The organism is Shewanella sp. N2AIL (genome assembly GCF_022690845.1).
GTDB classification, from domain to species: domain Bacteria; phylum Pseudomonadota; class Gammaproteobacteria; order Enterobacterales; family Shewanellaceae; genus Shewanella; species Shewanella baltica.
Genome location: NZ_JALBYT010000010.1, coordinates 1 through 115,343 on the forward strand (window position 1 = coordinate 1; position 115,343 = coordinate 115,343).

The 115,343-nt window shown below is 45.7% G+C and carries 91 protein-coding genes and 1 tRNA gene (1 of these 92 running past the window's edge); 48 read left to right on the forward strand and 44 right to left on the reverse strand.

Annotated features, from left to right (window positions below; all coding sequences use genetic code 11):
* Positions 1-195: 195 nt before the first annotated feature.
* Together MO387_RS07870 and MO387_RS07875 are read right to left on the reverse strand one after the other, a co-directional pair.
* Complete coding sequence (locus MO387_RS07870) at positions 196-948, reverse strand: Nif3-like dinuclear metal center hexameric protein (protein WP_107947849.1); 753 nt, start codon at positions 946-948, stop codon at positions 196-198.
* A gap of 70 nt (positions 949-1,018) precedes the next feature.
* Positions 1,019-1,489, reverse strand: a complete 471-nt coding sequence (locus MO387_RS07875) for a glycine zipper 2TM domain-containing protein (RefSeq protein WP_006081931.1) — start codon at positions 1,487-1,489, stop codon at positions 1,019-1,021.
* A 54-nt stretch (positions 1,490-1,543) separates the two neighbouring features.
* Between MO387_RS07875 and aat the strand changes: the two genes are divergently transcribed.
* The 3 genes from aat (at position 1,544) to infA (ending at position 3,255) form a co-directional block, all read left to right on the forward strand.
* On the forward strand, positions 1,544-2,257 hold the full coding sequence (gene aat, locus MO387_RS07880) for a leucyl/phenylalanyl-tRNA--protein transferase (RefSeq protein WP_107947851.1): 714 nt from the start codon (positions 1,544-1,546) through the stop codon (positions 2,255-2,257).
* A complete protein-coding gene (locus tag MO387_RS07885) occupies positions 2,244-2,954 on the forward strand; it encodes an arginyltransferase (RefSeq protein WP_006081933.1) in 711 nt (236 codons plus the stop codon). Before aat ends, MO387_RS07885 begins: the two co-directional genes overlap by 14 nt.
* 82 nt (positions 2,955-3,036) lie before the next feature.
* Entirely contained in the window at positions 3,037-3,255 is a 219-nt protein-coding gene (infA, locus tag MO387_RS07890; RefSeq protein ID WP_006081934.1) for a translation initiation factor IF-1, read from the forward strand.
* Between the two features lie 116 nt (positions 3,256-3,371).
* Here the strand turns inward: infA and clpA are convergent, their stop codons facing one another.
* On the reverse strand, positions 3,372-5,639 hold the full coding sequence (clpA, locus tag MO387_RS07895) for an ATP-dependent Clp protease ATP-binding subunit ClpA (protein ID WP_006081935.1): 2,268 nt from the start codon (positions 5,637-5,639) through the stop codon (positions 3,372-3,374).
* 43 nt (positions 5,640-5,682) lie between these two features.
* On the reverse strand, positions 5,683-5,991 hold the full coding sequence (gene clpS, locus MO387_RS07900; protein WP_006081936.1) for an ATP-dependent Clp protease adapter ClpS: 309 nt from the start codon (positions 5,989-5,991) through the stop codon (positions 5,683-5,685).
* A 194-nt stretch (positions 5,992-6,185) separates the two neighbouring features.
* On the opposite strand from clpS, the gene cspD reads away from it, so the two are divergent.
* Positions 6,186-6,392, forward strand: a complete 207-nt coding sequence (gene cspD, locus MO387_RS07905) for a cold shock domain-containing protein CspD (RefSeq protein WP_006081937.1) — start codon at positions 6,186-6,188, stop codon at positions 6,390-6,392.
* A 322-nt stretch (positions 6,393-6,714) separates the two neighbouring features.
* On the opposite strand, the gene MO387_RS07910 is transcribed toward cspD, so the two are convergent.
* Positions 6,715-8,940 (reverse strand): NADP-dependent isocitrate dehydrogenase, encoded by a 2,226-nt coding sequence (locus MO387_RS07910; RefSeq protein ID WP_107947853.1) that lies wholly within the window; start codon positions 8,938-8,940, stop codon positions 6,715-6,717.
* A 343-nt stretch (positions 8,941-9,283) separates the two neighbouring features.
* Here MO387_RS07910 and rluE point away from each other — a divergent pair, with 343 nt between their 5' ends.
* The 6 genes from rluE (at position 9,284) to MO387_RS07940 (ending at position 15,327) form a co-directional block, all read left to right on the forward strand.
* Positions 9,284-10,069 (forward strand): 23S rRNA pseudouridine(2457) synthase RluE, encoded by a 786-nt coding sequence (gene rluE, locus MO387_RS07915; RefSeq protein WP_234420947.1) that lies wholly within the window; start codon positions 9,284-9,286, stop codon positions 10,067-10,069.
* A gap of 67 nt (positions 10,070-10,136) precedes the next feature.
* Positions 10,137-10,631: an NUDIX hydrolase gene (locus tag MO387_RS07920; RefSeq protein ID WP_107947855.1), complete on the forward strand. Its 495-nt coding sequence runs from the start codon at positions 10,137-10,139 to the stop codon at positions 10,629-10,631.
* A 282-nt stretch (positions 10,632-10,913) separates the two neighbouring features.
* The gene (gene mnmA / locus MO387_RS07925) at positions 10,914-12,032 is read left to right on the forward strand and encodes a tRNA 2-thiouridine(34) synthase MnmA (protein WP_083548599.1); all 1,119 of its coding nucleotides are present in this window, start codon (positions 10,914-10,916) and stop codon (positions 12,030-12,032) included.
* 3 nt (positions 12,033-12,035) lie between these two features.
* Positions 12,036-12,653 carry a high frequency lysogenization protein HflD gene (gene hflD, locus MO387_RS07930; RefSeq protein WP_107947858.1) on the forward strand — a complete coding sequence of 206 codons (618 nt, stop codon included), beginning with the start codon at positions 12,036-12,038 and terminating at the stop codon, positions 12,651-12,653.
* A 29-nt stretch (positions 12,654-12,682) separates the two neighbouring features.
* Positions 12,683-14,053, forward strand: coding sequence for an adenylosuccinate lyase (gene purB / locus MO387_RS07935; RefSeq protein ID WP_012089398.1), 1,371 nt, complete (start codon positions 12,683-12,685; stop codon positions 14,051-14,053).
* Between the two features lie 134 nt (positions 14,054-14,187).
* Positions 14,188-15,327 carry a cupin domain-containing protein gene (locus MO387_RS07940; RefSeq protein WP_107950231.1) on the forward strand — a complete coding sequence of 380 codons (1,140 nt, stop codon included), beginning with the start codon at positions 14,188-14,190 and terminating at the stop codon, positions 15,325-15,327.
* A gap of 151 nt (positions 15,328-15,478) precedes the next feature.
* Here the strand turns inward: MO387_RS07940 and MO387_RS07945 are convergent, their stop codons facing one another.
* Positions 15,479-15,928: a DUF4826 family protein gene (locus tag MO387_RS07945; protein ID WP_106650731.1), complete on the reverse strand. Its 450-nt coding sequence runs from the start codon at positions 15,926-15,928 to the stop codon at positions 15,479-15,481.
* Between the two features lie 280 nt (positions 15,929-16,208).
* Between MO387_RS07945 and MO387_RS07950 the strand changes: the two genes are divergently transcribed.
* The gene (locus MO387_RS07950; protein ID WP_107950233.1) at positions 16,209-17,243 is read left to right on the forward strand and encodes a Glu/Leu/Phe/Val dehydrogenase dimerization domain-containing protein; all 1,035 of its coding nucleotides are present in this window, start codon (positions 16,209-16,211) and stop codon (positions 17,241-17,243) included.
* Positions 17,244-17,435: 192 nt separating this feature from the next.
* Positions 17,436-17,780, forward strand: coding sequence for a hypothetical protein (locus MO387_RS07955; protein WP_006081947.1), 345 nt, complete (start codon positions 17,436-17,438; stop codon positions 17,778-17,780).
* Between the two features lie 138 nt (positions 17,781-17,918).
* Here MO387_RS07955 and MO387_RS07960 read toward each other — a convergent pair whose 3' ends face one another.
* The 4 genes from MO387_RS07960 to ppsA all read right to left on the reverse strand — a co-directional run bounded on the left by MO387_RS07960 (position 17,919) and on the right by ppsA (position 24,586).
* On the reverse strand, positions 17,919-18,335 hold the full coding sequence (locus MO387_RS07960; protein WP_006081948.1) for a MarR family transcriptional regulator: 417 nt from the start codon (positions 18,333-18,335) through the stop codon (positions 17,919-17,921).
* 145 nt (positions 18,336-18,480) lie between these two features.
* Positions 18,481-18,954 (reverse strand): DUF1285 domain-containing protein, encoded by a 474-nt coding sequence (locus tag MO387_RS07965; protein ID WP_107947860.1) that lies wholly within the window; start codon positions 18,952-18,954, stop codon positions 18,481-18,483.
* Positions 18,955-19,076: 122 nt separating this feature from the next.
* A complete protein-coding gene (locus MO387_RS07970; protein ID WP_107947862.1) occupies positions 19,077-22,118 on the reverse strand; it encodes an FAD-binding and (Fe-S)-binding domain-containing protein in 3,042 nt (1,013 codons plus the stop codon).
* 98 nt (positions 22,119-22,216) lie between these two features.
* On the reverse strand, positions 22,217-24,586 hold the full coding sequence (gene ppsA, locus MO387_RS07975; RefSeq protein WP_006081951.1) for a phosphoenolpyruvate synthase: 2,370 nt from the start codon (positions 24,584-24,586) through the stop codon (positions 22,217-22,219).
* Positions 24,587-24,710: 124 nt separating this feature from the next.
* Here ppsA and MO387_RS07980 point away from each other — a divergent pair, with 124 nt between their 5' ends.
* Together MO387_RS07980 and MO387_RS07985 are read left to right on the forward strand one after the other, a co-directional pair.
* The gene (locus MO387_RS07980; protein WP_006081952.1) at positions 24,711-25,523 is read left to right on the forward strand and encodes a pyruvate, water dikinase regulatory protein; all 813 of its coding nucleotides are present in this window, start codon (positions 24,711-24,713) and stop codon (positions 25,521-25,523) included.
* Positions 25,524-25,705: 182 nt separating this feature from the next.
* Positions 25,706-26,770 carry a 3-deoxy-7-phosphoheptulonate synthase gene (locus MO387_RS07985; RefSeq protein ID WP_107947864.1) on the forward strand — a complete coding sequence of 355 codons (1,065 nt, stop codon included), beginning with the start codon at positions 25,706-25,708 and terminating at the stop codon, positions 26,768-26,770.
* Between the two features lie 167 nt (positions 26,771-26,937).
* Here MO387_RS07985 and MO387_RS07990 read toward each other — a convergent pair whose 3' ends face one another.
* Entirely contained in the window at positions 26,938-30,321 is a 3,384-nt protein-coding gene (locus MO387_RS07990) for a glycosyl hydrolase family 18 protein (RefSeq protein WP_107947866.1), read from the reverse strand.
* Positions 30,322-30,689: 368 nt separating this feature from the next.
* Here MO387_RS07990 and MO387_RS07995 point away from each other — a divergent pair, with 368 nt between their 5' ends.
* Together MO387_RS07995 and MO387_RS08000 are read left to right on the forward strand one after the other, a co-directional pair.
* Entirely contained in the window at positions 30,690-31,154 is a 465-nt protein-coding gene (locus tag MO387_RS07995) for an acyl-CoA thioesterase (protein WP_006081955.1), read from the forward strand.
* 219 nt (positions 31,155-31,373) lie between these two features.
* A complete protein-coding gene (locus MO387_RS08000) occupies positions 31,374-32,036 on the forward strand; it encodes a response regulator transcription factor (protein WP_107947867.1) in 663 nt (220 codons plus the stop codon).
* 226 nt (positions 32,037-32,262) lie between these two features.
* On the opposite strand, the gene cysB is transcribed toward MO387_RS08000, so the two are convergent.
* Positions 32,263-33,246, reverse strand: a complete 984-nt coding sequence (gene cysB / locus MO387_RS08005) for an HTH-type transcriptional regulator CysB (RefSeq protein ID WP_006081957.1) — start codon at positions 33,244-33,246, stop codon at positions 32,263-32,265.
* 228 nt (positions 33,247-33,474) lie between these two features.
* Between cysB and zomB the strand changes: the two genes are divergently transcribed.
* Entirely contained in the window at positions 33,475-34,254 is a 780-nt protein-coding gene (gene zomB, locus MO387_RS08010; protein WP_006086247.1) for a flagellar motor control protein ZomB, read from the forward strand.
* 226 nt (positions 34,255-34,480) lie between these two features.
* Here the strand turns inward: zomB and topA are convergent, their stop codons facing one another.
* Positions 34,481-37,123: a type I DNA topoisomerase gene (topA, locus tag MO387_RS08015; RefSeq protein ID WP_006086246.1), complete on the reverse strand. Its 2,643-nt coding sequence runs from the start codon at positions 37,121-37,123 to the stop codon at positions 34,481-34,483.
* A gap of 330 nt (positions 37,124-37,453) precedes the next feature.
* Here topA and astB point away from each other — a divergent pair, with 330 nt between their 5' ends.
* On the forward strand, positions 37,454-38,788 hold the full coding sequence (gene astB / locus MO387_RS08020; protein ID WP_107947869.1) for an N-succinylarginine dihydrolase: 1,335 nt from the start codon (positions 37,454-37,456) through the stop codon (positions 38,786-38,788).
* A gap of 76 nt (positions 38,789-38,864) precedes the next feature.
* On the opposite strand, the gene MO387_RS08025 is transcribed toward astB, so the two are convergent.
* On the reverse strand, positions 38,865-43,331 hold the full coding sequence (locus MO387_RS08025; RefSeq protein WP_107947871.1) for an Ig-like domain-containing protein: 4,467 nt from the start codon (positions 43,329-43,331) through the stop codon (positions 38,865-38,867).
* A 222-nt stretch (positions 43,332-43,553) separates the two neighbouring features.
* Between MO387_RS08025 and MO387_RS08030 the strand changes: the two genes are divergently transcribed.
* From MO387_RS08030 to MO387_RS08045, 4 genes are all read left to right on the forward strand, one after another.
* A complete protein-coding gene (locus MO387_RS08030; RefSeq protein WP_107947873.1) occupies positions 43,554-44,876 on the forward strand; it encodes a dicarboxylate/amino acid:cation symporter in 1,323 nt (440 codons plus the stop codon).
* A 194-nt stretch (positions 44,877-45,070) separates the two neighbouring features.
* A complete protein-coding gene (locus tag MO387_RS08035) occupies positions 45,071-45,430 on the forward strand; it encodes a hypothetical protein (RefSeq protein WP_107947875.1) in 360 nt (119 codons plus the stop codon).
* A 183-nt stretch (positions 45,431-45,613) separates the two neighbouring features.
* Positions 45,614-46,288 carry a response regulator gene (locus MO387_RS08040; protein ID WP_006081964.1) on the forward strand — a complete coding sequence of 225 codons (675 nt, stop codon included), beginning with the start codon at positions 45,614-45,616 and terminating at the stop codon, positions 46,286-46,288.
* Positions 46,279-47,628 (forward strand): sensor histidine kinase, encoded by a 1,350-nt coding sequence (locus MO387_RS08045; RefSeq protein WP_107947877.1) that lies wholly within the window; start codon positions 46,279-46,281, stop codon positions 47,626-47,628. Before MO387_RS08040 ends, MO387_RS08045 begins: the two co-directional genes overlap by 10 nt.
* Positions 47,629-47,722: 94 nt before the next feature.
* On the opposite strand, the gene MO387_RS08050 is transcribed toward MO387_RS08045, so the two are convergent.
* Positions 47,723-48,418: a 2OG-Fe(II) oxygenase gene (locus MO387_RS08050; RefSeq protein ID WP_242326185.1), complete on the reverse strand. Its 696-nt coding sequence runs from the start codon at positions 48,416-48,418 to the stop codon at positions 47,723-47,725.
* A 118-nt stretch (positions 48,419-48,536) separates the two neighbouring features.
* Here MO387_RS08050 and MO387_RS08055 point away from each other — a divergent pair, with 118 nt between their 5' ends.
* Complete coding sequence (locus tag MO387_RS08055) at positions 48,537-49,802, forward strand: HD-GYP domain-containing protein (protein WP_242326186.1); 1,266 nt, start codon at positions 48,537-48,539, stop codon at positions 49,800-49,802.
* 187 nt (positions 49,803-49,989) lie between these two features.
* On the opposite strand, the gene corA is transcribed toward MO387_RS08055, so the two are convergent.
* The 4 genes from corA to cobB form a co-directional block, all read right to left on the reverse strand.
* The gene (gene corA, locus MO387_RS08060; protein WP_006081968.1) at positions 49,990-50,937 is read right to left on the reverse strand and encodes a magnesium/cobalt transporter CorA; all 948 of its coding nucleotides are present in this window, start codon (positions 50,935-50,937) and stop codon (positions 49,990-49,992) included.
* Positions 50,938-51,063: 126 nt separating this feature from the next.
* Positions 51,064-51,435, reverse strand: a complete 372-nt coding sequence (locus MO387_RS08065; protein ID WP_107947883.1) for a hypothetical protein — start codon at positions 51,433-51,435, stop codon at positions 51,064-51,066.
* A 356-nt stretch (positions 51,436-51,791) separates the two neighbouring features.
* Positions 51,792-52,241, reverse strand: coding sequence for an ATP-binding protein (locus MO387_RS08070; RefSeq protein ID WP_242326187.1), 450 nt, complete (start codon positions 52,239-52,241; stop codon positions 51,792-51,794).
* Positions 52,238-52,969, reverse strand: a complete 732-nt coding sequence (gene cobB, locus MO387_RS08075; protein WP_107947888.1) for a Sir2 family NAD+-dependent deacetylase — start codon at positions 52,967-52,969, stop codon at positions 52,238-52,240. The genes MO387_RS08070 and cobB overlap by 4 nt, the downstream gene beginning before the upstream one ends.
* A 257-nt stretch (positions 52,970-53,226) precedes the next feature.
* Between cobB and fur the strand changes: the two genes are divergently transcribed.
* Positions 53,227-53,658, forward strand: coding sequence for a ferric iron uptake transcriptional regulator (gene fur, locus MO387_RS08080; protein ID WP_006081972.1), 432 nt, complete (start codon positions 53,227-53,229; stop codon positions 53,656-53,658).
* 81 nt (positions 53,659-53,739) lie between these two features.
* Here the strand turns inward: fur and MO387_RS08085 are convergent, their stop codons facing one another.
* The 10 genes from MO387_RS08085 to sdhC form a co-directional block, all read right to left on the reverse strand.
* Positions 53,740-54,237 (reverse strand): GNAT family N-acetyltransferase, encoded by a 498-nt coding sequence (locus tag MO387_RS08085; RefSeq protein ID WP_242326188.1) that lies wholly within the window; start codon positions 54,235-54,237, stop codon positions 53,740-53,742.
* Positions 54,238-54,346: 109 nt separating this feature from the next.
* Positions 54,347-54,754 carry a nucleoside diphosphate kinase regulator gene (gene rnk, locus MO387_RS08090; RefSeq protein ID WP_242326189.1) on the reverse strand — a complete coding sequence of 136 codons (408 nt, stop codon included), beginning with the start codon at positions 54,752-54,754 and terminating at the stop codon, positions 54,347-54,349.
* Between the two features lie 424 nt (positions 54,755-55,178).
* Entirely contained in the window at positions 55,179-56,051 is an 873-nt protein-coding gene (gene sucD, locus MO387_RS08095) for a succinate--CoA ligase subunit alpha (protein WP_006081975.1), read from the reverse strand.
* Positions 56,051-57,217 carry an ADP-forming succinate--CoA ligase subunit beta gene (gene sucC / locus MO387_RS08100; RefSeq protein WP_006081976.1) on the reverse strand — a complete coding sequence of 389 codons (1,167 nt, stop codon included), beginning with the start codon at positions 57,215-57,217 and terminating at the stop codon, positions 56,051-56,053. The genes sucD and sucC overlap by 1 nt, the downstream gene beginning before the upstream one ends.
* 105 nt (positions 57,218-57,322) lie before the next feature.
* Complete coding sequence (gene odhB, locus MO387_RS08105; RefSeq protein WP_012587457.1) at positions 57,323-58,510, reverse strand: 2-oxoglutarate dehydrogenase complex dihydrolipoyllysine-residue succinyltransferase; 1,188 nt, start codon at positions 58,508-58,510, stop codon at positions 57,323-57,325.
* Between the two features lie 31 nt (positions 58,511-58,541).
* Positions 58,542-61,373, reverse strand: coding sequence for a 2-oxoglutarate dehydrogenase E1 component (gene sucA, locus MO387_RS08110; protein WP_242326190.1), 2,832 nt, complete (start codon positions 61,371-61,373; stop codon positions 58,542-58,544).
* Between the two features lie 214 nt (positions 61,374-61,587).
* Positions 61,588-62,295 carry a succinate dehydrogenase iron-sulfur subunit gene (locus tag MO387_RS08115; RefSeq protein WP_028759701.1) on the reverse strand — a complete coding sequence of 236 codons (708 nt, stop codon included), beginning with the start codon at positions 62,293-62,295 and terminating at the stop codon, positions 61,588-61,590.
* An 11-nt stretch (positions 62,296-62,306) separates the two neighbouring features.
* Positions 62,307-64,073 (reverse strand): succinate dehydrogenase flavoprotein subunit, encoded by a 1,767-nt coding sequence (sdhA, locus tag MO387_RS08120; protein ID WP_063884037.1) that lies wholly within the window; start codon positions 64,071-64,073, stop codon positions 62,307-62,309.
* Positions 64,074-64,421: a succinate dehydrogenase, hydrophobic membrane anchor protein gene (gene sdhD, locus MO387_RS08125; protein WP_006081981.1), complete on the reverse strand. Its 348-nt coding sequence runs from the start codon at positions 64,419-64,421 to the stop codon at positions 64,074-64,076.
* Entirely contained in the window at positions 64,415-64,810 is a 396-nt protein-coding gene (gene sdhC / locus MO387_RS08130) for a succinate dehydrogenase cytochrome b556 subunit (protein ID WP_006081982.1), read from the reverse strand. Before sdhC ends, sdhD begins: the two co-directional genes overlap by 7 nt.
* A gap of 415 nt (positions 64,811-65,225) precedes the next feature.
* On the opposite strand from sdhC, the gene MO387_RS08135 reads away from it, so the two are divergent.
* A complete protein-coding gene (locus tag MO387_RS08135; RefSeq protein WP_006081983.1) occupies positions 65,226-66,512 on the forward strand; it encodes a citrate synthase in 1,287 nt (428 codons plus the stop codon).
* Positions 66,513-66,560: 48 nt separating this feature from the next.
* On the opposite strand, the gene MO387_RS08140 is transcribed toward MO387_RS08135, so the two are convergent.
* Positions 66,561-67,777, reverse strand: a protein-coding gene (locus MO387_RS08140) for an IS3 family transposase (protein WP_107947898.1) whose coding sequence is annotated in 2 segments (ribosomal slippage) — positions 66,561-67,429 and positions 67,429-67,777 — 1,218 coding nt in all. Because the reading frame shifts where the segments join, the coding sequence is not laid out codon by codon here.
* 341 nt (positions 67,778-68,118) lie between these two features.
* Between MO387_RS08140 and MO387_RS08145 the strand changes: the two genes are divergently transcribed.
* The 3 genes from MO387_RS08145 to MO387_RS08155 are packed head-to-tail and all read left to right on the forward strand — an operon-like array spanning position 68,119 to position 75,497.
* The gene (locus tag MO387_RS08145; RefSeq protein ID WP_107947900.1) at positions 68,119-69,183 is read left to right on the forward strand and encodes an efflux RND transporter periplasmic adaptor subunit; all 1,065 of its coding nucleotides are present in this window, start codon (positions 68,119-68,121) and stop codon (positions 69,181-69,183) included.
* A 12-nt stretch (positions 69,184-69,195) separates the two neighbouring features.
* The gene (locus MO387_RS08150; protein WP_107947903.1) at positions 69,196-72,453 is read left to right on the forward strand and encodes an efflux RND transporter permease subunit; all 3,258 of its coding nucleotides are present in this window, start codon (positions 69,196-69,198) and stop codon (positions 72,451-72,453) included.
* Entirely contained in the window at positions 72,450-75,497 is a 3,048-nt protein-coding gene (locus MO387_RS08155; protein ID WP_107947905.1) for an efflux RND transporter permease subunit, read from the forward strand. Before MO387_RS08150 ends, MO387_RS08155 begins: the two co-directional genes overlap by 4 nt.
* A 142-nt stretch (positions 75,498-75,639) precedes the next feature.
* Here the strand turns inward: MO387_RS08155 and yqfB are convergent, their stop codons facing one another.
* Positions 75,640-75,957 carry a N(4)-acetylcytidine aminohydrolase gene (yqfB, locus tag MO387_RS08160; RefSeq protein WP_107947907.1) on the reverse strand — a complete coding sequence of 106 codons (318 nt, stop codon included), beginning with the start codon at positions 75,955-75,957 and terminating at the stop codon, positions 75,640-75,642.
* 351 nt (positions 75,958-76,308) lie between these two features.
* Between yqfB and MO387_RS08165 the strand changes: the two genes are divergently transcribed.
* Complete coding sequence (locus MO387_RS08165; RefSeq protein ID WP_107947909.1) at positions 76,309-76,506, forward strand: DUF2986 domain-containing protein; 198 nt, start codon at positions 76,309-76,311, stop codon at positions 76,504-76,506.
* 212 nt (positions 76,507-76,718) lie between these two features.
* On the opposite strand, the gene MO387_RS08170 is transcribed toward MO387_RS08165, so the two are convergent.
* Positions 76,719-78,266 carry an MATE family efflux transporter gene (locus MO387_RS08170; protein WP_107947911.1) on the reverse strand — a complete coding sequence of 516 codons (1,548 nt, stop codon included), beginning with the start codon at positions 78,264-78,266 and terminating at the stop codon, positions 76,719-76,721.
* 48 nt (positions 78,267-78,314) lie between these two features.
* Positions 78,315-79,169, reverse strand: coding sequence for an ion transporter (locus tag MO387_RS08175; RefSeq protein WP_107947913.1), 855 nt, complete (start codon positions 79,167-79,169; stop codon positions 78,315-78,317).
* A 172-nt stretch (positions 79,170-79,341) separates the two neighbouring features.
* On the opposite strand from MO387_RS08175, the gene MO387_RS08180 reads away from it, so the two are divergent.
* From MO387_RS08180 to MO387_RS08190, 3 genes are all read left to right on the forward strand, one after another.
* The gene (locus tag MO387_RS08180; protein ID WP_106651838.1) at positions 79,342-79,854 is read left to right on the forward strand and encodes a L,D-transpeptidase family protein; all 513 of its coding nucleotides are present in this window, start codon (positions 79,342-79,344) and stop codon (positions 79,852-79,854) included.
* Positions 79,855-80,028: 174 nt separating this feature from the next.
* On the forward strand, positions 80,029-80,694 hold the full coding sequence (locus MO387_RS08185) for a VOC family protein (protein ID WP_107947915.1): 666 nt from the start codon (positions 80,029-80,031) through the stop codon (positions 80,692-80,694).
* A 389-nt stretch (positions 80,695-81,083) separates the two neighbouring features.
* The gene (locus MO387_RS08190; RefSeq protein ID WP_006081993.1) at positions 81,084-81,344 is read left to right on the forward strand and encodes a DUF5062 family protein; all 261 of its coding nucleotides are present in this window, start codon (positions 81,084-81,086) and stop codon (positions 81,342-81,344) included.
* Positions 81,345-81,496: 152 nt separating this feature from the next.
* Here MO387_RS08190 and MO387_RS08195 read toward each other — a convergent pair whose 3' ends face one another.
* Complete coding sequence (locus MO387_RS08195; protein ID WP_107950235.1) at positions 81,497-82,360, reverse strand: M23 family metallopeptidase; 864 nt, start codon at positions 82,358-82,360, stop codon at positions 81,497-81,499.
* A 431-nt stretch (positions 82,361-82,791) separates the two neighbouring features.
* Positions 82,792-83,664 (reverse strand): 6-carboxytetrahydropterin synthase, encoded by an 873-nt coding sequence (locus tag MO387_RS08200; RefSeq protein WP_006081995.1) that lies wholly within the window; start codon positions 83,662-83,664, stop codon positions 82,792-82,794.
* A gap of 627 nt (positions 83,665-84,291) precedes the next feature.
* Between MO387_RS08200 and MO387_RS08205 the strand changes: the two genes are divergently transcribed.
* Positions 84,292-85,290, forward strand: coding sequence for a cytochrome-c peroxidase (locus tag MO387_RS08205; RefSeq protein WP_107947917.1), 999 nt, complete (start codon positions 84,292-84,294; stop codon positions 85,288-85,290).
* A 155-nt stretch (positions 85,291-85,445) separates the two neighbouring features.
* Here MO387_RS08205 and yejK read toward each other — a convergent pair whose 3' ends face one another.
* On the reverse strand, positions 85,446-86,474 hold the full coding sequence (yejK, locus tag MO387_RS08210) for a nucleoid-associated protein YejK (protein WP_107947919.1): 1,029 nt from the start codon (positions 86,472-86,474) through the stop codon (positions 85,446-85,448).
* A gap of 77 nt (positions 86,475-86,551) precedes the next feature.
* On the opposite strand from yejK, the gene MO387_RS08215 reads away from it, so the two are divergent.
* Positions 86,552-86,770 carry a YejL family protein gene (locus MO387_RS08215; protein WP_011847036.1) on the forward strand — a complete coding sequence of 73 codons (219 nt, stop codon included), beginning with the start codon at positions 86,552-86,554 and terminating at the stop codon, positions 86,768-86,770.
* A gap of 66 nt (positions 86,771-86,836) precedes the next feature.
* Positions 86,837-88,624, forward strand: coding sequence for a DUF3413 domain-containing protein (locus tag MO387_RS08220; protein ID WP_107947921.1), 1,788 nt, complete (start codon positions 86,837-86,839; stop codon positions 88,622-88,624).
* Between the two features lie 422 nt (positions 88,625-89,046).
* On the opposite strand, the gene MO387_RS08225 is transcribed toward MO387_RS08220, so the two are convergent.
* Positions 89,047-90,153 (reverse strand): NADH:flavin oxidoreductase/NADH oxidase, encoded by a 1,107-nt coding sequence (locus tag MO387_RS08225; protein WP_107947924.1) that lies wholly within the window; start codon positions 90,151-90,153, stop codon positions 89,047-89,049.
* A gap of 118 nt (positions 90,154-90,271) precedes the next feature.
* Between MO387_RS08225 and MO387_RS08230 the strand changes: the two genes are divergently transcribed.
* On the forward strand, positions 90,272-91,138 hold the full coding sequence (locus MO387_RS08230; RefSeq protein ID WP_107947925.1) for a LysR family transcriptional regulator: 867 nt from the start codon (positions 90,272-90,274) through the stop codon (positions 91,136-91,138).
* A 21-nt stretch (positions 91,139-91,159) separates the two neighbouring features.
* Here the strand turns inward: MO387_RS08230 and trmY are convergent, their stop codons facing one another.
* From trmY to MO387_RS08245, 3 genes are all read right to left on the reverse strand, one after another.
* Entirely contained in the window at positions 91,160-91,756 is a 597-nt protein-coding gene (gene trmY, locus MO387_RS08235; protein ID WP_006086220.1) for a tRNA (pseudouridine(54)-N(1))-methyltransferase TrmY, read from the reverse strand.
* A 410-nt stretch (positions 91,757-92,166) separates the two neighbouring features.
* Positions 92,167-93,249, reverse strand: coding sequence for an ATP-binding protein (locus MO387_RS08240; RefSeq protein ID WP_107947927.1), 1,083 nt, complete (start codon positions 93,247-93,249; stop codon positions 92,167-92,169).
* Positions 93,246-93,974, reverse strand: a complete 729-nt coding sequence (locus MO387_RS08245; protein ID WP_107947929.1) for a response regulator — start codon at positions 93,972-93,974, stop codon at positions 93,246-93,248. Before MO387_RS08245 ends, MO387_RS08240 begins: the two co-directional genes overlap by 4 nt.
* Positions 93,975-94,139: 165 nt before the next feature.
* Here MO387_RS08245 and MO387_RS08250 point away from each other — a divergent pair, with 165 nt between their 5' ends.
* On the forward strand, positions 94,140-95,297 hold the full coding sequence (locus tag MO387_RS08250; protein WP_107947931.1) for an efflux RND transporter periplasmic adaptor subunit: 1,158 nt from the start codon (positions 94,140-94,142) through the stop codon (positions 95,295-95,297).
* A 16-nt stretch (positions 95,298-95,313) separates the two neighbouring features.
* Positions 95,314-98,433, forward strand: coding sequence for a multidrug efflux RND transporter permease subunit (locus tag MO387_RS08255; RefSeq protein WP_107947934.1), 3,120 nt, complete (start codon positions 95,314-95,316; stop codon positions 98,431-98,433).
* Between the two features lie 466 nt (positions 98,434-98,899).
* Here the strand turns inward: MO387_RS08255 and MO387_RS08260 are convergent, their stop codons facing one another.
* Positions 98,900-100,669, reverse strand: a complete 1,770-nt coding sequence (locus tag MO387_RS08260; RefSeq protein ID WP_107947936.1) for a flavocytochrome c — start codon at positions 100,667-100,669, stop codon at positions 98,900-98,902.
* A 226-nt stretch (positions 100,670-100,895) separates the two neighbouring features.
* Here MO387_RS08260 and MO387_RS08265 point away from each other — a divergent pair, with 226 nt between their 5' ends.
* From MO387_RS08265 to MO387_RS08300, 8 genes are all read left to right on the forward strand, one after another.
* A complete protein-coding gene (locus MO387_RS08265; protein WP_107947939.1) occupies positions 100,896-101,924 on the forward strand; it encodes a porin in 1,029 nt (342 codons plus the stop codon).
* A gap of 147 nt (positions 101,925-102,071) precedes the next feature.
* Positions 102,072-102,929 (forward strand): LysR family transcriptional regulator, encoded by an 858-nt coding sequence (locus MO387_RS08270; RefSeq protein ID WP_234420949.1) that lies wholly within the window; start codon positions 102,072-102,074, stop codon positions 102,927-102,929.
* A 38-nt stretch (positions 102,930-102,967) separates the two neighbouring features.
* On the forward strand, positions 102,968-104,194 hold the full coding sequence (locus MO387_RS08275; protein ID WP_107947944.1) for a DUF819 family protein: 1,227 nt from the start codon (positions 102,968-102,970) through the stop codon (positions 104,192-104,194).
* A 480-nt stretch (positions 104,195-104,674) separates the two neighbouring features.
* Complete coding sequence (locus MO387_RS08280; protein ID WP_076499596.1) at positions 104,675-105,592, forward strand: site-specific integrase; 918 nt, start codon at positions 104,675-104,677, stop codon at positions 105,590-105,592.
* A gap of 324 nt (positions 105,593-105,916) precedes the next feature.
* Complete coding sequence (locus MO387_RS08285) at positions 105,917-106,582, forward strand: recombinase family protein (RefSeq protein ID WP_199908728.1); 666 nt, start codon at positions 105,917-105,919, stop codon at positions 106,580-106,582.
* An 896-nt stretch (positions 106,583-107,478) separates the two neighbouring features.
* Positions 107,479-107,742: a hypothetical protein gene (locus MO387_RS08290; RefSeq protein ID WP_107947946.1), complete on the forward strand. Its 264-nt coding sequence runs from the start codon at positions 107,479-107,481 to the stop codon at positions 107,740-107,742.
* A 76-nt stretch (positions 107,743-107,818) separates the two neighbouring features.
* Positions 107,819-108,610 (forward strand): hypothetical protein, encoded by a 792-nt coding sequence (locus MO387_RS08295; RefSeq protein WP_107947948.1) that lies wholly within the window; start codon positions 107,819-107,821, stop codon positions 108,608-108,610.
* A 232-nt stretch (positions 108,611-108,842) separates the two neighbouring features.
* Positions 108,843-109,457 carry a hypothetical protein gene (locus MO387_RS08300; RefSeq protein ID WP_076499589.1) on the forward strand — a complete coding sequence of 205 codons (615 nt, stop codon included), beginning with the start codon at positions 108,843-108,845 and terminating at the stop codon, positions 109,455-109,457.
* Positions 109,458-109,651: 194 nt separating this feature from the next.
* On the opposite strand, the gene MO387_RS08305 is transcribed toward MO387_RS08300, so the two are convergent.
* Positions 109,652-109,728, reverse strand: a tRNA-Pro gene (locus tag MO387_RS08305).
* Positions 109,729-110,239: 511 nt separating this feature from the next.
* On the opposite strand from MO387_RS08305, the gene MO387_RS08310 reads away from it, so the two are divergent.
* Positions 110,240-112,420: a diguanylate cyclase gene (locus MO387_RS08310; protein ID WP_107947950.1), complete on the forward strand. Its 2,181-nt coding sequence runs from the start codon at positions 110,240-110,242 to the stop codon at positions 112,418-112,420.
* A gap of 234 nt (positions 112,421-112,654) precedes the next feature.
* Here MO387_RS08310 and MO387_RS08315 read toward each other — a convergent pair whose 3' ends face one another.
* A complete protein-coding gene (locus tag MO387_RS08315; protein ID WP_107947952.1) occupies positions 112,655-114,133 on the reverse strand; it encodes an alpha/beta fold hydrolase in 1,479 nt (492 codons plus the stop codon).
* Between the two features lie 185 nt (positions 114,134-114,318).
* On the opposite strand from MO387_RS08315, the gene MO387_RS08320 reads away from it, so the two are divergent.
* Positions 114,319-114,801 (forward strand): hypothetical protein, encoded by a 483-nt coding sequence (locus tag MO387_RS08320; RefSeq protein WP_107947954.1) that lies wholly within the window; start codon positions 114,319-114,321, stop codon positions 114,799-114,801.
* A gap of 261 nt (positions 114,802-115,062) precedes the next feature.
* On the opposite strand, the gene nadE is transcribed toward MO387_RS08320, so the two are convergent.
* Positions 115,063-115,343, reverse strand: partial view of an ammonia-dependent NAD(+) synthetase gene (gene nadE / locus MO387_RS08325; protein WP_006086216.1) — the 3' portion only. The gene runs 550 nt beyond the window's last position; only the last 281 of its 831 coding nucleotides appear in the window; its start codon lies beyond the right edge, outside the window; the stop codon is at positions 115,063-115,065.

Below are 115,343 nucleotides of genomic sequence, written 5' to 3' on the forward strand. Positions count from 1 at the left end.
GGCGGGTAATATGAGTGCGGGCGAGTGCTTCTGAGAGTTGCATAAAAAAATCCGATGACATGAGGTCATCGGATTTTGATCTTTTCAGCGAGATCGTCAAGCGATCTGTCTTAACTGATCGGCATTAAGCCATGCTCGCCTTTCGATTAGGGATAAAACGGTTAGATAGTCACCATAAGCCGCTTTATGAATGGATTAGACCGGATTGGTGATATCCACAAAATGGTGCACGAGATCAAACTCGCGGGCGAGGTGACGGCCTAAGGCTTGAATGCCAAAACGTTCGGTCGCATGGTGCCCCGCCGCAAAATAATGTATGCCCTGCTCCACCGCACTGTGGAACGTGCGTTCAGATACTTCACCACTGATAAACGCATCCACACCTAAACTCGCCGCAACATCGATATAGTCCTGCGCGCCGCCAGTACACCAAGCTAAATGTTGGATCTTGGCATCGCCATCACCAATGTGCAGCGGGGCTCTGCCTAACGCATCCTCAAGGGTGTGAGAAAATTCGCTAGCACTAACCGCAAGATCAAGTTTTCCACGCCACAGCAGCCCCTGAGCCACCTCTTCGATGGCTTCTGCGTCGACTATCCCAAGTTGCCTGCCTAAGGTCGCGTTATTACCCAGCATTGGGTGGGCATCTAAGGGCAAATGATAGCCAAACAAGCTAATATCATGCTTGAGTAGCGCCTTAATCCGGCGTTGTTTCATGCCAGTGATCACTTCAGGCTCATTCTTCCAAAAAAAGCCGTGATGGACCAAAATCGCATCGGCGTTTAATCGAATCGCTTCATCGATCAAAGCCTGACACGCAGTCACGCCCGTCACTATGGTGCGGATCTCATCCTTGCCTTCTATTTGCAGCCCATTGGGCGCGTAATCTTTAAACGCCGATACATGTAAAAAATCGGCTAAATATTGGGTTAATTCTGTCCGTGTCATTGCTTTACCGTCCTTTACTCGAGATGACCATTTACTGAAGATGACGACTTAATCAAGATAAGACAGTCGCTTACATCGCGACATCAACACGCACACCGCCTTGCAGGTAGACCACTCGCACTCTGTCACCCGCATTGAATACCATGCCAGCATCATAGTCTTGGATCACCATAACTTGGGTGCCATCTTCTTGATTGATCATCAATTCCACCAGCTTCAATGACTGCACACTCGTGCCACTGCCATAACGATTGCCGATACCGCCACCAATCAAGGCACCTAAAATGGTCGCCACATCACGGCCAGAACCGCCACCAAACTGATTGCCAATCACCCCACCCGCTAAGGCGCCACCAAAGGTTTTCCAACCTCGATTACGGTCTTCAATCAGCTGGGTTTCAGTGATATTACGTACCGAAGTGATATCGCCATAGAGCACTTTCTCGACAGGCACGGCTTGATTACGGTCATAACCCGCACTCGCGGGGCTGAGGATAAACGCAAAAATAAACATAAAGCTTGCTAGAGTAGGTTTCCACATATCTGAATTTCCGCTAACTTAATAATAAGGTCTATAACTAAATCATACTCAATTGTGAAGTCACTGTCTTTTCTGAATCACGAATTTGAAGCTTTTCCTTCACCCGAATTCGCCTTAACCGATCCTAATGGGTTATTGGCTATCGGCGGCGACTTACGTCCTGAACGCTTACTCTCGGCTTACTACAACGGTATTTTTCCTTGGTTTAACTCAGATGATCCTATTTTATGGTGGTCGCCCGATCCCCGCGCCGTGTTTATTCCCGGTGAAATACACATCAGCACAAGTTTGCGGAAATACTTAAAAAAACAACCTTGGCGGATCACAATCAATCACGCTTTCACCGATGTAATGGCGGGATGCGCGCAGCCAAGAGAAAAACAGAGCGGCACTTGGATCACCCAAGAAATTCAAATGGCCTATCGCGAACTGCATCACACTGGTCACGCCCATTCCATTGAAGTCTGGGAAGGCGAACGTTTAATTGGTGGGCTTTACGGCTTAGCAATCGGCCAAGTGTTTTGCGGCGAATCCATGTTTCACCGTAAAACCAATGCCTCCAAGGCCGCCGTTGCAGCGCTGCAACAGCATTTACTCAAAATGGGATTCAAACTCATCGATGCACAAGTGATGAATCCTCACCTAGAAAGTTTGGGAGCCAAAGCCATTAAACGCATTGATTTTATAACGTTACTGAGCGAACTGAGAAACAATCCCGTGGACCCAGCGACTTGGACCACTAAAGAGGTCATCCTTGAACTCGAGTAAAGCATCGATCGCTATCGGTATCAGTCAAATATTTCCCTGCAGCTACCTCGATGGCCAACAGGAGCAGCTACTTGTCATCCAAGAAGATACCCTTGATCCCATTTTATTTGAGCGTTTACTCGCGGTGGGTTTTCGCCGCAGTGGCGGCTCCATCTATAAACCCCGTTGCCCAAGGTGCAGCGCGTGCCAGCCTATTCGTGTGCCAGCGCATGAATTTGTGCCATCGAAACGTCAAAAACGGACTTTAGCAAAAAACCAAGATCTGACCTGGCGAATTACATCGGAACAAACCGCCGAACAATATGCCCTGTATGAGCATTACATTCGTGAGCGGCATTTTGACGGCCCTATGTTCCCCCCGAGTGAAGATCAATATAATCACTTTCTTTTTTGCCATTGGTTGCCGCCGACGTTTATCGAGGTCTATAACGGCGATAAATTATTAGCCGTCGCGGTCACAGATACCTTACCCAATAGTCTGTCGGCGATTTACAGCTATTTTGACCCCGACGAAGAACAGCGTTCCCTCGGCGCCCTGTTAATTTTAATTCAGTGCCGATTGGCAAAACTGATGGACAAAGAATTTGTTTATCTCGGATATCAAATAGATGAAAACCGTAAGATGTCCTACAAGCGTTTATATCGCCCATATCAAATTCTCACACCGACGGGCTGGGAGTATTCCCAAGTTTGCTAAGTACTTCCCCTTTACAGCAGGGTGAATTTGGGGCATGATACGCCCGTTTTTTATATTCGAAGGCTAATGGGATAATTAATTAATGGCGAAAGAAGACAACATTGAAATGCAAGGCACTATCCTTGAAACCTTGCCAAACACAATGTTTCGTGTAGAGCTTGAAAATGGTCATGTGGTGATAGCCCACATTTCAGGCAAAATGCGCAAAAACTACATCCGGATCCTTACTGGCGATAAAGTTACCGTCCAGCTGACTCCTTATGATCTGACCAAAGGTCGCATTGTCTTCCGCGCACGCTGATATAGCCTCTTAGATTTAAAAACCCGGCAAGGCCGGGTTTTTTTGTTTGCGAAAGATGAAAAAAATGGCTGCAATTGCAGCCATTTTTATGTCTAAAACTAATGGATAATCAAGCGTTAAGCTTTTGTTGTCGCTTTTTCGTGACGTTCGGTACGAATGACAAGCTCGCCCTCCTTCACATCCACATGCGCCACACCGCCTGACTCTAAGACACCAAATAAGATCTCGTCTGCCAATGGACGTTTGATCAATTCGGTCACCACCCGAGCCATTGGACGCGCGCCCATGTTCTTGTCGTAGCCTTTCTCGGCCAATAAGGTTCTGGCTTCGTCGCTGACTTCCAAAGTAACGTGTTTTGCATCCAATTGAGCCTGCAATTCCACCAAGAATTTATCGACCACTTTGGCGATAATCGTCATATCCAAATGGTTGAACCAAATGATGGAATCGAGACGATTTCGAAATTCTGGCGAAAATACCCGATTAATTTCAGATAACGCATCTTGAGTGTGATCTTGTTGGGTAAAGCCAATCGACTTACGAATAGTCTCCTGAACACCCGCGTTCGTTGTCATCACCAAAGTCACGTGTCTAAAGTCAGCCTTACGACCATTATTGTCGGTCAAAGTACCGTGATCCATCACCTGCAACAGCAAGTTATAGACATCGCGGTGGGCCTTCTCGATTTCATCCAATAGCACCACACAGTGCGGATTTTTAATCACAGCATCGGTGAGCAAGCCACCTTGGTCATAACCCACATATCCAGGAGGCGCACCAATCAAGCGTGACACTGTGTGGCTTTCCATGTACTCAGACATGTCAAAGCGCACCAGTTTCATCCCCAAACAGTTGGCCAGTTGGTTAGTGACTTCGGTTTTACCCACACCGGTGGGACCCGCGAATAAGAAGCTACCCACAGGTTTCCTGTCTGTGCCTAAGCCACTGCGCGATAAGCGAATGGCCGAACTCAGACTCTCAATGGCCTTGTCTTGGCCAAAGACCACCATCTTAAGGTTACGCTCAAGATTACGCAGTAAGTCCTTATCAGTGGCGGATACCGACTTCTCAGGGATACGCGCCATTTTCGCCACTATCGACTCAATCTCGGCTTGGCCTATAGTCTTTTTACGTTTGCTCATAGGCAACATCACCATACGTGCACCCGCTTCATCGATAACATCGATGGCTTTATCGGGTAAATGTCTGTCGTTGATGTGCTTGGCCGATAATACTGCAGCGCTGCTGATCGCAGCCTGTGTATAACGAACCCCATGATATTCTTCGTATTTAGACTTAAGCCCCATCAAAATTTTAGTGGTTTCTTCCACTGAAGGTTCATTGATATCCACCTTTTGGAAACGACGTGCAAGTGCGCGGTCTTTCTCAAAAATACTTTGATATTCTTGGAAAGTTGTCGACCCCATGCAGCGTAAGTTGCCGCTAGATAGTAAAGGTTTCAGCAGATTAGAGGCATCCATTACGCCGCCAGAGGCCGCGCCCGCACCGATAATGGTGTGGATCTCATCGATGAATAGGATGGCATGCTTATCAGCCGCCAGTTCTTTTAACAGGTTCTTAAAGCGCTTTTCAAAGTCGCCGCGATACTTAGTTCCCGCCAGCAGTGAACCTAAATCCAAAGAATACACTGTGGCTTCAAGCATCACATCGGGCACTTGTTTATTGACGATGCGATACGCCAGCCCTTCGGCAATCGCCGTTTTACCTACGCCCGCCTCACCCACTAACAGCGGATTATTTTTACGGCGACGGCATAGGGTTTGAATCGCGCGCTCAATTTCTTGATCACGACCAATCAGTGGGTCGATGATCCCTTGCTTAGCAAGTTGATTTAAGTTGGACGCAAATTGCGACAACATGCTGCGCTCTTCGCTGCTTTCGCCCTGATCTTCAACCCGTTCTTGATCTTGATGTGACTCAGCATCATCATTTTTGGCGAAACCATGGGAAATAAAATTCACAACGTCTAGGCGACTAATATCGCAGCGGCGCAGTAAATACACGGCTTGGGATTCTTGCTCACTGAAAATGGCGACTAACACGTTAGCGCCGTTTACTTCATTGCGACCCGATGACTGCACATGGAATACTGCACGTTGCAGCACTCGTTGGAACCCCAGCGTTGGCTGAGTTTCTTTGTCATCATCAATATCGGCAATGATTGGGGTTGTTTGTTGGATAAAGCTTGCCACTTCATCTCTGAGTTTATCTAGATTCGCTCCACAGGCGATTAACGCTTCTTGAGCCGCAGGATTGTCGATCAGAGCTAATAACAGATGTTCCACTGTCATATACTCGTGACGCGCGTCTCTGGCTTGCTGAAACGCCAGATTTAAGGTGACTTCCAGGTCTTTGTTCAGCATAAGCACCCCCAAAATTAACAACAGACTACAGAGTAAAGCGGTTTTATGCTTTCTCTAACGAACACAGTAACGGATGTTGGTTTTGTCTTGCAAATTGATTTACTTGTATCACCTTAGTTTCTGCAATCCCAAACGGGAAAATACCGCAAATACCTTTTCCTTGGTGATGGATCGTCAACATGATATCGGTCGCTTCCTGCTCGTTCTTGCGAAAGAAAACCTGCAAAACTTCAATCACAAAATCCATTGGGGTGTAATCATCATTATTGAGTACCACCTTATACATCGAAGGCGGCATTAACTCTGATTCGACACGTTCTTCAACGTGTTCAATATTTCCTATCTTTGCCATTTTTTAATACTAGCCTCTCGTGTTGGCCTCTTCCAATTGATCCGTTCAAATTAATCAGTTGTTACCCCTTTGTTAATTTTAGCTTGACTTCCGCTTTTACTCCTTACATTCTGTTGTGCAGACGGTGAAAGAATACCCGTCTATACAGGTTTTACTATCTTACTGGTAAGTAGACAACAGAAGGAAGTGGAAGTATGGCAAGCGGAACTGTTAAATGGTTCAACAACGCCAAAGGATTCGGGTTTATTTGCCCTGATCAAGGTGGTGAGGACGTTTTTGCACACTATTCTACCATTGAAATGGAAGGCTATCGAACTCTAAAAGCAGGCCAACCCGTTCAATTTGAAGTAGAAGCCGGTCCAAAAGGAATGCACGCTTCAGCCATTTCACCAACAAAATAACGTTTGGTGAGGCCAATGATCTAAAAGGCAGGGACTTGTCCCTGCCTTTTTATTGCTGCGTGTTTTATCAATCCCCACCACTTAATGCTCCATCACTTGTCAGCATTACGCATGAATTTAATTCAAGATCCATCGCCGCAGCTCACCCATTGCATCCCCACAAAAAGATTTTATCACCAGTCTCGACAGTAAATTTAGGGCATAAAAAAGGGATCTGCCATGCAGATCCCTTTCTAAAATCAGTCTAATGACTTACAACTTTACATCAACTTTGATGGCCCACACTGACGCACGCGCCATCCAAAAGCTAAAACTCACGAGATTAAGCAATCAACAACTTGTTTAACGTCTCGCTTGGGCGCATGGCTTTTTCAGCCTTAGCCGCATCTAAACGGTAGTAACCGCCTAAATCAACTGGTGCACCTTGTGCCGTCGCTAATTCAGCCACAATCACTTGCTCATTTGCGGCCAACGCATGCGCTAACGGAATGAAGTGAGCTTGTAACTGCTCATCGCCCGTTTGCGCGGCTAAGGCTTGTGCCCAGTACATGGCTAAGTAGAAATGGCTGCCACGGTTATCTAACTCACCGACTCTTCTTGATGGCGATTTGTTGCTATCTAAGAATTGGCCAATGGCTTGATCTAAGGTATCAGCTAACACTTGGGCTTTTGGATTACCGACAGTTTGGCTTAAATGCTCAAGAGACGCCGCCAGAGCCAAGAATTCACCGAGTGAATCCCAACGTAAGTGACCTTCTTTCTCAACCTGTTGCACGTGCTTAGGTGCACTACCGCCCGCACCTGTTTCAAATAGACCGCCGCCGTTCATTAACGGCACGATTGACAGCATTTTGGCACTGGTGCCTAGCTCAAGGATTGGGAACAAGTCAGTCAGGTAGTCACGTAGAACGTTGCCCGTAACTGAAATGGTATCTTTGCCTTCTTTGATGCGAGCCAAAGACAAACGCGTCGCGTCTTCTGGAGACATGATGCTGATCTCTAAGCCATCAGTATCATGCTCTGGCAGATATTGCTGCACTTTTGCAATGATTTGCGCATCGTGGGCACGTTTGCTGTCTAACCAGAATACCGCAGGAGTATTGCTTAAACGGGCACGGCGCACGGCCAGTTTGACCCAATCACGGATAGGTGCGTCTTTAACTTGGCACATTCTCCAGATATCGCCCGCTTCCACGTTATGGCTCATCAATACCTTACCACTTGCATCGACAACGTTGACCACACCGTCAGCAGGTATTTCAAAGGTCTTATCGTGGCTGCCGTACTCTTCGGCTTTTTGCGCCATCAAGCCCACGTTTGGCACGCTGCCCATGGTTTTAGGATCAAAAGCGCCGTGCTCTTTACAGAAGGCAATCGTTTCTTGGTAGATACCGGCATAGCAACGATCTGGGATCATAGCTTTCGTGTCATGCAGTTGACCATCTGGTCCCCACATTTGGCCAGATGAACGAATCGCAGCAGGCATAGACGCATCGATAATGATGTCGCTTGGCACGTGTAAGTTGGTGATACCTTTGTCAGAATCAACCATAGCCAATGCGGGACGTGCAGCGTAAACGGCGGCGATATCGGCTTCGACTTCGGCGCGGCTATCGGCAGGTAATGTCGCTATTTTGGCATAAACATCACCAAAACCGTTGTTAACATCTACGCCTAATTCAGCAAAAAGCGCCGCATGTTTGTCAAATACTGGCTTGAAGAATACCTTCACAGCGTGACCAAACATAATAGGATCAGACACTTTCATCATAGTGGCTTTCAGATGCAGCGATAACAGCACATCTTCTGCTTTGGCGTTTTCGATTTCACGCTCATAGAAGCTCACTAAGGCTTTTTTACTCAATACCGCAGCATCGATAATTTCGCCAGCCAGCAGCTTAAGACCGGACTTGAGCACTACTTCTTGGCCATCTTTTTGCGTCAGTACGATATTCACGCTGCCCGCATCAGATAAAGTCACTGACTGCTCGCTGCCGTAAAAATCGCCGTCAGTCATGTGAGCAACGTGTGACTTAGAATCTGTAGCCCATTTACCCATTGAATGCGGATTTTTCTTGGCGAAGTTTTTCACCGATAATGGGGCACGGCGATCTGAGTTACCTTCACGTAGTACTGGGTTTACCGCACTGCCTTTAATCTTGTCGTAACGTGTTTTAATTGACTTTTCAGCGTCGGTTTTTGGCTCATCCGGATAGTGAGGGATGTCGTAACCTTTTTGCTGCAGTTCAAGGATACAGGCTTTTAATTGTGGAATCGAAGCACTGATATTCGGTAACTTGATGATGTTCGCTTCTGGCTGATTCGCTAACTCGCCAAGCTCAGTCAGATGATCGCCAATCTTTTGTGCTTCGGTCAGTTGCTCAGGGAAACTGGCAATAATACGGCCCGATAACGAGATATCACGGGTTTCAACCGCAACGCCCGCGGCGTCGGTAAACGTTCTGATAATAGGTAAGAGTGAGAGGGTGGCCAGTGCTGGCGCTTCGTCTGTTTCAGTGTAAATAATTGTTGATGAGTTATCTTTCATGTTACATCCTACATTATTGTAAAATTTAATATTTTTTATAATAATTTTATAGCATGGCGAACAAATCTGAGCACAGTGAAAATATCAATCAAGGCAATCGAATCCGCCTTAACCTTTCACATTCTCAATGCCCTTCTGCCTTTGCACGCAAGCTAAAATTTGTTACAACGACTCATTAAAACCTAATAAACATTTAGGCACAGATCACATTTTCTGGCCGACATCATAGAGCATTCGCAATAATATTCAAATTCCACTAACGGCGAATGCCAAGTACACTATGACCACATTAACGACTCAATCAAGTCAGGTAAGCGTGTCTCAACCTCCTGTTAGCAAAAGTATGAACAAAAACAAGTTTCCACCTAAACGTGCCAATTCCAGTACCAGTTCCCCAGCCAAGAGCACGATTAAACCCGCTAAGCCCGCGAGCAGAGGCCCTGCCAACCGCGCTACCGCCGTAGATAGCAAAGTGGCGCCAGCACGTAATGCCAATGGCAGTTTAAAGAAAGAACCCTTTAAAAATCCTAATCGACGCGCAATTGCAGCGGCAAAACCGGTGCAGAGCCAAACGCTCGCACCGATTATCGTGCTGTTTAATAAGCCTTTTGATGTACTTTGCCAGTTTACCGATGAACAAGGTCGCAAAACCCTAAAAGACTATATCCCCATTGCTGACGTGTATGCCGCAGGCCGCTTAGACAGAGACAGTGAGGGCTTGTTACTGCTGACTAATGACGGTCAATTACAGGCAAGACTGACAGAACCGAAAAAGAAAACCTTTAAAACCTATTGGGTGCAAGTAGAAGGCGTGCCGACGGAAGATGCACTGACGAAACTGCGCCAAGGTGTTGAATTAAATGATGGTATGACGCTGCCTGCTAAAGTCAAAATCATGGATTCACCCGATATTTGGCCACGTAATCCACCGGTGAGAGAACGCAAAAATATCCCAACAACTTGGCTAGAAATCCAAATTCATGAAGGCCGTAACCGCCAAGTCAGACGCATGACAGCGCATATCGGTTTTCCGACCTTAAGATTAATCCGTTATAAAATAGGCCAATGGAGTCTAGATAATTTGCCATCGGGCGAGCATAAATGCATTCGCCTCGGTGATGAAGTCTAACTTTCAGCCAAGTTTCTGCGCTCAACGCCACTAAAAAGTGGCACCAAGTCCACTCAAAGGAGGCACCATGAGTCAACGATATAAACCCAATGTGACCGTCGCTTGTATTATTCATGCGACCTCACAGGATAAGTATCTGATGGTGGAAGAGTGGATTGATGGCGAGCTGCGCTTTAATCAGCCAGCGGGTCACTTAGAAGCCAATGAAAGCTTAATCCAAGCCTGTGAGCGTGAAGTGTTTGAGGAAACGGGGTTATCACTTAACCCCCAAGGACTCGTCGGCATCTATCAATTTAGCGCCAGTGAAGACTTAGCCTTTGTGCGCTTTACCTTCTTCGTACAGTTAGATGATATGCCCTCACCTGCGCCGCAGGACAAGGCTATCCACAGTGCGCACTGGCTGAGTTTTGCACAGATAGAAGCTAAGTCATCTTTACTGCGCAGCCCCTTAGTGCTCGATTGCCTAAAAGACTACCTTAATAACGCACAACAGGGCCAAACTTATCCCCTCTCCTTACTCAATAGTGACCGCCTCACGATAGCCCAAGCGAGTAAGGCGTGATAGAATACCGCCCCGCATAAACGGCTTGTTAAACTTATGCATGTGCTAGTGCCTAGCGGCCTCTACGTGGCAAAATAATAGACTGTACAGTAGGCCGTAAATACGAGTTTTACTGTTAGCTCGCACTACACCCAAATTTTTAAGTTAGCTCTTAAGTTAGCTTGGATTTAACGCTAGCCCATATTTTTTAAGCTAGGTTAGGCACTTTTTGTTACGCGCTCAATGTCGCGGCTTAACGTCAACAACCTAGCCAACACACATACTCAATGGTTTTTAGGATCTATGACATCAATCGAACCCACTCATACAGGAAAAAAAGTCATTGTCGGCATGTCCGGCGGTGTAGATTCATCTGTTTCAGCTTATTTGCTTATGCAGCAAGGCTATCAGGTTGAAGGCCTTTTCATGAAGAACTGGGAAGAAGATGACAATAACGAGTACTGCGCTGCCGCAGAAGATTTAAAAGATGCCCAAGCAGTGTGCGACAAGCTCGGGATCAAGCTACACACAGTTAACTTTGCTGCCGAATATTGGGACAATGTATTTGAGTATTTCCTCGCCGAATACAAAGCCGGCCGCACGCCAAATCCCGATATCATGTGCAACAAAGAAATCAAATTTAAGGCATTTTTAGAATTTGCCGACGAAATCCTCGACGCCGATTACATCGCCATGGGCCACTATGTGCGCCGCCGCGATAATAGCGATGGCAGCACACAAATGCTCCGTGGCGTCGATGGCAATAAAGATCAAAGTTATTTCCTCTACACCCTTAGCCACGAGCAAGTGGCTCGAAGTCTATTCCCTGTCGGTGAATTGGAAAAACATGAAGTACGTGAAATCGCAAAAGAAATGGGCCTAATCACCCATGATAAAAAAGACAGCACCGGCATCTGTTTTATCGGTGAGCGCAAGTTCACTGAATTCCTGGGCACTTATTTACCAGCGCAGCCTGGTAATATCGAAACCCCAGAAGGTGAAATCATAGGCACACACCAAGGGCTGATGTACCACACCTTAGGCCAGCGTAAAGGCCTAGGCATTGGCGGTATGAAAAACAGCAATGACGATCCTTGGTATGTAGTTGATAAAGATCTTGAGCGTAACGTATTGATCGTAGGTCAAGGCGGACACCATCCTCGTTTGATGTCGACCGGCATGACAGTTAACCAACTGCATTGGGTGGATAGAACCGGACCTATCGATGGCTGTCATATCGCAGTGAAAACCCGTTATCGCCAACAAGATGTGCCTTGTACTTTGACCTACACAGATGAACACACCTTACGCGTGGTCTTCGATGAACCAGTTGCGGCGGTGACGCCAGGACAGTCTGCGGTATTTTATGATGGTGAAGTCTGCTTAGGTGGCGGCATCATAGATCAATTGATCCGAGGGTAAAGCGTGAACGAGCAACTAGTTAATCGGACCATGGCGTTTGCAGGCATACTGCAAGCCATTGCCCAAGTTCAACATTTAGCCCGCCATGGCGAATTAGATAATGCCGAGCTCGCGGCGAGCTTAAACACCATTCTCGTCACTAATCCTGACAATACGCCCGATGTCTACCAAGACAAAATCGTATTGCAAAAAGGCTACAAGCTGATCTTGAATCAGCTCGGTGACAGCAGTCAAAAAGATGTTGAAATCACCCGCTATTTAGTTGGCGTGTTGGCGTTAGAGCGAAAATTAGTTCGCTCTAACAGCGGTTTAGGCATGTTGGCCGAGCGCATTAATCAAGTGAATCGCCAGCTACATCATTTTGCGATCACCGATGAACAAGTGATTGCCAATCTTGCCAGCATTTACAGTGACATCATCAGTAATTTAGGGCCAAAAATCCAAATCTCTGGTAATCCAGTGTGTTTGCAACGCCCTATCATACAACAAAAAATTCGCGCTCTGCTGCTTGCGGCCATGCGCAGCGCTGTACTATGGCGCCAACTAGGCGGTAAACGTCGACACTTAGTCTTCGCCCGCAAAGCCATAGTCGATACAGCCAAGAAAAGTCTTACCCTATAATAAAATTAGCGTTCATCAAGGAGCTTCACATGGATCTTTCCGCACTAACTGCTATCTCTCCGGTAGACGGTCGTTATGGTAGTAAAACCGCGTCATTGAGAGGGATTTTCAGCGAGTTCGGTCTTACCAAGTACCGTGTTCAGGTTGAAATCAATTGGCTAAAACTGTTAGCAGACTGCCCAGACATTAGCGAAGTGCCAACACTGAGCGCGTCAGCTATCGCTGTGCTCGATGGCATTAAAGACAATTTCAACGAACAAGATGCGCTGCGTGTTAAGGCTATCGAAAGCACCACTAACCACGATGTGAAAGCGGTTGAATACTTCATCAAAGAAAAAATCGCGGGCAATAGCGAATTAGCCGCTGTGGGTGAGTTTGTTCACTTTGCCTGTACTTCCGAAGATATCAACAACTTAAGCCACGGTTTAATGTTGACTGAAGCCCGTGAGCAAGTATTACTGCCATATTGCAACGAGTTGCTGACTGCGATTAAAAAGCTGGCGATTGAATATCGCTCTGTGCCATTAATGTCACGCACCCATGGCCAACCTGCTTCACCTTCGACACTCGGTAAAGAGATGGCGAACGTGGCAATGCGTCTTGAGCGTCAAATCAAACAAATCGCCAATGTTGAAATCATGGGCAAACTGAACGGTGCCGTAGGTAACTACAATGCTCACCTGTCAGCCTATCCTGAAGTTAACTGGCATGAACTATCTGAGCGTTTTGTGACTAGCCTTGGCCTGCACTGGAACGCTTACACGACGCAAATCGAACCACACGATTACATTGCCGAACTGTTTGATGCGGTTGCCCGTTTCAACACTGTGCTGATTGACTTTGACCGTGACATTTGGGGTTACATTGCCCTAGGTCACTTCAAACAACGCACTATCGCCGGTGAAATCGGTTCATCGACTATGCCGCACAAAGTTAACCCAATCGATTTTGAAAACTCTGAGGGTAACTTAGGTATCGCTAACGCGCTGATGCAACATTTAGCGTCTAAGCTGCCGTTATCAAGATGGCAACGTGACTTAACTGACTCAACTGTGCTGCGTAACTTAGGCGTAGGTATTGCCCATGCGTTGATCGCGTATCAAGCGACCTTAAAAGGCATCAGCAAGTTAGAAGTTAACGAAGCGCACCTGCGTGATGAGTTAGATCACAACTGGGAAGTGTTAGCAGAACCCGTACAAACTGTGATGCGTCGTTATGGTATTGAAAAGCCATACGAAAAATTAAAAGAACTGACGCGCGGTAAACGTATCGACGCGCAGCAACTGTCAGTGTTTATTGACGGACTTGAATTACCAGACTCAGTGAAAGCTGAACTGAAGAAAATGACGCCAGCCAATTACATTGGTCGCGCCGAAACGTTTGTCGACGAACTGAAGTAAGTTTTTAACTGAACTTAGTTTTTAAATAAACTTAGTTATTAGCTGAAATTGGCGATGGACAATACTCTTTCATAAACAGAAATAAGGATTAAGGCGACTCACATCTGTGCGATGTGGTCGCCTTTTTTAACACTATGTATACACTCAATCTCGATATCGCCCAGTTTCTTAGTGAATACTGGCAAAAGAAACCCCTGCTGATCAAAAAAGCGTTTCCACAGTTTGAAGATCCGATCAGTGCCGATGAACTAGCAGGCCTTGCCTGTGAAGAAGAAATCTCTTCGCGTATCGTCGTTACTAAAGACGATAACTGGGAAGTGGTTCAAGGCCCGTTTGAAGATTACGACAGCTATGGCGAAACCCATTGGCAATTGCTAGTGCAAGCGGTCAACCATTGGTATCCTGATTCGCAACCATTAGTTGAAGCGCTGCGTTTTTTACCTGACTGGCGTTTCGATGACTTGATGGCCTCATTTGCAACGCCAAGTGGTGGTGTGGGCCCGCACGTTGATAACTACGATGTGTTTATCATTCAAGGTGAAGGTGAACGTCGCTGGACTGTGGGCGACAATACCCCGCAACAACGCCGTGGTGGCAATCCAAACTCGCCGCTGGTTGAAGACTTCACCCCAATTATCGATGTGGTGTTAGAAAAAGGTGACATGCTTTATATTCCACCAGGTTTCCCACACTGCGGCGAAACCCTAACAGTGGCAATGAGTTACTCGATTGGTTTCCGCGCTCCTAGCCAGCAAGAATTGGTCAGTGAAGTCGCCGATTATTTGCTCGACAATAACTTAGGTCAGCAGCGTTTCACGTCGCAAACTGAGCCGAGTTCAGCCGGTATCGTCAGCCAAGATCATCAAGTGGGCATAATGTCACTCCTGAGTCAGCTGAGCCAAGATCCCAATAGCTACCAAATCGTGTTAGGTAAACTGCTCAGTCAAAACCGTTTCGAGCTTGATTTGTGTGAAGGCGAAGAAGCTTACAGCATTGAAGATTTGCAAGATGCCTTCGCCCAAGGTGCTGGCGTGAGCCGTATCGGCGGTTTGAAAGTATTGCGTCTTGAAAATGACGCCACACCGCGATTATTCATTAATGGTGACGTGCATGAACTGCCCAATACACCGGCAGACGTGATCGCACTGTTGAGCGATAACGTCAGCTTAAGCGCCGATGAAGCAACTGAAATATGTCAGCATGAAGAAGTTCAAGCCTTACTATTGAAACTCATCAATCAAGGTTTCTTCTACTTAAGCGACAGCGAAGAATAAGCTTTATCGACTTTGCTCGATGACCTTGTTCTTAACAGAGGAAATCAACATAAAAGTCAGTATAAATAAGGCACTCAATTGAGTGCCTTATTGTTATTTCAGTTATCGGTATCAATCAACGCAAGAGACTGTTGTATAAACTCATTTGAATTTAAGCATTCCACAGTTTATCGTCATTGTGCATACGATATAAACTCTCGGCGCGCGATACCAGTAACTGTGCAAATTTAGCCTGAGTGGCATCACGGGTTGCACCCGAACGCACTAAGTTTTCCGCCTGCATTTGCCACATCATAGAGAAATGACGTACCGCATCTCGGGCCGTTGCAGCCACTTTCACATCGACGAAATCCGAGGGTAAATCGCCCGACATAACCCAATAGGTTTTGTTGCTGGGACGCTTGGATTCCATTTTCCAAATTGCCATGTAAGGCGCAAGATAACGACTTTCATCGGCCAAGACTTTAGTTGGGATCACGCCTTTTTCAGCGAGGAAACGATTCGCTTTTTGAAATTGAGTTCTGACCCACTCTTGACGCAGCTTTTCTATTTCTTCCGCTGATAAATTCTGTTGAGTTTGGTCGACAGCTTGTTCAGTCATACTTCCGTCCTATCTTATTGTTATAACGCGAACCTAATTCTTGGGATCAGTGCGCGATTCATTCTATTCGTTACATTAAATTCAGTACAATCCATTTTCAACCGCAAAGCTTACGTTTACGTAAAGTGGAAAGCTAAATTGCCACAAATAATGTATTTATTCGGTCATTATGCATGGTTGAGAGTATCGCTAAATGCTATGGTTCTGCAATAAATATAACAAGCAGTCGATAGAGGCTCATCTCGTCGGCTTTTTCATTGTGTATAGCGGAGAAATTCACGTGGCTGTATTTAATCATGTATCCTTTGACGAACATGAACAGGTCGTATTCTGTCATGATAAAGAAAGTGGCTTAAAGGCCATTGTCGCCATCCATAACACCAACCTTGGCCCTGCTGTGGGTGGTTGCCGGATGTGGAATTACCAATCGGATGATGAAGCCCTGACTGACGTATTACGCCTCTCTCGTGGCATGACTTACAAAAACGCCCTTGCCGGTTTAACCATGGGTGGCGGCAAATCAGTGATCATCGCCGATCCAAAAAGACAAGACCGCGAAGCCCTATTCCGCGCTTTTGGCCGTTTCATCAATAGCCTCGGCGGCCGCTATTATTCCGCTGAAGACGTGGGTACTACCACGGCAGATATCATGATTGCCCATGAAGAAACCCCTTATATGGCGGGTCTTGAAGGCAAGAGTGGCGACCCATCACCGTTCACCGCCCTTGGCACTTATTTAGGCATCAAAGCTGCAGTTAAACATAGACTCGGTTTAGACAGCCTAAAAGGCCTCAAAATCGCCGTTCAAGGCGTAGGTCACGTTGGCTATTACCTGTGCAAACACTTGCATAACGAAGGTGCTGAACTGATTGTTACCGACATTCATCAAGCCTCGTTAGACAAAGTCGCTACCGACTTTGGTGCGATTGTTGTCGCGCCTCAAGAAATCTACGCGCAAGATGTGGATGTGTATGCTCCTTGCGCCCTTGGCGCAACTTTAAACGATGCGACCTTACCGCAGCTGAAAGCCAAAATTGTTGCTGGCTGTGCCAACAACCAATTAGCTGAAGTACGCCACGGCGAACAGCTGAAAGAAATGGGTATACTGTACGCGCCAGACTATGTGATCAACGCAGGCGGCATTATCAACGTGTCGTTCGAAAAAGATTACGATGCAGCGAAATCGACCGCTAAAGTAGAAGAAATTTATAACACCCTGCTGAAAATCTTCAGCCAAGCCGACGAACAGAACCGGACAACTGGCGCTGTAGCAGATGAAATGGCCAAAGCCATTATCGAAGCCGCTAAAAAGTAATTTACCTACTCGTGTAACATCGCCAAAAGCGACCTCTGGTCGCTTTTTTGTTATCTAAAATTTAATCTAGCGCTAAGCTCATGGTTTAGCCGCGCTTTTAATTTCGACACAGAATATTCATTAAATCACGCTGGAAAACGTCATATTTGTCTGCTTGAATTAGCCTCTCAGGTCCCAGCACAGGATAGCGCTATGATCCGTTTTAAGTATGATCTCAACCAAGATGTAGTTGAACTGCAAGCCAGTAATTGGAGCGGTTTAGAGCGGGTCTTTGTCAACGGCCAGATGGTGTCGCACAAGTTGAATTTTAAGCCTCAGAGCGAACATACCATCCAACTTAAAGACGGCGCACCTTGCAAGTTCGAACTGCTTATCGATCCCCAAACCGATGAGTTGATGTGCCGAATTTATAAGCAGCACACCCTCGTCGCCAGCCTAAAACAAGGCAAAGAAAATTTGTTAGCCAGCCGCCGTTATTTGCAACACTCAGTAATAGCCGTCAGCTTACTGTGCGTCTTTGCACTTTATTTGAATTGATTACACCAGTTTAATCCCGCTAAGTAACGGATGAATGATGGGATTAAACTGGAGAAAATGAATTTATACAACCACATACAGATAGCTGTAAAAACGGCTAAACCGCAGTTTCCCTCTATACCGAATGAATCCGTATCATTAAGCCAAGCGATTGATTTTATTTAATAGTAAGACGAACTGCTGCTGCTCCTCATCACTGAGGTTAGACAGGAACTTTTCGTTGACCCGCTCAGCTTCGCAAATCAGATCTTGCTCTAATGCTTTGGCTTCATCGGTCAAAAAGATTTGGAAGGCGCGCCGATTATCGGCTTCTTGATGGCGGGTAATAAGACCTTGTACCTGTAACTGATCGAGTAAACGCGTCATAGTGTAATTTGCCACATCGCAACGCTTAGACAATTCAGTTTGGCTGATGCCCTCCTCTTGCCACAAAGCAAACAGCACAGGCCACAGTTTTATATCGAGTTGATATCGCTTAAGATGCAGATCAAGCTCATTTTGCAGCTCGATATTTAAGTGGGAAACAAGATAGCCTAAGCTTTCATGACGATTCAAACAGCACCTCCTACAACAAAGGTTTTAACGCGTTTTCACTTACTCTGTGCGCAATCATAAGAACCCAGAGTCAGTTTTAATACTACCACTTAACCCGCAATAAACTAGTTAACACCACAGCTAATTATGCGATTAACCTACGAACTCACTGCTCATTTAAATCATATAAATTGAATTCATTCACAAAATTATAGTAACAAGCACGGTCTAATTTTCCCCATAACCCACGCTCAAGCGGCAAATAAACACTGTCATCGGTGAGCTTCATCTGCTTTATATCCACATTGTGGTGCAGTGTTTCAATACTGGTGCTCACATTAAGCAGAGAATGGGGTTGTGCTCGCTCGAAATCGACAATCAGCAGAGGCGCATCTTCAACCTGCACTCGCACCTTTTCCACTGGGGTAATTAAGAAATACTCATCATCGATGCAATGCAAAATACTGGCGAACAACTTAGCAAACTTTGCTGGCAGCGATGTACCCAAATACGTCCAATCACCCAAGGCGTTAATGTCAAATAGTGGGATGTCACTGCAGAGCGGCGCTACCGTCGTTAATGCACTATCGGCGGCGAATTGTTTGAGTGTGTGTTGAATACTGTCAGTCATCTTTTCCATCAAGGCCTCCATCATCCATAAAAAAACCAGCCTTGCGGCTGGCTTTAGTGTGACATTCAACACTTAGATATGCCAGTGAGGATAATGACAAGCTCACTGGCGAAGCTAAGCGATAAACACCACTAGATATTTGCTAACTCAAGCAAGGCCTCAAGTGGATGTTTTGGCTTGTAACCGGCAAAACGTTTCACTTGAGTACGGCAAGAATAGCCCGACACTAACACTTGCGGCTGTTCAATCTTAGCGAGAGTTTGCTGCCAAGACATCTCAAACAAGGCTTTAGAGCGCTCTAGGTTTTCCGCCTCATGGCCGTAGGTTCCCGCCATACCACAACAACCTAAATTGACTGCGGTTAACTTAGCACCAAAATGGGCAAAGATTTTAGTCCATTCATTAGCGGTATTTGGCTTGGCCGTCGATTCAGTGCAATGACTAAACCAGGTATATTGCTTACCTTGCGCAGCTTTGGCAGGTAAATCTTTGATGACATTAAGTAGCCATTCGTTGGCTAGCTTGACCTCAAAATTACCGCGATTAGCGCCTAAGACTTCACGGTATTCGTCGCGATAACACAAGACTAAGGCTGGATCGATGCCGACCATCGGCATGCCCAGTTTATGGACTTGGTTCAAAAAGTCCGCACTCGACTGCGCCGTTTTTGCGAACTTATCTAAAAATCCCTTGATATGCGTTGGCTTACCATTGGGTTTATAGGGCAACAACACGGGTTTTAAACCAAGCTTTTCAATCAACTGGATAAAGCGCAGCACAAGACCTGAGTCATAGAAACTGTTAAAGGGATCTTGCACCACCAGCACAAACTGTGAGCGCGCCTCTTCTGGGATAGCCTGCAGTGCAGCTAAGTCGTAACCACGGCTTGCATGACCATCGAGTCTTTGCTTCAAGGTCGGCACAGATAACGCAGGCGCGTCCACGTAACCAATCGCCTTTTTAATCACCCATTGGCTCAATGGATTTTGCGCGGCAAAGTTGGTAAGACGCGGTGCAGCGGCCATTAATGGCAAGCTATCTTCGATACCTGCAACAAGATAGTCCTTCGCCGGTCTTAAATAGCGTTGATAGTAAATATTAAAGAACTGCGCCCTAAACTTAGGCACATCCACTTTGACAGGACATTGCCCAGAACAGGCTTTACAGGCCAAACAGCCCTTGAGCGATTCCATCACTTCGTGGGAATAATCATAATCGCGCTGGGCGTTCAGGGTATTTTGAACGCGCTGCAGCAAACCTAAGGGCTTTGCTTTTGCCAGTGCGTTGACATCAACCCCTTCAGCCTCAAGTAGCCTTAGCCATTCTCTCATAAGCCCTGCACGCCCCTTTGGCGACTGCACTCTGTCACCCGTCACCTTAAACGACGGACACATGGGCGAATAGCTGCTGTAGTTAAAACACAGGCCGTTGCCGTTACAGTTCATCACATCGGGGAATGCATCACGTACTTCGATGGGGATTTGTCGGTCAAACTTACCGCGCTTAGCACTGTCGATATCGTAATAGAGGGCGCCAGTATGTTTAGGTGCCACCAGCTTACCAGGGTTGAGTCGGTTGTCGGGATCGAACAAGCCTTTGATATCTTGTAGAACGCCGTATAGTTCATTACCAAAGACAGATGGACCGTATTCACCGCGCACACCTTTACCGTGCTCGCCCCACATCAGGCCGCCGTATTTAAGCGTCAGTGCTGCGACTTGATCAGAAATCACCCGCAATAGTTTTTCATCTTCAACATCGCACATATCAAGTGCTGGCCGAACATGCAACACGCCCGCATCCACATGACCGAACATACCGTATTGCAGATTATGGCCATCGAGTACTGCACGAAACTCCATAATATAGTCGGCGAGTTTTTCGGGCGGCACCGCAGTATCTTCCGCAAAGGCGATAGGTTTACGACGTCCTTTAGTGGCGCCCAATAAGCCAACGGCTTTTTTGCGCATGCCGTAGATTTTTTCGATGCTTGGCTTATCTTGTGTTACTTGGTAGCCCAATACGCCGCACTCGCCTTTGCTGATCTGCTCAGTCAAGACAGCTTCAAGACTCGCAAGCTTTTGCTCAACCTCTACTGTGTCGCCAGCAAATTCGACCATATTGAGGCCGTCGATGACTTTACCCGGCACTTCTTGGATCAGATCAGATACCGAGTGCCAGACTATATCTTCGCGGGCTAAATTAAGCACTTTTGAATCGACGGTTTCGACCACAGTCGCCCGCGCGGCAACTAAGGATGGCGCATGACGCAATGCCGATTGGAACGAATCGTACTTAATGTTCACCATCGCGCGCTCAGTCGGCAGCGGGGTGAGATTGAGTTTAGCTTCGGTTATCACCGCAAGCGTGCCCTCTGAACCTGTCAAAATCCGTGATAAATCGAATTGCGTCAGGTTGTCGTTCCACACGTGTTTTAAGTCATAGCCAGTGAGGAAACGGTTGAGCTTAGGAAATTGGTTTTCAATTTGAGTGCGCTTTTCGCGGCATACCGCCGCCACAGCAGAAATCAGTTTCTGCCCCAGCGGATTATCACTGACGTTATCGGGGTTGCACAGTAGTCCAGCGTCTAGGGAATGCGTATCCAGCACACTGCCATCAATCAACACACTACGCAGCGCCAGCACGTGATCTGACGTCTTACCGTAGACCAATGAACCCGCACCCGAGGCATCGGTATTAATCATACCGCCAATTGTGGCGCGGTTTGAGGTGGATAAATCGGGACTAAAAAAGAATCCATGGGGACGCAATGCATCGTTAAGTGCATCTTTAACGACGCCAGCTTCAACTCGTACCCAACCTTGCTCAGCATTCACTTCGAGCACGCGATCCATGTAACGCGACACATCCAAAATCAAACCATGGGTAAGGGATTGTCCGTTGGTACCGGTACCGCCGCCACGCGCACTAAACGTCACGCTGCGAAATGCGTCCGTAGCAGCCAGTGTCAATGCAATTTGGATATCCTGCTGATTTTTAGGATATAACACAGCTTGAGGTAAGAATTGATATACAGAGTTGTCCGTTGCTTGCACTAAACGTGCGCTGTAACGTTTGTCTATATCACCGGAATACTCACTTTGCTCCAGTGCATCAAGGTATGCCAAATACACTGGCTCTAATGTTTGTTGATGTGATAGCAGGGGTAGCATAGATAGCTTCTGTCAATTATCGTTATGGCGCCATTATAAACAAAAAAAAGCCGCTAAAAAGCGGCTTTTTTAACAAGTTTATAAAATTACAATCTAGATCAACCGTGAGCTTCGGCTAAATACAACCAAGTATCAATCACAGTGTCTGGATTTAACGATACGGTATCTATGCCCTGCTCAACTAACCAAGCCGCAAAATCGGCGTGATCTGAAGGACCTTGACCACAAATACCTATGTATGCGCCCTTAGTTTTAGCCGCTTTAATGGCTAAAGAAAGTAGCATTTTAACGGCTTCATCACGCTCATCAAATAAGTGGCTGATGATACCTGAGTCACGGTCAAGACCGAGTGTCAGCTGAGTTAAATCGTTTGAGCCGATAGAGAAACCATCGAAATGCTCAAGGAATTGGTCTGCTAACAGGGCGTTTGAAGGCACTTCACACATCATGATGACGCGTAAACCATCTTTACCGCGCTCTAAACCTTGCTCTTTCAGCAGGCCAATCACTTGTTCAGCTTCTTTCACTGTACGTACGAACGGTATCATGACTTCAACGTTTTTAAGACCCATGTCGTTACGAACACGTTTGATCGCTTCACACTCTAAGGCAAAACAGTCACGGAACGATTCAGAGATATAACGACTTGCACCGCGGAAGCCCAGCATAGGGTTCTCTTCTTCTGGTTCGTATCTGTCACCGCCAACTAAGTTTGCGTATTCGTTAGACTTAAAGTCTGACATACGTACGATCACTTTCTTCGGATAGAAAGCAGAACCGATAGTCGCAATACCTTCAACCAGACGGGCAATGTAGAACTCAACCGGTGATTCATAACCTGCGATCATCTCGTTGATTTCAGTTTGCAGCGCAGCGTCCTGTTGATTGAACTCAAGCAGTGCCTTTGGATGAATACCGATCATACGGTTGATGATGAATTCTAAACGCGCTAGACCCACGCCTTCGTTTGGCAAACGGGCGAAATCAAATGCACGATCAGGGTTACCCACGTTCATCATGATTTTCATTGGCAGTTCTGGCAAAGAGTCAACACGGTTTGAAATCACTTCAAACTCTTGTTTACCTTCGTAGATAAAGCCAGTATCACCCTCAGCGCAAGAAACAGTCACGATTTGACCATTCTTGATACGGTCAGTCACGTCACCACAACCTACGACAGCTGGCACACCCAATTCGCGGGCGATAATCGCCGCGTGACAGGTACGACCGCCACGGTTTGTGACGATAGCACTTGCGCGCTTCATGATAGGTTCCCAATCTGGATCTGTCATGTCAGTCACTAACACGTCACCTGGTTGGATTTGATCCATATCGGCGATTGACGTTAATACTTTGGCTACGCCGGTTCCCACTTTATGACCGATAGCGCGACCTTCACAGATCACAGCGCCACGGCTCTTTAAATGATAACGCTCAATCAATTGCACATCTTCACGGCTACGAACCGTTTCTGGACGCGCTTGAACGATATACAATTTGCCGTCGTTACCGTCTTTTGCCCACTCGATGTCCATTGGACGACCATAGTGTTGCTCGATAATCACAGCTTGTTTTGCCAACTCTTCAACTTCAGCGTCATTGATTGAGAATTGACGGCGTTGCTCACTTGCAACATCTTCAATTTTGACTTGTTTGCCGTGAGCAGCATCATCTGAATACACCATTTGGATGAGCTTGCTACCGATATTACGGCGCACAACAGCCTTATGACCTAAGGCTAAAATGGGTTTATGAACATAAAATTCATCAGGGTTTACCGCGCCTTGAACAACCATTTCACCCAGACCAAAAGATGAAGTGATAAACACGACATCGTTATTGCCAGATTCAGTGTCCATAGTGAACATCACACCTGAAGCCGCTTTGTCTGAACGAACCATGCGTTGCACGCCAGCAGACAAGGCAACACCGTGATGTTCGTAACCTTGGTGAACACGGTAAGAAATCGCGCGGTCGTTAAAGAGTGAGGCGTAAACGTGCTTGATAGCCGTCAGTACAGATTCAAAACCTTTAACGTTTAGGAAAGTTTCTTGCTGACCCGCAAAAGACGCATCTGGCATATCTTCAGCTGTTGCAGAAGAACGTACCGCGAATGACGCTTCGCTAGTTTCAGCGGCAAGTTTATCGTAAGCTTCACGAATGGCTTGCTCTAATGCTGGTTGAAATGGGGTGTCGATAACCCACTGCCTGATCTGTGCACCTACTTTAGCCAGCGCATTGACATCATCTACATCCAGTGTGGCTAGAATGTCATAAATCTTCTGGTTAACTCCGCTTTGTTCAAGGAACTCGTTGAACGCATGGGAAGTTGTCGCAAATCCGCCAGGTACTTGAACACCGGCATTGGCCAGATTGCTGATCATCTCGCCTAGAGAAGCATTTTTACCGCCAACTAAGTTGACGTCACCCATGCCTAATTCTTGATACCAGAGTACGTATTGCTGCACAGTTCTATCTCCGCAAGTTTATTTCAGTGGCCCCTTCACACGAGGGCAGCGGCATTTTACACTCCTGTCGAACACGCGTAAATCTATAATTTTATTTGTAATTTTATTACTACAAGAGGTCAGTATGGCACCAAAAGTATTCTATATCTCCGACGGGACAGCGATCACAGCTGAAGTTTTTGGTCATGCGGTTCTCTCGCAATTTCCATTAGAATTTGAGTCACTTACAATTCCATTCGTCGAAACTTTGACGAAAGCGGAGCAAGTTAAGCGACAAATTAATGATTGTTTTATTACAACAGGTGAGCGGCCGTTAGTATTCCATTCGATCGTAAAAGCGGAGATCCGCGACATCATCTACTCGAGTGAAGGCTTAGATTATGATTTTTTGAATACTTTTGTGGCCCCACTCGAACAACATTTAGGGGTTTCAGCTTCGCCAGTGCTACATCGTACCCATGGAAAAGCGAATCACGGCTATGAAGCGCGTATTGATGCGATTAATTTCGCCATGGATAATGATGATGGCCAGACCATGAAACACATGGATCAAGCCGATCTGGTTTTACTTGGGGTGTCTCGCTGCGGCAAAACGCCATCAAGCCTGTATTTGTCGATGCAGTTTGGCATCAAAGCCGCGAACTACCCTTTCACCGAAGATGATATGGATAACCTTAAGTTACCCGACGCGCTGAAACGCAATAAGAAAAAACTGTTTGGCTTGACGATTGATCCTGTGCGTTTACATGAGATCCGCCAAAGCAGAATGGAAAACAGCCGCTACTCGTCACTCAAGCAGTGCCGCTTAGAAGTCAAAGAAGTGGAAATGCTATTTAAACGTGAACGCATTCCTTATATAGATACAACGAATCATTCAGTGGAAGAAATTGCCACCAAAATATTGGATGTCACGGGCCTAGAACGGCACATGTTCTAAGCTTGTAGAGCAAAAAGCAGCAAGATAAACCGAGTGAATTTAGCTTAATTGAATCTAACTTAAATCAAATTCATTGCACAGTTGCCGACAATTAACACAATTGGCGCTGTGCAACTCGGTTCGATTCGTTATAATCCGAGGCAATCTGGCGAAAAGCGCCGCACGCAAGCTCGGTATTTTGAATGACCATAAAAACAGACGAACTACGCACTTCCTTATTAGCAAAAGTCATCTCACCTGCGCAACTGGCATCTGAGTTCCCATTAACTCAAGATGCAGCCGATTATCTGGTTCAGCAACGTCGTGAAGTCGAAGCCATTATTATGGGTGAAGATCAACGTCTATTGGTGATCATAGGCCCATGCTCAATACACGATACCAAAGCGGCATTAGATTATGCGCAGCGCTTAGCCGCATTACATCAAGAATTGAAAGATGATTTGTGCATCTTAATGCGGGTCTATTTTGAGAAACCTCGCACGATTGTCGGCTGGAAAGGATTAATTTCTGATCCCGATCTTGATGGCAGTTTCGAGCCAAACAAAGGCCTACGTATTGCTCGCGAGTTGCTGCAACAAATCACTGAATTAAAATTGCCTATTGCCACCGAATTTTTAGATATGGTGAACGGTCAGTACATCGCCGATCTGATTACTTGGGGCGCAATTGGCGCACGCACCACTGAAAGCCAAGTTCACCGTGAAATGGCCTCGGCACTGTCTTGTCCTGTTGGTTTTAAAAATGGTACCGATGGCAATATCAATATCGCCGTTGATGCAGTGCGCGCCGCGCAAGTTCCACATATTTTCTATTCACCGGATAAAGATGGCGCGATGGCGGTTTATCGTACCCACGGTAATCCGTTTGGTCATATCATTCTGCGCGGCGGCAAAACACCTAATTACCACGCCGAAGATATCGAAAAAGCACGTCAACAACTTGCCTCTGTTGGGGTCACTCAACGTATGGTGGTTGATTTCAGCCACGGTAATAGTGAAAAGAACCACCTTAAGCAGCTTAACGTTGCCGATGCAATCATGGCGCAAATGCGGGCAGGCAGCACTGCCATCGCCGGTATTATGGCTGAAAGCTTCTTACAGGAAGGCAACCAGAAAGTCGTTGCAGACCAACCACTCTGTTATGGCCAAAGCATCACAGATGCCTGCTTACATTGGGATGACTCAGAAGTCCTGCTGCGTAAACTGGCAGCCGCTTCCCGCGAGCGAAAAGCACTGTTAGCAAAATAAGCCTGATGCTCGAAGAATATGTCCGAAGCGATATACATTTTCCAATAAAAAAACCGATCTTTGATCGGTTTTTTTATTAAGAGCGGTTTAATACCCATTGTATTGATAGCCGACAGTAGCACACTACGACTGACGGCTTTGCACGCTTTTATAGTGCATAAACAATGTTATAGATTACACACAAACGCCCAATCTGCAGAAGTTCCAGGTGCCGCGTTGGTCCACCACTTAGCTTGGTAAACAGCGCTACTGCTTTTCATCCGATCGCCCGTTGCTGCATGACTTGGATTTCCCTGATAGTCCTTTTGCGGGAAATTTGGATAAGCAGGAATACCCGCAGTATCGACATTCGCCGCTTCACAACTATCCACCACAGGTACTTGGCATTCAGGTAAACTTGGATTTGCAGCACAATCCACAGGTGGAACAACGGAACTCGCCGCACCAAATCCATATCGAGTGCCATAAAAACTCACAGTAAAGTTTGATGGCATAGAGACAGGCAAATAGTACTTAATCGTGCCGTCAAACGTTGCCCCAGGTGCGAGACTTTTCCAGGTTGGCAAGATAAAGCGAACATGGTGGAAATCATTCTCCAACCCGCCCACGTTATTTCCTGCCACATTGGAACCATCCGTTACTACAGTTAACCCCATACCCGATTGATCGGCAATTTCGGCTGAGGTTGAAGTTGAAATATCAAATTCAAACTCAGCACCGCCGGGTATAGTCACTTGGCTATTATTGGTGATGGTTAAGGTTGGCGTAATCGGATAGTTACTGTCGCCCACTTTATAGCCAGATAAGCTTGCCGTTAAGGCCAATGTTTGTGATGGTATTACCTGATTGCTGGTGCGATTACCATACGGGGTTGCTTGCGCAAATCCGTTGTACGCAATGCTGGTCATAGTATCACCGACAAAGAACTCACCCTGACCATTATTACGCTCTGGATACCAGCCGAAGTCACCCGCTAATTCCCAGAACATGACGCCGCCAATGCCGTTATCGACCACATATTGCACTTTGCGCGCCATAGCTTGCTCATCTTCAGTAGACAGGTACACCTTTTTTATAGGGTTCCATAACCATGAAGATTCTGCCACAGCGTCGTAGTGGCGCTCATAGGTGCCCGTCAGTCGATCGGCGACATTCGTTTGCGGATCTAATCCATAAAGGCTTAAATAACTGCCGCTGATACCGAGCTCCAAGTTTTTAGCATGCCACATAGGGTTAGAGCCTGCGAACATCTCATCGCCACGTACATCACTATCGTGCCAGAGGTTATCAATTCCTTGAGCACCGTAACCACAGTTTGACGCCCCATCACCCGTACCCACAGGACAAGCCGTTTGATCCGGATATGCCGCTAAGCCCCATAGGCCGTTAGTGCCACCACTGACATTTTGCCAACCACGCGTATAGTAAGGAATACCGATATTGATCCGCCCTGCTGGCATAGAACCGCGGAAATAATGGTATGCCCAATCGGTATTGAGATAACCAATGCCGCCATACTGCTCCGTACTATAAACATCCCAATGCGCAAGCTCTGCATCTGTACCAGTGTCAAACAGCGCCGCATTGTGACCGACAAAATCATTCCACGCGCCGTGCAAGTCATAGCTCATAATATTGACGTAATCGAGATAACGAGTCATCTGATACGCCTCCATCCCACGTAACAAATAGCCCGATGCTGGCGCTGCAACGGTTAACATATAGTGCTTACCATCTTGCTTGCTGGCTGCATCGAGTTTTTCACGCAGGGTTTTCATCAGCAGCTCGTACTGTTTGAACAAGGTCGCGCGCTTTGGCTCTGATATCGCAAAATCATCAGGATTACCGGATTTAGCCATTGATGTCGCGTACTCATAGTCGATATCCGCCCCATCAAAGCTGTAAGTGCGTAAGAACATCACCACAGAATCGGCAAAGGTTTCAATCCCTTGCGTCGTCTGAGTCATCTCATAGAAACCACCACTGGCAACACGATTGCCGTTATCATCAAAATAACCGCCCGTTTCAGCCCAGCCACCAATCGAGATTAAAGTCTTAACGTTTGGATGGCGTTTTTTATACTTATTGAGTAAGTTAAAATGGCCTTTGTAATTAAACTCGGGATCCATCTCAGCGCCTGCAACGCCCGGCCACTCTAATCCTGTTGCCGCGTTCGTGACACTATTGGGGTCGCCAATAGAGACCTTGTTATTCGAATCAATATGCGCAAATGCATAATTGATGTGAGTAATTTTATCCCACGGAATATCACTTGCGAGATAACTCGGCTGGCCATTTTTACCCGTGCGCCACGAAGTAAAGTAACCGATAACGCGGCGGGCGTGATCGCTACCCATTTTTTCGCGGCCCTGTTCATCGTACACATCGCAATAGACTGAATCACCCACTAAACCTTCAGGACGGCAAGCCTCATTATCGGTTGGTGCTTGACCTACTCGGCCGATGACAGCGGTTGATAATGTTGTCAGGCCAAGATTATCGATAGCCTCAGCGGTGAAACGAATGTCGCCGTTTTCAATGGCAGTCCATTGTGCACTGTATGGCGCGGTTGCATCTTCAGCAACGAGCACACCGTTAGCATAAAAGCGCACGCTGGCCACATCGCCATCACTGTCAGTCGCAGTTGCTGCGAGTGATAACACCGTGCCTAAATCTGTTTGAAAGTTGGCCTGCGGCGCGGTTAATGTCACGCTTGGCGCTTGATTAGCTGCGACAACATTGAGTTTGATGATTGCCGACAAGCCACTGGCATTGTGACTATCGTAGGCACGGGTTTGTATTTGATGCTCACCGACTCCAACGGCCTGCCACGTTGCCGAATAGGGTGCACTGTTATCAGTCGCAATCAATTGACTATCAAGATAAAACTCAACTTTAGTAATGCTATCACCCGTATCAGGATCGCTCGCATTCGCGCTAATGGTTACTGAGTCGCCGATAGCGACAGCGCTGTCATTAAGAGGTGACAAAATTTCTGTCGAAGGCGGTAAGTTTTCACTCGTAGCATTGATAACGGTTAGCACAACACTTTTCTCGGTCGTCGCACCTTTGTCATCGGTCGCTACCGCTTTAAGCTGAACACTGCCGATCGCATTAGTCGTCCAAGGGCTCGTTACCGCCTGACCATTAGCAAACCAATTTACGCTCGAAACGGTACCGTCAACATCAGATGCATCGGCCTGCAGCACGACAACATCCCCTAAATTCACACTCACATTTTTTTGCGGCTGCAAGATAACCAGTGTAGGGGCTTGGTTTTGCGCTCTATCACACACGCCTTTGTTTTCCCATACGCCCCACTGCCCTGTTTGGCTCGGGTTTTCATTCTGGGTCCACCACTTATTTTGATAGAGATAATTATCGTAGGTTACAGGCGTGACGGTTGCATAGATTTGGCTACTGTTCCAAGCTGCTATGTCTTGGCAACTCACTGCTGCAGCCGTTTGAGAATAACTGAAACCCGCCATAGCTGTGGCCATTAACCACGCGAATCGCTGTTGCTTCATTACCCAAGGTATATTACAGATCATGTTGAAATCCTCTTTTATTATAGTATGTTACCGAAATAGTCCTTTACACGAGCACATACAACGTCAGATGACAACAAAGGGGTTACTGCGGAATATTCAAGGTAGCTCAATGTAAGTAATTTGTTAACCTTTAAAGTGTTATATTAAATAACTAGATATGAAAAATTTTAAATATCACATTACTTTTAATGACTTATACTTAAACAAAGAGTTTAAAATATTATCTGCTATGCAAAGCCTCTTAATAAGGTTAGTAATAAACCGACAATAAAATTTGCTAGAGGCTCAAAGTGAAGTGGTTTTCTATCTTTAAGAATTAAAAATCTCTATAATTCTGCCTTATTTGCTGCATTACCTTAGGTTGCTGTATGTCGCTTACGCCCATTTCTCCAAACACCGAAAATACCTCACGAACCGAAACCCCTGAAGCACAATTTCCTGAAGCGATTCAAACGCGAATCGACTCCTCTGAAGCGCGGGTAATCAAAGCGGTATTTCCATCCATCACCAACCATCACAATACCTTATTTGGTGGAGAAGCTTTAGCGTGGATGGATGAAACGGCCTTTATTGCTGCAACTCGTTTTTGCCGTAAAACCTTAGTAACGGTGAGTTCTGATAGAATCGATTTTAAAAAACCTATCCCCGCAGGCACATTAGCTGAACTGATCGCGCGGGTGATCCATGTTGGTAACACTTCATTGAAAGTTGAAGTGAACATCTATGTCGAAGACATGTATCAAGATCACCGAGAGCATGCCATACGCGGGGTGTTCACCTTTGTTGCGGTTGACGAACAACGAAATCCCACTCAAGTGTGGACATACGAGTAGTTTGTAGACGATGTAAAGATACAGAACGGCCCGTTATCTCGGGCTTTTCATTACTATCGTGCGATTCAAAAATATTTTGCAAAACACCGACCAAAGTCTAACAACCAGAAACATATCAAAAATTTGTCCTTATTCATGAATAAAGCAATAGGAACCTTGATTACTTTTCTGTTACATTGAGTTCAATCTTCACGCGCACCGAACATAATCATAAAAGCCATGAAGCTAGAAAACTTAAATATTATTATCGCAGACGATCACCCATTGTTCAGAAATGCACTACGTCAAGCACTGACCACAGCGTTTGAGCATGCACAATGGTTTGAAGCCGACAGTGCTGACGCACTGCAATCTGTGTTGGATGTCCGTAGCGTCGATTACGATCTTGTACTGTTAGATTTGCAGATGCCCGGTTCCCACGGCTACTCCACACTTATTCACCTACGCTCACATTATCCCGATTTACCCGTGGTAGTGATTTCTGCACACGAGGATATCAATACCATTAGCCGTGCGATTCATTATGGCAGCAGTGGTTTTATTCCTAAATCGGCCTCGATGGAAACCCTTAAAGATGCACTGAGTGCGGTGTTATTTGGTGATATTTGGCTACCTAAAGGCACTGAGATTATTTCTATCAATGACGATGCCGTTGATAAAATGGCCAGCAAATTATCCGATCTCACGCCGCAGCAATATAAAGTGTTGCAGATGTTTGCCGAAGGTTTGTTAAATAAGCAAATTGCCTACGATCTTGGCGTGTCTGAAGCGACCATAAAAGCGCACGCGACTGCCATTTTTAGAAAACTGGGCGTTCGTAACCGTACACAAGCCGTCATAGCACTTGCTCAGCTTGAGATGGATAAAGTCGATTTATCTTAATTGCATACATCTTAGGATGTGTGATGAGCTTGATGCATGTTTATGCTTTATGAATGCCACATGGCTAGTGTTTTTATTACCTAAATTTAAGCACCTAGATTTAAGGGATTAGATTTAAGCACTAAGGTTTAATACCTTGATTTATAAATGAAGTTTCAGCTAAACATTATTCCATAAAAATGCCGCTTATATTAGCGGCATTTTTATGTCAGTAAATCATCGCCAATTAACGCATTGGCAGATTTTTATCGGCAAACATTTCATCGATAAGCTGTTGATCCCGTAAGGCGACAGCTTTCTCCACCACATCACGGGTTAAATGCGGCGCAAAGTGCTGAATAAAATCATACATATAACTGCGCAAGAAGCTGCCCTTCCTGAAGCCAATTTTAGTCGTACTGTGGGCAAACAAATGGCCAGCATCAATCGCAACTAAGTCTTTATCGACATTTGGGTCAATCGCCATGGAGGCAATCACACCGACACCTAATCCTAAACGGACATAGGTTTTCAGCACATCGGCGCTGGTCGCACTAAAAACAACGCGCGGCTCTAAGTTGGCGCGATTGAACGCTTTCTCAATTTCAGAGGCACGGTCAAAACCAAAGACATAAGTCACTAAGGGGAAGCGCGCTAAATCTTCGATGCTAATCAAATTATTTGGGCTACGGGTCGCAAGAGGATGATCTTTAGGAACGACGATGGAGCGATTCCAATGATAACAAGGCAACATAATTAAGTCGGAATATAAATGCATTGCTTCAGTCGCAATGGCGAAATCCGCATCACCGCGAGCCGCCTGTTCGCTGATCTGCGATGGAGTCCCCTGATGCATATGCAAGTTCACTTTAGGGTAGCGATCAATAAACTGCCGAATGATCGTCGGCAATGCATAGCGCGCCTGAGTGTCAGTCGTGGAAATATTTAACTCGCCTTGATCGGGCTTAGTATATTCCTCAGAAACTTTTTTAATGCTCTCAACTTTACCCAAGATATCATTGGCAATGCTGATCACTTGCAAACCCGCAGGTGTGACATGGGTTAAGTGCTTACCGCTACGACCAAATATTTGGATCCCCAACTCATCTTCAAGCATGCGAACTTGTTTACTGATCCCAGGTTGAGAGGTATACAAGTTTTCAGCTGTCGCCGATACATTGAGGTTATGTTTTACGACCTCAGCAATATACCTGAGTTGTTGCAGTTTCATCTTATTTCCTTGTCTCAAACACGAAAAATGCCATTAACAACTGAGCCCTCAAAGCACTCTCAGCTATAATCAATCGTTATAGTATATAGTAAAACTTAAAGCAAATAGGAATATAGAGCACAAGTCTGCAGATTCATACGACAGAAATGATAACCTAGGCTAAGATAACTATGCTAGTTTATTGATTTATTGTAGCATTAGCTCAATTGGATAAATAATGGAACATCTATGTCATTCACCTTGGTTCTGATCCTCATCGGTGCGCTTTTACTGCTTGTTATCGGAATTAACGTATTACAACAACAAAAAGAACGCGTAGAGGCTGAGCGGCGCATTGAATTTGCCCGTCAAAGAGCAATTATCGATGAAACCGAAGCTGTGTTATCAAACACAGGGATGATGCCTTGTAGCACGAATATTGTGTTGGTTTTGTATCGTCGCGTGCAAGATGCCTTGCAGGCTGCGACAGCTATTAGTAATAGCCAACAACAGTCTGATTACCAGCGCCGCCTAGCCGATATCAACAATCAAATAACAACCTTACAGTCTGGTCAACCTCAATCACCACCGATTGAGAATTTCAGACTACCCGATAACGACAAACAAATTTTAGCGCTAGTGCAAACCTTGAAAAAGCTCAAGGCGATACTTAGAGCAGAACATAATAAAGGAAAAGTCGACCCAAGCATTTTTGCTCAGGAAGAAAGTCGTATTGACAGTTTACAGCTCAGGATCAATGTTGACTCCATGCTTTCCCGAGCCAGAGCGGCCAGTTTTATGAAGCAATATGGTTCATCAAAACAAATGGTGACTAAAGCACTATCGACATTGCACGCGATTAAGGCACAAACGCCTAATGACCCTTTCATTGGTCGTAAAGTGGATGAGGCTAAACAATTACTTGATGAGATTATGGGCGCACAAAAACAATCTGAACCCAGTGCACCTAGACCTAAAAATGAAGAAGATGATATCGACATGCTGTTTCAACCGAAAAAGAAATGGTGATCAGTTACTGTTTGCTTACCTTTAAGTTGAATTAGCGGCACGTCTTACACTCGTTCTTCAGCGTTATTGGGCGTGGTGAGTGAGTGCGAGTAAAGCGAGTAACATTTTTGGCTCATTATCTACAGCAACAAATCAGTCTCTAAAGAAAATCGAAACAAAAAAGCCAAGTCATAATTGACTTGGCTTTTTTGTTACTCTCTTGGCGTTAAGCTAACTCAATCCGCCGCTATGCGCTTTTCTTGGCTTTCTTTGTAGTCTCACTCACCCACTTGCCATTCACGTAATGGGCTGACCAACCAGTAGCTTTACCGTCGACTTCAGTCGCAACATATTGCTCTTTCGTCTTACGGCTAAACTTCACCGCTGCTTTATTGCCTTCGTCATCAGTGACGGGCGCATCTGCTAAATATTGATACTTAGGCCACAGCAGCTCGCGGTATTGAACCAGCTCCTCAACCAGAGGCGCACGGGTTTCCCGTGATTTAGGGAAAGTACTGGCCGCTAAGAAGATCCCTGCAGCACCATCACGTAATACGAAATGGGCATCCGATTTACTGCATTTCAGATCAGGCAAATAGATAGGATCTTCTTTTGGTGGCGCAGCCTCGCCGTTCTTCAGTAATTTACGCGTATTTTTACATTCGCTATTGGTACAACCAAAATACTTACCAAAACGGCCGTTTTTCAGTTCCATGTCGTGGCCACAGCGATCACACTCAATCAGCGGACCTTCATAGCCTTTGATCTTGAATTGGCCTTCTTCGACTTCATAGCCTTCACAAATCGGGTTGTTACCACAGACGTGTAGCTTACGCTTCTCATCAATTAGGTAACTGTCCATCGCTGTGCCGCAAATACTACAGCGGTGCTTCGCACGCAGTGCATCTGTTTCGGCATCTTCACTGTTTTCGCTAATCGCCTCAACGCCAGGCGTAAGGTTCATCGTTGTCTTACAGCGCTCTTTGGGAGGTAATTCGTAACCAGAGCAACCCAGGAAAACACCAGTCGTACCTGTACGAATACCCATAGGGCGACCACAGGTTGGGCACTTGATATCCGTCATCACCATTTGGTTAAGACGCATGCCACCTTCTTCGGGATCCAGCTCCGCTTTTTCTAATTGCTTAGTAAAGTCAGCATAGAAGCCATCGAGCACTTTTTTCCAATCTAATTCGCCGCGAGCCACATCGTCTAATGTTTGCTCCATACTGGCGGTAAAGTCATAGCTCATTAAATCCGCAAAACTGCCGACTAATCGCTCGCTGACAATTTCACCCATTTTTTCGGCATAGAAACGACGATTCTCAACTTTTACATAACCCCGATCTTGAATCGTTGAAATAATAGTTGCATAGGTCGATGGGCGGCCAATACCGCGTTTTTCTAATTCTTTAACTAAAGAAGCTTCGCTGTATCGTGCAGGCGGTTTAGTAAAGTGTTGTTTAGGTTGCAACTCTTTTAACGCTAATACATCGCCTTGTGCCACAAATGGCAACGTATTGTCTTCTTCGTTTTTCTTCTTGAGTGCTGTTTGCACGCGAGTCCAACCATCAAAACGTAAAGTACGTCCCGTTGCTTTGAGCTCATAGTCACCCGCTTTTACGGTCAACTTAGTGGCATCATATTGGGCTGGCGTCATCTGACACGAAACAAACTGTCGCCAAATCAGCTCATATAAGCGCTGAGCGTCACGCTCCATGTCCGATAAGGTCGCCGCTTGGACATGAACGTTCGATGGACGAATCGCTTCGTGAGCCTCTTGTGCGCCTTCCTTAGAACCATAACGAATGGGTTCAGCGGGTAGATATTTATCACCAAATTCTTTGGCAATCATATCACGCAAGTTTTCAACGGCTTCTTGACTCAAATTGGTCGAGTCGGTACGCATATAAGTGATATGACCAGCTTCATAAAGTCGCTGAGCCATCATCATGGTCTTCTTCACACCGAAACCTAAGCGCGTACTCGCCGCCTGTTGCAATGTCGATGTAATAAAGGGCGCAGAAGGTTTGCTTTGGGTCGCTTTGTCTTCGCGGGCCAGCACGGTAAAACTCGCCGCGGATAACGCTTGAACCGCCGCCATCGCTTGCTGTTCATTGATAGGATTAAAGGCCGCATCTAAATGCTTAACCACTTCCATCCGCAAGGCTTCTTGAGCGGGCGTACTCAGCTCTGCATGTACATCCCAGAACTCTTCCGGTACAAAGGCTTTAATTTCGCTTTCACGTTCAACCACTAAGCGAACGGCAACCGACTGCACTCGTCCAGCGGATAAACCGCGAGCGACTTTTTTCCACAGCAGTGGCGACACCATAAAACCGACAACTCTGTCTAAGAAGCGACGAGCTTGCTGGGCATTAACCATGTTAGTGTCGAGTGTCGACGGCTTGCTAAAAGCATCTTGAATCGCAGACTTAGTAATTTCGTTGAAAACCACACGTTGATACCGTGAAGGATCACCGCCAATCACCTCTTGCAAATGCCAGGCGATAGCTTCTCCCTCACGGTCTAAGTCGGTTGCGAGATAGATTTGGTCGGCGGAATCGGCAAGTGCCTGTAGTTCTTTAACGACCTTTTCTTTGCCCGGCAAAATTTGATACTTAGCCGCCCAGCCCTTTTCAGGGTTTACGCCCATGCGAGACACCAGCGCTTGCTGATCTTTCACCTTTTTATATTGAGCTTTTTCTTCTGGCGACATTTTCTTAACTTCGGCAGCGGATTTAACCTTTTCATTGCCTTCTGAAGTCGATGATGTCGGCAGATCACGGATGTGACCTACGCTCGATTTAACGATGAATTCTTTGCCAAGATATTTATTAATAGTCTTAGCTTTGGCCGGTGATTCGACAATAACTAGCGATTTACCCATAGTTTAATTTGCGCCAAAAAATCTCAAGAAGGTGGAAATTGGCACCATATATAGAGGGTTGTACTGATAGTTTCAAGTTAATCCCTCTTTTATATGTACCAGCGAGTCACTTTTTAATCAAAGTTGAAAAAATGTAAAAATATAATATGCGTAATTAAAAACTAATATTTCATTATTTGCCAGCAAGCAAGAAATAGTTATGCATTTATCGTGAAAAAGTCGCTTTGAGCACAAAACCGTCCGCTTGTGCACTCGAAAAGCTTCAGTATACTGGGTTCCTTCAGGGACCATATGAACAAATAATAACTTTCCCTATCACAAGGATAAGCAATGAAGCACTTTGAAGCGAATTTTGATGGACTCGTTGGACCAACACACAATTACGCAGGGTTGTCTTTTGGCAATGTCGCCTCGCTCAGCAATGCCGCCTTAGTTTCCAACCCCAAAGCTGCTGCGAAACAAGGACTCCAAAAAGCCAAAGCACTTGCCGATATGGGCATGGTTCAAGGTATGTTAGCCCCTCAAGAGCGCCCAGACCTCTATACATTGCGCCGAATTGGATTTTCCGGCTCTGACGCCAATGTATTAAAACAGGCCGCGAAAGAAGCGCCTGTGCTGCTTAATGCCTGCTGCAGTGCATCCAGTATGTGGACTGCCAATGCCGCAACTGTCTCACCCAGTGCAGATACGCGTGACGGCAAACTGCATTTCACCCCAGCAAATTTAGTCGATAAACTGCATCGCAGCATCGAGCCCCTCACAACGGGGCGCATATTAACAGCAACTTTCAGTGATCCCCACTATTTTCATCACCATAGTCACTTACCTGAGCATAATAGCTTCGGTGATGAAGGTGCGGCGAACCATACACGACTATGCAACGAGTACGGCCATGCCGGTGTAGAATTGTTCGTTTATGGGCAAGAAGCCACCAATCCCAATGCCCCTAAACCGCAAAAATATCCTGCTAGACAAACCTTAGAGGCATCGATGGCAGTGGCACGTTTACATCAGCTGGAAGAGGATAATTGCGTCTTCATCCAGCAGAATCCTGATGTCATTGATCAAGGTGTATTCCATAACGATGTTATCGCAGTTGGTAACCAAAATGTACTGTTCTACCATGAACAAGCGTTCTTAAATACCCAACATAAAATTGATGAAATTAAGCGTAAGCTTGATACAGAACTGTATTTCATTGAAGTGCCCACCGCTAAAGTGGCGATTAATGACGCAGTCAAAAGCTACTTATTCAATACCCAGATTATCACGCTTCCCTCTGGTGAAATGGTCATTGTTGCCCCAACCGATTGCCAAGAAAATCCCACAGTATTTGCCTATTTGAATGAACTACTGACACTAAACACCCCCATCAAGCAAGTGCTTTACTTCGACGTAAAACAAAGCATGCAAAACGGCGGCGGTCCCGCCTGCCTTCGTTTGCGTGTTGCGATGAATGAGATGGAAGTCGCGGCCGTAAATCAACACACCTTAATGAATGATGCCTTATTTGCGCGTTTAAATCTTTGGGTAGACAAACATTACCGTGACAGATTAACCACCCAAGATCTTGCTGACCCTCAGCTAATCATCGAATCACGTACAGCATTAGATGAGCTCACGCAAATAATGAAGCTAGGCAGCGTGTATCAGTTTCAGCGATAATTAGGCAGATATTTAGCTTTTACTTTTATATAAAGCAAGGTGCCATTGGCACCTTGCTTTATAAACTAACTAAAGACTAATTAACAACAATTGGAATATTTAAAACCTCACTCGTCGTTCCAGCGATATCCCCATTATCACCTTTTATATCTGGTGTAGTAACGGTGACAATTAAATTCCCAGAATCAGGTTCGTCACCACCTTTTAAGCTAACGCCAACTTCACGACCACCATTATAATTTGTACTTGGCCATATAATACTTGTTGAGCTAGTTACTGTAGCCCCCGTCGCTTTAACATTAATAACGGAGCCTGCTGGCATTTGCTGATTATTGATGTCTGAAATAGTAAAGGCTACAGAAGCAGTCCCTTTAATTCCTATATCAATCTGTGGATTACCAGCGTCTTTATCTTGTATCAGAACATTTTCTATACGGGTTGCTATCGCAACACTCCCTGACATTACTAACACTAATGAACGGCGAACAGAAATTGATGCTTGAGGACTACATTTGACTAATGAGGCAGCTGAATCATCACATAGAACACCACTGTACTCACCATCCGCTACATTAAAGACTCCTTGTCCAGTTGGACTTACCGGATCAATGAAATCAATGAAAGTTTCTCGATCACCTGATGCATCTGTTGAACCATTCTTTGGATAAGCAGGCGTGTATAAACCATCTTCATTATGATCAACAAATGCCTCAGTAAGATCATAACATTCACCACTATTATCGCGGCCACAATTGGGCGGCAAACCAGCGAATAAACTAAATTCAGCATCTGTGTCGAGAATGTTATTGCTGTTTAAGTCCGCAAATGACTCTTCACCAATCGCGGTTGCAGTAATAGTCACCCGACCACCATAGGGCTGGCCAAAATGGTTGCCGAAATATTTACCACCATCAAAATTAGTTTCTTCCTTCAACGCTGCATTAGGATCATTAATTTGTGCACCACTTGCGTCATACAAAGGTCCATTACCATCGACTCCTACAGGGCGAGGATTCTGACTGGTCCAAACCACTGAGCATACACCTTTTGAAGTTCGACAAGAACTGTCAATCGAACCACCTTCAGCGGTAAACACCACAGCTGTACCATCAGGCACAGGGTTGTTAAAGGCATCGGCTAAACGGGCGGTAATAGTGACTTGAGCACCATCATGCTCCCAACCTTCTATGTTAAGTTCTGAAGCAGATAAAGAGAAACTATCTTGATCAGGTTTACCGGTAGAAACCACAAGCACATTGGATTGGCTAGAGATTAATGGGATTGTACCGTCAATACTCGCGGTAACTCTTACTGTGGCGGCAACGGTGCCAGAGTTAACCACTGTTTGCACATACCCCTCGTTATTTGACTTAGCCGAGTTTGGAATTAACCCCAAACCTGCCGACAGATTATTCAATTTAAAACTGACATCTCGGTTAGCTACAGGATTACCATTGGTATCTAACACTCTAAAGCGTAACGTTGAGGACTCACTACCACCTGTACCTTTTATACCAATGTTTTCTGGCGTGGCATCAACAAACACTATGCTGCCCGCGCTAGCTGGTAACACATTGATAGATGCAGTTGCAGAAAGAGTCAAACCACCAGTATTAGCAGACACATTTATTGTGTCATCCCCCTCACATCCTTTGGCTAAATAACGAGATTCAGCAACACCATTAATAGTGGTTACAGGTGAGCTTAGGTCAGCTTTGGCAGGTGTTTGACTAGTACATGTTGATTTAAAGGTAACTGCAACCGGTTGAGTGTATAAATTGCCAAGATTATCCCTAATAGCGACGCTGACGGAAGCTGTACCACCTGCAGAAATTTGCGTTGTGCTAACGCTAGCAACTCCATCTATAAACGGATCACCACTGCCCATATTAAGGTCAGTCGCACCAACGACAACAATAGCTTCACCAACATCACCATCAGCAAGTGATGCTGTCGCTAATCCTGCACCCAACTTATCTGTCGCAAAAATATCAACAACAGCAACCCATTCATTATTAATGAGCTTTGTGACTGCGGTAACCACGGGTAAATCACCAATAGGCGATGCAAATGTAACAATCACTGGTTTAGTTAACCCAATAACTGTAGCCCTAAGCTTGCCGGAGAAAGCTGTAGAGATAGTCTCTGCTGGATTACCATTCTTGTCTGTCAGTTGTAAGGTCACTTTAGAAGACCCGCCATCGCCTGCCATGGTGACGCCCAATGAAGCTTGTGCGACATCCACACCTACTACGTCAGCATACACAAAACCCGCACCTGGAATATTTAAGGTCTTCAGCTTAATGCTTGCCTTACCATTAGCGTCAGTCAGCACAGAGCCAATTTCTGGGTCAAATAATCCTAACGCCGCATTACTTAAACTAAATTGCACTAACTTGTTGGCTAAGGCACTGCCATCAGCTGCCAGTAACGTTGCCGTCACGGTTGCTGGGGTCGCTGCGTTAATGTTGGTGGTAGTTGAACTGAGTGTTAGTTTTGGTGGTGGCACTTGCCCTACCGCATTACCGTCACCTTGCATATAAAGCGATACATCGGCAGTACTGTCATAACCAAACACATTTACTTTAACATTCACTGCACCTTCAATATTTGCAGTTATTAATTGAATTTTGGCAACACCGTTTGCATCCGTTAACGCAGTACCTGAGTCTGGTGTAAAACTTCCCATCAATGGGTTGTTTAGACTGAAACTCACAATTTTGTTCGCTAATGGGGTCGCATCTACACTCTTAATCGTTGCCGTTAATGTCGCCGGCGTTGCTTTGGCTACCGTGCCTAAATTCGACGATAAACTCACGATAATTCCGGAGCCATCTCCAGTGTTACCGTCACCGGCCATATTCACACCGAGCGAAGCTGGCTCGGCATCCACACCTTGCACTAAGGCAGTCACTAAGGCCGCGCCTTTGATATCCGCCGTTGCTAAGGTTATTTTCGCGACACCGTTGCTATTGGTTAGCGCCGTACCCGTGGCAGGGTCAAAAATACCCAAGGTATTATCGTTTAAGGAGAAGCTCACCAGTTTGTTGACGAGCGGCAGGCCATCTTTATCTTTCACTAAGGCAGTAACTTCAGCAGGGGTCGCAGCAGTGATTTCAATCGCACTCGCAGTCAAACTTATGGTGGATTTATTACCAGCTATTACGCCATCGCCTGCCATGGTGACGCCCAATGAAGCTTGTGCGACATCCACACCTACTACGTCAGCATACACAAAACCCGCACCTGGAATATTCAAGGTCTTCAGCTTAATGCTTGCCTTACCATTAGCGTCAGTCAGCACAGAGCCAATTTCTGGGTCAAATAATCCTAACGCCGCATTACTTAAACTAAATTGCACTAACTTGTTGGCTAAGGCACTGCCATCAGCTGCCAGTAACGTTGCCGTCACGGTTGCTGGGGTCGCTGCGTTAATGTTGGTGGTAGTTGAACTGAGTGTTAGTTTTGGTGGTGGCACTTGCCCTACCGCATTACCGTCACCTTGCATATAAAGCGATACATCGGCAGTACTGTCATAACCAAACACATTTACTTTAACATTCACTGCACCTTCAATATTTGCAGTTATTAATTGAATTTTGGCAACACCGTTTGCATCCGTTAACGCAGTACCTGAGTCTGGTGTAAAACTTCCCATCAATGGATTGTTTAGACTGAAACTCACAATTTTGTTCGCTAATGGGGTCGCATCTACACTCTTAATCGTTGCCGTTAATGTCGCCGGCGTTGCTTTGGCTACCGTGCCTAAATTCGACGATAAACTCACGATAATTCCGGAGCCATCTCCAGTGTTACCGTCACCGGCCATATTCACACCGAGCGAAGCTGGCTCGGCATCCACACCTTGCACTAAGGCAGTCACTAAGGCCGCGCCTTTGATATCCGCCGTTGCTAAGGTTATTTTCGCGACACCGTTGCTATTGGTTAGCGCCGTACCCGTGGCAGGGTCAAAAATACCCAAGGTATTATCGTTTAAGGAGAAGCTCACCAGTTTGTTGACGAGCGGCAAACCGCTTCGATCTTTTACTGTTGCAGTTAACTGGGCTGGAGTTGCTGCATTTATATCTATATTGTTAGCAGCAAGGCTTACCGTCGGCTTATCGCCTGATACAATCCCATCACCAACCATGGTTACATTCACTTCTGCAAACTCACCAGTACTAATCTTTGCTGTAACTGTGGCACCAGTATTAATTGCCCCAGTGAAAAGTTGTATCGTTGCAACACCATCAGAATTTGTTGCGACTTGACCGGTTGAAGAACTAAAAGAGCCATAAGTATTATTGTTTAAGGAAAATGATACTAATGTATTTAGATTATTACCTTTTGAGTCAGATACTTTGGCCGTAAGTGTCGCAGGTTTTGCATACGATACTTGGGGATCACTTACCGATAACTTAACGGATATTGTAACGGGATCAGGCGTTGTACCACCATCATCGGAGATGCTGCCTCCTCCACCACATGCAATTAAAAAAAATGAACACAATCCTGCGAGAAAAACCTTATACGCTGACTTCATTGTCAGGCTCCCTGTTACTCTGATGATGATACTTAAGCTAGACGCTTATTACTTATAGGCTAACATTACACAATTTTCACGCATTTTACCCACTAGAACCTTATTTTATTTCACAAATAACATAAATACTTTAACGCTATTTGTCATTTCATCTTCGCCGTTTTCTTGCTAGTCTTGTGAGCGCCAAAAAATAGAATGTATAAAAAACACACAGGACTCCCCATGGCAATTTCGATAAAAAATAAACTCGGCCTTACAAGTAAAATTCTGATCGGTATGGGAACAGGTATTGCCTTAGGTCTCCTACTCCGCAATGCCTTTCCAGAAAGCGATATCGTAAAAGACTATATTACCGAAGGTTTCTTACATGTTATCGGCACCATTTTCATCTCCAGCTTAAAAATGTTGGTGGTTCCTTTAGTCTTTATTTCATTAGTCTGTGGAACTTGCTCACTGAGTGAGCCTTCTAAATTGGGCCGTTTAGGGGGCAAAACCCTCGCTTTCTATTTATTCACCACCGCTATTGCTCTCGTGGTTGCGATTGTCAGTGCAGTCCTTATACATCCTGGGAACGCTTCACTGGCTACAGAGAAAATGGAGTACATCGCCAAAGAAGCGCCAAGTCTTTCAAGCGTGATTATCAATATAGTCCCCACCAATCCGATGCAGGCATTGAGTGAAGGCAATATGCTACAAATCATTATTTTTGCGGTGATTTTTGGTTTTGCGATTGCCCATATTGGTGAGCGAGGTAAACGCGTTGCGGCTTTGTTTGAGGATTTAAATGAAGTCATCATGCGCGTCGTGACACTGATCATGCAGCTGGCACCTTATGGTGTGTTTGCGCTGATGGCAAAACTTGCATTAACGCTCGGTTTAGAAACCTTTGGTAGCGTAGTTAAATATTTCTTCGTGGTTCTCGGTGTTTTACTGGTCCATGCGTTTATTGTTTACCCTACACTTCTAAAACTCTTCTCAGGCCTCAATCCCTTTATTTTCATTCGTAAAATGCGTGATGTGCAGCTGTTTGCTTTTTCAACAGCAAGTTCAAATGCCACTTTACCGATTACCATAGAAGCCTCTGAGCATAGATTAGGGGTCGATAATAAGATTGCTGCCTTTACGCTCCCCTTAGGTGCGACCATTAATATGGATGGCACTGCAATTATGCAAGGTGTGGCCACAGTGTTTATCGCCCAGGTTTTTGGCATTGAACTCTCGCTCACCGATTATGCCGCCGTCGTTGTGACAGCGACATTAGCATCAATTGGTACAGCTGGCGTTCCGGGTGTTGGACTTATCATGCTGGCCATGGTACTGAATCAAGTTGGTTTACCGGTTGAAGGTATTGCACTGATTATAGGTGTTGATCGCCTACTCGACATGGTACGTACCGCAGTAAACGTCACCGGTGATTGTGTGGCAACTGTGGTCATTGCGAAATCTGAAGGTGAATTTAACGAGCAAGTGTTTAACGACACTCAAGCGGGTAAGGTTGCTAGAAATTTTGATGAGCAAGTTCATCATTCAGATAGATCTAACTAGCCTTAGGTAAATACCCATCACGCCCAGCCTCTGTGTTGGGCGTTTTTGTTTGCACTTTTTGTTTACACTTTTATCTGTACTTAGCCCAATTAATTTTTCTACAATTAGCAAAATGTGAACATGCCAATAGTATGGCAGTTTGTTTTTAGCTACATTGTGTTTACTATTTTAATACGTTAAATGGAGCTAAATAAATGTGGTGGAGAAGTCTTTGGATCCTGATAGCTTGCTGGCTATTGTGTGCCCACTTCGTACGTTATGAACAGATTAACTTTGCCATCCCCTTTGCAATTGCGCCCTTAGTTTTATTCTTTAACTCGGTTTACTTACTGCGTTTATTACAAACTTTATTATTTGTGAGTGTCTTTGCCGTCTGGGGCGTTACGACGATCGAAGTAATACAAATGCGTTTAGCGCAAGAAGCGCCTTGGTTAAGATTATCTTTTATTATGATGGCGGTGATGCTATTTACCTTAGGTGCAATTATCTGTGGTAACGGTATTTTGCGGATCAGAAAACAAAAGTCTCCTTGGGGAAATTCACCAATACGCTAGCACTCCATCGGTAAAACTTTCTTATTCAACAATAAATGAGTACTTATTTTGACCACACGTTCTGCTCGGTCAGCAAAGGTTAAGTTCAACTAAGATATGCTGATACTCTATTTGGTTATCAGTATGATTTTGCGTAGACTGCTTTGCTAAGGCTTAGCTCATCCACTTTAAGGCATGTATATTATGAGAATTTTGGTTGTTGAAGACGATCCTATTTTATCCCACCACTTAAAAGTGCAATTAAGCGATCTCGGCAATCAAGTTCAAGTGGCGCTCACTGCCAAAGAAGGTTTCTATCAAGCCACGAATTATCCCATCGATGTGGCTATTGTCGATTTAGGTTTACCCGATCAAGATGGCATTAGCTTAATTGAACAACTAAGAGAAGCGGGTCTTAAAGCGCCGATATTAATCCTCACCGCCCGAGTTAATTGGCAGGATAAAGTCGAAGGCCTTAATGCTGGTGCCGATGACTATTTAGTCAAGCCCTTTCAAAAAGAAGAACTCGTCGCGAGACTCGATGCATTAGTACGCCGCAGCGCAGGTTTTGTTAAACCTGTGATTTGCAGTGGAGAATTAAAACTCGATCTCGCCGCTAAACAAGTCACTCTGAGCGATGAAATCATGGAAGTCACTGCCTTTGAATATTTGATCCTCGAATATTTAATGCGTCATTGCCACGAGGTGGTTGCCAAACAACGTTTGCTCGATGTGATTTATGGCGATAAAGAAGGCGATCCGAATACGATTGAAGTCATGGTCAGCCGCCTGCGTAAAAAACTGACCCGCGATGGGATAGACAATCCCATCGTCACCATTCGCGGCCAAGGATATAAATTTAACCTGCCATGCAACTAAGATTAAAATTTAAGAAACGTCTGCTGACGCGGATGTTTCTCACCTCGCTATCGATTATTGCCTTAGTGGGTTTTGGTCTCGCATGGATGGTTAATATTCTGCATGCGCAAAATAGCTATAACGAAGAAACCGCACAACTCATTGCCGAAATTCCCCAAGTCGCCGCCGAATTGCGGGAGCACGATCTCATCCCCGATACCAGTGCGTGGCTGGAGGAAAATAATAAGCAAGAACGCTATGTGATTGCGAGTTGCGATGAAAAATTTAAACAAGTTTGGACTTCATCCCTCGCGGTAGACCGTGGCTTATTTGATACTTGCGAGCGTTTTAACGAAATTCGCAACGACTCCCCGCCCTATTATCTTACTATGGCCGATGACAGAGGTTACTTCGTCTATCTGCTCGCGGTGGAAATTGCTAGCGTACATTACAACCTGCTCGTCCTCAAAGATGCCGCCAAACTCGAGCAGGAATACAGTAAGTTCAGTAAACGCACTTATATTCGACTCGCCATGGTATTAGCCTTAGCGTTAATTCTATTGGTCAGCGCCGCCTATTGGGGAATGCGACCCTTAGTACGGATGCAGAATGAACTGCAATCGATTAACCAAGGGAAGAGTAAATCACTTTCAGAGGGTTATCCTGTTGAGCTCGAAGGGGTAACTCAAGCACTCAACCAAATGCTGCAACAATCGAGCGCCCAACAACAGCGCTATCAAAATGCCATGAACGACTTAGCCCACAGTCTTAAGACCCGCTTAGCGGCTGTGCATGCCATCACAGATGACGCCAGTTTGAGTAAACAATCGGCGAGCGAAAAGATCATGGAACAGGTCAGCCAGATGGATCAGCTGGTCAAATATCAATTAAAACGCGCCATGTTAGGCCGCCAAGGCCTGAAGCAAGAACAGACTGTGATTGCGCCCTTAGTCGATCAACTAGCGCAAATGTTATTTAAAATTTACCGCGATAAGCAAGTACAGTTCTCGGCGAGCATTCCTCCCTCCTTGATGTTTCCCGGCAACAAGGGCGACTTGATGGAGCTGTGTGGCAACCTGATGGAAAACGCTTTCCGCTTATGTATCAGCCAAGTGCATGTATCAGCTAAGATTAGTTCACAAGGTGAATTTGAACTTATTGTCGAGGATGATGGCCCAGGTGTCGAAGAAAGCCTAAGACAAAAGATTATCCAACGCGGCGTGCGGGCCGATACCCAGTCACCAGGACAAGGTATCGGATTAGCCGTCTGTGATGAAATCGTTCACAGCTACGGTGGTAGTTTAAAAATTGAGGAAAGCCGCTTAGAAGGTGCACTCTTTAGGATCCGTATCCCTGTTTAAGGACAGGGATAGCTCACAACAAAGGCTAAATACAAAATAACCAAATACAAATAGTTAAAACAAGGATGTGTAACTATGTGGATACTGAACTTTATCAGGGAATCACAGCGTATAACTGCTCAGCTCGATTGAACATGATCCAAGAGGTGGCAATGTATTTGTCACCACTCACGGGTTTATTGCCCCTATGCGTATGAGTGAATCCCGCAGGTGCTATCACCATAGTGCCTTTTTTCGGGGAAATTTTACGTTGCTGATAATAAAATTCTGTTTCACCGCCCTCTTCCACATCATTTAAATAAAACATGTAAAGCACGACGCGATGCAAGGCTTCATTGTGACCATTCTGCGGGAATTGCTCCGAATGCCAGTGGGGATAGCCGCCTTTATTCTGCTGATACTTTTGAACATTAATACTGCCACTGCGATACAAATACTTGACTAAGCCATCAGCTCTAGGCGCACCCAGCGCTGCAAAATTAGCAGGGGTTAGCGTTACAGGTTGGCCTTGTGCATCACTCACAGACACAGCGACCGCGCCCATTAACGCCATTGAATACTTTGTGAAATAATCTACCGCGCCCTTTAAGGTATAACCTAAGAGTTCGTTTCTGAGGGGCTGCAAGTCAGCGAAACTATCTAAGGTCAAATCGCGGCTGATCTTCTTCTCCAGATCAACGCCATTGCCCGTTTGTCCATCGACAACGCCAGCATGTTGCTCAAATGCCAGAATGAGACGGTCGCACAAGTCATTCGGCAACGCATTAGGGTATACTTCAATAAAGTCCATACTTCCTCAATGGATTGGCTACTTTCTAGGCTTACTATGCTGACATGTTAGTTAAGTAATTGTAAAGCAGCATCATTGAGATAAAATAACCCACATTAGGCTTCACGATAACAAGAATATGAAAAAAAGCTGTAAAGTCTCAGTCCATCAACTTCAAGTCGGCAACTTTGTGCGTTTGCCCGTGGCTTGGAAAGATCATCCCTTTTTATTCAGTAGCTTTCATATTAAACAAGCTGCGCAAATCGAGTTGATTAAAAATCTGGGCATCGAACATGTCATCGTCGATTTAGAGCGCAGTGACGTCGCCCCGATACATGCAGATGCGGTCAACCCAATCAAACTGCCGCCAAGTGCTGAGATCAATGTGCTTAAAAACGACATGGATCAGTACAAAGCTGAACAAATCGAAGTGCAAAAGAAATTACGCCGCGACATTCATAAAACCGAGCAAAACTTTACCCGCTCGGTCGCCATGATGCGCAGCCTCATTTCTAAGCTGCGTAATCGCCCCTTAAATGCAGTCGATGACGCTAAAGATTTGGTCCATACCATAGTCGAGCAGCTGCTCAACTCAGATAACTTAGTGCTGCACTTAATGAGCGATGCTAAGCAAGATGAAAGCATTTACTACCATTCTTTGAACGTCGCGATTCTTTCTATGCTGATCGCCAAAGAACTCGAATGGGATAGAAGTGAGATTGAAACAGTGGGTCTCAGTGCCCTATTCCACGACGTGGGTAAATTAAAAGTCCCGCCACAAATTCTTAAAAAATCGACCCCTTGGTCGGCGCCAGAGCTTAATTTCATCAAGCAGCATCCGTTACTTGGGATAGAACTGCTCAAATTAGCCGATAATTTCCCCCAAGCGGCCTTAGCTCCCATCACCAATCATCATGAGTGTCTTGATGGCAGTGGTTATCCCAAAGGCTTAAAGGAAGAGGCGTTAGACAAACTATCGCAATTGATTGCGGTAGTGAACGAATATGATTCCCTGTGTTACCCAAGCCAACAGGGCAAAGCCAGAATGCCCTATGCCGCTCTGGGGCATTTGTACAAGCAATACAAGACTAAGCTAAATCAAGAATATATTGGCAAGATGATCAAGATGTTAGGCATTTATCCTCCTGGCAGTGTGGTGGAATTATCCAGCGGTCAATATGCCATGGTGATGTCAGTTAACTTAAGCAAGCTGCTATGCCCTAAGATATTGGTTTACGATGCGTTAGTCCCTAAAGATCAAGCGCCTATCGTTGATTTAGAGATTGAAGGGATCAGCATAGTGCGCTGCTTACCGCCTGCGGCGCTTCCCGAAAAGGTCCACGAGTACCTTAATCCCCGCGAACGGGTGAGTTACTACTTTGGCGGCGATAGTCGTAAACAGTGATTGAGTTAATAGGCTTAGCGATTCATGCCTAACGGGCTTCATGCATTTAATCAAAGTCATCGAGTCAAACTCGTTGGTAAAAGTCATTGAATAAACGTGATTAAATAGCAGTGATAAAAATAAGGGTCGAATATTGCATTCGACCCTTATTTTTTAATTTGAGAAACCAACGCTACTAGCACCTGACTTATAACCAATGCTTGCGCTTAAAGAAGAAGTAAGTACCGGCGGCACTGGCTAACATCATCACAATCGCCATCGGGTAACCGTATTGCCACTCAAGCTCAGGCATACTGGTAAAGTTCATCCCATAACTACTGGCAATCAAGGTCGGCGGCAGAAACACCACAGCGGCAACCGAGAAGATTTTAATGATTTTGTTCTGTTGTAGACCACTGAAACCCATGGCCGCATCAAGCAAAAAGTTTAACTTATCGAAAATAAACTGACTGTGGGGCATCAGCGACTCGATATCCGACAACATTTCCCGCAAGTCCTTCAAGTGCTCATCGGATAGCTGGCCACGATAGTAACGCTGCATATAACGCAGTGAACGCTGGGTATCGAGCAAACTCAAACGGATTTTACCATTGGAGTCCTCTTGCAGAGTGATAAGCTTAAATACATCATCAAGCTCATCGTTATCAAATACTTGCTCACCGACATTTTCGAGAACTGTGTAAACGTCTTCGATTAAGTCAGACAGATAATCCACTTTCAGATTAAATAATTCGAGAAACAGTTCCTGCGGCGTCGACACATCTAACCGGCCCAAACGTAAATAGTTACGCAGCAAGCGGATAAGACCCACGTCTTCTTCACGGATTGTCAGTAAAAAATTGGTGCGAAGGTTGAAGGACACGTTAACGCCACGCACATCTTGGCCGACACGCTGGGGGAATAACGAATTGATATGCAGGCCATCGCTGTTTTGATAAAAACGTGCCGATGCCTCAATTTCATTGATATCTTCTTCGTCAGGCACTTCTTCAACAGAAAAATGACTTAACCATTCTCGCTCCGAATCATCGGGTTTATACAGATCTAACCAAATGGTCGATGCGGGAATACTGTCCAGTATGCCGAGCTCTGTCACGGTAAGGTGACGATTTTCATACACATAAGCAGTAATCATTTGTCCTCCTGAAAAAAACTTAAGTTAACGATCCCACTTAAGTGCAGGCTAAAAAATTGTCGCTAGTTTACCGCATAAGTTGGCAATGAAAAGGCGCGAAAGATAATTTAGTAAAATAAATATGCCTTAATCGGTCTCGATGATTGCCAGCCGTTCTTGGGTCGAAAAGCGAATATGGATGCCATCGAGCGTCACCATTTTCGAATCTGAAATATCGCCTTTGCGCACGCGATACTCGCCGTTATTGTCGGCATTGGGTGACACGATTCTTACCGTGACTATTTTGTGCTGATCGCGCCAATACCAAACACTATAACTGAGCACGCTCAGTCCGAGCACCACAAACACGCCTGTGAGTAAATAACGACGCCACAGGGATTCATTTAAACGTTTAGTGCTGATATTCGCGGCCTGAGGCACAATTTGTCGCTGGCGCTTCATCAGCAAAAACCAAGCGCCAGCAATGACTAAGACTGTCAGTAAAATTTTAGTGAGCATGGCCCCTTCCTTTGATGTACTTAGCCTGCGCGCAAGAATTAATAAATGCCAACTAAAATCGAGCATTAACTCGTCAATGCCACACATAAGTTCGCGCATTATACATTGACCATCATACGCTGACTTAAGTGGATAAACTGTCTTTGGGATCAAGCTTAAGGCTCATGGTCAAAGAGATAAGGAAAATGACGAGTAACAGTATGCAAAAGCAGTGGTTTGAAACAGAGTACAACAGCCTTGTTACAGAACAAAAAATGACAGGACGAAAACATCGCAGGCCATAGGTAAAGTAAAGGGCCTAATCAGATTTACTGCGACAAAAGCGTCACGGCACTCATGATGATAAGCCACTTAGATTAAAAATCCTCAAATACCTTTGCCATACGTTGAATTTGCGCCAAAGGCACGCCATGACGATTACGTTTTGCGCATTCCAACTGATGAGCAGGATTGCTCGGTTCGCCCACAAGTATAATTTTAACTTGATAACCTAAGGCTTTTGCCGCCGCTTCATAGGCCATGTATTCCCAACGGCACAAATTAGTGTTGTCACAAATCACCACGGGCTCGCCTGAAGACAGCGCCTGAATAAACCCCGTCAAATTACATTGATGGTACTCAGGTAACTTCTTGGCATCGAAGCGGTATTCATCTTGGTGATAGAAAAAACTATCGGTCGAAAATACGCCGCGTTGGCGCACGCCAATGGCTTTTTCTAAAGGAAGAGAAAAGATATAAGTTTCAACCCAATGTGACTTACCACTGCCCGGTAAACCACGCATAATTATCGCGATTTTATCACTCATGCATTCGACTCACTGCCAATCACTCGGCCCGCTAAAATAGTCTCGACCAACTGAGGCACTAACTCCCCCGCTTTGCCAGTCAGATGGTATTGAAACTGACTGTGTCTATCGGGTGCCATCATATTTACTTCAACCGTTTGCGCACCGTGATGATTAGCGGTATCCACAAAGCCCGCGGCAGGATACACAGTACCAGAGGTGCCAATGGCAATAAACAAGTCGCAGTTATCCAGCGCATCGTGGATACGATCCATCCCTAAGGGCATTTCGCCAAACCATACCACATGGGGGCGTAAACGCTGGGCAGGAATACAGCAGGTACAACAATTATCGACACCAAAAGGCTCACGCAGAATAAAGGTCTGACGTGAGCGCGGGCAGCGCCCTTTAGATAGTTCGCCATGCATGTGCAGCAATCGACGTGAACCCGCACGCTCATGCAAATCATCAATATTCTGGGTCACCACCAATAACTGGCCTTGAAATTCTGCCTCTAACTTAGCCAAGGCAAGGTGTGCCGCATTGGGCTCAACTGTGCCACTGTGCAATTGCTGCCAACGACTATTGTAAAAGCGTTCCACAAGCTCAGCATCACGTTCATACCCTTCTGGCGTAGCCACGTCTTCAATATGATGTTCTTCCCACAGACCATCTTGATCGCGAAAGGTGCGTAATCCCGACTCTGCAGAGATCCCTGCGCCGGTTAACACCACAATTTGCTGGTACATGCCGATTCCTTATTATTTTATTTATTTGAATTATTCTCACTGACTTTGGCGGCCGTGAATATTATTCCTTGGTATAACCATACAAAAACTATGCTTGAATTGCCGTAAAATATTGTGATTTAACGCCTATTGACACAATTTATCTGCATATCGCCCCATAAAGCCAGAACAAAGGTTTAAGTTTTCAACCTGAGCCCCTATAATGGCAAACACTATCCACGGATGAACCTATTGGTTCTGCAATCAAGAGATTAGCAATGACAGATGGAAATCAAGCGCTAAAAAAAGCGGGTTTGAAAATTACCCTGCCACGAGTCAAGATCCTAGAACTGATGCAAGGGCCTGAAAACCAACATATCAGCGCAGAAGATTTGTACAAGAAGCTGCTCGATTTGGGTGAAGAAATTGGTCTAGCCACCGTCTACCGTGTGTTAAACCAATTTGATGATGCAGGTATTGTCAGTCGTCACCATTTTGAAAGCGGTAAAGCCGTTTTCGAACTCTCGACTCAGCATCATCATGATCACTTAGTTTGCCTATCATGTGGCAAAGTAATTGAATTTTCTGACGATATGATTGAACGTCGTCAAGATGAAATTGCCATGAAACACAACATTAAGCTGACGAATCACAGCCTATATTTGTATGGCACTTGCACCAATGATACCTGTGAGCATAACGACGCTTAGTCGACTTTTGCTTTCATCAGCGTGACACAGAAAACCAGCCTGAGGCTGGTTTTTTATTGGATGATGTGAACAGGCAAACCGCTATAACACCTTGGCGTAGATATTCACTGTATGCCCCATAAACTCATTTTGCTCACGCCAGTGCATGCCAACGCGCTTAGCCACGCCTTCGGAGCCGAGATTTCCTTCTAAGATAAGTGCAATCGTCTGCTCAATCCCAAAGCGCTTAAATTCGGCTAATGCAGCAGATGCAGCCTCTGTACCAATCCCAGTACCCCAATACTCAGGGAAATAACGATAACCTAACTCGACTTCATTAAATTCTGGGATAAATTTCGGACCACAAAATCCGATCACACGCTTGTCGGCTTTGTGTTCTACCGCCCAACGGCCAAAACCATGTTGCTGATAATCGCCTTGGATCACCTGGTGAAATAACTCAACCGCCTGCTCGCGAGACGTAAAAGCGGCAGTGGGAATGTATTTCAGCATCGCCGGATTACTGTTCATCAAATACAGGGCTTCACAATCTTGCTCGGTAAATGGCCGAATAATTAACCGTTCAGTTTGGGTTATCATCTTTACTCCTTCAAGAATGGATCGCTTAACACATCAGCCAATCGTTAGCATTGTCATCACTGGCGTAAGGTCAACGATACTACGCCAGTGTATGTCCAATATATAAATCTTAACGGTGAAAATCACCGCTGCGCTCAGGCTGATACAATATTTCTTCAATACGCACTTTTACCATGGAACCACCAGGGCCTGGCCATTCAATCTCATCGCCTTGTGACAGCCCTAATAATGCGCTCCCCACTGGCGCCAAAATAGAAATCGTGCCCGCGCCGTTTACGTCTTTTGGATACACTAACCGTAAACAGAAAGTCTCATTACTGGATGAAACGCTAAATTTCACTTCCGAATTCATGGTCACCACATTCGCTGGTATCTGCGACGCAGGCACGATATCGGCTCTGTCTAATTCAGCCTCCAATGCCGCTTTGCCCGGAAACGCATTTGCCGGCAGTGACTCTAATAATCGCTCTAGTCTTTCTAAGTCGATTTCCGAAATAATGATTTTAGGTGTTTTCACAGTCTTTCCCTCGTAAAGAAACGTGATGTTCAAGCCGTTACTGTGGCTAACATCGACTCAGTGGCTTACCCTCCCCCAATGCGGTAAGCCCCATAATACAAATACGCTCACAGCGAAAGGCTGCAACCGTGTGATATAAATTTGAATTCAAGATATTTTGCAGAAACAGCACTGAAGCCATAAGCACTTGGCTCATGGTTAATGGCTCTACTCACGCTATGCTCGCCCATGGCGCAGGCGACTGCCGAGCAGAGAAGCATCAATCTAACCCGTAGAAGAAAAAATATCTAGTCTTCATGATGTTAGCTCAATCCCATTCCTATCATTTACTGTGTTTTGCAACTTATACCTATCACAATCCGATTAGTATTTTACAGCCAATAAAAAAGGCGCCTTAGGCGCCTTTTATAATCGTAAGGTTAGCTTACCAACCTGTACGAATACGCAGCGCTTTGCCAATATCAGCTAGCGAGCGGACAGTCGTCACGCCAGCTGCTTCTAATGCAGCAAATTTGTCTTCTGCAGTACCTTTACCGCCAGCGATAATCGCACCAGCATGGCCCATACGCTTACCAGCAGGTGCAGTTACACCAGCAATGTAAGACACAACAGGCTTAGTCACGTGTGCTTTGATGTAAGCAGCCGCATCTTCTTCAGCGTTACCACCGATTTCACCGATCATCACGATCGCTTCAGTCTGTGGATCGTTTTGGAACATTTCCAATACGTCGATGAAGTTAGTACCTGGAATTGGGTCACCACCAATACCTACGCAAGTAGATTGGCCGAAACCTTCATCAGTCGTTTGCTTAACCGCTTCATAGGTCAGAGTACCTGAACGAGAAACGATACCCACTTTGCCTTTTAAGTGGATGTGACCTGGCATGATGCCGATCTTACATTCACCTGGGGTGATAACACCTGGGCAGTTAGGGCCGATCATGCGAACGCCAGTTTCTTCAAGCTTCACTTTAACTTGCAGCATGTCCAGTGTAGGGATGCCTTCAGTGATACAAACGATAAGCTCAATGCCACCGTCGATAGCTTCAAGAATGGCATCTTTACAGAAAGGAGCCGGTACATAGATCACAGAAGCAGTCGCGCCAGTAGCAGCTACAGCGTCTTTCACAGTGTTAAACACTGGCAGACCTAAGTGAGTTTGACCGCCTTTACCAGGAGACACACCGCCCACCATTTGCGTACCGTAATCGATAGCTTGTTGTGAGTGGAATGTACCTTGACCGCCAGTGAAACCTTGGCAAATTACCTTGGTATCTTTATTGATTAAGACAGACATTATTTGCCCTCCGCAGCTTTAACAACTTGCTCAGCCGCGTCAGTCAGACTGGTAGCTGCAATGATATCAAGACCTGATTTAGCTAATACTTCACGGCCAAGTTCAGCGTTAGTACCTTCTAAACGAACCACAACTGGTACTTTAACGCCCACTTCTTTAACCGCGCCGATGATACCTTCTGCAATCATGTCACAACGTACGATACCGCCGAAAATGTTAACCAGAACCGCTTTCACATTGCTGTCAGACAGAATGATTTTGAAAGCTTCTGCTACACGTTCTTTAGTCGCGCCGCCGCCTACGTCTAGGAAGTTCGCTGGCTTGCCACCGTGCAAGTTAACGATATCCATAGTACCCATAGCCAGACCAGCACCGTTCACCATACAGCCAACGTTACCGTCTAATGCTACATAGTTCAGTTCGAACTTAGCAGCGTGAGCTTCGCGGGCATCATCCTGTGATGGATCGTGCATGCCCTTGATTTTTGGTTGACGATAAAGTGCGTTACCGTCGATACCGATTTTACCGTCTAGGCAGTGTAGGTTGCCTTCAGTGGTAATAACCAGTGGGTTGATTTCAAGCAATGCGAAATCATGATCAACGAACATAGTCGCCAGACCCATGAAAATCTTAGTGAACTGCTTCATTTGAGTTGGGTTTAAACCTAACTTGAAGCCAAGATCACGTGCTTGATAGCCTTGTGGACCAGTCAAAGGATCGATGATTGCAGTGTGGATGAGTTCTGGCGTTTCTTCTGCCACTTTCTCAATTTCAACACCACCTTCAGTCGACGCCATGAACACAACGCGACGAGTCGCGCGGTCAACAACGGCACCTAGGTACAGTTCGTTAGCGATGTCGGTGCAGCTTTCTACTAAAATTTTAGCAACTGGCTGACCTTTCTCATCAGTTTGATAAGTCACCAGATTTTTGCCTAACCAGTGTTCGGCAAAGGCTCTGATTTCTTCTTTATCGCCAGTGACTTTAACGCCACCCGCTTTACCGCGGCCGCCTGCGTGTACTTGACACTTAACAACCCATAAATTTCCGCCAATATGGCCTGCCGCTTCTACAGCTTCTTGGGCTGTATCACATGCAAAACCTTCTGACACTGGTAAACCATATTCGGCAAATAAGGATTTTGCCTGATACTCATGCAAATTCATGATGATCTATCCGTATACTTCTAATCAAATCCAACTGGCCCGTTTGGGCCAGTCACGAGGGTATGTCTGGCTATTTCTTTAAGCGCAAACTCTTAGCGAGTTGTCTTACAGATCAAGCAGCAGACGAGTTGGGTCTTCTAGGAAGTCTTTAATCGCCACCAAGAAACCAACAGACTCACGGCCATCAACAATACGATGGTCATATGAGAGTGCCAGGTACATCATGGGCAGGATTTCAACCTGACCATTGACTGCCATTGGGCGATCTTTAATGGCATGCATGCCTAAAATCGCGCTTTGTGGCAGGTTAAGAATTGGTGTAGACATCAGTGAACCGAAAACGCCACCGTTAGTCACAGTGAAGTTACCGCCAGTCATGTCAGCCACAGTCAGCTTACCGTCACGGCCTTTAAGGGCTAAGTCACGAACCGCTTTTTCGATTTCAGCTAAGTTCATGGTATCAGTGTCACGTAACACTGGTGTTACCAGACCACGTGGCGTTGATACTGCGATGCTGATGTCGAAGTAGTTGTGATAAACGATATCATCGCCATCAATAGACGCGTTCACTTCTGGGAAACGTTTCAGCGCTTCAGTCACGGCTTTAATGTAGAAAGACATAAAGCCTAAACGGATACCGTGGCGCTTTTCAAAGATATCTTGGTATTGCTTACGGATATCCATGATTGGCTTCATGTTCACTTCGTTAAACGTCGTGAGCATAGCGGTAGAGTTTTTCGCTTCTAACAAGCGGTTAGCGATTGTCTTACGCAGACGTGTCATTGGCACGCGCTTCTCGCTACGGCCAGCCGCTAATGGAGCCACAGCAGGTGCTGGCGCCGCTGCTTTAGGCGCAGACTTAACAAAAGCTTCAACGTCTTCTTTAGTAATACGACCACCCACACCTGTGCCTTTTACTTTGCTAGCATCAACATTGTGCTCAGCTAGTAAACGGCGTACAGATGGGCTTAACGCATCACTGCTTTCATCGCTGGTTTCAGCTGCAGGCGTAGCCGCTTCAGCTTGCGCTTTAGTGACTTCTTTGCCAGATACAGCACCGGCGATGAATTTAGCGATCACTTGTTCACCCAGAACAGTGGCGCCTTCTTCAAACAAAAACTCGCCAATGTGGCCATCTTCTGGCGCAACCACTTCAAGAACCACTTTATCGGTTTCAATATCAACCAGGTTTTGATCACGAGAAACTTGCTCGCCCACTTTCACATGCCAAGTGGCAATCGTGGCATCGGCAACAGATTCTGGTAGTACGGGTACCTTGATTTCGATACTCATGAAAAACTATCCTTTTATAAAATGTCTATTACTACAGTGTGATTGTAAGTTTCAGGGCACTGTTCACTAAAGATTCTTGCTGATGTGCGTGCAATTCAGGGTAACCACATGCTGGCGCAGCTGACGCTTCACGACCGGCATAAGTTAACTGTGCACCTGCAGGAACCGCGGCCCAGAAATGGTGTTGACTAGAGTACCAAGCACCTTGGTTCTGTGGCTCTTCCTGACACCAAACAAAATCTTTAACATGTTGGTAATCAGCCAAAGCAACGATCATTTCATCATGTGGGAACGGATATAACTGTTCGACACGGATTAACGCTACGTTAGTGATATTTTCTCTACGACGTTTTTCCAGTAGCTCGAAGTACACTTTGCCACTACAGAAGACAACGCGGTCAACCTTGCTCGCTTCCAACGTATCGATTTCACCGATCACGTTTTGGAAACTACCATTGGCTAAATCGTCCAAGCTTGAAACCGCTAATGGATGACGTAGCAATGATTTAGGCGACATAACGATGAGTGGTCGACGCATAGGACGCACCACTTGACGGCGCAACATATGGTAAACCTGTGCCGGCGTAGAAGGCACACACACTTGCATGTTGTGGTTTGCACACATTTGCAAGAAACGCTCTAAACGGGCGCTTGAATGCTCAGGGCCTTGACCTTCATAGCCATGGGGTAACAGCATAGTCAGACCACATAAACGGCCCCACTTCTGCTCACCCGATGACAAGAACTGGTCGATAACCACTTGAGCACAGTTAGCAAAGTCACCAAACTGAGCTTCCCAAATGGTCAGGCCGCCGGGTTCTGCTGTCGCATAACCATACTCAAAGGCCAGCACTGAGGCTTCAGATAATACTGAGTCAGTAATATCAACTGGGCCTTGCTCATCGGCGATGTTGCGCAGTGGCATGTAAGTCGTGCCATCGTTTTGATTGTGCAATACCGCATGACGATGGAAGAAAGTGCCACGGCCAGAATCTTGACCCGTAATACGTACACGCTTGTTGTCTTCCAGAATCGAGGCATAAGCCAAGGTTTCTGCAAAGCCCCAATCGAGTGGCTTCTCGCCTTTCGCCATTGCTAAACGGTCGCTATAAATCTTAGCAACGCGTGATTGCAATGGATGGCTTTCAGGCACATAACTCATTTTGTCAGCAAGACTTTGTAAACGCTCAGCCGACATAGATGCCTGATACGCTTCGTCCCACTCACGACCGATATACGGTGTCCAGTCAACAGAATGCAGCGTCATTGGGCGCCATTCTTTCACCACACAATCACCTTGATCTAATGCATCACGGTAATTATTGATAAGACCAGTCACATCATCAGCAGCCATCACGTTTTCAGCGATTAGTTTATCCGCATAAATCTTACGTGGCGTTGGGTGTTTCTTGATCTTGGCATACATCAGCGGCTGAGTTGCACTTGGCTCATCGGCTTCGTTATGGCCATGACGGCGATAACACACTAATTCAACCACCACATCACGTTTGAACTCGTTACGATAATCAACGGCTAACTGCGACACAAAAGCAACGGCTTCTGGATCATCAGAGTTAACGTGGAAAATCGGTGCCTGAACCATCTTAGCGATGTCAGTACAGTATTCAGTCGAACGAGTGTCCGCATGGTTAGAAGTCGTGAAACCCACTTGGTTGTTCACTACGATGCGAATGCTGCCGCCGACGGTAAAACCACGAGTTTGAGACATGTTGAATGTCTCTTGTACTATCCCTTGACCCGCAATTGCAGAGTCACCGTGAATAGTAATAGGCATGACTTGTAAGCCATCCTTACAACCGCGACGGTCTTGACGGGCACGTACAGAACCAATGACCACAGGGTTAACGATTTCAAGGTGCGATGGGTTAAAGGCCAGTGCTAAATGCACATTGCCGCCCGGCGTTTCGAAATCAGAGGAGAAACCTTGGTGGTACTTAACGTCACCCGAACCGTGGGTATCAGCATGCTTACCCGCGAACTCGTCAAACAGTTCAGCAGGACGCTTACCTAACACGTTCACTAACACGTTCAGACGACCACGGTGAGCCATACCGACGACGATTTCTTTAGTACCCGCTTCACCTGCACGATAAATAATTTCGCGCATCATAGGCACTAACGCATCACCGCCTTCTAACGAGAAACGTTTCGCACCAGGGAATTTAGCACCTAAGTATTTTTCAATGCCTTCTGCGGCGTTTAAGCCTTCAAGAATGCGTGTCTTAACACTTTTATCGTAGTTAGCTTTACCTAAGGAAGGTTCGAGACGTTGTTGGATCCAGCGTTTCTCATCGGTATCGGTAATATGCATATATTCAGCACCGATAGAACCACAGTAGGTGGCTTTCAGCGCTTTTACCAAATCCGCGAGCTTCATGGTTTCGCCACCATGAGCAAAAGAACCTGTATTAAACTCACGATCCATGTCTTCTTTAGTCAGGCCGTGGAAGGCAGGATCTAAATCAGCAACGGGTTCGCGTTTCCACAGTTCAAGCGGGTCAAGGTTAGCACCTTGGTGACCACGGAAACGATGGGCGTTAATTAACTGCAGGACTTTAACTTGCTTAGCATCCATTTCAGGATCCGTCACACGAGCAGAGCTCTTATGGCGTCCTTCTAACGCTAAACTGCGAAAATAATCACGTACTTTTGAGTGAGCAGCTTCAGGCGCATCAACAGAGGCACCGTTCACAGGAGGGAGATTATCAAATACCGCACGCCAATCATCAGCGACTGACTGTGGGTCTTCTTGATAGGCTTCATACATCTCTTCTACGTAGGTCGAATTTGCACCACTTAAGTGAGATGATTCGAGCCAGGCTTTCATGATGCCTTGGTGCATTTCTATTCCTTTCAAACTTTATACACGTGCTTAGCCATAGTATTAAATATGCAGTCTGTAGAGATTACCTTCGACGCATAATTTCTGCCGCCCCTAGATGTCCAGATATACGGCGCGTTGTCTTCCATTACATACGCAAAAGAGTCACCTTCTGCTACCAGAAAGTGACTCTTCAAGAGCTATATTATTATTGGTTTCAGCTCGGGTTCTCGCATTACACTGCTCGCTTCAACAGCATGGACTTAATATGACCAATTGCTTTAGTCGGATTAAGACCTTTTGGACAAACGTCAACGCAGTTCATGATGCCGTGGCAACGGAACACGCTATAGGCGTCGTCCAGCTCAGATAAACGTTCTTCTGTTGCTGTATCGCGACTGTCGATCAAGAAACGATATGCGTGAAGCAGACCGCTTGGACCGATAAACTTATCAGGATTCCACCAGAATGATGGGCAAGCCGTAGAACAACAGGCACACATGATACATTCGTAGAGACCATCTAAATGAGCACGCTCTTCAGGGGATTGTAAGTGTTCACGAGCAGGTTGTTTCTCATCATTGATGAGGTAAGGCTTGATCTTCTCATACTGCTTATAGAACTGAGTTAAATCAACAACTAAGTCACGAACAACTGGCATACCTGGTAATGGACGTATTTCTAATTTCTTGCCTTTAAAGGTTGAAATTGGGGTAATACACGCCAGACCATTCTTACCATTCATGTTCACGCCGTCTGAACCACACACGCCTTCACGGCATGAGCGACGGAATGACAAAGTCGGATCTTGCTCTTTCAACTTGATCAGTGCATCGAGCACCATCATGTCAGAGCCTTCAGCCACTTCTAAGCTGTAATCCTGCATATACGGTTTAGTATCTACGTCAGGATTGTAGCGATAAACTGCAAATGTCAATTTCATCTTTGCAACTCCTAGTAGGTACGTTTCTTCGGCGGGAATGCTTCACGTAACTTAGGTGCCATGTTCACTGCACGACGATCCATCGTTTCAGTCACAGGGTCAAATAAGCTGTGGCATAACCAGTTCTCATCATCACGCTCTAAATAATCTTCACGTGAGTGAGCACCGCGACTTTCAGTACGGAAGTTAGCCGCATAAGCCGTTGCAATCGCCGTTGCCATTAAGTTATCTAACTCTAAGCATTCAATACGTTGAGTGTTGAATTCACGAGAGTTATCAGACAATTTAGCATTTGCAAGACGTTCGCGGATCACTTTCAACTGCTCTAAACCTTCAGCCATAGCATCGCCACGACGGAATACAGAGAAGTTTAATTGCATACACAGTTGCAGATCCTTACGGATTTGCGCTGGATCTTCGCCATCTTTGTTGCTTTCCCAACGATTCAGACGCGCCAGAGATGCTTGAATATCCGCATCGCTTGCGTCTTTTGGATCGTCAGTCTCATCCAAAGCTTTACCTAAATGCTGACCCGCTGCGCGGCCAAAGACCACTAAGTCGAGCAATGAGTTACCACCTAAGCGGTTTGCACCGTGAACAGATACACAGGCAATCTCACCCACAGCGAACAGACCGATAACATCTTGTTCAGTGCCGTCTTCATTCTTACGAATAACTTGACCACTGACCTTAGTTGGCAGACCGCCCATCATGTAGTGACAGGTTGGTAATACTGGGATTGGACCATCGGCCGGATCGATATGGGCAAAGGTACGAGACAATTCACACACGCCTGGTAAACGTGCTTCTAATGTTTCTTTACCTAAGTGATCAAGCTTGAGTAAACAGTGTGGACCTAGTGGACCGTCTAAACCACGACCTTCGCGGATTTCAGTCATCATTGAACGTGCTACCACGTCGCGTGATGCCAAATCTTTCGCGTTAGGGGCATAACGCTCCATGAAGCGCTCGCCGTCTTTGTTCAGCAGATAACCGCCTTCACCACGACAACCTTCAGTCACAAGTACACCCGCGCCGGCGATGCCAGTTGGGTGGAATTGCCACATTTCCATGTCTTGCATTTGCACGCCAGCACGCATTGCCATACCGACGCCGTCACCGGTGTTGATATGTGCGTTAGTGGTCGAAGCGTAAATACGCCCTGCTCCACCTGTCGCTAGAATCGTTGCTTTGGCTTTGAAATAAACGATATCGCCTGTTTCAATTTCAATCGCAGTACAACCCACAACGGCGCCATCATCGTTTTTAACGAGATCTAATGCATACCATTCTGAGAAGACTTGCGTCTTATGCTTAACGTTTTGTTGGTATAAACAGTGCAGCAAAGCATGACCAGTACGGTCGGCAGCTGCCGCAGTACGTGCAGCCTGCTCGCCACCAAAGTTCTTAGATTGACCACCAAACGGACGTTGGTAAATCGTGCCATTTTCGAAACGAGAAAAAGGCAAACCCATTTGCTCAAGTTCAATAACGGCTTCAGGACCGGTTTTACACATGAATTCAATCGCTTCTTGGTCACCGATAAAATCGGAACCCTTCACGGTATCGTACATATGCTGTTCCCAATGATCTTCATGGGCGTTACCTAACGCAACAGTGATACCACCCTGCGCAGATACGGTATGAGAACGAGTTGGGAATACTTTTGATAAAAGCGCACAGCTTTTACCTTCTTTGGAAATCTGCAGCGCTGCACGCATACCAGCGCCACCGGCACCGATCACTACAGCATCAAATTCGCGTACTGGAATACTCACTTAGACACCCCACACAATAACAATGCCGGCCGCTAAATAACAAAAAACGGTAACGACAAAGGTGAACTGTAAAACACCACGTAACGACGTGCACTTGACGTAATCTGTCAGCACTTGCCATACACCAATCCAAGCGTGTACTAATAATGCTACCAGCGCCAGAAGTGTAAACACTTTCATCGGCAGAGCGCTAAAAAGGCTATGCCACACGTCGTAGGTGAGAGGGGAACTACATGCAATAAAGCCAACCAAGAAAATGGTGTAACAGGCGAGGATCACTGCACTAGCGCGTAGTAGAATATAGTCATGAACACCACTGCGTCCAAAACTTGCTGCATTGGTTACCATACCCAAATCCCCGCTATGATTGAAAAGGCTACCGTTAAGGCAAATACAGCTTTCGCTGATGCGGCACCCGATGACAATTCTTCCCAACGACCGGTATCCATTACTAAGTGGCGCAGGCCACCGAACAAGTGATACGCCAGTGCAGTCATAATGCCCCACATGATGAACTTCATAACGAAGTTATCGAATAGAGATTGTACGCCAGCGAAACTTTCAGCTGATGCTAAAGATGAATTTAGCAACCAAATGAGAATGCCAACTGCGAACAGCATGATGACACCGGAAACACGGTGAAGAATTGACACAATCGCTGTTGCAGGAAAGCGAATGGTCTGCAGATCTAAATGGACAGGTCTTTGCTTTTTCACGTTCTGCTCACTCAGCTCCATTGAGCATTTTTTTTGTTATGTGAACCGCTTTTGTACAAACTTTAAACTGGGATGTGAATCACGGCAAAAGTAAACACAAAAGCAAAGTTTAAACAAACAGTTAACTATCTGAGCACGCACTCATTTAACATGTAAACAAAGGGTGCTTTATAATCGTTGTTTGCGGCCCTTATTGGGCGAGGCAAGTATACTCGCGGCAAATGTCAAATACAAACATCACAGAATGCAAATTATGTTTTTTTGACGATTTTTTACTGTAAGTGCCAGTTCCGCATGGGAAAGTAAAGGCATTTATACCATGGTCTAACAAATTTAAACGCTTATTTAAATTGAAATGTGATCTAGAATGGCTGTAAAGTAATGGCGGTTTGACATGCCGCACTCACAGATAAGAACTAAGTAAGGAGAACGGGGTATGGCTGATTTAAAAGCCAAATTAGAATTACCAGGGAACGACTCGATAGAATTGCCAGTAAAGCAGGGAACCGCTGGTTTTGACGTAATCGACATCAGTAAACTTGGCAGCAAAGGTTACTTCACTTTTGATCCAGGTTTTCTTGCGACTGCCTCCTGTGAATCTGCAATTACCTATATTGATGGTGATCTGGGTATATTGTTACACCGTGGCTATCCAATCGATCAACTCGCCGTTGACTCCGATTACCTAGACCTGTGTTATCTGCTGCTTTACGGTGAACTGCCGACAAAAGCGCAATATACTGAGTTTGTACATACAGTTAAAACCCACACTATGGTTCACGAGCAGCTAGCCTTCTTCTTTAGAGGTTTCCGTCGTGATGCTCATCCTATGGCCATGTTATGTGGTGTGACGGGTGCATTATCTGCATTTTACCAAGACTCTCTGGATGTTAACGATCCACGTCACCGTGAAATCGCCGCTTATCGCTTAGTCTCAAAAATGCCTACGATAGCAGCCATGTGCTACAAGTATTCTTCAGGCCAGCCATTCGTGTACCCACGTAATGACTTAAGCTATGCGGGCAACTTCTTAAGCATGATGTTTGCTGTGCCATGTGAAGAATACATAGTTAACCCTATCGTTGAACGTGCAATGGACAGGATCTTCATTTTACATGCTGATCATGAACAAAATGCATCGACTTCAACCGTACGTTTAGCCGGTTCTTCAGGTGCTAACCCATTTGCGTGTATCGCAGCGGGTATCGCGTCTCTTTGGGGCCCTGCACACGGCGGCGCTAACGAAGCCTGTTTGCAAATGTTAGAAGAAATCGGTTCAGTTGACCGCATTCCTGAATTCATTGAACGTGCTAAAGACAAGAACGATCCATTCCGTCTGATGGGCTTTGGACACCGTGTTTACAAAAACTTTGACCCACGTGCCAAAGTTATGCGTGAAACCTGTCACGAAGTGCTGAAAGAACTGAAAGTTAAGGATCCACTATTGGATGTGGCAATGGAGCTTGAGCGCATTGCGCTTGAGGACGAATACTTCATTTCTAAGAAGCTGTATCCAAACGTCGACTTCTACTCTGGCATCATCATGAAAGCCATTGGTATTCCAACCAGTATGTTCACTGTGCTGTTCGCACTGGCACGTACTGTTGGCTGGATTGCACACTGGAAAGAAATGTTAGATCAACCAGGCCACAAAATCAGCCGTCCACGTCAGTTATATACTGGCGAAACTGCGCGTGATTTCGTCGCACAAGACAAACGCTAAGTCCCACGACTTTGTCTCGTCCTGAAATAAGTTGACACTTATTTCTACCTAAAACGCCTGATGAACCTCATCGGGCGTTTTATATTTTAAGGCCAAATGTGGCCGTCGTTGATTATATATGGCGACCGCTTCTGCCACCATCTGTCGCGCCTCCTGCAGCGTTGCTGGCTTATGTGTTAAAAACTCCTGCTTCAATATGACATTTACGCGTTCTGCTAATGCATTTTGATAGCAGTCATATCCGTCTGTCATTGAGCATGTCACACCATGATGTGTGTGAACCGCTTGATAAGCGTTTGAGCAGTATTGTATTCCTCGATCTGAGTGGTGTATCAGCGGTTTATCTTTGTCTTGCCGCTGCCTCAGTGCCTGTTTGTACGCTGTTAGCACACCATCTGTTTTGAGATTATCATCAACATGATAGCCCACGATTTTTCGTGACCAGGCATCGGTCACCAGGCTTAAGTAGGCTTCATTATTTTGCAGTGGCAGATAGGTAATATCAGCCACCCAGACTTGCTCTGAGCGAGTGATGTCCACTTGTTGCTCACTGGGCTTAAGCAAGTTGGGATGACACCTAAATCGATGATGACTGTGAGTCGTTTTGTGGTACGCCCGTTTAGGTGCGACCAACAAACGATGCGCTCTGAGGCTGCTAAATAACCGGTCTCGCCCAATCACTATTTGATGTGATTTATTCAGTAAATACTGCAACTTGCGTGTACCTATTCGTGGTTGAAATAACCGTTCATATTGCACCGTTTGCAACACGTGTTGCTCCCTCTGCTCTGATACTTTTTGCCGCTGACATTGCTGATAATACGCCTGACGGCTAATCCCGAGGTAACGACAGCATTGGGTGACGCGATAACCTATGGCCGTTTTTTCCTGGAGCGTTTCGCTCGTGGCTTTTTTACGACAGAAATCCCGTAGTCAGTTCTAAGTTTTTCGACAATGGCTTCGAAGAACGCGGCTTTCATGCGGGTATCTTCAAGTTCGGCTTCGAGTGCTTTTATCTTTTGCTCGGGAGTGAGTGTGGTGGGCTCAGTCATTAAATGTCCTCGCATTGATGTCGATGGTGTTCCTTGGGACCAATCCAGTTTTCCATGTTTGCGAAGCCAAACTAACACGGTGGAACAACCTTGAATACCGTACTTGTCTTGGGCCTGCTTATAAGTCAGCTCGCCTTTTTCCACTTGGTCGACAACGGCCAATTTAAAAGCGAGGGAATAATCACGTTGAGTTCGTTTAATTGTTGAAGTCATTACACTCTCCAAAATGAGTTTGAAAAGTGTCAACGCTATTTAGGACGGGTCACTTACGCATTAAAAAGCGCCTGAGGGCGCTTTTTTCATATCAAACAATCCCCTTTGACACTCCCCTTGTTAGACAAAATACATTGTTGCAATTGCCTACTTGCGTAACCGCTGTTAACCGCCTTTAGTTATTCTCATCACTTTTTAAACTTTTTAGCTACATTTAGTGGAATTAGCACATTAGTCTTAACTTAAATATAGCTTAACTATATGAAATTAAGCTATATTTAATGTTGGCACGGTTTCTGCTATCAAATGGCATCACAATAAAGACAACAGGTAACACACTTATGGAAAAGTCAAACATTGCTAAATTCGCCCTACCCCTGCTAATGATTTCAATGCTAGCAGCCTGTGGTAAGGAAGAAATGGCTAAAAAAGAAGAAAAATATGCCATTCCCGTCGAAACCACCACAGTGATGCAAGGAAACGTTTCATCTTTCTACAGCACAACAGCCACCTTAGAAGCGCCTCAAGAAGCCAATGTCGTCAGCCGCATTTCTGGACTCATTGAATCACTAGCCGTTGAAGAAGGTGACCGCGTGCAGAAGGGTCAAGTGCTCGCCGTTATCGATGCCAAAAGACAGCAATACGATTTAGACCGCTCAGAAGCCGAAGTTAAAATCATTGAGCAGGAATTGAATCGTCTGAAGAAAATGGGCAACAAAGAATTTATCAGCGCAGATTCGATGGCCAAACTTGAATATAACTTGCAAGCCGCCATCGCCAAGAAAGACCTTGCCGAGCTACAAGTCAAAGAAAGCCGCGTACTGTCCCCTATTAGCGGTGTCGTCGCTAAACGTTATGTGAAAGCAGGCAACATGGCGAAGGAATTTGGCGATTTGTTTTATATCGTTAATCAAGATGAACTCCACGGTATAGTCCATCTGCCAGAGCAACAACTTGCCAGCTTAAGACTCGGCCAAGAAGCACAAGTGTTCAGCAATCAACAAAGTAAAAATGCTATCCATGCCAAAGTGCTGCGGATAAGCCCGATTGTTGACCCACAAAGTGGCACGTTCAAAGTGACATTAGCCGTACCGAATCAAGAGGCGCGCCTAAAAGCAGGCATGTTTACCCGTGTTGAGCTTAAGTATGACACCCATGAAAACGTGATTACCGTTCCCTATAGCGCCCTGATTAACCAAGATAACAGGCAAGCTCTGTATGTTATCGATGGCACTAATGCTAACCGCCGTGAAGTCGAAATTGGCTACCGTGAAGGTGACTCTGTAGAAGTGATTGCAGGCATTAACCCAGGTGAACAAGTCGTGACCCGTGGCCAGCAAAACTTGAAAGACCAATCCTTAGTCGAAGTGATCACCCCACTCGATCTTGCTTCCGCTAAGAACTGATAGGAGCCTTTCATGTCAATTATCAGCACTTCCGTTAAACGGCCAGTCACGGTGTGGATGTTCATGCTGGCGGTGATTTTATTCGGTATGGTGGGATTTTCCCGCTTAGCGGTGAAGTTACTGCCAGACTTAAGCTATCCCACATTAACCATTCGCACTATGTATGACGGTGCGGCGCCAGTAGAAGTTGAACAGCTCGTCTCTAAACCGATTGAAGAAGCCGTTGGCGTGGTCAAAGGCTTACGTAAAATCAGCTCTATTTCGCGCTCAGGCATGTCAGATGTAGTGCTTGAGTTTGAATGGGGCACCACAATGGACATGGCGAGTTTAGATGTGCGCGAAAAACTCGACACTATCGCCCTGCCTTTGGATGTTAAAAAGCCATTATTACTGCGCTTTAACCCCAACCTTGACCCAATCATGCGTCTCGCGTTGTCTGTGCCCAATGCCTCAGAAGCCGATCTTAAGCAAATGCGCACCTACGCAGAAGAAGAGCTTAAGCGTCGCTTAGAAGCGCTTTCTGGGGTCGCCGCCGTGCGTTTATCCGGTGGTTTAGAGCAAGAAGTACACATTCAGCTCAATCAAGAAAAACTATCGCAACTTAACCTCAATGCCGACGACATTAAACGTCGCATTAATGAGGAAAACATTAACCTCTCTGCGGGTAAAGTGATCCAAGGTGATCGCGAATACTTAGTGCGGACGCTAAACCAATTCAATTCACTAGATGAACTTGGCCAAGTGATCGTCTATCGCGACGAGCAAACCTTAGTACGTTTATTCGAAGTCGCTACGATTACGGATGCCTATAAAGAACGCAGTGATATCACCCGCATCGGTAGCCAAGAATCGATTGAACTGGCGATTTATAAAGAAGGTGATGCGAACACTGTCGCCGTCGCCAAAAAACTGCGCGATGAACTTGTCAAAATCAATCAAGATCCTAAGCAAAACAAACTCGAAGTGATTTACGATCAATCCGAGTTTATCGAAAGTGCGGTCAGTGAAGTCACCTCTTCGGCGCTAATGGGCAGTTTATTGTCCATGCTAGTGATTTACCTATTCCTGCGTAACATCATCCCAACGCTGATTATTTCCATCTCGATCCCCTTCTCGGTTATCGCGACCTTTAACATGATGTATTTTGCCGATATTAGCTTAAACATCATGTCATTAGGTGGTATCGCGCTGGCCATTGGTCTATTAGTCGATAACGCCATTGTGGTATTAGAGAACATTGACCGCTGTCGCAGCGAAGGCATGAGTAAGTTAGACGCCGCAGTCACAGGCACAAAAGAAGTAGCTGGCGCGATTTTCGCCTCCACACTGACGACCCTTGCGGTGTTTGTGCCCTTAGTGTTTGTTGATGGGATTGCCGGCGCTCTGTTCTCTGACCAAGCGCTAACAGTCACGTTTGCCCTGTTGGCCTCGCTATTAGTCGCCTTAACCTCTATCCCTATGCTGGCATCGCGCGAAGGCTTTAAAACCTTACCCGCACTGATAAAAACCACGCCCAAAGATAAACCCACCACTAAAATGGGTAAGTTTAAACACTATAGCGCGACTGTGTTCTCCTTCCCTATTCTATTGATTTTTAGTTACTTACCAAGTGCATTGTTGACCTTAGTGCTGATTTTAGGTCGCTTTTTCTCCTGGCTCATCGGTCTTATCATGCGTCCTTTGAGTTCTGGATTTAACTTTGTCTATCACAGTATCGAGAAGGTTTATCACAAGCTGCTGGCCTCGGCGCTGCGTCAACAAATGACCACGCTGCTGCTCACCATTGCGATAACGGGCGCGTGTATTAGCCTGTTACCTCGCCTAGGTATGGAGCTTATTCCACCGATGAATCAGGGCGAATTCTATGTAGAAATCCTACTGCCACCGGGTACTGCAGTGAGCGAAACCGATAAGGTATTGCAACAACTCGCTTTGTCTATCAAGGACAGAGCCGAAGTTAAACATGCCTATAGCCAAGCTGGTAGCGGTGGTTTGATGACCTCGGATACTGCTCGCGGTGGTGAAAACTGGGGCCGCTTACAAGTGGTGCTGACAGATCACAGTGCCTATAACGCGATCACTCAAGTGCTGCGTGATACCGCACGCCGCATTCCTGAACTTGAAGCAAAAATTGAGCAACCTGAGCTATTCAGCTTTAAAACGCCACTGGAGATTGAGCTCACGGGTTACGATTTGAACTTGCTCAAGCGCAGTGCCGATAGTCTAGTCAAAGCATTATCCGCATCAGATCGTTTTGCTGACGTGAATACCAGTCTGCGCGATGGTCAACCTGAGCTGAGTATCCGTTTCGATCATGCAAGGTTAGCGGCGCTCGGAATGGATGCACCAACGGTTGCAAACCGCATTGCCCAGCGCGTTGGCGGTACCATTGCCAGCCAATACACGGTACGTGATCGTAAGATTGATATTCTGGTGCGCAGTGAACTCGCCGAGCGCGATCAAATCAGCGATATCGATGCCTTAATCATCAACCCGAACAGCAATCAACCTATTGCTTTAAGTGCGGTTGCCGAAGTGTCATTACAATTAGGCCCCTCGGCGATTAACCGTATCAGCCAGCAACGTGTGGCACTGGTGTCGGCTAACCTCGCCTACGGTGACTTAAGCGATGCAGTAGCACAGGCGCAGCAAATACTGTCGCAACAGGTGCTACCGGCATCGGTACAAGCCCGCTTTGGTGGTCAAAATGAGGAAATGGAGCACTCATTCCAGTCACTCAAAATTGCCCTTATCTTAGCGATTTTCTTAGTGTATTTAGTGATGGCGAGTCAGTTTGAGTCACTACTGCACCCCTTGCTTATCCTGTTTGCTGTACCTATGGCATTGGCGGGTAGCGTGCTGGGGCTTTACATCACCCAAACCCATTTGAGTGTGGTGGTATTTATCGGCCTTATTATGTTGGCGGGTATTGTAGTGAACAACGCTATTGTTTTGGTGGATCGCATCAACCAACTGCGCAGTGAAGGTGTTGAAAAACTCGATGCCATTCGCGCCGCGGCTAAATCGCGCCTACGTCCCATTATGATGACCACGCTCACCACCACCTTAGGCTTATTGCCGATGGCACTGGGGTTGGGCGATGGTTCAGAGGTACGTGCACCTATGGCGATTACGGTGATTTTTGGTCTGAGTTTATCCACTTTACTGACCTTAATTGTGCTACCAGTGCTCTATGCCCTGTTCGACCGTAAAGTGTATGACGTTGCAGCCACAGATATCGCGCATGACGTTGAGGAGGCTCGCCCATGAACCTCACCCGTTTAGCCATTAAGCGTCCCGTGACCACCAGCATGTTCTTCTTTGCTATCTTGCTGTTTGGTCTCGCCTCGAGTCGTTTGTTACCACTGGAAATGTTCCCCGGTATCGATATTCCGCAGATTGTGGTGCAAGTGCCCTACAAGGGCTCAACCCCCGCTGAAGTGGAGCGCGATATCACCAAAGTGCTGGAGGAATCCCTCGCCACTATGGGTGGGATTGATGAGCTCGAGTCAGAATCTTCTCAAGAAGGTTCTGAAATCGAAATCAACATGAAGTGGGGTGAAAACGTTGCTACTAAGAGCCTAGAAGCGCGGGAAAAAATCGATGCGGTGCGGCATTTACTGCCAAAGGATGTTGAGCGGGTCTTTATCCGCCAATTCTCCACCGCCGACATGCCAGTGCTCACGATACGTATATCGAGCGACCGCGAGCTGTCAGGCGCATTCGATTTACTCGATAAACAGCTCAAGCGTCCGCTTGAACGTGTTGAAGGTGTCTCTAAGGTCAGCCTGTACGGCGTTGAACAAAAGCAGATTGAAGTGCGCATCAATGCCGACCGTCTTGCCGCCAGTGGATTTTCAGCCACCGACTTGCAAGCCCGCCTCGGCAGAGAAAACTTTGTGATTAGCGCTGGCACACTCAGGGCCAGTAACATCGTTTACCAAGTGTCGCCGAAGGGCGAGTTTAGAAACCTTGAAGATATCAAAGCACTGGTGCTGATCCCAGGATTGACCTTAGGCGATATTGCAGATGTGCAGTTTGCCTTGCCAGAGCGTATCGAAGGTCGCCATTTAGATCAGCACTATGCTGTCGGTTTAGATGTGTTTAAGGAATCAGGTGCTAACTTAGTCGAAGTGTCTGAACGCGTACTAAAAGTCATCGAACTAGCGAAGCAAGATCAACAGTTCCAAGGTATTCGGCTGTTTATCATGGAAGATCAAGCCTCTGGGGTTAAATCATCCCTGATGGACCTACTGTTTTCGGGTTTAATCGGCGCCCTGCTGTCCTTTGTGGTGCTGTACTTGTTCCTGCGTAATCTGAAAATGACCTTAGTGGTCGTGTCGTCTGTGCCGATTTCCATCGGTATGACGCTCGCCGCCATGTATTTACTCGGTTACAGCTTGAATATCCTGTCTATGATGGGACTCTTGCTCGCCATTGGTATGTTAATTGATAACGCTGTGGTGGTGACCGAGAGCGTGCTGCAGGAGAAACAAGGCAAATCACCCAAGGATAATGAAGAGTCAGTGATGACTGGCGTCGATAAAGTATCCCTCGCCGTATTGGCGGGCACTATGACCACTGCCATCGTATTTTTACCGAATATTTTTGGCGTGAAAGTGGAGCTGACGATTTTCCTAGAGCATGTTGCCATCGCGATTTGTATCTCACTTGCGGCATCGCTACTGGTTGCTAAAACCTTGATCCCTTTGATGTTGACTAAGTTCCACTTCGACATCGCGCCCGAAAAGGATGCCGGTAAGTTACAACGCTTCTACAACAATACACTTAACTGGGTATTGCTGAGGCCTTGGCGTTCAGGCTTTATTGCGGTGGCCATTCTCGCGTCCACCGCCCTGCCGCTGTCTATGGTCAAACAGGATCAAGAAGACAGCCAGAGCAAGGAGCGGATTTACATCAACTATCAAGTGGAAGGTCGCCATAATCTCAATGTGACTGAAGCTATGGTCAATCAAATGGAAGAGTATCTTTATAAAAATAAAGAGGAATTTCATATTGATTCTGTCTACAGCTACTACTCATCCGACGATGGTTCATCAGTGATATTGCTGAAGAAAGACTTGCCTATGCCACTGGATGAGTTGAAAAAGAAAATCCGCAGCGGCTTCCCTAAGTATTCGATCGCCAAACCGCAATTTGGTTGGGGCAATGACAACTCTGGTGTGCGCGTGACGCTCACAGGTCGCTCAACCTCTGAGCTGATTAACTTAAGCGAACAAGTAATCCCTTTACTGCAAAATATCAAAGGAATGCAAGATGTTCGCTCTGAGCTTAACGGTGCGCAACAGGAAGTGGTTATCCGCATCGATAGGCAAATGGCGGCGCGGTTAGATTTAAAACTCAATGAAATCGCTTCGAGTATCTCTATGGCACTGCGTGGTTCACCGTTGCGCTCATTCCGTCACGATCCTAATGGCGAACTGCGCATCGAAATGGCCTATGAAAAAGAGTGGCAAAAGTCGCTCGAAAAACTCAAGCAGTTACCGATAGTGCGCATCGACCAAAGGGTGTACACCTTGGATAACTTAGCGAAGATTGAGATCCAACCTCGCTTCGATACGATCAAGCACTTTAATCGCCAAACCTCTTTATCGATTGGCGCTAACTTAGAAAACCTCACCACGGAAGAAGCGCAAACTAAGATCAAGCAAGTGATGGAAAATATCCATTTCCCTAATGGTTACGACTATTCATTACGCGGTGGATTTGAGCGTCAAGATGAAGATCAGAATGTGATGGCAACCAATATGCTATTGGCTGTCGCGATGATTTATATCGTCATGGCGGCGCTGTTTGAATCGCTGTTATTACCGACGGCGATTATCACTTCAATCCTATTTTCGATCACAGGTGTATTCTGGGCGCTGTTTATCACGGGCACGCCTATTTCTGTGATGGCCATGATAGGCATTTTGATTTTAATGGGAATTGTGGTGAATAACGGCATCGTTCTGGTGGATCAAATTAACCAGATGACGCCGGATCTCGACAAATTGTCCGCCACCATTCGAGACGTGTGTATCACGCGCTTACGGCCAGTATTGATGACAGTGGGCACCACAGTGTTGGGCTTAGTTCCACTGGCGATGGGTGATACCCAAATTGGTGGCGGCGGCCCGCCATATTACCCCATGGCAATCGCCATTATTGGTGGCTTGTCGTTCTCGACATTGACTAGCTTGTACTTAGTGCCTTTGTGCTACCAAGCCTTGTATCGAATGCGCCATCGTGCCGCTATTCGTTTAGGCCAAGCCGACCGCGTAGCTCAAAAACTGCTCCCTTGGACAGTGTAGTCAACCGGCACAACTGAATTTGCTTTTGAAGCAAATGACATTGAAACAATGAACCAAAAGGCTGCAGCGCAGCCTTTTCTATTTATGAATCGAACCAGAACATCTTACAACACTCATTGCTGCGACATACTACGGCGACAAATTACTGCGGCAAAATCCTAAAACGGATCATAAACAATTGCTCAAGACCGGGGTAAATCTCGGCAATCACATCGCGTAACTGTGACAGAGTCATATTCTCTTGTTTGGCATGCACTTTGGTGAGCTCAGTTAACTTTACTGGCGTGACATCGATAATCTGGATATCACAAAACCAGCGGTCCGTTTCGAAGGTGGACACAGGTAGAATTTGCCCCGCTATCACATGGGACTCGGCTTCATCGCGCAGGGTAATGGTTTTCGAACCACTTAAGATATCGTGTTCAAAACGCTCGAAAAAAGTGATTTTAGTGAGTAACACAGCTTTTCCTCAGATTGTACATAAGCAATAAAAAATGACATTGGCGTCAGTTTATCGAACGAATCATGCGGGGCAATATAATGGCTTTTAACGCCTACTGACAGCAGGTAGCGCAAAATACTCGACATCGATTGCACTCATCCCTGTACTGCCCATTGAGTCAAACTCCCGTGAAAACGCGCTATTGCAAAATTGACCGCCAAAAAGTTGCGGTTCTTTTCGACAGTTTTCAATAAAACAATTCAGCAAAACATAGTCAGTTAGCTCAGATTGAGTTAGAATCCGCCCTCAATTGAGCCCTTGGCCTCATATTCCTGCGCATAGCGGGTGCGAAACGAAATTAGAGACGTCATGAACAAGAAACAAAAGATCATCAAGAAAATTGCTAAACGCGCTAAGGCCAGACTGAATAAAGTCGACCCAGTGACTATCGGCTCGCCAGCAAAATCAGGTTACATCTCTAAGGCCGAACGCGCAAAAATGGCGGCATTAGAAGCCACGACTGAACAAGTCGAAGGCCAACAAGACGCGCCAAGCATTGAAGAATAAGCAGTACTGAAGAATAAGCAGTACTGAAGAATAAGCGTACCGCAGAATAACGCTTTCTAGCGGCGTATTGTTGTGCATTGTTAACCCGACTAGATTAACTGCAAACGCCGCTTCAAACAAAAATGCCACAAGCAATCTTGTGGCATTTTGTTTTTCTGTGTTCCTAAGTTCGCGCTGCTAGCCGGCTTTGGCAAACCACATAGCCTCTAAAGTCAGTGCGGCTTTTTACCTTCTTCCAAATACGTTATCGGCAATACCGACTCACTCTCTTGCTCCTCGGTTAATTGCGCCATCTGCACGCAAGAAGATGAAAGTGGATTGGTCGCACTCGGCAGGTTCTCCGCCACACAGTTCGCGATTTCCTCCTCTTCACTCAGCGCAACATTACGGGGAGCGGCATTGATGCCGCCGACATTCGCCATCGCAGGCAACTGGGCCTGCGCCGCCACTTTATCCACTAAACGGTAGGCAACCCACACACCTAAGGTGCCAAACAAAATAGACCCTAATATTTGCCCAATCAATACGCCATAAACCCCGCCCCAGAGTGCACCAAAATACACAAAAGGTACTGTGCCTAAGGTGGCTTTACCGACGTTAAATAGGGTGGAATATTTAGCCTTGCCGAGGTTGTTAAAGGATGCATTCGCCACGAATAAAATCCCCGAAAAGATAAAGAAAACCGCAATATAACTACAGAAAAAGTGGATAAGATCGGCGCTATCGCCCTTCATATCAAACACATTGACCAAATGTGACTTAAGCGCGAACAGCAACAGAGACATTACCAGCACATACACAGCACAAAACTGGATGGCACGAGTTAAACTCTCGCGCACTCGGTCAAACTGTCCCGCACCAAAATTTTGACCAACAATAGGGCCAATCGCACCCGAAAGCGCGAAGATCATCCCAAAGGTCACAGGGATTAAACGCCCTAATACCGCCCAGCCCGCCACGTAAGCGTCACCGAAATCGGCAATGGCTCGGGTCACAAAGGCATTACCGATGGGCGTTGCCACATTGGTTAACATCGCAGGTCCCGCAATGGCAAAAATGGGTTTAAGATCGGCGACAAAGTGTGCCTTATCGAAATGACCTAACAACTTATGCTTAACCACAACGCCGCGGCCAGCAATTAAAAATACCGCCACCCGCGCTAAAACGGATGCCAATGCCGCACCTTCTATCCCCATGGCGAACAAGAAGATAAAAATCGGGTCGAGTACAGCATTAACGCCGCCGCCCGCTAAGGTCGACATCATGGATAACTTAGCATCACCCACGGCGCGCAAAGCCCCGCCGAGCGCCATCGCAAGACAAATAAAGGGCAAGGAAGGCACTAAGATATACAAGTAGCTGGCAGCGAGCTCAGCCGTATGGCCACTTGCGCCCACTAAGGCAACCAACTCAGGGATGAAAGTAGTGACCACGCCGGCCACCAGCACGCTAATCAGCGTTGTCACAACAGCGCTATTGAGCAATAGCCGCTTTGCTAACACCACATCTTTTGCGCCAATCGAGCGAGACACTAAAGCGCCTAAAGCAATTGATAAGCCTATCCCAATGGATGTCGTGAAAAAGGAGATGCTGCCAGCATAACCCACAGCCGCAGCAAGCTCATGCTCCCCCAATAAGCTCAGGAAAAAGATATCCAGTAAATCCACCACAAATAAGGCAGAAATCCCCACAGCGGCGGTCGAACTCATCACTAAGATGTGGCGTAATATGGGGCCTTCAACAAACTTGGCTTGCGTCATACGAGTGTTTTACCTGCAAAAAATAATAAGTGTCAGCCAACGCTATGACTAAGCGCCTTTTTCAACGGGGGCATCTAGGCTATCTAACTCGCATCCGCAGCGGCTACAGTACATGGCATCAAGATCGTGACCGGTTTTATGGCATTGATTGCACGAGCGTAAATCTCGATGACGCCCTACTTCTTGGGAGATCTCCGCAGTTAAAATCCCCGTTGGGATCGCAATAATCGAGTAACCAATCAGCATAGTAAAAGCCGCAATCGCCTGTCCTAATCCCGTTTTAGGGGTGATATCACCGTAACCGACAGTGGTAATAGTCACAATTGTCCAGTAGACAGATTTAGGTATTGAACTAAAACCATTATCAGGCCCTTCAACCACATACATTACCGCACTGAGCACCATAACGATCAAACTGACCGAGAAGAAAAATATAAAGACCTTACGACTCGACTGCATCATGGCTCTAAGCAACACATTCCCTTCACTCAAATAACGCAGTAATTTGAGTACGCGGAAAATCCTGAATAACCTGAGAATTCGGATGACTAAGGTAAAGTTAGCGCCAGGGATCAGTAACGCCAGATAACTTGGCAATACAGATAACAAATCGACTATGCCATAAAAGCTGCGGGCATATAACACGGGATGAGTCGCACAATACAAACGTAGGCCATATTCAAGGGTGAATATAATCGTAAAGACCCACTCCAAGACGCGAATAATCTGCCCGTATTCACGATGAAACACTTCTACCGTATCGAGAAATACTAGAGCGACACTCAGCACAATGCACACCATTAAGGCGATATCAAAATAGCGGCCAGCGGGGGTATCAGTGCCAAAAATAATGGTGCGTAATTGACGTTTTAGTGGGCTTTCGGATTCGATATTTTCAGACATAAAAGCTTTTACTTCCTTGCAACAAACTGACTAACACAGGGATTACAGTATAAATATGCCACGAGTCTGCCATGCAATTGCATTCAGCTCAAAATTATCTACTCACAGCAAGATAAAATTGCGGTATGATGCCGAAAAAAGCCAACAACTAGTGTTAATTTTCGAGGAATTCATGCGCGCCACCCTACTTTCCACATTGACCACCCTCACAGTGACTATCGCGGCACTCGTTTCACCCGGATTACATGCCTCAGGCATGGGTAAAGTGGATCTTGTGGTGATCACAAAATCCGAATCCAGTATGGCTTTATTGCGCGATGGCAAAATACTCAAACAATATCGCATTGCCATGGGTGACTTACCCGCAGGACACAAATTAAAGGAAGGCGATCAACGCACACCACAGGGACGTTATACCCTAGATTATAAAAAGCCCGACAGTGCCTATTATAAATCGATCCATATTTCCTATCCCAATGAAGAAGATAAACTCAGAGCCAAAGCCTTAGGCATTAGACCCGGAGGCATGATCATGATCCACGGTCAGAACCCTAAGTCGCCGTTGCCGCCAGAACAAGCCCAGCAATACAACTGGACCGACGGTTGTATCGCGATAACCAACGCCGAAATGGATGAAGTGTGGAAAGTGGTCGATGAAGGAACGCCAATTGAAATTTGGCCGTAACCTTAGCCGACTTAGCCATGGCAACACGCCGAATAGATAATGTCACAACATCAAACACGCCCAGCTTATGGGCGTTTTTATTTAGCCATTTACATCATATCGTTAGCTGTATTATCCCCGTGATTTTGTGTAAGGGATAAAAACTAACGGCAATACACATGCCTTGGAGCCTATATGTCATCATCCAATGAAGCTGCCACGCCGCAGAGCACAATCATCAGCTATGAGCAATTAACCCAAAGCTGGCCCGCCTTCGAAGCACAAATTTTAGCCTTGCTTGAAACCTTAGACTTAGCGGATAAAGCACTGGTTTGCGATCATGTCGCGCTGCGTGTCAATTCCATCGCCAGTGCCGATGCCCTGCGCGATGCCTTTAGCTGCGTCGGTAAGATCATTTCAGACAACATCATCAATGGCCGTACGATTCTGATCATCGAACTGGATACCCCACTCACGCTCGGTCAATTTAGCATTGCCTGTGTTGAACTTCCCTACCCCAGCGACAAAGTCTATCCGCAGGAAGGCTGGGAACACATAGAGCTAGTCATTGATTCAAAAGCGACAGAGTGCGATACCCTGAGTCAAGATTTGCTCGCCCTGTGTCCCAAACTCAGCGCTTTGCTACCATCAGAACAGGCTGCTGAGCCTGTTCCGTCAAGCTCACTAGGCTTGAACTCACAAGGCATAGCATCCCTTGCTGGGATAAAAATTAAGATGAGCTCGCCCAAAGGGGATAAAGAGCGTTTAGCCAATCCGACTATCGCCTTTAAACGCGATGATGTGTGCATTAAAGTGCATCCCCATGGCATAAAAGCGGTGATCGCCAGCGAGCAAACGTAGCGGGAATATTTTAGGCGGGCTTAAAATCTGAAAGAAGAGAACACTGAGCTTACATTTCTATTGGCACTTGCCGCACTCGCCTTAGCGAATACCTGAATTAAAATCTGAATTAAAAACTAAGTCAAAAACTAAGTCAAAAACTAAGTCAAAAACTAAGTCAAAATCGAAGATAATGCCTAAGTGATGACCTGAGCTGATGACTATTTAATCAGACTCAGTGTTCAGATTATTTTTAGGCCCGTTTTTTGGTGGTTTTGTCAAAAATTGCCAAAATTAAATCTAGAAAACAGCATATTTAGCGTAACTTAGGATGTATAACTCGCAGATGCCATCAGGCACACATTATCGAGTCCACTTGATGGATTAGATGTGCAAACAGAGGATCGCCAATGAAGCCACACAAGAACGAAGCGCAAATATTGAAGTTCGCCATGGAAATCGGCGTGGGCTATGCCAAAAAACGCGGATATGCGGACTTCGACAAGGGCATCTCGCCCAAAGACAAAGTGGAATGTATTTACCGTTTATTGGTCACCGACAACTTAATCCAGCCACTGGCCAAAGATAAAGAAGATGGGCCAAACATGAAACACAAACTGATTTTGTGGATCACCCGCCAGCTACCCGCCGATCATCCATTATTGAAGTAATCTTTTTAAGCTAATCGGTTGAAACTCATTATCTGTAAACGGACAGTTCAAACGAGTCTAGAAAAATCCAACTCACTGAGTGCTAACGATAAGAATCATAAAAAATGGCGCATCATTGCGCCATTTTAGTGTGTAAGAACTGTATATCGTATCTAGCCCTTTTTAGCCACTTTGTTAGCTTTCTCATTCGCCAGCACAGTTGCCATGGGCGGCACTATGGTCGTGGGATCGAGGCGCATTTGATACCAGTTCACTCGCCAATCTAAGTGCGGTCCATTCGCACGACCTGTTGCGCCCACCTCTGCCACGGCTTGACCTTGCTTAACCACTTCACCCGCATTGACGTACAGCTTACTCAAGTGCAAAAAGCTCGAACTCACGCCGTAACCATGATCGATCACCATAGTCCCACCCGAATAAAACATGTCGGGCACAGACAGACTTATCACACCATCAGCCGGCGCCACCACTACAGTGCCCGTTTTTGCCGCCACATCCACACCAAAGTGTGGATTACCGGGTACGTCATTATAAATACGTTGGCTGCCGTAAACACCGGAAATACGCCCCGTCAGCGGCCAAATAAACTCCTGTAAAAAGGCCGTTTGCTCGCTAAATGTTGCCCGTGCCGCTTTGACCTGCGCCGTGTCTTTCGCCGCTCTTTCATGCGCGACGGGATCGGGCTTCATGATCTTAGAACTAATGCCCTTGACACTTTGAATATCGTACTCACGCTTGGCCAAAGTTAAAGGCTTAACCTCAGTCAAACCATCGGGATAAACCAAGGTTAATTGCTGGCTCAGTTCGCCATCGCGATCAAAACCAAAGGCAAAATGACCGTCGGGCGTAACCTTGATGGCTTCACCATTTAAGCTAATCTGAGTGCCCGCTGGCGCTTGACCACGCATTAATGCGCCTTGCTCTAGCTTGCCTTGCAAACTTACCGCTGCTTGCACATGAGGCGCCATAAGCACTAAGCCCAAGGTTAACCATGCCGTTAAACGACTACCCAACATCATATTTGTTCTCAAAACGTTTCCCAAACCAATAGTTTCCAAAATCTGAGTTCCTAATATTCTATTATCGGGCATCTTAGCCTCGAACATCATAGCCCTAAACATCTTCACAAAAAATCTTATCGATGGTCAACTTGGGACAAGGCCAAATGAATGCGTTCTGCACGACACTAACGCATCACCAGCACATCACTGACTCATCACCAACTCTGAATCGCTAAACACTGACCAATTAAACATGTGTGCCACGTTAACCTAACCCGCCATAAAAATCGATCTACAGCGGCGTAAATAGCTAATGCTGTATTGCATACAATAGCAATCGCGCTTTATCTAAGGTTATGAAGACACAAAAAAGCCCCGACAATCTGCCGAGGCTCTTTCAGCAAGTAATTTATATTTACTCGACTCTATTTACCCAAACTTAGCGCTTATCCCTTAGACACAATAGCGCCTTTACCCACACCTTCAAATGCCACCACTTTAAACTGACTTCCGGGCACTTTAGCGACGAGTGTCGTGGCAATATAGTCGGCTAACAACTCAACCGTCGTGTCGTGGGGAATTAAATCACAGCCTTCCTTTGGCATCGCCAATTGGAAATCCCCTTGGGGCGCTTGGTAATGGAAACCATAATGGCTGTCGTCGGTGATCCGCGTTTGCGACGATAAATTCAGGGTGTCAACAGAAACCAAATCCTCTTCACTGCCTAAATAAATATCGTGCCAGCGCTTGGCCCAATACTCATCCCACTTTGGTGCTGGGCTGCCATTCTCAAACACATGAATTGGGCTACGATGTCCATGGGCGATACGCTGGCAATTACCATCATGTTTACGTAAACCATGGCTGTAATGATAATAAGGCGTATCGAGGATTTCATGTCTCAAGGTGAGAGTGATCCCTTCGACATTCTTAGGTAAGGCTTCGCGTAACGCTTTCTGTAAAAAAGCATTCACGCTTGGAATATCAATTTGTTCGGTCGGCACTAAGGCAAAGGCTTGGGAAGGACAGGCCAAATGGATTTCACCTAACTGGCTATCAAAATCCATCCACACTCTATCGCCCTGTTGCTGCCAACGCACACTGCTGCAGGCCGTAGGCACGAGTAAACGATGATCGGCCACCGCATCTATGGTCTGCTTGATGGTGCGTTTCACCTTAGCAAAATCGAGCACCATGTTTTGCTCGTCTAATCCGCCCTCAAGCAGAACATCGACAATCCAACTCTCTCCCACCATGCCGCGCTTTGGGCACAAATAGGAAAAATCGATCACAGTTAAATCTTTGACAAACAGTTGCATTAACGCTCCTCGGCAGAAAAACAGTCCACCTACTTAATTTGAAAGCACCACTTAGCGATGGCCGAGCGTGCTAACTTGAGTACCCAAAACGAGTAAACTCAACATGAATGGAGATTCTAATCAATTCCGCCGCTTGTCGCGACAAATGAATCAGCTCTGCCGCAAATTTGTATTGGGTTGAGTCTCTATTTTTGTATCAGGTACTCAAGCCAAGTATTGCATTAACTCTAACAAAAAGTGCATTTGCCCAAAAATGAGTCCGCCATTTCAACGCTAACGCTGCCAATATCCCACGCCTTAACACGCCCGCGTCCAGGATTTTGCTTGTTTGGGTTTATCACTACCTTAATCATGCGAGATATTAATCGAGAAAATAGGGTAATCATCAGATATTGATAGACAAAAAAGTCACTATGCATCGACCTTGCCGATTAACAGATAAAACCCTAACCGAAACAGGATTCAACCTAGCAAAATAACACAGTCAAAACAGCGAATGAGATCGCAAAAGCTTAATCCGCAACAGCGATAGACCCAATCGAAACAAGGTGTTATCAATTATTAACATTAACCACTACCATCCCCTTGTAAGCCACAATTTAATTAAGGTTATACAGGGAAAACAAGATGACCAAACTCACGTCTATTGCTATTTTCATTGCGGGTATTTTCGCCAGTGCCCATGCCATCAGTGCTGAACCCATCGAAGTCATTACAGCAGCCAAGATCACTGAGCCTGAAAAAGTTGAATTAGGTAAAATGCTATTCTTCGAACCAAGGCTATCCAAATCGGGCTTTATCTCTTGTAACTCTTGCCATAATTTATCCACTGGTGGTGTCGATGCTCTGCCAACGTCTATTGGTCATCATTGGCAGGAAGGCCCAATTAACTCACCCACAGTGCTTAATGCCGACTTTATGCTGGCTCAATTTTGGGACGGTCGTGCCAGTGATTTGAAAGAACAAGCCGCGGGCCCTATCGCCAACCCGAAAGAGATGGGCTTTACCCATGAGCTCGCAACTGAAACTATCGCCTCTATGCCCGCCTACCGAGCGCACTTCGCCAAGGTCTATGGCGATGAAAAAGTCACAATTGACCGTTTAACCGATGCGATTGCCACCTTTGAAAAAACCTTAGTCACCCCTAATAGCCCCTTCGATCAATTTCTTCTGGGCAAGCAAGATGCCATCAGCGCGAATGCCAAAGCGGGTTACCAACTCTTCAAGGATAAAGGTTGCGTGAGTTGCCATAACGGCCCCGCAGTTGGTGGAACCATGTATATGAAAATGGGACTCATCAAACCGTTCCACACCAATAACCCAGCAGAAGGTCGTAAGGGGGTCACAGGTAAAGAAGCTGATAAATATGTGTTTAAAGTGCCTACACTACGCAATATTGAGCTCACCTATCCCTACTTCCATGATGGCAGCGTCTGGACCTTAGAAGAAGCGGTGAATACCATGGCAGACATTCAATTGGGGCAAAAACTCTCTGACCAAGAAGTGAAAGAAATGGTCGCCTTCCTTGAAGCCTTAACAGGCGAACAGCCACAAATCACGCTGCCGATTTTGCCACCATCGAATAAAGATACGCCACGTCCAGTGCCATTTAGCTCCAATAATTAACATAGGCAACGAGTCACTGACTAAGAAGTTCTCACTTAGAAACTGAGTCAGCGCGACACTTAGTGATTTGGTGATTAGGTTAGCAAAAGGCCGAGAGTAAAAACTCTCGGCCTTGGGTTATTCGTTCGCTTAAAAAACGATGGATTAATTAAGTGCTATTCGCCTTTAAGACGACGGTCGAGCTGATCTTTCAAGTTAGCTGGCACGCCTTTGATTAAAATCGTGTCCGAAATGGGATCGTAAATCACCCGTTGGCCTAAGTGGCCGCCATCAAAACTTAACGTTACGCCGCCGCCAGTACCTGAAAACTTCTTCAATTGGCGCAGGGTTGATTTATCGGCCGGAAACTCTTCATCGAGATCATAACTGCCGCCACGGGCAAAATCGTAGAAAGAATCCATACCTTGATCGGCTAACTCATCGGCCAAGTCTTTGATCTCGATGTCAGCGCCTTCATCGAAGCGCTCACTGCAATATTCAAACACTTTATTACGGCACTGCTGGCGCTCGTCTTTCGTCAGCTCACTGCTGGCAACAAAATCTTCAACCGCATTCATTAAGGTTTTGTTTTGCGCCTTAGTGTTAACGCCTTCGACGCAGCCCATAAAGTCGAGGAAAAAGTCGGCCACTTTACGTCCCGCGCGGCCACGGATAAAGGAAATGTATTTACGCGAGTCTTTATCAGCTTGCCACTCGGTTAAATCGATACGCGCCGCCAGTTGGATATTGTTTAAATCCAAATGATTATTTTGCGACAGTTCCATATCGTCTAATACTGTCATCGACGACTTAGCACTTAATAAAGCCACAAACAAATAATCGCTGGTGATGCTGGTATAGCAAGACATCAACAGGAAACCGCCTTGACTGAAGTCGTATTTCGACAATTCTTCTTGCAGTAATTTACTGGCTTGACCGGAAAATTCCACAAACCCTAAATCGCCGCCACGGTATTGAGTTAGCGCATTGGCAAAGGCGGGATTCGCCTCACCGTCGTCACCATGGATACCAAAATAGCCAAAACCTTTACCGGCCTTTCCCGTATAAGTCTGATGCAGCTCATCGAGCATCATCTCGACCGCCTGACCGTTCAGCAGAGGTTGAGGACGCAAACGGCAGCGTAATTGCCCCTGACTGTCCTGAGAAATCTCGTGAATAATTGCGTGTTCGATGTTAATACTCATAAGCCCTGATAGTGATACTGGGATAAATCCGCTATTATATGCCGCTAATCCATTCCAAAGTGAAACATTTTTTGATTATGGCAATCCAATCGAAATACTCAAACACCCAAGTTGAATCATTAATCGCCGAAATATTGGCTGTGTTAGAAAAGCATAAAGCACCGACAGACCTGAGCCTGATGGCATTGGGTAACTGCGTGACAAACCTGCTAGAACGTAAAGTGCCAAGCGAATCGCGCCAAGCCGTGGCCGAACAATTTGCAAAAGCACTCGCACAATCGGTTAAATCCCAGTAAGTTAACTGGGTAATAATCGTCAAAAGAATATAAGATACAAGGTCTTTTAGGAATAAGCGGATCACTATGGTCGAGCGAAAAAAGCAAATGAGCCGCGATCGGGTTTCCCGGCTCATCAACTGGGGACATTGGTTCGCCTTCTTCAATGGCATATTAGCCATGATAGTCGGCAGCCGATATCTTGGCAGCGTGGGTTATCCAGAAACTTGGTATGGCTGGGTTTATCTAAGCGTCAGCACTATTGGTCAGTTTAGCTTTCTCGCCTTTATCGCCTATTTGATCTGTCTGTTCCCACTGACCTTGATATTGCCATATTCGAAGATATTAAGAGGCGTCGCGGCGGTGATCGCGACCCTAAGTCTCTGTATCTTATTGTACGATACGATTGTTTACGCCGATTACGGCATGCACTTGAGCCCCTTCGCCTTCGATTTGGCCTGGGCGGATCTCAATGCCCTGCTCCATGGCACTTCCTATATCGTCACGCCACTCGCCATTATTGCTATTGAGCTTACGGCAGCGAACTTTTTGTGGAAGCGAATAGAGAAAATCCAAAAACTGAATTTAGGCAATAAAGTCATCACCTTAGTGGGTATCTGTTTTGTCAGTAGCCACTTGATCCACATTTGGGCCGATGCCGCCGATATCACTGAAATTACCCGTTTCGATGATACTTATCCTTTATCATACCCTGCGACAGCGCGCTCCTTTATGGAAAGTCACGGTATTGATGGCTCGTCACAAGGTGACGATGTCAATCACAATACCAGTGTACTCAATTATCCAGAGCAACCACTGACCTGCCAAGCTGACACTAAAATCAATGTGTTGATGATCACCATCGATAGTTTGCGTGCCGATATGGTCGATGGCAAAAGCATGCCATTCTTGCAGCAATACACTGAAAGTAACCAGTCTTTTACCCAGCATTTCAGCGGCGGCAATCAATTTAGAACCGGCATGTTTTCGCTACTCTACGGCCTGCAAGGCAGTTATGGCGATGCGCGAATTTTTAATAGCACCAGTCCGCTAATGACCCGAAGCTTCCAGCAAGCGGGTTATGAACTGGGATTGTTCCTGCCAGAAACCAATCTTAATTTGCGTTCGTCACAGGCAATGTTTAATGACTTCAATCCTGTGATAGCTAAAGAAACCAATGGCAGCGCCGATGCCGACTTGCACACAGTGGCCAGTTTTAACGAGTGGCACAGCATCCAAAATAAACCTTGGTTTGCGCTCGTTAATTTAAAAGCGCCGGAAAATTTCGATACTCCTGTGGGTTTCCTTGGCATTGAAACCGTGAAAGCCAATCCCGACCTTATGCCAGCGCAAAAGGTACTGTTTAATCAATATCGCCAATCACTGTATTTTGTCGATCAACAACTTAAGGCAATGCTGGCCAATGTGCCCAACGACACTTTAGTGATTATCACTGGGGTAAATGGCAAGATGTTCACCAGTAACAGTGACGAAGCGAATCGCAACCTGTCACCACAGAGTGTCAAAGTGCCCTTAGTGATCCACTGGCCTAATACGGGCGCGTCTAAGGTCAAATACCGCACCAGCCATTACGGCATAGCGCCGACTTTGATGACCCACGTGCTCGGCTGCACCAATAACACCACAGATTACAGTGCTGGCCGCAGCTTATTGCAACCGAGTAAAGAAACGTGGATCTACATAGGTGATAGCCGTATTTTTGCAATCTATCAAGAAGCGGAAGTGACAGTGATTGACCGCCACGGCAAATACCGTATTTACGATGAAAACTATGAACATAGGCTCAATAAGAAAATGAGTGCGCCTGAGTTGATTGAAGTGATGCGCGAAGGTCGACGTTTCTATAATCACTAATCTTCATCCTCTGCTTGAAGAAGCCCCACTCCCTGCGGATTGGGGCTTTTTTATTCCCTACACGGCAGGATGAGTGCCTAAAAGTCAGAGTCTAGTTCTCAATACCGCACTAATCCCAGCTCAAAGCTCACTATAAGAGATTAATATCAGAGTACAGTATCTGAGTCTGAGTCTGGGTCTGATATAAGCTACAGCCGCGCGGTGCCTTCAACCTAAATATGGTGTATTCACAAAGCAAAAAGCCGCTATCCATGGATAACGGCTTTTAAGACTTAGGCTGAATCTTGAGGCCTGCTTTACCTTGTACACAATCAAGCCTGTTATCTATCATGCATAAACGATAAAAGTCAGCTCACTCTCAAGTTAACTCGCAATTATGCCAGTTCAGAATAATGTCAGCTCGCAATCACGTCAGCTCAAAATCAATCGGCTTTAACCGTGGAATAACGCTCTAACCAATGGGCGTAAGATGCGGGTAATACCCATGATGGGCGCGCTATCTTTAAGGTTTGTGCCGCTTGATATGGCCAATGTGGATTCGCCAAAAAGGCTTTACCTATCATCACTAAATCCATTTGTTCATCTTCAATAGCCGCATTGGCGTGCAGTGGATTATCCATGCCCCACGACGTCGCAACAGGGAAACCCTCTTCTTGGCGAACCCGCGCAGCAACAGGTGCTAAGAATGCCGGGCTCCATGGAATATTTGCCGTCGGCGTAGAGAAGCAAATGCTGACGTTTAACATATCGAGCCCAGCTTGTTTAAATTGCTTCACCAAGGCGATTGATTCAGTTAACGTTTCTTCATCTTTATGGTCAAATTCAATCACACCAAATCGCGCCGTTAAGGGTAAATGCTGTGGCCAAACGTCTCTTACCGCTGCAACCGTTTCGAGCAAAAAGCGTCCCCGCCCTTCTGCACTGCCACCATATTGGTCGGTGCGTTCATTGGCATAGGTTGAGAAGAAACTCTGGGCTAAATAACCGTGGGCGAAATGCAGCTCTAACCATTCAAATCCTGCCGCTAAAGCCCGTTTTGCCGCCGCCACAAAGTCTGCTTTAACGCGCTCAATGTCTTCAATCGTCATAGCCGTTGGAACTTTAGGTAAGTTTGCACCGAAAGCAACGGCAGACGGCGCAATCGGTTGCCAGCCTTGTCCTTCACCATTGGGAATATGATCATCGCCTTCCCACGGAATATTGGCGCTCGCTTTACGGCCCGCATGACCAATTTGAATCCCCGCCACTGCGCCGGCATTTTTAATCGCGCAGGCTACCTTAGCGAGGCCTTGGGCTTGCTCGTCATTCCACAGTCCGAGGCATTTTGGGGTAATACGTCCTTCAGGAGAAACCGCAGTGGCTTCAACCACAACAAGACCCGCTCCGCCACGGGCAAGGCTAGTGTAATGCACCTGATGCCAGTCGTTGATGAGTCCGTCCGTGGCTTGATATTGGCACATGGGCGCAACGGCAATACGATTTTTGAGGGTAATGTCTTTAAGTTTGAAGGATGAAAATAGATCGGCCATAGGTGTTTCCTGTGTCAAATAGAATCAAAAAGGAATGGAATACTGAATGACGACAGACTAGCCTTATCATGCCATAATTAAAAGCACGCACAGATTATAGAGTTGATAAAGTTTGCTTATGATAAATCCACAGTGGTTACACACCTTTGCGGTTCTGGTCGAGAAAGGTAACTTCACCCGAACCGCCGAAGCCATAGGTATCACCCAAGCGGCAGTGAGCCAACATATCAGTCGCTTAGAAGAAGAATACGGCACACTGTTTTTACGCCGCCCCCGTCAACTTGAAATCACTCCGATTGGCGAAAACCTGCTGACCTACGTTAAAGACGTCGAATGCGCGCAAAAACGCTTACAGCAGAAACTGATCCATGATGATGCTGAGGTCGGCGACATTAGCCTTATCACTCCGGGGAGCATTGGTTTAACACTCTTTCCGCTATTAATCGAACTACAACAGGCGTTTCCGGCGTTAAACATTCGCCACCGTTTTGCCCCTGACAGTGAAATAGTCGCCTCGGTATTAGCCAATGAACATGAAATCGGCATGGTGACCTTAAAACCTTCCGATCCTCGCATTCACAGCACGCATTTCACCGAAGAGCCGCTTGAACTCGTCGTACCTGCGTGCCACAAACAAAATGAATGGGTTGATTTACAACGGCTAGGGTTTATCTCCCATCCCGATGGCGAGGCCATGGCAACTCGGCTGCTTAGCCGTAAATATCCAAGTCATCCCGGTATTCAAGACATTCCCTGTAGGGGATTTACCAACCAAATCAGCCTGATCCTCGAACCTGTCGCAAAAGGGCTCGGATTTACAGTCATCCCGCAATACGCCCGCAAAGCCTTTGAACGACAACAAGATATCTATGTTGTTGAATGTGGCAGCCAAGTTGTAGACACCATTTGGCTTATCCACCGCGCGGAATGGCCCTTGTCACGCAGAGCCCAAAAAGCGATCGCGTTTTTAAAGGGCAAGATATAGATAGGGCTCAGCGGCTACTGGCTACTGATTGATATCCAATTCATTATGGATCAGTACTACGCACTGGGAAGCAAACAACATCTTTGGCCCAAGGCTGATCTTTTGCGCGCCGAGTCGTTTCAAAGTATTAAAACTTTTCTTCGGCATAGGAATGTGATCGGTCAGCAAAAAGCACGGATTGCCCACAAACTCCTGCTCACGGATAGAAGTGCCCTTCTTATCCATCATAAATAATTGATAATCGACCGCGAGGTCCTGCACCAGCTTTTCAAAACTGATGGTGCTCACAGTAATGCCCTCATCCACAACGCGAGTTTGCTCTTTCGTCATGCCCCGAGAAATATCTAAGGCCTTGGCAATTTTCGTCAGCAAAGCTTGTTCGTGAAAACCGCCAATATGGCAAATATTTCGAGTATCAAAGCAAATAGTGCGGGAAAAATCATGGGTACTTTCTAACACTAGATAAACGACAACATCGTTTCGATGAGACTGAGCCACAAAGATAGTGTTCATCAGGGTATGAGCCAAAATCTCGGTGTGCGCCTCTTGGCCGACAGAAGCCAAAAACAACTGACTGTCAGTAGGTGCAGATCTTGCTCGTAAAACAAACGCGCGCATAGGTAAATGTCCTACTCAATAATCACTTAAATAATAAATGGCGAATGCATATAATTTGGTCGGTATGAAAGTATTCGAACCTCCACTCCCTTGTACTCTATGACAGTAAGCCGATTAATCATAACCTGCTAAATTTAAACATAAATTATATGATTTTGCACGTTTTAATTACCTCAACAATTTATGTACACTTACACGAAAATACGATATCAAGGCGACAAGTACAGCAAATTGAGCGAATTCAAACAAAATAACATCCTATTAGTTGTAATCAATTTCGGATAACAACGAATGGGCATTAGGGAATACCTGCATTTCCCGATTAAACAATGCTCTAGCTCGGTGGCCATACGTGCAGGAATCACTCAGGACGTCACCTTTCCTATAGATAATTCCAACATCCAAACAAATTAAGAAAGGGGCTCTAAACTTGCCTTAACAGGCCAAGAAAGGACGAATATTGTTCCTCCACGACCCGATGGCTGGCAGGCCACGTGGCCGCCGTGAGCTTCAGCTATTGTTTTAACCACTGCGAGACCGAGTCCACTGCCACCACTTTTTCGAGAGCGAGACGGATCTACTCGGCGAAATGCTTCGAATACGTAGCTTGCTGCCTCATCAGGGATACCAGGGCCTTCATCTTCGACGCTGAGATAACAGCTTGCCCCCGAGCGGTAAAATCGTACAGTCAAAGTGCCAGGATCAGCATGCTGGCGTGCATTTTCCAGCAGCGCCATCAGCGCCTGCCGTATTCGTATAGCATCACAGTAAACTTTAAGTCTTGTATCAAGTTCCTGCTTCAGTATGAGTCCCTTAGCGTCTAACACCGCAGCGAAAGTCTCAATCACCGCACTAAGTTCCTCGGCTAAACAGACCTCATCCCGCTGTAACTCTAGATGTCCACTGTCATTGAGGCTCAGCACTCGTAAATCTTCGATCAGGTGATTAAGGCCTTCAACCTGCCGTAACAGTCCCTCGAAGAGCTCACTGCTGGGGCTAAAAACACCTTCCGCTAACCCCTGCAACCGACCACGCAGAATAGTGACTGGGGTACGAAGTTCGTGAGCGATTGCCGCGTTCCAAAACTCCCGCTCGCGAGTCATATACTCTAGGCGCTCGGCCATAGCATTAAAGTCACTCACCAATTGCGCCGTCTCCCCCATCGCATGTTGGTCCATTCGCGCACGCGCGTTAAGCTTGCCTTGGGCGACTTCGCGTAGGCTATATGCCACAGAGTTCAGAGGAGTAAGAATGCGCCGTGACAGGCGAATGGCAACAAATAGCGCCATCCCCAACGCGGCTATGATAGTGCAAACTATCCATAGCATTTCCATCTGAGAAGGCATCCAGGTTTCAGATATACTGCCTGGCAGGTAGGCCACCGCAATGGCATAGAATACATAGGAGCCAAACACTGACAGGAAAATGATGCCTAACGTCATTACTGCTAAGGACTGGATTATTTGCCTGCGCAAACCCGGTGCTTGCCTCATACTTCACCACCAAAGCGATAGCCAACCCCCCAGACACTGAGCGGCACTCCTTGAATATCGAGCGCTTCAAGCTTTTTACGTAACTTACTGATATGACTGTCTACCGTTCGTTCCTGAGTATCGCCCTCAGGCAAGCAATTAATTAACAGCTCCTCGCGGCTAAAAGCACGTTTCGGTGTACGCATCAAGCAAGCGAGCAATTTGAACTCGGTCAAGGTCAGATCCAGTGCCTGCTGCTGACCGTTACAGATTACGCTAGCCTCGTGGCTGTCTAAGTCGATTTGGAACGTGCCGACGCGCAACATTTGGGTATTTATAGGTGTGTTAGTGCGAGCGCGTCGCAGTACCGCCTGCACCCTAGCCACCACTTCGGCGGGATTGAATGGTTTAACCACGTAGTCGTCAGCACCGAGGCGTAATCCCATTAATTTATCAATATCCTGATCAAGCGCGGTAAGCATGATCACCGGCGTGTCACCACGGGAGCGAATTTCATTCAGTACATTCCAGCCATCGAGATTCGGCATCTGTACATCGAGCAGCAATAGATCGGGTTTAAATGCTTGGTGCATAGCTAGCGCTTGGATACCATCGATAGCATGTTGGGTTCGTAGCCCACTGCGCTGCAAATAAGCGATAAGGATATCGGCAATCTCTGCTTCATCCTCTGCAATTAACACCAGTGCCGAAGTCATAGAACTTACGGGCTCATTGAGATTAGCCATGGATTGCCTCAACATTAAAATTGCTAAACTTTATCATCCCCTCCATACATTCTCCACAATGTCTCGAATAATTCGCAATACTGACTCGTCATAATTCAGCATTAGTTCTCTAGCGTTTGATAAAACGCCATTAGTGAGATCGCTGTACATTGAGGAGAGTAGGTTATGTACATCAAACAGCGGCACTTAAGCTTTGTGTTATTTGTAGGAATTGCCGTGTTGGGATTGGTAGGTTGTGATTCAGCAGTACAGGATGAAGAGACAACCGCTCCGGTTCAAGTGTCAGTGATGACATTAGAAAATGAAGAACTATTAGTGACTAAAGATCTGCCCGGTCGTGTCTCTGCGGTTCGCAGCGCTGAGATCCGCGCGCAAATTAGCGGCATAGTGCAAAGTCGTCTATTCGAACAGGGCGCCGAGATAACATCTGGCACTGTGCTATTTCAAATAAATCCAGCGCCATTTAAAGCGGATGTCGATATTGCTGCTGCAGCGTTACAGCGTGCCGAAGCGGTATGGATTCGGGCTCGTCAAGAAGCCGATCGCTTAGCCTCTTTGATACAAACCAAGGCCGTCAGCCAACAAATGCATGACGATGCTATTTCCCTGCGCAATCAGGCTGCCGCAGATGTAGCCCAAACCAAAGCGACGCTGGCACGGCGTCAGTTAGACCTACAGTTTGCCAGCGTCGAGGCACCCATCTCCGGACGTATAGATGAAGCATTAGTGAGTGAAGGTGCATTGGTCTCACCCACCGATGCCACACCCATGGCGAGGATCCAACAAATCAACCAAGTGTACGTTGATGTACGTCTTCCAGCCTCAATGCTCGAAGCGATGCGTCAGCAGGCAAGTTCAGGACTCCCAGAGCTGGCTGTTGAGATCCTAAGCAGTGGTGGTGAGCCTCTTGGCATGCAAGGGCATATCTTATTTTCAGGTATTCAGGTAGATGCAGGTACTGGCGATGTACTGCTGCGCGTACTGGTAGATAACCCGCAGCATAGTCTGTTGCCCGGTCTCTTTGTAAAAGCTCGCATTCCACAAGCTTACTATCCTACGACTCTGAACGTGCCTCAGCAGGCAGTGACTCGCAAGGCTGGTCAACCCCAAGTGTGGGTGCTTGATGAGCAAGCTAAAGTGCAGCCTGTGGCCGTTAAGGTCGATGAATTGGTGGCAGGTCGCTATCACGTAGTATCCGGCCTAACCGCTGGTCAGCAGATAGTTGTTGAAGGTATCGAACGCCTAAGCCCTGCAGCACAAGTGAATGCGCGACCTTGGCAACCCTCTGTCGTTCCTCAGCAACTTAGCGCCGTCGTGCGCTGAATTTGGAGAAGTCGCCATGCCCCAGTTTTTCATCAACCGCCCAGTATTTGCTTGGGTGATAGCCTTATTTATCGTACTGATTGGCGTCATCGCCATTCCCAAATTACCCATATCCCGCTACCCATCAGTGGCACCCGTGTCGGTGAGCATTTATGCCGCTTATCCTGGAGCCACGCCACAGACACTTAATGACTCTGTAGTAAGCCTTGTCGAGCGTGAACTATCGGGGGTAAAAAACCTACTGTACTTCGAATCATCGGTGGACAGCTCGGGCAGTGCACAAATAACCGCCACCTTCAAACCAGGCACTGATGCGGAAATGGCCCAAGTTGATGTGCAAAATCGTATTAAGGCTGTTGAACCACGCCTACCTCAAGTTGTACGGCAGAGCGGTCTGCAGGTTGAGTCGGCCGCTTCAAGCTTTTTGATGATGATTGGTATGACATCTCCAAACGGCCAATTCGACGAAATCGCGCTAAACGACTATTTAGCACGCAATATTGTCGAGGAACTGCGCCGAATCGACGGTGTTGGTCGCGTGCAATTATTCGGTGCCGAGCAAGCCATGCGCGTCTGGGTAGACCCGAATAAACTCACCGCCTATAGTCTGACAATGAACGACCTTGCTATCGCTATTGAGCAGCAAAACGCACAAATAGCCCCAGGGCGACTCGGTGATGAACCTGTCTTACAGGGACAACGACTGACGGTTCCCTTAACAGTGCAAGGACAACTCAGCACACCCGAGGAGTTCGCTGCTATCGTCCTACGTGCCGGTGCCGATGGCGCAAAATTGGTGCTCTCTGATGTGGCACGGGTCGAGCTTGGCGCTCAGTCCTATGGTTTTTCTAACCGTGAAAATGGTGTGGCGGCGACCAGTGCTGCTATCCAGCTCTCGCCAGGAGCCAACGCTGTACGCACAGCTTCTGCGGTACGTGAACGTCTAGCCGAACTGGCGCTGAGTATGCCTGCTGGCATGAGCTACTCAGTGCCATTCGATACCGCCCCCTTCGTCAAAGTGTCTATCGAAAAAGTAATCTATACCCTGTTTGAAGCTATGGCGCTGGTATTTATGGTGATGTTCCTGTTCCTGCAGAACCTGCGCTACACACTTATACCAGCTATCGTCGCGCCCATAGCGCTACTCGGAACCTTCGCGGTGATGTTACTGGCAGGCTTCTCAATCAACTCGCTGACCATGTTCGGCATGGTGCTGGCCATTGGCATTATTGTTGACGATGCTATTGTGGTGGTGGAAAACGTTGAGCGACTGATGGCTACCCAAGGACTGTCGCCGCGGGAGGCAACCTCACAGGCGATGAAGGAAATTACCGGCGCGGTGATCGGTATCACGCTAGTGCTGACCGCCGTATTCATCCCCATGGCCTTCGGTAGCGGCTCAGTGGGAGTGATCTATCAACAATTCACTTTGTCGATGGCGGTGTCTATTCTGTTTTCGGCCTTCCTCGCACTGACCCTAACGCCAGCACTATGCGCCACGCTACTGCGCCCAGTTAGTGCTGATCACCATCAAAAAGGCGGTTTCTTCGGCGCCTTCAACCGTGGATTTGAACAACTCACCGCAGGCTATAGTGCACGCGTAGCACGATTGGTTGGACGCAGTGGACGTATGATGGCGGCATTTGCCGTACTCTGCGCAGTGCTGATCCTCGCTGCTGGGCAATTGCCGTCGTCCTTTCTACCAGAAGAGGATCAAGGCTATTTCATGACCTCCATCCAATTACCCACAGGCGCTACCAGCGAGCGCACGCTGGATGTGGTCAAAGCCTACGAGGCGCACGTCGCATCGCGCCCAACGCTGGGTGCAAATATGGTAGTGCTGGGCTTTAGCTTTGCAGGCTCCGGCCCCAATGCAGCCATGGCCTTCACTATGCTCAAAGATTGGGATCAGCGTAATGGTGCTACGGCAGCCGAAGAAGCGGCACTGGCGCAGCAAGCTATGGCTGATAACGTTGAAGGCACAGTGATGACCATGATGCCGCCAGCCATTGACGAGCTGGGCACATCCTCCGGTTTCACTCTGTTCCTGCAGGATAGAGCCAATCGGGGCGAGGCTGCATTGATAGCTGCACAGGCACAATTGCTGGCACTAGCTGCCCAGAGCAAGGTGGTCAGCGATGTCTACCCAGATGGCCTGCCGCCCGGTGAGAGCATTAGCCTGAATATCAATCGGTCAAAAGCCGAGGCTATGGGTCTGTCCTTCGCCGCGGTAAGCAGCACACTTTCGGCGGCCATGGGATCACTGTATGTCAATGATTTCCCAAATAATGGACGTATGCAGCAGGTCATCCTGCAGGCCGACGCTACGGCACGAATGCAATTGGACGACGTGCTCAGCCTCCGCGTGCGTAATTCAAGTGGTGGCATGGTGCCTCTACGGGAAGTAGTGACGGCTGAATGGAAAGAGTCGCCACAGCAAATGATGCGCTTTCAGGGCTTCCCTGCTATGCGTATTTCCGGGGGTGCTGCAGCTGGCGTTTCCAGCGGCGCAGCGATGACCGAGATGGAACGCTTAGTGGCGCAATTGCCGCAAGGGTTCGCGGTAGCGTGGACGGGGGCATCATTGCAAGAGCGCCAATCGGCGGCACAGGCACCATTGCTGATGTTGTTGTCCGCTCTGGTAGTATTTCTGGTACTCGCTGCATTGTACGAAAGCTGGTCGATCCCACTGTCGGTGATGTTGGTCGTACCGCTGGGGCTGCTGGGCGCGGTAGCGGCTGTAATGTTGCGTGATATGCCTAACGATGTGTTCTTCAAGGTGGGAATGATCACCATCATCGGCCTATCAGCAAAAAATGCCATTCTCATCGTCGAGTTCGCCCGCCAATTGCACGCCGAGGGCCATACGCTGATAGATGCTGCAGTGACTGCTGCACGCTTGCGTCTACGTCCCATTCTGATGACGTCATTGGCATTTACTCTCGGAGTAATACCCTTAATGCTTGCGAGCGGTGCCAGCGCCGAAACTCAACATGCAATCGGTACTGGCGTATTCGGTGGCATGCTCAGTGGTACCTTGCTGGCAATATTCTTCGTACCGGCGTTTTTTGTCTTTGTCATCGGCACACAAGAGCGCTTGAGTGCCTGGCTTGCGCGGCGTAATACAGCCAAATAGCCTCACCCGCTTTGATGCTCTGTAGGAAAGTCTAACAACACCATCCTATTGAGCATTAAAGCTGATCAATATATGTGTAATAATTTTAAACACTGGAAATATAGGTTCAGTGATAGTAATCGTTACTGCGTATCCGGCTTATGGTTCCGACGCTCATATCTGTAATCGGTTCTCTAAGAAGCCGTGCGATGCTGGACTCGCCGACAGTGTATTATTCGATTCATCGACAGAGTAAGTACAATTCGCCAATATTCCCGCGTTATCTAAAAAGATGAAGCCATCGAAAAGTGAGCAAAATCCATCAAATCTAATTCTACCGACAAATAAAAAAGAGAGGCTAAATTAGCCTCTCAAAAAATAGCAGGGGAGCACTTTAACTTAAGCAATAATTTTATTGCTAATATTTACGATGAATAAAACTTGAGATGTTGTGAGAGACAATAACGAGTCTCTCACTGATTTAGCGTTACTTTGTATTTAGAGCATGCTTGGCAGCATTTGCACCTGCAATTTTACCAAAAATAACGGTGTCTGCGACGGCATTTCCCCCTAAACGATTATAACCATGCACACCACCCGTTACTTCGCCAGCAGCAAATAAACCGATCAATGGTTTACTCTGAATATCCAGCACCTCTGCCTTTGTATCAATTGCAACACCACCCATAGTATGGTGAATACCAGGGGCCACTTTTACTGCATAAAAAGGAGCTTTCGCCAGTGGTAATGGCATTTGTTCGCGGGCAAACTCCTCATCCTTCCCTTGCTTAAAGTAACGGTTGTAGTTTGAAGCCGTATTTTCTAACGCGCTTTCTTTCATACCTGTGATTTTTGCAAGCTCTGAAATTGTATTTGCTTTTTCCAGCATGCCTAAATGGTCATACCCCTGAACCATTTTTGCCTTTTTATAAAGCTCATTATCAAAGACTAACCAAGCATATTGTTCAGGTTGCTTTAGAATGGCATCAGATGCTTTGTCGCGAGTCGTTAATTCGCTGATAAAACGATTGCCATCTTTATTCACCATAATGGCCCCTACTCCCCTAACCGTTTCCGAGATTAAAATACGGCTGTCCTTTCCAACAGTAGGATGAGCTTGTATCCAGTCAATGTCAGTCATACTCGCTCCAATCGCTTTGGCAAGTTCAATGCCATCACCTGTAGAAGTGATGTTATTCGAACTGGTCATTCCTTTAAATGTTGGGCGATAAAATGCAACCATTTCTTTATTAAATCCATAACCACCTGTGGCTAAAACAACCGACTTAGCTGCAACCATATAGTGACCAGAGTGTTTACCGTGGATGACAACACCAACAATTTTTTTGTCTTCATCAACGACAAGTTTTACAACTTTAGAGTTGAGCCTTGTATCAACCCCTTCTTTATCCGATGCTTTTCTAAGTACATCAATAATATGTGGACCAACACTTAACCCACCAGATGGACGATGTGTTCTATCGACTCTAGCGCCGCCAGAGCGTTTTAAATCATCCATATTGGCGCCTAAAGATTCTAGCCATTTAATACCATCAGCAGATTGCTCAGCGAGTATTTGCACCAACTTTGGATCATTCGCGTAACGTCCACCTTTCATAGTGTCTTCAACAAACCATTCGATTTTATCATCGACCTTATGGTCTTTTTGCTGGACAGTCCCTACTGCATTATATCCACCTGCAGCGAGCATAGAGTTACCACCACTAAATGGTGCTTTATCAAGCAATATAACGTTCGCACCGGCCTTTTTAGCCGCAATCGCAGCATTAAACCCAGCACTACCGGCTCCAACAACAATCACATCCGTTGTTTCTTTAGGACCTGCTGCTATCGCTTTATTTATTGCTTCATTATCCCAACCTTTATCCCACTGTTCTTTAGATTTTGCTTTATTAAAAGGCATATCGAGCCCTTTAAATGAATGACATTCATTACAATATAACTTTGGTTGCTCATGCCCTTTATGACAAGACGTACAATTAATATCACCTAAGTGGGAAGAATGTGGGTCAATTTCTAGTTTGGGGTTCGCCAACTTCTCATAATCACCATGGCAAGATTTACATTGTTTATTTTCAAATGTCTCACTATCGCTTACTTTATTGGGTAATGCATGGCATGTTTTACAACCATTCATGCTTTTATGAAATGAAGCCAAATCATTTTTATTATCCGCAGCTAATGATGAAAATGTTAACATAGAAAAAATGATAACACTCAAGCATTTTACCTTCATACAATTCTCCAGTTTTTATTTTGGTAAGATTTCCCATGATGATAGTTGTTTATTCATTTAAAATAGTGACAAAACGCAATAAATCGAATTCATTAAGAATAACTTAACAGACATTAAGTTATTCTTAACTCGATTTATTTGTTGACTGGATGTGATCCAAAGCGGAGACGTGTCCCATTAAATCTTTAACATGACATTGCTTTTACATTCTAAAAAGGTGATGTTAATGAAAACAGCTAAATATATTGGTTTTGGTCTTATTTTAATTTGTTCAAATCAGGTTTTATCTGAGCCACTAGATTTCTATGGAAGACTATGGCTTGGTGTTGCGAACTCGAACAACGGTCTTTCTGGTAATGAAAAAGTTGATGGGGTTTCCCTTGAAAACTATGCATCATATTTAGGTGTTAAAGGTGAGTATGGTGTGTATGAGAATTTTAGCCTGTTATATAAATTTGAAGCAGGGATAGAAAGTTTTGACAATGATGACTCTAACATTTTTAAACCTAGAAACTCTTACTTAGGTTTTAAAACTAGCTATGGTTCGGCTGTTTTCGGAAGAAATGATACCGTTTTTAAAAGTGCTGAAGGGAAAGTGGATTTATTTAACATTACCTCAAGCGATATGAATATGCTCATTGCAGGCAACGATAGACTTGGTGATTCGGTAACATTAAAAAGTGCCAAAGTTGCAGGTATGACTATGGGTGTTAGTTATGTTTTTGATAAGGATTTCAATAAAAAGAATCCTGAACTATCTGACAAACAGAACAATTATGCAGTTAGCTTATCCCTCGGCGACGCATCACTTAAAAGTAATAATCATTACATCTCAATAGCCTATGCAGATGGTTTAAATCAGCTAGAGGCAACAAGACTGGTTGGTGGTGTTGCTATTTCATCAGTAAAATTGGGAGCCATGTACCAGCATTCAGAGTCTAGTCTTTATGATAATATTAAAGGGAATTCCTATCTATTAAGTTTGAACGTTCCTATTGATAAATATGATATAAAGCTTCAATATTTAAAAGATGATGCAGGGCTTGGTAAAATCACAAAAAATGCTGGAGCAGATCTAAAAACACTAAAAGAGAGTGATGCTAATCAATATTCTCTAGGTGTAGATTTCAAGGCTCAGAAGGATTTAACTTTTGGAGTAGGTATATCCTATTTTGATGGTTATTACACGGATGCAAAAGGGCATACTAAGTTTGATGACACTCTAATGTCTGTATCCACAAAATATCTATTTTAACCTATCCAAAGAAAGCGGCCATTTTGGCCGCCTTATGAAAATTAGACATTCATCATGTTAATTATTCATCAATTCAAACTATTATACTGCTTGTAAACTGACTTCCCCCTCGCGGAGCATATGATGCGGATAACATTAAGGCAATTGATGATCTTTAAAGCCATACATTCTGAGAGACAGATCTCAAAAGCAGCAAAAGTACTTCATATGTCAACACCGGCAGTAAGTATGGCGCTTAAAGAATTAGAGAGTTCTTTAGGCTGTAGATTATTTGAGCGCATCTCAGGTGGTTTAGTGGTTAATGCGCACGGGGAAATAATATTACCTTATGCTAATGAAATGCTATCTAAAGGAAAAGAATTAGAAAATATATTTTCATTCCCTGAGCATGGTATTAAAGGGACATTAACTATCGGGAGTAGTAAGACTGCTGGTAACTATGTATTATCTAGAAAAATCCCATTATTTAAGAACCAATATCCCGACGTAAAGATTAAACTAGTTATTGATAATAGTTTAGTGATTGAAAAAATGGTTTCAGAAAGAGAACTAGACTTAGGCTTTATTGATGCTAAACCCGCGAGTAAAAATCTCATTTGTGAGCATTGGTTACAGGATAATCTTTGCATTGTGAGTGGTGTAACTCATCCTGCTGCGCATGGTTTAAATACAAAATCTTGGCTTAGTGAACAATTATGGATATTCGACCATGAAGCATCACTCTCTCGAATTCGTGCCATTCAATTATTGAAAAGCTTAAATATTCATGTTCGCGATGAAATATGCATGTCAACAATTGGTGCAATTAAAAGAGCAATTGGAACGGGTATAGGCTTGAGCGTGCTACCTCTGCTAGCAATTGATGCCGAATTAGCACGAAAAGACCTTATCTTGTTACCGATTGATGGATGGGATTACAAAAGAAATTATTGGTCAATTCAGCGTGAAGGGGAAGAATTATCTGCATTAAGCATGAACTTCTTAGCCTTTAGCAAGCTACTGTAAAATAGCACATGCAAACAACTCTCCCACGGTGAATTAAAGTGATTTCTTCAGATCTTGAAATAGGACTTTTTTTAGGATTTTTACTATGCGGTTTATTTTACACGCATACATCCTCAATAAAATTTTTTAAAAATTTTTATCGAATTTTTCCTTTAATGCTAATGTGTTATGCCCTACCTGCCATTTTTAGTTCGCTACATTTTATAGATGCGAGTAATAGTCAGCTTAGCGAAATGGCAAAAACACATTTAATGCCCGGTTGTTTATTTTTGTTAATTTTAGGAACTGATTTTTTTGCTCTAAGTTTAGTAGGAAAAAAACTTCTCGGCATGTATGTACTAGGTGCTGTCAGCATCTGTATTGGCGGCCCATTAAGCCTATGGTTAGGTTCTATATTTTTCCCATACGAACTCGTTTGGCAGGGAGACAACGCGGCATGGAAAGGCATGTCAACACTGATGGCAAACTGGCTTGGAGGAACCGCAAATCAATTGGCAATAAAAGAAATCCACGATGTTGGTGATGCCGTATTTGCAGTAATGATGGCAATTAATATTCTTTTCTCAAGCTTATGGATGGTCATATTACTTTTCATTGCTGAACGCCAAGATAAAATCGATGAATACCTAAAAGCAAATAAAGCCTATAAACCAATATTTCCTAATAACATCAAGAGTAAGCCATTAGATAAGCAAACAACTTATTATTGGATAATGATATTGAGCTGTACTTTTTTAACTGTGATTTTTTTTAGTGAAAATTTATCGTCTTTCCTTGCTAACAGCATCGCTAACAGCTTCCCATACTTGTTTAAATATAATCTCACCTCTGATTTTTTTTGGTCTGTACTAATTGTTACTTTTTTAGGGTTATCATTTTCACTGACAAATGCAAGGCATGTCTTAGTCAAAGAAACTCGGCATATAGCTCTTTTTATTATCTATATAATGATAATGCTAATGGGATTAAACTTTGATATTAGCGCTCTAAGTGTCGCACCCTATTATGTCTGTATTGGTCTTATATGGTTCGCCATACACATAGTCATCTTATTTACTTTTACTGTACTTCTCCGCTTACCTATTATGTACTTAGCAATCGCGAGCCAATGTAATATTGGTGGTGCTGCATCAGCACCGGTTATCGCCAGTGCTTTTCATCCAAGATTGGCTTCCGCAGCTCTATTGATGGCAGTTTGGGGTTATACTTGGGCTTCATTGTTGGCGTGGTATTTTGGTTTTTTAATGCAGTTTATTCAACCATAAGATGGGAACAAAAAATGTGTCCAACTAATTTTTTACTCCCAATAAATGCCACTCCTGAATCTTCTAAGCACTACCCAAAGCTTTCAGCAAATTTCTATTTAACTATACAACTTATCCATTACCCCACCCCTATCAATCAAACCTCGGGATGATTCAACATCTGAATAAAGCCGTAGCTACGCGCAGCCTGCCCCTATTTGTTATGTTTTTCATGATTCAAGCTAGGACACTTTACCATGCATATACCTAAGTCTTTTGGCATGCTTAAAAAGAACTTTAAAATCGCATAAAAATAAAAAAACCTGCAAACTATTAAGTTTGCAGGCTTTTTAACTCTTATAAAAAGAGGAATTTGGTCGGTATGAGAGGATTCGAACCTCCGACCCCTGACACCCCATGAATACAGCTACTTAGCCTACGCTAAGGCCTAAGTATTTGCAAGATAAAAGGAAAGTCTGTGTACACACTAAGGATATGTACATGGCAACTTATCGACTATTACCAAGTGGAAATATCAACGCAATGATTCGCCCAAAAGGTCAAAAGGCAATCACCAAGACCTTTAGAACAAAAGCTGAAGCTGAGGCTTGGGTAAGCCAAGTAGAAGGCCATAGCTTGATCGCAGGCTCACTAGCGCATTGTTCAAACTTATATTTAAATACACTAAAAGGTCGAGGAGGCACAGAGGCAACCACTTACAGGGCGACTAACTTAATCAAGGGGCTTCCACTCCAAGCGAAGGAGATAACGCTTAAACACATTGCGGCCTATACACAAGAAAGGCAGACCTTAGTTAGCGATTCCACAATCCGCTTAGAGCTTCAATTACTCAGCCGTATACTCAAATTTAACCATCTACCTAATATCCTTGAAGGATACAAATTACCTAGAGCTGGCAAGCCTAGAGAACTCGTAATCGACCCTATTCAATACCAGATGATACTTAATGATATAGCGCCTAAGATTGCCCCTCTGGTGGTCTTAAGTTATGAAACAGCTATGAGGCGCAGCGAGTGCCTAAGCATAACCACTGAATGTATTAACTGGCAATCAAAGACCTTGAGACTGACCGATACTAAAAACGGTTTTGACAGGGATGTTCCCTTAAACAGTCGAGCCTTAGCTGTACTCAAGCAGGCTGCTTCATTAGTTCAGGATGGTTATCTATTCAAAAGCAAGCCCTATACAGTTAGCCAAGCATTTAGGCGCTCCTGTGACCGTTTAAAACTACCTAAGGCACTGTGTTTTCATTCATTGAGGCACACGGCCATTACCCGTTATGCAAATCGTAAGCTCAATACACTTCAACTTCAGGCGATTTCAGGACATAGAGATATAAGTATGTTAGCGAGATATACCCACATCAAGGCGAGTGATTTAGTTTGTTTATTAGAGTAATTGCAATCGGTTCACTAAGCCGTTGATATTGGAATTTCAAAAAATGAGGGAAAAATGTACGGCAACTAGTGCATGAGTTGACTTGTCTAGTTTCCCCCATAGGGGGGCTTACTGCCCTCTCAAGGCTATTCAAACCAATTATTAGCGGCTTGCCAGTTTTATTAGCCCCTCACTCTTTAGTATTGAAAATGTGAATAGCATCACTTGTTACCTCATCCCTAACTCATAACAGAATAAGAATATCTACTTGACCAAGCGTATTCAGCAAGTATACTTCAATGATAACAGCGTTACTTACCCAATTACCTAGGCTTACGATACCAAATGAATACACCTGAATCAGATAACGACCGATACCACATGCTGAATACACCTAAGCTTATCATTCGAGCTTACCTCAGGGCGTCCACCAGCGAGCAAGATAGCAGTCGGGCTAAACCTGAGTTGATGGCATTCACCAAAGCCCATGGGATGGCCGTTACGACCTTTTATCAAGAAAACGTATCAGGTACTAGCTCAGACCGTCCAGAGCTTAACAGGCTTATTGAGGAAACCTCAGAGGGCGACATATTATTGATTGAGAAGATGGACAGACTGAGTCGTTTACCTTGGGAGTTATGGCAATCACTTAAAGCCAAGATAGCCGCTAAGGGGCTAATCATCGTTATCGTTGACCAACCTCAGACACACTCAGCCCTAACCACAACTGATAGTAACTCAGGCTTCATACAACGCGCTCTAACGGCTTTTATGCTAGACCTAGCCGCTGGTATGGCTAGAGACGATTATGAGACTAGAAGGGCTAGACAGGCCCAAGGGATAGCAAAGGCTAAGGCAGAGGGTAAGACTTGGGGTGGACAGAATAAGGATGCTCAGTTACATGAGGCCATCATTACCCAATTGCAGACCATGAGTATCAGGAAAACCGCAGAACTATTAGGTTGTTCTGTATCAACGGTTCAACGGGTAAAGAAGCAATCCGAGGCCTAGAAAACCTACTAATACACTCAACGATTAAAGTCAGCCCCGATACTAAACTGTCGGGATTCACTAGGGTATTTCCTTATTTATCAATTACTTAGTTAAATCCAGCTACGTAGTTAGGGGCTAATTAGCACCACTATTGAAGGAATGATATAAAATCCCATTATAAATCATATAACACAGAAAGCCTAAGTACAAGTTTTTATATCAAGCCACTTAGAAAATAATTATAGAAATTACTTGACACGTATTTGTTAATAAAAGTCCGCAATTATTAACGCTGACCTAAGGCATTGGTTTTATTGACAAAAACAACTAGTACCACTATCGAATAGAATACTAGCCATCTAGCCACCCAAACACACACCTTAAATCACCGTTAAGATTGCCTCCTCAGGGTAATCAATACTTATCTTCCTGCATTCAATTGCAAACCAGTCAATCCCAGTAATTTAATTAATCACTATCAAGGCCGTAGTGAGCAACTTAATTAGATGAAGTGATTGGCTGGTGGAAGGTCAGTATTTCGCCCACCTATGGCCTTAGGGTTGGCGCTGAGATTATCTTCAAGTTACACACACAAAGTCTTTGATAAAGGCCTAAAGAAGGTAATAGAAGGCTCCTAGTTTAATTTCTTATTATCTTCTTAAAAGATTAAGACCTTAAGAGGCAACTAGTAAGAGATTTTAAAGATATAAAGAAGTTAGGTAAAAGCAACCTATTGGGCCTTCTTAGCCTATTAACCTCTGACTCAACTTAACTTATATTAACTCGGCCTAATGAATGGGCCTACCTTTTGAGCTACCCGCTAACCCCAGTACCAACTTACCAACCTAACTTAGAAATCAACCAGCCCCTATCGAGGGCTAATTTTAGCTACCCCAAATAAGGAGAAAATCATTATGTCAACTATCGGAGATTCTAATCGCAGCCGAAACAAGGTCGTTGTAACACCTATCAGCACTTTCAAGTTACCACCAGTTATTAGCTTGGAAGACTTAACAAACCCGAATGCTACTTTAAATAAATCCCATTTATCGGGTAAGCAAGACGGCACATGCTTTACCTTAATCACGGGCGATCACTGGACCATTGTTAGGGCAACTGGAAACCACACCAATGCCCCTTGGATAGCCTTAGACGGAACTAAATACACCCCAGAATAAACCTACATCAAATTAACTTAATAGCCTCTGTAATGGCCTTACAGAGCGCCTAACATAATCCTGAGGAGATATATCAATGACTAAATCAACCACGAAAGAAACCACCTGCCCGACTATGACTAACAAAGAGCTGGCTAAGGTCTTATCAGCATTTTCTGAGGGCAAAAACGAAACAGTTAGATTACTGCTTAATGAGAAACTATTACCAGCGATCACCGAGGAGCAAGCGCTAGCCCTGACTAATGTTGAAAATATAATTCCTTCTACTTATGAAGATTATTATGTAAACCGCTACACGGCTGAATATGACTTAACTCAAGACTATTTAAACAACCCAATAACTGACATTTCTGAGTGTTTAGAGAGCTTTATGAGGAACTCACGGTATGGTATGGCCCTCAATAGCGAATACCTAGAAAGTGCGATTAAGTTGATTGAAGGTAACTTAGACAGCTTACGGGAAACCCTTGAGAACATAAAGACATTCAATTGCAAACCAAACGCCCTAGGAGCCAACCAGAGCTACGTTAAAGAGCTCTTAGGGCAAAGGGCGGCCCGTCATGCTCAGTACGTCCAAATGACTGATTTGGAGCTCCTACGATTAGAGCTCAAACTAGAAGGTGAAGAATTATCAGCAGTTAAGAGCGTCATTGATGCGCGTATTGAGGCAGCTAAGGCCGCTAGAGAAGCCTGCCAATCAATAAACACTACCACTTACTCAGGCGATATGGTCGTTATTAATGGTGTCCAGATGACAACTGGAGAGGCTAAGAGACTTGCCAATTCACCTAACCAAACCCCCTCAAATAGTGTTACTGGCTTCAATAATCGGACAGCCTCCAATGCTTTCTATATAAGCAAAGACTAATACGTAATACGCCCTTCAACCTCGGAGGGCCTCATCTAAAGGAGACAACCCATGGAATTACAATGTAACGGATGCAATAAAGAATTACCTAGCTCAGAGTTCTACACTAACGGCTTTATCAATGGGAAGCATACTAGGCGTTCAAAGTGTAAACAATGTGAATGTGCTAGGTCGAAGGTAAACCACCATAAGCGTGTAATCAGGGAAAGATTAAAGCGAGAGGCGAGCCGCCATGCGTAAGGTGTATGGAATTGGGATTAATGATGTCAAAGAATCAACAAAGAACTCAACCTATAAAGCATGGTCCAATATGCTTAAACGCTGCTATAAGCTCAATTCAGGCGCGATAGTGTGCAAGCAATGGTTAACCTATTCTAACTTCAAAAGCTGGTATGAGGTCACCTCAGAGCGTATTCGCGCAACTGGATACCAAGGTAAGTTAGAGTTGGATAAAGACTTGAATTGCCAAAATGGACTAATGTACTCATCAAATGATTGCACGCTGTTACCACCTGAGGTAAATATTTTATTGGCTAAGCTGGGTTGTACATCACGAAACACTACAGGCCTAGCGGGTGTGTCACAACTAACAGGTAATCAAAGGACTAAACCTTATTCAGTATCCAACCGCATTGACGGGAAAGAAACACAGCATACATTCAAGACACCTGAGGAAGCATACTCATATCGCCTAGGTTACTTCGTTGGGCGTATTGAAAGCTTCTTAGAGGCTTATTCGGACATGCTCAAAGCACAATGCAGGTATCACAGCTTGGTCCGCTTAAGTTCGATTGAGGCCGTAGCTCAATTTGAGTCAATGGATACGATGGTAAAGTCATGCGGTTAGGCGCTTCTACGTGAAACCTATAAGGGGTATGCCTTGCTAACTTCAAAGTATGAAACGTAATCACGATTGACAAGCCAAGGACGGCTTAATAATTAGCGTGTAAGCGTGTACAAGAGAGGTGTGTACATGCACGAGGATTGTATATAGAATAAGCCAGTTACTATATTTCAAATAACTGACTTTCCTAGAGAATGTGGTCGGTATGAGGAGATTCGAACTCCTGACCCCTGACACCCCATGACAGTGCGCTACCGGGCTGCGCTACATACCGAAATTTTTTAAGTGAATGTATTATCAGTGCTGATTTAGTCCGTTATAACTTAGTGGCTATTTCAACCTAACTTATCCAATCACTCATCACCTAAGATACTGTTTATGGGGTTTATCTTAAGCGAGCCAGAACTGTAGCAATTGCCTTGCAACTGCGCAAGGGCTTCATGAGATCTCTTTGAACAACTGCTTAGTTTATGTTCTGAATGACACAATTTTCGGCGATAACCGTTCGGAAATGGCTTCATCCATTGACTCTGCTAATCATCAGTCTGTTACTGACCAGAATTCCCCCTATGTTTACCTAGATAAAGCAGTGGCACTATTCCTTTCTATAATTAGTCCCAATAATTTGTTTCTTTAATCCGTTCACATAATCAGTTTCTACAATTCATTTCTGTTATGGCTTTATATTGGGGGCTTCAATTGAAGCTCTGGGATAGAGGCGTTGGGTTTATTTGTGCCATAATCACAGACAGTTAACACAAGCCATTTTCTAAAGGGACTTTTCTTTGTATTTACCCGCCTTCCAAACCACCCATCTCAGACTGGCCATTATTCTGGGGGTATTCGGCTTAGTTCTGAATCTTTTTCCCATCCCTCTATTCGCTAATGTGCAATTGATTCTCGGCAACGTGGCCGTGGTGATAGTGGCAATACTCTTAGGACCTTGGTATGCGTTGATCACCGCCCTATTTACCGCAACGGGGCTCATGATCGTGTGGTCGAGCCCCCACGTGTATTTACTGTTTTTACTCGAAGCATTATGGCTTGGTTTTGCAAGGCGCCGAGATATTCAAATACTCTATGCCAGTGTGAGTTATTGGGTATTATTGGGGATCCCGCTGTTAGCCATTTATGTGGCAGTCATTGCTAAAATGCCCGCCAGCCACATTCCTTTTACCGCGATCAAACAAGCCGTTAATGGCATGATTTACGCTGCAATTGGTGAACTCTGTGTGGTTGCTATTCCAAGCCTATGGCATTTTAAAGGCAAGCTGACCAATCTTAATCGCCGTACTTTTAGCTCGCAGCTCAGTTACTTGTTTACCTTAATTATTACTGTGAGCTTATTGGTCTCATCCTTAGCTTTTAATCACTTTTTTATTGATAAACAACAAGTGATGATTAATCGCAATCTGGACGATACGGCAACTCATTTGAGCCATGCAACCGACAACTACCTCGCTTACAACACGCAAGTCATCGCTAGCACGGCCAAGTTTTTGAGTCTGTCGAACGCTGGCATCAATGAGTGGCAGGCATTACTGTCGAGCATACACGATAGTAATCAAGGCTTTAAAACTATGCTGATTGCGAATGAGCAAGGCAATTTGCTCGCTGCCAGTCCAATGGCCAATATTGTGAACTTAGATCGCCTAGCAGAAATCCCTTCTGTGATGGATAGGGAATACTTTATCCAAGCGTTTTATAACCATAAAACCTTTGTATCACCCGCATTTATCGGCAGAGGTTTTGGTAATGACGTAATCGTTGCCATCAGTGCCCCTATTTTTAGTCCAAATGCTCCCAATCAAGCCAGAGGGATAGTCGAAGGCAGCTTAGATTTACGCTATTTTGCCAGCATAGATAAACAAAACCTGCACCATGAGCAGCAATCTATTTTACTGACCGATGAGAATAACAATCTGATTTATGCTTCCGAAGGATTAGGACTCGCACCGCTCACCCCCTTGTCATTCAGCAAAGGCAGTGAGATATATCGCGCCCGGCTTCAACTGATGAACCTGCATAACTTAGATTCAAATACCCCTGAGTACATCTATGCCCAGCATAAGTTAAGCAATGGTTGGCAACTCTATGTTTTAGAACCTTTTGTGCCACTTTTAAAACTGGCTGAACGCCAATATGTCAACACGGTAATTTTGCTGTTTTGCTCCTTAGTCGGTGCCTTTTTTATTACTAAAGCAATCAGTAAGTTACTGACCGAACCTCTGTCGCTTTTAGCGCAGCATTTCGGTCCCGCTAAGCAAGAAAAAGTCAGTGACGAGAAGTTTGAGCATGATCTACTCAATAAAAGTACCCCTAAAGAGATCTATAGCTTGTATGAAAGTTTAGCCTCAAACCAGCAAACCTTACTCGAACACCAACAAGAACTTGAACAAAAAGTACAGCAGCGCACCCAAGATTTAGAGGCCGCTAATGTGAAATTAAAGGATTTAGCCGAGCGCGATCCGCTGACGAATCTCTATAATCGCCGCTATACCGAACACCAATTCCCGCTCATCCAACAGATGTGCGAACGGGGTCAAGATGCCATGACACTTGCCATAATGGACTTGGACCACTTCAAACAAATCAATGATACTTATGGTCATTTGGGCGGCGACGAGTGTTTAAAAGTGGTTGCTAAACTCTTAACGTCACTCTTCAAACGGGATATTGATTTAATCTCGCGCTACGGCGGCGAAGAGTTTCTACTGATTTTGCCTATGTGTAATGCCCTGAAAGTCGAAGCACATCTTAATGAATTTAAACAGCAACTCGCTGATACTGTGATAATCAATCCGCAAGATAATCGAAGCTTCAATGTCACGGCGAGTATTGGCGCTGTGATTGCCAATGCCACCTATAGCGACTCTTTAGAGCACTGGCTTAAGCAAGCCGACAATAACTTGTATCTTGCAAAGGAACAGGGGCGTGATCGGGTTGTTTGCAGCCTAATTGTTTAACTGGCGCTTGTTTAGGAGAAAGCAGTTGAAGAGGCAGTCGTTCAAAGGTAAAGAAGGTTTAGGTCAGATTAACTGAGCGGCGTTCAATCACTATTGGATTACGCAGGATTGTACTGGATTCTAGCGGGCTAAGCTGCACGGCTCTGCTTGATTCTGAGCGCACATTTACATAGCGTGATCATCATTGAAAGCTCAGGCGTTATGACAGCTGAGCGGTTAATCAAGCACAAAATCCTAGTGCATATGCGCGAGTCGATACTCATCCATGCGCTCGAGTAGATATGGGAAAAAGGGATTCCATTTCTGGCGCAACATTTCCGATGCCGACACGCTATATAAACCGCGCTCCCCCCGCGAAGCTGAGGCTCCAATTTGGATCCGATGTAAATCAGGCTGAATAACCGCGCCATAGAGGCCATCATCCACACCAAAGGGGAGCGCAACATGGGACAAGGAATACACGCCAGCGGGCCAATACAGATCTAATGCACGCACTTGTTCATTGCCTTCTGTGACCACTTTACCCTGCGCAGCTAAACCAAAGCTGCGCGCTTGAACTTGCGTGGTTTCATGACTGATATTTTCCACCACAGTGCCACGATAATGCAGCGCAGGACTATTGATACTCGCCAACAAGCCTACGAGTGGATCATTGGACACCATTTTGGCATTCACATCGAGTCGGTTCATGTCGAACAGCACGAGTTCGTGGCCATTTTCAGGCAATGTTTGATACAGATGATTCACCACAGCCGAAGTTGAAACGGTTGCATCCACGACCGACTGAAAAGTAAGTATCGACGGAACTTGCGCCCTTTGCGGCAAAGTTAATCCAGCCAATAAACCTTGGTTACGTAGCGCTAATTGATACACCACATCGCCCGCATTGACCGCAAAAGAAGTGTATTTAAAGGGATCGTACTCCACTTGAATGCTGTTCCACTGCAGTTTATCCAGTTCTAGCAATCGGCCTATCCAACTCTGCCAGCGCGCGGCCGCCGCTAATGGCGCTAACCCTATGGCGGGAGAGATAAAAATCATCCCAGCATAATCTGGGTTCTTATCTTGACTGATACGTTCTAATTCATGGTTAAGCGCTACGGCGGCACCGGTCGAAAAGCCTACAACAAATAGCGGTTTACCCTTCAGAGATTGCCGCATATGCGCTGTGGCTAAGTTCACTGCGGCGGCGAGATCTTGCCAATAAACCTCAGTCAAGCCACTCGGAATGGTGCCATGTCCTGGTAGTCTTAAACCCAGCACATGGGCTTTACCTTTAAAATGCGCTGCCACATTGGATAAGGCATAGGGCGAGTCTGACATGCCATGGAGCAGCAATACTCCAAACTCGGCGTCGACTACGGGCCATTCATAACTGCGATTCCAATTTTGTGCCCAATGGGCAGGATCGGATAAGCTATTTTTGACATAGCGGTTAACTGGAGAAAACTCATTGGCGGGAATCTTTTGGACGACTTTGCGCTCAACTTCGGCGAATAGGCGCTCTTCTAGCGCTAAGTACTCATTAAAATTAGCGAGTTTAGTATTGTAATGAAACTCATTTTCTAGCTCGACCGTATGCCAAAGTGACAATTCTGGACGCGCATTGAGAAAATAAATCCCCGTTGCGAGTAACGCCAACGCTATGCCAATACTCGCATACACTGCGGCTAAGAATAGGTGTTTTGTCGAACCTATGATGATGGCCTTCATGGCTGTTCCTATATAACAATAAGATAAAATGAGCAAGCCAATTATACGGTTAGAAAAAAACATCCTTCAAACTTTTTACCACAATAATATCCACTGCCATAAGCCCACAATTTTATTAGCCGCATAGACCTTAATCGGGTTAGGATCCAAAGCAGTCTTATTCCAATGAAACTTATACGCTCTCGATGATTATCGGTAATCCACACGCTAGGTTCGCCTACTATCTTCCTACCGCGCCGCTGATACCTGACGGCTGGCATTACACTCAGCCAAACGCAGTCGGGGCACTCATTGCTCTAAATGGCAATCATTGGCGTAAGATCTTCACTATTATGGCAAAAATCAGCGCGGTTGGAAAAGATTGGCGCAGCTATCGTGACCAAGTGTTACTCAAGCAAAATGAACTGCTCTGCATAGGCGGCACTGAATTGATGGCAAACGCGAAGATCCATCTTGTCGCGGGGCAAGTGGCTGCAAAGTGTTTAGGGTTCACCATCTCTGCAAACGAAATCCATGCACAGCATTTAACCGCCCAAAATAAATCCATAACCGCGATGACGCTTCCATCTTCGCTGGGGCAGCATTGTTTACTCACGCCCTATTTGGATTATCGCCAGTATCCAAATCAACTGATCGCCCTGACACGGCAACACTTAGTCGTGCCATAATCCCTACAACAAGATGCCGTGGCTAAATGTTGCGACCAGATGCCACTGTCACAGGTCTCAGCAACATTCCTCTGCAACATCCCCCAGTGAGATGCCCCTGCAGGATAGCCAGCTTTAATGAATAATCGCTGCCAGTCTCCTCGTTACAGCGACGCCAACAGCTGTAAAGGCTGCCACTAGCTCAGCAACTAGGTAAAAAAGACATAAAAAAGCACTCGCGAACTGAGTTCAAACGAGTGCTTATTCGAGGACGATTCAGCGTTAGTCGTAGATCGTTGGGATAGGCTGACGTTTATGCTGCGTTGCCTTATAAATACCAATCAATTTGTCTTCAACTGCCTTGCCGACATCTTTACCCTCAAGGAAATCATCGATTTGCGCATAGGTTAGCCCAAGTGCGACTTCATCTTCGAGTAGCGGTTTATTGTCTTCTAGATCCGCAGTTGGCGCTTTATGCACTAAAGACTCTGGCGCACCAAGATACGCGGCAAGTTGACGAACTTGGCGCTTGTTAAGACCAAATAACGGCGCTAAATCGCAGG

Bases quoted from the DNA above. Each gene is read 5' to 3' on its own strand.
- MO387_RS07870 (WP_107947849.1), bottom strand. From the start codon at position 948: ATGACACGGACAGAATTAACCCAATATTTAGCCGATTTTTTACATGTA.
- MO387_RS07875 (WP_006081931.1), bottom strand. From the start codon at position 1,489: ATGTGGAAACCTACTCTAGCAAGCTTTATGTTTATTTTTGCGTTTATC.
- infA (WP_006081934.1), top strand. From the start codon at position 3,037: ATGGCGAAAGAAGACAACATTGAAATGCAAGGCACTATCCTTGAAACC.
- clpA (WP_006081935.1), bottom strand. From the start codon at position 5,639: ATGCTGAACAAAGACCTGGAAGTCACCTTAAATCTGGCGTTTCAGCAA.
- clpS (WP_006081936.1), bottom strand. From the start codon at position 5,991: ATGGCAAAGATAGGAAATATTGAACACGTTGAAGAACGTGTCGAATCA.
- cspD (WP_006081937.1), top strand. From the start codon at position 6,186: ATGGCAAGCGGAACTGTTAAATGGTTCAACAACGCCAAAGGATTCGGG.
- MO387_RS07910 (WP_107947853.1), bottom strand. From the start codon at position 8,940: ATGAAAGATAACTCATCAACAATTATTTACACTGAAACAGACGAAGCG.
- rluE (WP_234420947.1), top strand. From the start codon at position 9,284: ATGAACAAAAACAAGTTTCCACCTAAACGTGCCAATTCCAGTACCAGT.
- MO387_RS07920 (WP_107947855.1), top strand. From the start codon at position 10,137: ATGAGTCAACGATATAAACCCAATGTGACCGTCGCTTGTATTATTCAT.
- mnmA (WP_083548599.1), top strand. From the start codon at position 10,914: ATGACATCAATCGAACCCACTCATACAGGAAAAAAAGTCATTGTCGGC.
- purB (WP_012089398.1), top strand. From the start codon at position 12,683: ATGGATCTTTCCGCACTAACTGCTATCTCTCCGGTAGACGGTCGTTAT.
- MO387_RS07940 (WP_107950231.1), top strand. From the start codon at position 14,188: ATGTATACACTCAATCTCGATATCGCCCAGTTTCTTAGTGAATACTGG.
- MO387_RS07945 (WP_106650731.1), bottom strand. From the start codon at position 15,928: ATGACTGAACAAGCTGTCGACCAAACTCAACAGAATTTATCAGCGGAA.
- MO387_RS07955 (WP_006081947.1), top strand. From the start codon at position 17,436: ATGATCCGTTTTAAGTATGATCTCAACCAAGATGTAGTTGAACTGCAA.
- MO387_RS07965 (WP_107947860.1), bottom strand. From the start codon at position 18,954: ATGGAAAAGATGACTGACAGTATTCAACACACACTCAAACAATTCGCC.
- MO387_RS07970 (WP_107947862.1), bottom strand. From the start codon at position 22,118: ATGCTACCCCTGCTATCACATCAACAAACATTAGAGCCAGTGTATTTG.
- MO387_RS07980 (WP_006081952.1), top strand. From the start codon at position 24,711: ATGGCACCAAAAGTATTCTATATCTCCGACGGGACAGCGATCACAGCT.
- MO387_RS07985 (WP_107947864.1), top strand. From the start codon at position 25,706: ATGACCATAAAAACAGACGAACTACGCACTTCCTTATTAGCAAAAGTC.
- MO387_RS07990 (WP_107947866.1), bottom strand. From the start codon at position 30,321: ATGATCTGTAATATACCTTGGGTAATGAAGCAACAGCGATTCGCGTGG.
- MO387_RS07995 (WP_006081955.1), top strand. From the start codon at position 30,690: ATGTCGCTTACGCCCATTTCTCCAAACACCGAAAATACCTCACGAACC.
- MO387_RS08000 (WP_107947867.1), top strand. From the start codon at position 31,374: ATGAAGCTAGAAAACTTAAATATTATTATCGCAGACGATCACCCATTG.
- cysB (WP_006081957.1), bottom strand. From the start codon at position 33,246: ATGAAACTGCAACAACTCAGGTATATTGCTGAGGTCGTAAAACATAAC.
- zomB (WP_006086247.1), top strand. From the start codon at position 33,475: ATGTCATTCACCTTGGTTCTGATCCTCATCGGTGCGCTTTTACTGCTT.
- topA (WP_006086246.1), bottom strand. From the start codon at position 37,123: ATGGGTAAATCGCTAGTTATTGTCGAATCACCGGCCAAAGCTAAGACT.
- astB (WP_107947869.1), top strand. From the start codon at position 37,454: ATGAAGCACTTTGAAGCGAATTTTGATGGACTCGTTGGACCAACACAC.
- MO387_RS08025 (WP_107947871.1), bottom strand. From the start codon at position 43,331: ATGAAGTCAGCGTATAAGGTTTTTCTCGCAGGATTGTGTTCATTTTTT.
- MO387_RS08030 (WP_107947873.1), top strand. From the start codon at position 43,554: ATGGCAATTTCGATAAAAAATAAACTCGGCCTTACAAGTAAAATTCTG.
- MO387_RS08035 (WP_107947875.1), top strand. From the start codon at position 45,071: ATGTGGTGGAGAAGTCTTTGGATCCTGATAGCTTGCTGGCTATTGTGT.
- MO387_RS08040 (WP_006081964.1), top strand. From the start codon at position 45,614: ATGAGAATTTTGGTTGTTGAAGACGATCCTATTTTATCCCACCACTTA.
- MO387_RS08045 (WP_107947877.1), top strand. From the start codon at position 46,279: ATGCAACTAAGATTAAAATTTAAGAAACGTCTGCTGACGCGGATGTTT.
- MO387_RS08050 (WP_242326185.1), bottom strand. From the start codon at position 48,418: ATGGACTTTATTGAAGTATACCCTAATGCGTTGCCGAATGACTTGTGC.
- MO387_RS08055 (WP_242326186.1), top strand. From the start codon at position 48,537: ATGAAAAAAAGCTGTAAAGTCTCAGTCCATCAACTTCAAGTCGGCAAC.
- corA (WP_006081968.1), bottom strand. From the start codon at position 50,937: ATGATTACTGCTTATGTGTATGAAAATCGTCACCTTACCGTGACAGAG.
- MO387_RS08065 (WP_107947883.1), bottom strand. From the start codon at position 51,435: ATGCTCACTAAAATTTTACTGACAGTCTTAGTCATTGCTGGCGCTTGG.
- MO387_RS08070 (WP_242326187.1), bottom strand. From the start codon at position 52,241: ATGAGTGATAAAATCGCGATAATTATGCGTGGTTTACCGGGCAGTGGT.
- cobB (WP_107947888.1), bottom strand. From the start codon at position 52,969: ATGTACCAGCAAATTGTGGTGTTAACCGGCGCAGGGATCTCTGCAGAG.
- fur (WP_006081972.1), top strand. From the start codon at position 53,227: ATGACAGATGGAAATCAAGCGCTAAAAAAAGCGGGTTTGAAAATTACC.
- MO387_RS08085 (WP_242326188.1), bottom strand. From the start codon at position 54,237: ATGATAACCCAAACTGAACGGTTAATTATTCGGCCATTTACCGAGCAA.
- sucD (WP_006081975.1), bottom strand. From the start codon at position 56,051: ATGTCTGTCTTAATCAATAAAGATACCAAGGTAATTTGCCAAGGTTTC.
- sucC (WP_006081976.1), bottom strand. From the start codon at position 57,217: ATGAATTTGCATGAGTATCAGGCAAAATCCTTATTTGCCGAATATGGT.
- odhB (WP_012587457.1), bottom strand. From the start codon at position 58,510: ATGAGTATCGAAATCAAGGTACCCGTACTACCAGAATCTGTTGCCGAT.
- sucA (WP_242326190.1), bottom strand. From the start codon at position 61,373: ATGCACCAAGGCATCATGAAAGCCTGGCTCGAATCATCTCACTTAAGT.
- MO387_RS08115 (WP_028759701.1), bottom strand. From the start codon at position 62,295: ATGAAATTGACATTTGCAGTTTATCGCTACAATCCTGACGTAGATACT.
- sdhD (WP_006081981.1), bottom strand. From the start codon at position 64,421: ATGGTAACCAATGCAGCAAGTTTTGGACGCAGTGGTGTTCATGACTAT.
- sdhC (WP_006081982.1), bottom strand. From the start codon at position 64,810: ATGGAGCTGAGTGAGCAGAACGTGAAAAAGCAAAGACCTGTCCATTTA.
- MO387_RS08135 (WP_006081983.1), top strand. From the start codon at position 65,226: ATGGCTGATTTAAAAGCCAAATTAGAATTACCAGGGAACGACTCGATA.
- MO387_RS08145 (WP_107947900.1), top strand. From the start codon at position 68,119: ATGGAAAAGTCAAACATTGCTAAATTCGCCCTACCCCTGCTAATGATT.
- MO387_RS08150 (WP_107947903.1), top strand. From the start codon at position 69,196: ATGTCAATTATCAGCACTTCCGTTAAACGGCCAGTCACGGTGTGGATG.
- MO387_RS08155 (WP_107947905.1), top strand. From the start codon at position 72,450: ATGAACCTCACCCGTTTAGCCATTAAGCGTCCCGTGACCACCAGCATG.
- MO387_RS08165 (WP_107947909.1), top strand. From the start codon at position 76,309: ATGAACAAGAAACAAAAGATCATCAAGAAAATTGCTAAACGCGCTAAG.
- MO387_RS08170 (WP_107947911.1), bottom strand. From the start codon at position 78,266: ATGACGCAAGCCAAGTTTGTTGAAGGCCCCATATTACGCCACATCTTA.
- MO387_RS08175 (WP_107947913.1), bottom strand. From the start codon at position 79,169: ATGTCTGAAAATATCGAATCCGAAAGCCCACTAAAACGTCAATTACGC.
- MO387_RS08180 (WP_106651838.1), top strand. From the start codon at position 79,342: ATGCGCGCCACCCTACTTTCCACATTGACCACCCTCACAGTGACTATC.
- MO387_RS08185 (WP_107947915.1), top strand. From the start codon at position 80,029: ATGTCATCATCCAATGAAGCTGCCACGCCGCAGAGCACAATCATCAGC.
- MO387_RS08190 (WP_006081993.1), top strand. From the start codon at position 81,084: ATGAAGCCACACAAGAACGAAGCGCAAATATTGAAGTTCGCCATGGAA.
- MO387_RS08195 (WP_107950235.1), bottom strand. From the start codon at position 82,360: ATGTTGGGTAGTCGTTTAACGGCATGGTTAACCTTGGGCTTAGTGCTT.
- MO387_RS08200 (WP_006081995.1), bottom strand. From the start codon at position 83,664: ATGCAACTGTTTGTCAAAGATTTAACTGTGATCGATTTTTCCTATTTG.
- MO387_RS08205 (WP_107947917.1), top strand. From the start codon at position 84,292: ATGACCAAACTCACGTCTATTGCTATTTTCATTGCGGGTATTTTCGCC.
- yejK (WP_107947919.1), bottom strand. From the start codon at position 86,474: ATGAGTATTAACATCGAACACGCAATTATTCACGAGATTTCTCAGGAC.
- MO387_RS08215 (WP_011847036.1), top strand. From the start codon at position 86,552: ATGGCAATCCAATCGAAATACTCAAACACCCAAGTTGAATCATTAATC.
- MO387_RS08220 (WP_107947921.1), top strand. From the start codon at position 86,837: ATGGTCGAGCGAAAAAAGCAAATGAGCCGCGATCGGGTTTCCCGGCTC.
- MO387_RS08225 (WP_107947924.1), bottom strand. From the start codon at position 90,153: ATGGCCGATCTATTTTCATCCTTCAAACTTAAAGACATTACCCTCAAA.
- MO387_RS08230 (WP_107947925.1), top strand. From the start codon at position 90,272: ATGATAAATCCACAGTGGTTACACACCTTTGCGGTTCTGGTCGAGAAA.
- trmY (WP_006086220.1), bottom strand. From the start codon at position 91,756: ATGCGCGCGTTTGTTTTACGAGCAAGATCTGCACCTACTGACAGTCAG.
- MO387_RS08240 (WP_107947927.1), bottom strand. From the start codon at position 93,249: ATGAGGCAAGCACCGGGTTTGCGCAGGCAAATAATCCAGTCCTTAGCA.
- MO387_RS08245 (WP_107947929.1), bottom strand. From the start codon at position 93,974: ATGGCTAATCTCAATGAGCCCGTAAGTTCTATGACTTCGGCACTGGTG.
- MO387_RS08250 (WP_107947931.1), top strand. From the start codon at position 94,140: ATGTACATCAAACAGCGGCACTTAAGCTTTGTGTTATTTGTAGGAATT.
- MO387_RS08255 (WP_107947934.1), top strand. From the start codon at position 95,314: ATGCCCCAGTTTTTCATCAACCGCCCAGTATTTGCTTGGGTGATAGCC.
- MO387_RS08260 (WP_107947936.1), bottom strand. From the start codon at position 100,669: ATGAAGGTAAAATGCTTGAGTGTTATCATTTTTTCTATGTTAACATTT.
- MO387_RS08265 (WP_107947939.1), top strand. From the start codon at position 100,896: ATGAAAACAGCTAAATATATTGGTTTTGGTCTTATTTTAATTTGTTCA.
- MO387_RS08270 (WP_234420949.1), top strand. From the start codon at position 102,072: ATGATCTTTAAAGCCATACATTCTGAGAGACAGATCTCAAAAGCAGCA.
- MO387_RS08280 (WP_076499596.1), top strand. From the start codon at position 104,675: ATGGCAACTTATCGACTATTACCAAGTGGAAATATCAACGCAATGATT.
- MO387_RS08285 (WP_199908728.1), top strand. From the start codon at position 105,917: ATGAATACACCTGAATCAGATAACGACCGATACCACATGCTGAATACA.
- MO387_RS08290 (WP_107947946.1), top strand. From the start codon at position 107,479: ATGTCAACTATCGGAGATTCTAATCGCAGCCGAAACAAGGTCGTTGTA.
- MO387_RS08295 (WP_107947948.1), top strand. From the start codon at position 107,819: ATGACTAAATCAACCACGAAAGAAACCACCTGCCCGACTATGACTAAC.
- MO387_RS08300 (WP_076499589.1), top strand. From the start codon at position 108,843: ATGCGTAAGGTGTATGGAATTGGGATTAATGATGTCAAAGAATCAACA.
- MO387_RS08315 (WP_107947952.1), bottom strand. From the start codon at position 114,133: ATGAAGGCCATCATCATAGGTTCGACAAAACACCTATTCTTAGCCGCA.
- MO387_RS08320 (WP_107947954.1), top strand. From the start codon at position 114,319: ATGATTATCGGTAATCCACACGCTAGGTTCGCCTACTATCTTCCTACC.